Here is a 114,416-nt window from a genome sequence, read left to right on the forward strand (position 1 = left end):
CAAGCCGATCACAAGCTACGACCAATGGTTGGACGACCGCCTTTCATTTGGGACAGACCTAAGTTGGCTGGCAACGCACGCCATTGATACGGCAGCTCGGTTCTGCCTGCTTCTGGGTGCCGAGATGGAGCGCCTCATACCGGAATCATCTTCCAGAAGTCGGCCGCCACGAGAAGTCGGGTTTGAATGCGCACGCAAGGGCCCGGAGGCTTTGACCAAAACTTTCGATGATTTGGCAAGCAGCGTTAAAGGATCGCAATATAGCCCACAGAGGGCGTTTGGTCGACTGTACGTATGGTTGACATGGGACATGGCGAACGATCCGCGATGCGATCCTTATCGCGACCTCATGCGCGAGGTCATCTTCAATAATTGGGCCATTCCGGCTGGTGAGCCTATTTTGGGAAAGAGTCTCACCACGCCGCGGCTTTACTCTGTGTTGACTGCAGCGAAAGAAATTGGAAAGTCCACACACTTTACCCGACGGTTTTTGGAGCAAAAAGGGGTTATCGATCCCGTGGATGATCGTACCGACGCCGGCCTGACATTTGACGCCACGTCTGCAAATCCAATCCTCGCGCAAGCCAAACGCTTGGTCGTTGCGAAGGAAATGAGAAAACGACTTGGGGTATCACCCCATCAGTTCGAGACCTTTATACGTCAGAAAATCCTTAGCCCGGTTCTTCCTCAATCGGTCGCAAACCTGCAATGGGACACCGCCGATGCTGATGCTCTACTTGAAGAACTTGCCAAGCATGCCGTCACCGTGGATGCCGATGACACGGACTGGCTGCCTCTGGGTCTTGCTGCTGGGCGCGCACGCGTTGATGTCAAAGACGCCATTGACGCGGCGCGGCGCGGTCTGGTCCAGGTTGGACGACAACCGGGCCTGATCGGATACGCTTCAGTCTATGTGCGACAAAGCCAGATCGAGAAGTTGCGCGCAAAGGGCCCTAAACATATAACCCTTAGTGCATTTGCACGAGACGTAGGATTGCATCAGAGTGGCGAAATGACCGATCTTTTTAATGCCGGTCACGTAACTGCGACCGAGCTATTCAATCCTGAGACACGCCGAAAGGGCTTATACGTGACAGATGCCGATATCGCGGCATTCCACGCAAAGTTCACAACTCTCAAATTGTTATCGATGCGCGAGAAGACAGATGGCCGGGCGCTTGCACCGAGGCTTCGGGATGCAGGTATTTCCCGCTTCGCGCCAGAAGGCCAAGATTTCGGACCCGTCTACCTTTTGGATGATGTCCTAGGAGCCTTATGGTAGATGGAACTATCGTGAAATCGCCTATGAAACGCCCTGCAATAGCTAATTTACGGAACCCGCGGAAACAAACCTACTGCCCAAGAAGGCGATCCAATTCCTCTTCGAACCTGGTCGCAGCCAACTCCTGATCGGTGAAGGTTTCCCTCGGAGTTTCTGCTGCGCCGCTATCACTAAGGTCTCTCAGTTTAAGCTCGAGAAACGGCTCGCTTTCAACGGTCTCTTGGATCCACGCAAAACCAAGATTCCGCCTGTCAGATGTTTTGTAGGAGAGGTAGACATCGACGTGCCTGGTTCCGTTTATCATGAAACCACCGGTCTTTACTCCCTGTCCGACTTGGTTTCCGGAGAGATCGAAGCGATCGGAAACCCGGTTGAATACAGACTGCAGATATTCCCGGCCTAGCGAAGCCTTGGGGCCGCCGAGACGAGTCGCCAATGCAGGTGACACCACCCTCAGGCGTTGCATGAGGGCTTCTGTCAGTTCTTCCTTGCGGATGTCGTCGAGATCCGGATGGCGCTGGATATTCTCGTGCAGATTGCGAAGGGACTTCGCGTCCTCACTTGCGGCGATGCGCTGTATGGCCATGGCGACCTGCCTGTTCAGGGCCTCTGCCGATGTATTCTTGTTGTCGGCCATCGCGGTATTCCTTTCGAGGCTGCCCGGCAGACTAGAGCACAGCGATGCCAGACTTGAAAACAGGATCTGCCCGTGTGCGTCGCAGCGTGGGGGGACGTTACGATCTTGTCACTATCGATGGAGTACCGCCCTGACTTACCAGGCAGTGCCCACCGCATCGATCGGCCCTGAGCTGCCGTTCATCCATCCTTGGCCATGCTGCGGTGCGGTTCGTGATACCGGACATTCGCTGCAGTACTACAATCTCGACGTCAGAGAATTTCTAGACTTCGGAACGTTCCTGTCGTTGGATTGAAAGAAGGGCCGCTATGAGCCCGCCATAATCTCGATCTCTCGACGAAGGATGAAGCTAGTGAATTCAAGAAGGTTCTTTGAATTACCAAAGGGTGCCGGTACCAAACAGCCTTCGACACCACTTGGATCGAGTTGAGGGAAACAATTGCCCAGCATCGGTTGAGATGCTCGGACGTGACCCGTATGTAAAAAATTCGAGCGATTAGAGTAGTAATCTTGTTTAAATATTTTAGCGATGTGCGCTCCGAGGTGCTTATCGGCTACTTCCGAAACACGTTGAGAAATACTAAAAATTGGTTGGCTGCAAGTTTCGCATGTTTCCTTTTCCGCGCGCGAAAGGCTTATGGCTTCAATCGCAGAAACAAATAATGTCCCTACGATATCATTGTTCGTCGCGCCCTGTTTCGACAGACGAAGCCCGCCATGAAATAGGCGCGCCGCCTTAATCGATTGCTCGTCTTCAATTTTGTCGGCAACCAATCGATCACAGTATTCAACCTGACTACGGGCTAAGCGCAGCTGCCCACCTTCAATGCTGAAGTCGTCTAACCAGTCTTCCTCGATCAAGTATGCGTTGACGACGTCGAGATCGCGCTTATCCGTAGCGGGCACATTTTCAGTCGTGGTAAACAAGGCATTCGTCATAAACGCGAAAGCATCTAGTAGCTGGTCGAGACGGGCGACGAACTCTTGGTTGCGGTCGGCCTTGTCAAACCCTACTACATTGATGGAAATTTCCATTCGACTATTATTGATTGGAAGGCACTCCCAATATTGACCGCGGTATGGTGCCAGCGGCACGTCAGTCGACGTTGCCACGCAAACTGCAAGCTTGCGTCGAACAGGGTTTTTCACGAGCTTTAGAGCTTCATCGACGGAGTCCTGTAAGCTATTAGCAAGCTCAATTGGGGGAGACACTTTGCAATCGTCAATCTCAAAACAGATGTTACGGATAACCCCGCGCGTCTCATACTCGATCGACACCCCGATTTGCCCTGACCTCGTGGTCCCGAGTGACATCCAACCAAAAGATATCCGTTTGTCTTCGCCTGTCCGACGAGGCGTATATAGCCAACCCAACTGATCATATCGGGAGCGAAGAACAGCCCATAGAGCTCGAAGAAAGAGATTGGAATCCTTCGTTGAGCTAAGCGATAGATCTCCAACCCTCACGACGTCTTTAGATTTATTCGTTTGGTTATTTGCCATGCTTATGTCCCAAGTTGGTGTTGGTTGCTTCGGTAGAGTTGAGGGTAGTACGCTCGATCGGTAAGAAAGAAACTCCTTACAGAAGTGATTCTCCCTCTATGGTTGAGTTTGCGCCCCTCCACCCGTCAAGGTTGTTCAGATTTCAATTTCGTATACAAATTGGCGCGATCCAAGTTATTGTTTCTCCCAAATTGTAAGTGACTAATTCTAATGTATTTCTTTACGTGCGGCGCTCCGAAGATGGTAAGGTCAAAAAACGTAGTCACATAAAAGTGCGTTTTTTGTGTTATATTTTGAACAAATTCTTGACTAAATTAAGGAAGAGCTGGCATTTAAAGTGCATGAACAAGCGGCTTCCTGCTTGATACTCTGAATATTTGAGGGAAATTCATGAATAAGTTTATTTTGGCCACAGCGTTTGCGATAGCTGGTGGCGCAGCATCTGCTGCGACGATATCCGCAAACTTTGATTTGAGAGCTGGTGGAAATTCCACCAATCAAGGCTCGCTGGATTACTCAGTAGGCGACGTCAGCCTATCGGTAACTGGCATCGTTTGCGATGATGGTAGCGGCCCTAACGCGTCGAATTGCCGTAGCGGTATGATCGATCGAAGCAGTGTTTCTGGCATTTACTTCAATCAGCCGAATGATAGTGACCACGAAGTTGATGGACAATACTCGAATGAGTTTCTGAAGCTATCGTTTTCCCCTGACGTTACGCTCGATAGAGTAAAGTTTAGCTATTGGGATTCCAATGATGAAGCCAGGCTATACACGCTCAACGGATCGATTTGGAATGACGAAGGCGCTATTGTCACCGGATCGAGCCATTATTACGAATATGATTTCGTTGGAACGTACACGGGTTCAATGTTCTTGCTCGGTGCCGTCGGAGAAAACGACGAGTGGAAGCTTAAGGGAGTGACAGTTGACTATACAACACCAGTACCACTTCCTGCTGCCGCTTGGTTGTTGATTGCCAGTATCGGCGGATTGGCGGCGGCGGGTCGTGGCAAGAAGAAATCCGCTTAATCGCTTGAATTCCACACTTCATAAATGCGAACGGCGACCCGCGGGCTCGCCGTTCCTTTCATTTCTGAAATCGCAACGACTACGTGTTGAAGACATGGGTCACGACACCTATTCACCTTGCGTAGCCCTGATTGCTTTCAGGTTAGAAGTTCTTTGTTCTCCCCTAGAAAGTATGCCGATCTGGTCCGCTGCCCGCGTGTAGTGCGCAATTTCGGACAGGCTGGCGTGACCTGTCCAGGCGCCGATTTGGTGTGTTGTGGCGCCGCTTTCGGCCAAGGCTGCGGCTCGAGCTGCGCGAAGCCCATGTGCTGTGCAATGTGCCGGTAAGCCTGCCTCGCTGGAGATGCGGCTCATCCATTGCGACAGGCCTTTGACGCTGCGCGGCTTGCCGGTGCGTGTCACGATCCACTGGATGCGATCAGTCGGCAGGCACGCCAAGAAGTGCTTGTGATCCTGCGACAGTCCGCGGCACCAAGTTTGCCCTGCTTCCAACGGGAATCTTAGGTCAGGTGGCGAACACTAGCAGCCTTAGCTCCGCCGCCAAGCCGTCACTTCAAGGTATACCCTGCGGTGACGTCACCTAAACACCTGATTCAGCGTAACATCTGGGTTGACAACGACTATTTGTGACACCGTAGCCTTGGGTATAAACCCTGAGGTGACACATGACAAAAATCGGCTATGCAAGGGTCAGCACTACCGACCAAGACCTTGAAGTCCAGCTCGCCAAGCTCAAGGCGCAGGGCTGTGAAATCATCCGGTCTGAAAAGGTATCCGGTGCCAGCCGGGACGGGCGCCGAGAGCTCAAAACAGTCATCGACTTCCTTCGCCCTGGAGATGAGTTGATGGTTGCCCGCCTTGATCGATTGGGCCGCGACACGCGCGATGTGCTAAACATCATTCACGACTGCGAACAAAAAGGGGCCTTTGTAACAGTGCTCGACCCCTACGTGTCGACACAGGGCGATATGGGGCACCTTGTCATCACCGTGCTGGGCATGGTTGCCCAAATGGAACGCCGGTTTATTAAGGATCGCCAGCGCGACGGTATAGAGCGGGCGAAGACAAATGGCATCTATAAGGGGGGTAAGCGGCGGATCGATAGGGAAGGTGTGTTGGCCCTGAAGCACGGAGGCATGACGCCCACCCAGATTGCGGCAGAGGTGGGTTGCTCGCGGATGCAGGTCTACCGGATACTTAATCATCAATGAGGAATGCACAGATACCTGCCGTTTGCTGCGCAGGTTGGCGAGTCTCGTTGCTTTCAAACGAGGGCTCGCCGCGATCTGTACCTGCCATTCTCGACCTCAGAAATTGCATACTGCATAGTCCAAGCTGCTGTAGGGTTACCGGTGCTCCCGGCCCATTGCCGACCTCCGCCGGAGCTATCCGTCGCTGCGGTGCGGCCCGTCATTCCTGACTTTCGCTGCGTGTGCAAAATTGAGGCGGCGGCGAACTGGTAGTCTGCCGGACTTAGCTGCTCCCCAGCGCGTCGAACCGAGTGTCAGCTTTGCCGTTCGCGCGAGTTGCACATCAACTCTGGTTCCCTCTCTCGCTCTCAAACCGTTCTCGCCACTCTTGGCTCAATGCATCGGCAAGCTTTGCTGTTGGCGTTTCGACAGCTTGGGCTTTGGTTGGATCAAGGCCCATCTCAGAAAGCACCTGCGCCAAGACCCGTTTAGGATCTTTTGATAGAGCGTTATAATTGATGCGCATGGGCTCTATCGCTTCCTGTTCGAACCACCGCTCCCAAGCTTCATCCAGTACTGCAAGTGAGGCCATGTGGTGCCTGATGGCGATGGCGTCGTATCGCGCTTCCTGTGGAGGAGCGAGGCGTTCCAGCTCTGTGCCATCCGCGTTGCGATGCCAGAGGCCCGTCTGTTCCGCACGCACACGCGAGATTGCCTGGTCCAACCGGTCGGGGCGTGAAAGATGGACGTAAAGAGTTGTGCCAAATGCTTTCTCAATTCTTTCCACGTCACTCATGCTGGCTGGAAAGAGCAGTCTTAGCTGCTGCATGAAGTGGTCGAAGCTACCACGCTGCATTCGTAATCCGAAAATATCTGTGCCGCCTTTGCCCCGCGCCACGGCGCACTTGAAAACAGTGCGAATGCATTCTTCTCTCGATGCGTAATCCGCCTGCTTCAGTCCGTAGTCATCCAGCCAATCGTCGAGCGATGACGAATGAAAGTGCGAATCCGGGTTTCCCGCACGGCTTGTCGCGGCAAGCAAACCGCACAGCAACGTGCTTCCGCTGCGTGGGGCGGTGCAGATCATGTAAGATCGAAAGGGTTTACTTGTCATGACGCGATCGCTCGTACAGTTTTGCCGCTTCATAGCAGCCTTTCAAGAGCGGCGCAGCATCGGTCACTCTGGGCTCGAACTGGACCTTCGCCGCACCGAGCACTTACATCAGGAAAGCGGACAAAGCACCATTTCGCTGCGGCTGCGCCGAGGTCTGCTTTCGAGAAACCGAGTCGGTCAGGAACGGTCGTTTCTGTCGATTACAAAAACGATTTAGTTCTGCCCGCTGATCCAACCCAGCGAGACGGGATGCACATCCCGCGGCAGCGGATATTGGCGAGAGCCGCCTCCCGGAAATGCTGAAGTAAAGTAGGGCTATTCCAAACCCAAGTCACTCAAACACTCGGCTTCTCATTCGTCTTGCGGCAATCGACAGATTCAGGCCGCAGCCTCGTAGCTCGCAAAGACCTCGGTGCTGCCGTCGCGGTGGATCAGGAACACGTCGTAGGCCTCGCGGCTCTCCTCCGGCCCCATGCCGGGCGAACCGTAGGGCATGCCGGGCACTGCCAGGCCCACTGCATCGGGGCGCTCTGACAAGAGCCTGCGGATATCGGCAGGCGGGACGTGACCCTCGATGAAGTAGCCATCGATCTCGCCGGTGTGGCAGGAGATCATGTCCTGTGGGATGCCATTGTCGAGCTTGTGGCGCATCAGAAGCGTGCCGAAACTCATCTCGGTAGTCACCGCGAAGCCCTCGGCTTGCAGAATGCGCACCCAGGCCTCACAGCAGCCGCAGTTCGGGTCCTTCAGGACGTGGATCGCTGGCGCGGTCTGGGCGAGGCTCAGCTGCGGTGCGAGGACGACAAGGCTCGCGGCGCCGGAGAGCAGGCTACGTCGGGTGAGTTTTGGCATGGGGTATCCTTCAATCAGCGTTGTTCGTGTCGTCATCCGGCAACGTTTAGGGCCCAGCCGATCACCAGGACCTGTGGCACTGTCAGGAGCGGCAGGAGAAGTGCCGCCTTCAGTCGCCCCGTGACCTCGCGCAACACGAGAATTTCGGTGTAGTCGGTGGCCGCCCCCGCCATCAGGAAGGTGAAGGCGTTGCCGGGTGCCGCGGCGCGGGTCATCAGGTCGGCCGCTATCGGAACCGAGCCTTCCGAGCAGACCTCGATGATCGTGGCCGCGACGAGCGTGATGAAGAGGCCGAGCAGCGTGGCGCCGAACCAGGTTTCGAATATCTCCGTCGGCACCGTCGCCTGGATCAGAGCGGCGAGCACCACCCCGAAGAACAGCCAGCGCAGGACCATGCGGCTTGCCGGAAAGGCACGCTTTGCAATGTCCTTCGCGAAGGCGGCGTCGAAGCGCGTGGAGCGCAGTCCGGCCTTCGCCTCGCGCCACACGTGGAAGTCGGCGGGCAGGTTCACGCGGTTGGCGTTCGGCTTGACGCGGCCCGCGCGCTCCAGCGCCTCGACGACGAGGCCGGTGAGGAGCGCGATGATGAGGGAGGCCACGAGGAACACCGCCATCCACTCCCAGCCCATCAGCACACCAATGATGATCGTCAGCGACAGCGAGTTCCACGGGCTTGCGATCAGGAAAGCGAAGACCTGGCCAAGGCTCGCGCCGCGCTCGTAGAGCTTGGCTCCCACCATCAGGACGCCATGGTTGCAAAGATCGAGCAGCACGCCTGCCAGCACTGCGCGCACGAGACTCTTCGCCCCCTGGTCGCGGCCGATGATCCCGATCACGAACTCGCGCGGCACGCGGTCGATGAGGCCCACCGCCACCATGCCGACGAGGATGCCCCACCACATCAGGTTCATCATCTCCTGCACACCGTGCGTGAAGACACCCAGCCCGAGAGGCGCGTCGTGGGGCAGGAAGAAGGCCGCGATGTAAGCGACCCCGATCACCGCGCCGGAGCCCCAGAGAAGCCAGTCCACACGCCGCCATCGCGGTGCATCCGCACCCGCCGTCGGACCGCAGCAAGAGGCAACTGCAGTCTCTTCGCTTCCGCCGCAACACGACGCCGCCTTTGCGGAGGCAAGCCGCGGCGGCGGATCGCCCGGCAGGACGAAACCGCCGGTATCGCAGGTCGAGGCCGCGGCCCGGGCTTTTGCCGTCTGGCTGATGTCGTTCATGTCGCCTTCTCCGTCATCTGATCGGAAGATAGGACCTCCAGCAGCTATAGGTTCAAGAGGATTCCGGAGAATATCTGCACGAGATCGCTCAGCCCGTTCCCGATACCGCTTCTGATGGGCTCCGCGCCAGTGCGCGGCGGATCTTCGGGAGCGCGAACTCGCGGGGCTCGTGGTAGTCGATGATGCTGACCAGCGCGCCCGCCGCGTCGAAGAGGAACACGCCTGAGGTGTGATTCATCGTGTAGTCGCCGCCTTCGAGGGGCGCTTTCTCGTAGCGCACCCGGAACCCTTCCGCCGCGCGCGCAATCTCGGCCGGGCTGCCGGTCCAGCCGCGGATCTGCGGATGGAAGTAGCCGACATACTCGGCCATCGCCTCGACGGTATCCCTTTCCGGATCGACAGTGATCAGCACGACGTCGAGGGTATCGGCCTCCGTGCCGAGACCGTCGAGCCAGTGCGAAATGTCGGCGAGCGTGGTCGGGCAGACCTGCGGGCACCAAGTGAAGCCGAAGAAGACGAGAGAGGCGCGTCCGATCAGCGTCTGCGGCCCGACTGGCTGCCTCTCGTGGTCGGTCATGGCGAAGTCCATGGCGGTCAGAGGCAAGGGGCGCCCGTTGGATACATCCGGCGCGTCAGGGCCGTCGACCTGCCACCAGCCTGCGAAGAGCGTGGCCACGCCCGCGCCGAGGCCAAGCGCGCCGTATTGCAGGAGCGCGCGCCGCCGCATCAGTCGGAGGGCCCCCGCGCCGCAATGCCGAGGATCGGCACCTCGATCGTTGCCTCCGTCCCGTCGGCAAAGATCACCGATAGGGCATAGCTCTCGCCCTCGACCATCGGGTGCTGAAGGTCCATGAGCATGACGTGAAGGCCGCCGGGCTCGAGCGCGACGGCTTCGCCCGCTGCGATCTTCACCTCCTCCATGTGCGACATGCGCGTGACGCCCTGCGCATCGGTCGTGGAAGCATGGATCATCGGCATCATCGCGAGGTTGGTGCGCAGGCCGGTCACCACGGCTGGCTCGGCCCCGGTGTTTTGCAGCGTCATGTAGGCCACGCCGGGCCGGCTCGTCCCGATCGAGGCGCGCGACCAGGCGTCCTCGATGACGACATCCTCCCCGCCGGCGAGGACGGGGGGCGCTGTAGTCAGAAGGGCGAGGGCAAAGGCCGCAATGCCAAATAATCTCATGTTCGGTCTCCAAACTCTGATCTGCATCCCGTCACGACCCCGCACGGCGGACTTCCTCCGCGACGAGCGCGCGGAGTTCGACCTCGCCGAAGGGGTCGAGCGGACGTTCGTTTACAAAAAATGTGGGGGTTTGGCGGACCCCGACCGCCTCCACGTCGGCCCGGTCCTGATTCAGGACCGCGACGACATCGGGCGCACGGATCTGCGCCTCTGCCGCCGCAACGTCGAGCCCTGCCTCACCTGCGATCCGGATGATCAGGTCAGGCCGCATCCCGCCATGGGACGCCCAGCGAGGCTGCTCGCGCATCAGTGCGTCCATCACCGGTTCGAAGACGCCCTGCATCCGGGCAGATTCAAGAACGCGGATCGCGACTTCGGACACTTCGCCGTGGAACGGTGTGTAGCGCACCACGACCCGCACAGCATCGCCATGTTCGGCCATAATGTCCTTCACGATGGGATGAAAGGCGCGGCAGGCCTCGCAGGCCGGGTCGAAGAACTCGACGATGGTAACGGGGGCATTCTCAGGCCCCAGAACAGGAGACCATGGCCGCACCAGTGCTTCGGCCACCTCTGGCGGCACGGTTGCGATCTGGGTGTTCGGGCGCGAGACGAACCACGCAGCACCCGCAAACAGGGCCAGCGCGAGCGCAAAAATGGGCAGGATGAGCGGTCTGTGGGTCATGCGGGGGCACCCTTTCGCGAGAGGGCGCAGAGCGCCGCGATGGCAAGAAATGACAGAAGGGCCAATGCCGGGATCGGCACGCCGAGGAGAAGCTGGTTGAAGTCGGTGCAGGAAGGGCCGCTGGCCGCACAGGGTTGGATGCGCTCGGGGATCAGGCCGATATAAAGTGCGAGGTGCCAGAGGGCGATCGCTGCGCCGGCCAGTGCGAGGACAGCGCCATAACGACCCACAGCCAGATCGCGCCACCAGAGCCCGAGCCCGAGCCCGAGAAGGATGGCGAGTGGGAACATGAAGGCACGCTGGAACCAGCAGAGCGAACAGGGTGTCTGTCCCAGCACCTCGCCGATGAACAGCACCGAAAGCGAGGCCACGAGGGCCACCAGCCACGCCGAGAACAGCGCCTTCTCGCCGCGCAGGCTATCCATGCGCGTCGATCCGCGCGCGGAGGTCCGCGGTGATCTCCGGGGCGGGCGTGCCGTAGCCGTAGAGCCGCACGAAGCCGCCATCGGGATCGAACAGGAACACTTGGCTTGTATGCCCGATCGTGTAGCCGTCGGGCGCAGTTTCCTCTGGGACGCGCTCGTAGAAGATCTTGAAGGACGCGGCGGCCGCCTCGATCTGCTCTGGCGTGCCGACGAGGCCCAGGATCGACGGATGGAACTGCGGTACGTATTCGGCCAGTTGGTCCGGCCGGTCGCGTTCGCTGTCTACCGAGATAAAGAGCGGCTGCACCGCATCCGCCTGGGGGCCGAGGTCGTCCATGACCTGCGCGATCTCCCCCAGTGTGGTCGGACAGATATCGGGACAGTTCGTGAAGCCGAAGAATACCAGGCTCCACTTGCCCCGGAAATCCTCGGCGGTTCGAACGACGCCGTCATGGTCCGTCAACTCGAACGCCGCCGACACCGAGGACGCGGTGTCTGTCGCCACTTCGGGCGCGCGCGATCCGTAGACAGCCAGTCCCCCCGCGGCGATCACGGCGACGGCGACCGCCGCCCACAATACTTTCTGAAGTCTCGTCATCCGCCCGGAATGCCTCGCGATTCTGCTGTTTGGTCGCTGCTTACAAGCTACAGTGGGTAGAGGTTCAAGCTATTTTTGAACCGAGCAGCCGTCCTGACGCCTTCGTGAAGCCCTTGTCTGCCACAGCGATGAAACCTACAATCTTGGTAGCAATTAGGAGGCATCCCATGCACGCCATCGGCACGCTCGCCAAGCGCACCGGCACGAAGGTGCAGACCATCCGTTACTATGAGCAGATCGGACTCTTGCCCGAGCCGGGACGGACAGAGGGAGGACAGCGCCGTTATGACGACGACGATCTTGACCGTCTCGCCTTCATCCGGCACGCGCGTCAGCTCGGTTTTACTCTGGAAGCGATCCGCGAACTGCTCGACCTGTCAGACAACCCAGGCTGGTCCTGCGCGGACGTGGACGTCATCGCGCACCGTCAGCTCAAGGAAGTCGAGGCACGGCTTGCCCGGCTGGAGGCGCTGCGCAAGGAACTAAAGCGCATGCTTCGGGAATGCAGCCGCGACACCGTCTCCGATTGTCGCGTTCTCGAAGTCCTGCGCGATCATTCCGCCTGCCTCGCCGACCACGGGACAGGCGTCTGACGTGCCGACTGCCTTAATCTACCCGCTGGCTGCCCTGGCCGAGATCGCCGGATGTTTCGCCATCTGGGCCTGGTGGCGCGGCGGCGCGTCCGCGCTTTGGCTTCCGCCGGGCGTGGCGAGCCTCGTGCTTTTCGGTTGGCTCCTCGCGCAGGTCGAGGCGGGCTTCGCCGGGCGTGCCTTCGCGGCCTATGGCGGGGTCTACATCGCGGCCTCACTGCTCTGGATGTGGGCCGCCGAGGGACAAAGGCCAGATGGGTGGGACGTGGCCGGGGCGGTTCTCTGCGTGATCGGTGCTGCCCTCATCCTCGCAGCGCCACGGGCCGCGTGAAAAGAGCTTGAAGCTACAGTCGCTGTAGCAATTACACTGATCATGACTCGATTCGAAGGAGCCAATCATGATCGAAGGAACTGCCCTGCTTGACGCCACCCCACTTCTCGACTTTCGCGCCGATGGCATCGTGCGCCTGATTGAGAACCGGGGCTGGCTCCGGCTGTCCAAGCATGACCAAATCGGTGCCGCCTACGACTTCGTCAGGGACGAAATACTCTTCGGCTACAACCGCGCTGACGACATCCCGGCGTCCAGGGTGCTCGCGGACGGCTACGGTCAGTGCAATACGAAGGGGACGCTCCTTATGGCGCTGCTGCGCGCGCTCGGCGTGCCGTGCCGGCTCCACGGATTCACCATCTACAAGGCGCTCCAGCGCGGCGTGGTCCCTGAAGCCGTCTATCCAATCGCACCGCCAGAAATCCTGCACTCCTGGGTCGAGGTCTGGAACGGTGGGCGGTGGGTCGAGCTCGAAGGGTTCATCCTCGACAGGGTTTTTCTCGGCTCCCTTCAACAGACCTTCGCCGACACGGAAAGCCTCTGCGGATACGGCGCCGGAACCGACTGTCTCAGCGCACCGCCGGTCGAATGGACCGGAGGAAACACCTACATCCAGAAGACCGGCATCGCGCGCAATTTAGGAACATACGATACGCCGGACCGGTTCTACGGGGAGCATGGCCAGCAACTCGGCCCGCTCCGCGACCTGGTCTATCGCGGAATCGTCCGACACTGGATGAATGCGCGGGTGCGGTCCATCCGCTCAGGCCGGGTTCCGCGCATCCCCGGCCTCAAACGGCGTGAGCCTCTCAGGAAGGAGGTCGCAAATGCCGCATGACAGCGGACATGCGCATATAGACCCGAAATCCGGAGACAGGCGGGTCTCGATCGCGATCTGGGCGAACGCCCTCCTGACCGTCGCGCAGATCGTGGGCGGGATCGTCTCGGGCAGCCTCGCGCTGATCGCGGATGCGCTACACAACTTCTCGGACATGGCGTCGCTGGTGATCGCCTTCGCGGCCCGCAAGATCGCGCGGCGACCGGCGGATGAGCGCATGACTTTCGGCTACGGCCGGGTCGAAATCGTGGCCGCTCTCATCAACTACACGACGCTGATCCTGATCGGTTTCTACCTCATCTACGAGGGTGGCATGCGGATGATCGATCCGCCCGAGGTCGCGGGCTGGACAGTGGTGATCCTGGGCGGCGTGGCGCTTGTCGTGGACACGCTGACGGCGCTTCTGACCTATTCGATGCAGAGAGACAGCGTGAACATCCGCGCGCTTTTCCTGCATAACCTGTCGGACGCGCTCGCCTCGGTTGCGGTGATCGTCGGCGGGACTCTGATTATTATCTACGACATGCGATGGGTCGATCCAGCGATCACCATCGGCATCGCGCTTTACATCCTCTATCTCGCCTTTACCGAGATCGGCGGTCCGATCCGGACGCTGATGCTTGGCAGCCCGCCGGATATCGACAGCAACGCCGTCATCCAGACGATGCGCGACGTGGAGGGCGTGGCCGACGTCCACCACGTCCATCTGTGGCAGATGCAGGAGCACGAAGCCGCACTCGACTGCCATGTCGTGCTGACCGACAGCGGCTGGGACGGGATCGAGGGCATCAAGACCGCGATCAAAGCCCGGCTGACGGAGCAATTCGGCATCGGCCATTCAAGCCTGGAGTTCGAGCACGAGGATCGCGCGCACCAGGATGCCGATCTCTACGGCCACGGCAAATCCGACAAGTCGTAGTCGAACCTTTAATGTGTCGAGTGCGTTATAGCCCCATCATGGTGGGAAAAATGCAGGATGACCGGGAAACCAACCTAAAGCGAGGAGTTCGCGTCGAGATCGCGAGCTTTGTCTACAACCTGATCGAGGTTGTCGTTTCCGTAACCGCGGGACTATTGACCGGAAGCGCGGCACTTGTGAGTTGGGGTCTCGACAGCACGGTCGAGGCCACGTCTGCGGCGACACTGATCTGGCGCCTGAAGGGGGAGAAGGACGGGGCAGACAAGCGCACGGTCCTACATCGCAAGAAGGTCGCGCTCTATGTGGTCGCCTGTGCTTTCTGGATCGTCGTCGCGGCGATCCTTTACGAGGCGGTGTCCGCTTTCATCTCGCAGGAGGCGCCTGGTTTCAATTGGTGGGGGATTGCGATCCTGTTTGTCTCTTTGGTGGTCAATCCGCTGCTTGCCTGGGGCAAATATCGCTACGGCAAGCGGCTCGATTCACCCGCCCTGAAATACGATGCCAAGGATACCCTGATCTGCGAATACCAGACTGTCGTGGTATTGGCAGGGATCGGTCTGACGCAATGGATGGGCTGGTGGTGGGCCGATCCGGTCGCGGCGCTTCTGATCGTGCCCTACGTTGCGTGGGAGGCGTTCGAGGCCACCAAGGATGCGCGGTCAGTCGAGCCGGGTGAGGCCGAAACTACTGACGACACTTGACGTTGCGCATGATGAACCGCTCCAGTTCCTGAACGCTGCTTTTTTTGCGAGCGGTGTTCTGGCTGCCGCTGCCCGGTCATGCAGAGCGTCCTTCTGAAGGAAGTGGACGAAATTTTCGACGTGGTCGCAAAGATCGTTGAGGAGTGTGACAATTTTTGCGGGGCGTAAGCGAGCGTTGTTGTCATCAGGGGCACGCTCACTGGAATCATTGGAAAACATTGTGCCACAGACACTTGGCAAAACTGCTTTTGATCTGAACCGTTTTCGACAGCATCTTAGGGACCGGACATTCGCGCAATGTGCAGCATTAGGTAAAATGGGCTCAAAGCCGACCTCGGAGGCAGCGCAGAATTTTATGATATGTTGCAGTGTCAACGTCGGGTTGTCGTTGTGGGAGGGCGTGGCGGATCGGAGGATCAGTCATGGAAACATTAAACTTACCGGTCATTCGCGCGCTTCGCCCCGCTTGGAACAAGGGCCGCATCGTGGGACAGAAGCGACCGCTCAAGCCAAAACATGTCTGGGCGATCAGGGTTCGGCTTGAGCTGGCGGAAAACCATCGAGATCTGGCCCTCTTCAACCTGGCCATCGACAGCAAGTTGCGCGGTTGCGATCTGGTCAGGATGAAGGTCATCGATATCATGGCGTCCGGCCAAATCAAGGAACGGGCGTCGGTCCTGCAAAGCAAGACGCAGAAACCTGTCCGCTTCGAAATGTCGGAAGGCACGCGGGCGTCGCTCGACAAATAGATGCAGGATCCTCTCATGCTCGGGTCCGAATACCTCTGGCCTGGCCGTTTTCACGAAAGACTGCACATCTCGACCCGCCAATATGCGCGGATTGTCCGGGAGTGGGTGACGTCGATTGGCCTTGAAGCGAGCGCTTACGGCACCCACTCGATGCGTCGGACCAAGGTGACACAGATTTACAAGAAGACAGGCAACCTGCGCGCGGTCCAGCTCTTGTTGGGTCACACCAAGATGGATAGCACGGTCAGATACCTCGGTGTCGAACTTGAGGATGCTCTTGCGATCGCGGAGGCCATTGAAATCTAAAGACTTGGGCCGTCTTCACGGACGGCCCATACCTGCCATTGGCTTCATGGTTGATCGCTGCGGTACAGCATCACGAGACCGTCCGTTCGTGGTCGGGTGACCGTGCCTGTTGGGCCAGTTATGCCGGAATTCTTCCTGATTGTTCTGGTACCCACAGTAGACGTCGTATGGCTACGCACGCGTTTTCCGAGCCAGGTGTCACGCCTCGACTTCGCTTGGCCCGCTCTGGGATCGGTGCTCCACCTCGTTCTGTTGCTGGCCGTGGTTGGACCCAATGGTGCGACGATCATCGGCTATGGCTGTTATGCAATCGTGATTGCACTGGCGGCACTGACGCTGAATCTGATCGGCTATGCGGTTGGCATGACAGCCAAGATCTTTACCAAAGGACCAGACAACTTGGAATTCCATCCGAACTTTTTAGAGAACTGATGCATTCATTGCTTTCTGGACCTTCTTGTTGATGAGGAGCAGTGTCCGAGAAGCTGCAACCATGACTGATTCTCAAGTGTCGACTGTGTCTGCAATAGAAATCCCAAGCGCTCCCAAAGGTCTCTCCCGTTGAACTTCGTCGTGTTCACGAACGGTATCCTTCTACTTGGGATGAGCGCCTTGATGGGTCTTCTGGGACTTGTCTTTTTTGATACTCGTGTGGTGTTCTTGGAGTCTGCATTGCTTGTGGGTACGGTTGGGCTTCTAATTTCCACAGCCGTGTCGCATCGGCTGTCAGGTGTCGGAAGGCTCCACACATTTCTCCTGACGGCAAGCATATGGATTACCGGCGCCCTGGCAGGCGCGCTGCCGCTTTGGGTTTGGCAGTTGACGCCAACTGACGCTTTTTTCGAAGCGATGTCGGGGATTACGACCACCGGGTCGACAGTCATGGTCGGCCTCGACACGACAGCACCCGCCATTCTCCTTTGGCGGGCAATCCTTCAATGGCTGGGAGGTGTAGGTTTCATCGTCACCGGGATCGCTTTCCTGCCCATCCTGCGCGTAGGTGGCATGCAACTTTTTCGAACCGAAAGTTCTGAGCGGGGAGAAAAGGAAATGGTGAGCGCTGCGCGTTTCGCAGCCGCGACCGTGTGGATTTACCTGAGCCTTACAGCTCTTTGCATCTTTGCCTATGTAGTCGGGGGGATGACAGGCTTTGAGGCCATTGTTCATGCCCTTACGACGGTCTCGACGGGTGGTTATTCTACATCCGACGCCTCGTTCGGCCACTTCGAAAGCAACTTCCTGCAATGGTCCGGAACGGTGTTTATGATAGCGGGCGCGTTGCCCTTTGCTTGGTATATTAAAGTGCTTAATCGGCGCGATGTCCGCAGTGAGCAGGTCCAGAGTATTCTCATCTTCCTCGCGGGAACGATTTGCATTCTGACTTTGTGGCGAGTCCTAACTGCGCATACGCCGATCTTCGAGACACTGACGCTCGTTGCCTTCAACGTGGTCTCGGTGGTCACGACAACGGGCTACGCCACGACTGACTACACGACTTGGGGTCCGTTTGCCGTGACCGCGTTTTTTGCACTCACGGCGGTTGGTGGATGCACAGGCTCGACTGCTGGCGGTGCCAAGATGATGCGCTGGATCATCGCAATACGGATGATCCAAGTTCGGAAAAGAATTGTCCGTTCTCCCTCGGCCGTCGTCTTTGCCCGCTATGAAGGCAGGCCGGTCGCCCCAGACGTTGTCAACGGCGTGGCAACTTTTTTTGTCTTCTATGCTGCTACGGTTGTTGTTCTGGCCGTCGGGCTCAGTCTTTACAATCTGGACTTTGAAACGGCGGTTAGCGGCGCACTGACCGCCGTCGCCAACGTAGGGCCTGGCGTTGGAGGGACCATTGGACCAGCCGGTAACTTTACGACACTACCGGACGGAGCGAAGCTGCTTTTGTGCTTCGGCATGTATGTTGGCCGACTGGAGATGTTGACCGTCTATATCCTTCTAACCACAACTTTTTGGCGGGAGATGGCGTGAGTGGAAGCTCATGTACCCGTCAGCCAAGATACCCTCTCTTGGTGGGAAATTTGATCTCAGCTCTTTACCCCCATTGGCGTGTAAATCTTTCCGCTATAAAAATGTTCAAACTTTCCACCAAGAGGGGTGACAGGCGATCCATCAGCAAGTGTATAATCTCTTGAGGAACTTTGACACCGACTGCCAGGCGACCTGATTTCCCACTCGAAGACAGTTGCTGTGTCACCGGTGTCATCCTGGCAAGGCACCTCATTTACTTTTGAGCGCATCAGCGCTTGACCCCTCTTCATTCAGGCTCGTCCAGAGCTTTGCTACTTATAACTTTGCGCAGTGGCCGTAAAGGACGTGGGACCGCCCATGAGCGCGTTTCGAGCAGAGCAACGCGCGTTTTTGACGCTGCATGAATGTCGGCTGCTAGCTTCGCTTCATGTCTGGCTCGCACTTGCGGCGAAAGTCCGGTACCCGCCCTTGTGTCGGGCAGTCGCCCACGCAGCTATCAACTTCGACCTGATTGGTCCATGTCGGGCCAGAGACAGTCTCCCGATTTGTCTCAGGCGCGGCGGAACCTTCTTCTTGATCTTTGCCAAAGTCGCCTCCGGTATGTTTGGTTGCTTACCGGTAAGCAACCAAACATACCGGAGGCATACTTTTTGCTTTCTCATTACTCTCGCCCAGGTGTTGTAAAGTCGACCCAAAGCGCTCTGACCGCAGGGCTCTTGATATCTTTCGCAGTACTTAATGCGGGCCATGGAGCGTCACGCGGGAGCGCACGCCGCCATGAACACCAAAGCGCACTTTGTTCTCAGCTGGCATCATTGCAACACGTGCCTCTGCGCCAGCAATTCCACCCAGTCTAACATTCGGCTGACCGTCCGCAAGCTAGGGGTGCGACCGGCAGCAGAGCGGGACAAAACCGGCATTCGCAGTGAGCAAATGAACATCGGCGTTCGACGGGCCTTTGGATACATAGGTTTCAATTGCTATCTGGATCTTGGCGCAGCGCACGGGCAAGGCGGCGAATACGAATGGCGCGGTTGAGTTCGCCACCGAAGATTAGGACCAGAGCGGCCAAGTACAGAAAGTAAAGCGCCGCCACGATTCCCGCGAGCCCGCCGTAGTAGGTCGCATACGTGGCAAAATTGGCGAGGTAGAACGAGAATGCCGCCGTCAGAGATGTCCACGTCGCAACCGTTAATAGTACCCCGGGGTATATCGACGAGAAGCGTGTGCGCCGGGCGGGAAGAAAGACATGCGCCAGAAAAAGCGAAAGAGCCAAAATGATCGCGGCGGCCGGATAGCGCACGAGGCCTATGGTCACCGAGGCCGGATCGAAGCCGGGAAAAAGTATGTGCAGCCAAGACCCTGCACGGGGTGCCAGAACGACAAGATATCCAACCAGCACAAGCACGAGGCTGCCGATAACGACCATCAGGATCATCACCGGATAGAGGACGTACCATGAACGGGTCTCGCGCACCCCGTAGGCCCGATTGAGACCGACGCGTACTCCGTCCACGCCGCCCAGTGCGAACCAGATCGTCAGCAGGATACCGGTGGACAGCACGCCACCGCGCTGAACCGTCATCACCTGCCGCACCTCCGACACGATGGGTTCGATAAGCGTTGCCGGAACGATGGCGATCAGGAACGAGACGAGATCGTCAGCCATGCTCTGGCTACCGACGAAGGCAGTCATCGAAGAGGTGAAGATGAGAAAGGGAAAGACCGCGAGAATGACGCGGAACGCGACGTTGCCCGCCAATCCGAAAGCGTCGTCGCTCCACAGGCGCAACGCGGCCTCGCGCGTGACACCCCACGCGCCGCGCCAGCCGTTTCCGCGCAGCAGCCACTCGGGATTGTCGGTGACTATTCCATGGGTGATGACGGCATCGCGCCCCGCTTCGGTTAGCTGACGTTTTTCCATGCGGCGTCTCGCTTCGTTATGGGGTATCTATAAGGCGGCGCGATTGAAAACAGTACTACGTGATCTCATCAGCCACACTGCTGGCGCGAACTTCAGCTCCGGCTCGTTCAAAGGAAGAATGGGCTCACAGCGGCCTTGCGGCGGCGCCGCACGAGATCTTGGCCGTGTAGGCCCTTGCGTGGTCAACCGGATGGCTGGTGCCAGCCCTTTGCGGACGGCTTTGTTTCGGTTCGCCTCCGGTGGTGCGAATGTACAAGCAAGATCAAATTCGGCCTCGCATCCTCCCCTTCACCCCCAAATCAAAGAACGGCCCGCGCAATGCGGATCAACTGCAAGGTCTCGAATGCGCTGTCCTCCAGCGTTACCAACTCGCCGTTTACCACGGCATAGTTGTATCCCGGCTCAAGCTCCGGCAACCTGTAGGTCTGGCGCAATTCGCTCTGCGTCAGCGCCGCTGTCGGGGCGACACGCAGTCCCGCAGGCAGGTTTCCAACCCGCGCCAGATCATTGATCTGCAAAAGCGACGTATAGTCCTGGTCGTTCAGCAAGACCGGCTGGCCGTCGATCAAGGCATACCGACTGCCCGATGGCGCAGGCTGCAGCCCATAGAGCGCTGCTATCTGGTCCGAGCTCAGCAGCAGACTGTTGTCGTCAAGGGCCACGTTCCCGTCCAGATACTGGTCGCGCTGTTCAAGATACAGAGCTTCGAGCCGGTCGTCGTCGTAGGCGACCCATTGCTCGTAGGTCACACCTCTCTTGGCAAGTCCGGGGGGAACACAGGGTGGGTCCTTCTTCGCCAGGCCCGGAGGGCAGTTGCGATATGTCAGCAGTTGTGCGTCCGGCACGTGCGCAAAACTGACCTGCGATCCCAAAAGCACAAGAGGCAAGGCGCTCAACAGCACGCGCATGTCGCGACCGTCGGGCGCGCGCAACTGAAGGATCTCGTTCGAAATCCGCACCCGATCCACGTTCGACCACCTGGCCTGCTTCGGTCGATTGACGTCGACCTTGGTCTGCTTGTTGTCTGACTTGTGGGCTTTCTGGCCGTTGTTGTCCTGACCGACCTTTTCGGGTTTGCCCTTGCCCGCCTTCTGCGGCTTGTTCTTGTTGACCTGTTTCTGACCCTTGTCCTTGTCATTCTTGATCTGAACGATTTGCGCGCCCTCGAAGGCCTGCACGCTCATACCAGAAAGTGCAGAAGCCGGAACCGAAACGCTTGCCGAAAAAACAGGGTTGGTCGCGCAGGCAAGGATGGTTGCAACCGCAATTTGGGTGTATTTCATTATTTGACCTTCATATTAGTGTGACGGATCAGGCGGCTTGAGACGATCTTCAAATCGCAGGCATGTCATCCTGAACACCGCCGATGTCCCGCAACCCTTCTCAACGCGCGGCTGCCGAAAATGGTTCCGCTCCCTCCCCTCAGACCTCGGAACTTGTTGGAACCAAACTTACCTGAATTTCGGCTTCCACATGGCTAAAAGTTAAATTTTTTCACGCCCAGCGAACGTCTGGGATCCGCCGTTGGTGTCAATCAACACTAACGGTCCAGACCTGCCGTTCGCTTCATTGCCGAGCGATGTAGTGCAGTTTCACGAGACCGGCCATTCGCAAGAAAATCGAGGACGGCTGATGGCCCGGGAACATACAGGATAGCTGCCGTTCGCCGAACATGGCACGAATGGCAGCGTCCGATGTCAGCTGGCGTCTTTGAACCCGACGTATTCGCCGCGCACCTGAACCGTTACCGTGACGTCCGAGTTGTCGCGGTTGCGCCAGAACCAGCCGTGCTCACCGTCGAAAGCGGCGATGATCTCGCCTTCGTCGCCGGTGGAACCACGGCCCTTCTCATAAGTCACCGACTGACCACCACCGTGGCCATGCAGGTCGAAGTTTACCCGGCCACCTTCCACCGTCATGACATATTCAGCGCTTTGGCCCTCTTCCATGACCAGCTTCCATTCGGCACTGTCACCGGGTGCCAGAGTGAAGGTGGTTTTCCCGCCAGACTTCGGCCTCCTGGGCGTGTGCCGCGCCGACGAAAAGCCCGAAGATGTCGTTCATCAGGCTCGACTGCTCCTCGGCTTCAAGCTCCATCAGCCTGTCGGCCTCGGCCTCCTCCGCCAGTTGGGTCTTGATCTCCCCCATCTCGCTCAGCCCGAGAACGCCGCCGATCCCTGTCGGGTCGATGTTGTATTCGGCGGGAAGTACGACGGTCACAAGGATCGCGCCCGCGCTGGCCGCTGCAATGGCAGTGGAGCGGATAAGCTGCGCAGAACTTGGCAGCTCATCGAGGCTTGGTTTTTTCGCGTTGAACATTTGGATCTCCTATTTCTCAGGTGGCCACGAAATAGCCGGTGATTTGCAGGCCCATGAGGATGAATCCCATGGACATCATGATGACGTTGGCGGTGTAGGCTTGGGCAAAGAAGTTCGGTGATCTCCGCCAGAAGCCCATGACGATGAGGATCACAGCCAGCGCCATCAACTGACCCAGCTCGACGCCGACGTTGAACGCCAGCAGATTGGCCAAAAGCCCTTCCGAGGCGATATCGTAGTCAAGGATCTTGGTGGCGAGGCCGGTGCCGTGAAAGAAGCCGAAGATCAGCGTCGCGGCCTTGGTATTCGGTTGAACCCCGAACCAGCGCTGGTAGGCCCCCAGATTGTCGAGCGCCTTGTAGACGACCGAGAGGCCGATGATCGCGTCGATGATATAGGCGTTGATGCCCCAGCCGAACCAGACGCCGAGCAGCATCGTGGTCGAATGCCCAAGGGCGAAGAGGCTGACATAGATCGCAACGTCCTTCATCCGGTAGAGGAAGAAGACGACGCCGAGCAGGAACAGGATGTGATCGTATCCCGTCACCATGTGTTTGGCCCCGAGATACATGAAGGGAACGATGTTGACGCCCCAGATTTCCTGGATGTAGCCCGCATCGCCTTCGGTGACGTTGTGGGCAAACACGTGGCCCGCGCTCAGAACGAGCGCCAACAGCGTGATGAAGGACAGGATCGCGATCCGGCGCATGCCGGGATCGGTCCAGCCACGATGGACTGTGTTCATGGTCTGAACTCCGCAGATTATGTGGGATGATCGAAGGGAACGCGCCGATGGCGCGCGATCGATCAGACGCGCGGAGGTCGTTCGATCTGATAGATCCGCAATATGTTCGACGTGGCCGCGCTCAACCGCCATGCAGCCCTGTAGATTTCCATCGCGTGTGGCACCAGATCACGGCCCGGCACGACCGCCTGACTGTGGTCGTGATCTATGCTGTCGTGGCTGTGTCCATGCGTGGCCCAGAGAATATCTTCCTCCAGACCGTGCGAATGGCCATGCTCTGCGATCATGTCGGCGTGCTCTTGCAGCACGTCGAGGATCGCGGGCGTATGCGAGGTTGAAGGCATCACAGACCAGACAACAACGGCCGCGCAGAGAAGCGTCGCGAAAGCGGCCTTTCCGAATGACCGTAAGATTGCCATCAGTTTCAACTGCCTGTCCGTCTTCCATGTTGTGCGTCGCGGCGCCATCTTGTCTAATCCCCCCGGGGGGGATAAGCCTTTCATATGACAAATCCCCATCTCCATGCAAGTCATCCCGCCCTTGTTGCCCGGCTGAAACGCGCTGACGGCCACCTGCGCGCCGTGATCGCGATGATCGAGGCAGGCAAGCCCTGCCTTGAGATCGCCCAGCAGATGCAGGCGGTCGAGAAAGCGGTTAGGAACGCCAAGCGGGCTCTGATCCACGACCATATGGACCATTGCCTGGACGTCGAAGGCTCTGAGATGGATCGTGCCGAGTTGCGGACGATTGCACGCTATCTCTGAGGCCCGCCATGCTCGATATCCTCTCCGACCGCATCTACCGCCATCTGTTTCTGGCGCAGGTTGTGGCACTTCTGGGAACCGGACTCGCGACGGTCGCGCTTGGTCTGCTTGCCTTCGACCTTGCGGGCGACGACGCGTCGCTGGTCCTCGGCACGGTCTTCACGATCAAGATGGTGGCCTATGTGGGCATTGCGCCCATTGCCGGGGCCTTCGCCGACCGGGTGCCGCGCCGCGCGTTTCTCGTCACGCTCGATCTGGTGCGCGCCGGTGTGGCGCTGGCGCTGCCGTTCGTCACCGAGGTCTGGCAGGTCTATGTGCTGATCTTCCTGCTGCAATCAGCCTCTGCCGCCTTCACGCCGACATTCCAGGCCACGGTCCCGGACGTGCTGCCCGACGAGGCGCGCTATACCCGCGCGCTGTCGTTGTCGCGGCTGGCCTACGATCTGGAAAACATCGCCAGCCCGACGCTTGCCGCACTTTTGTTGGCGGTGATGTCCTACAACGCGCTTTTCCTCGGAACGGTCGTTGGTTTTGTCGGCTCAGCCCTTCTGGTTGTTTCGGTGCTGCTGCCCAGCCCCAAGCCGTCCGAGCCGCGCGGCATTTATGATCGGACGACACGCGGCATCCGCATCTACCTTGCCACGCCCCGCCTGCGCGGGCTTCTGGCGCTGAACCTGGCGGCAGCGGCGGCCGGGGCGATGGTCCTGGTCAACACGGTCGTTGTGGTGCGCGGCACGCTTGGCCTGTCGGAAAGCGCGCTGGCCTGGACGATCTTCGCCTTTGGCGCGGGCTCCATGACGGCTGCGTTGGTTCTCCCACGCGTTCTGGACAGGCTTCCCGACCGGCCGGTGATGCTGGGCGGTGCCGCGCTGATGGTGCTCACTCTGTTCGGGCTGGCGTTGACGATCCTTGCAACTGGCCTGGGTTGGTCCATCCTTCTGGGGTCGTGGGTGCTGGTGGGGCTGGGGTATTCCGCTGTCCTTACCCCTTCCGGTCGTTTGCTGCGCCGGTCGGCCCATCCCACAGACCGCCCCGCGCTTTTCGCCGCGCAATTCGCGCTGTCGCATGCTTGCTGGCTGGTGACCTATCCGCTGTCGGGGTGGCTGCTGACAGCCTACGGCGTCGTTCCCGCGCTGATCAGCCTCGCACTGCTTGCAGCCTTCGGAGTGCTTGCCGCCCTGAAACTCTGGCCACCCGGTGATCCTGTAGAGCTTGAACATACACACGACAACCTGCCGCTCGACCACCCCCATCTGAAAGGGCATCGCAGGCACAGCCATGCGCTGGTCATCGATGAACGCCACCCTCGCTGGGCCGCGCATTTCTAAGCCGTATCCGAGCCCTGGCAATTAACGAGGACTGGGCGCAGGCGGTTCGCTCTCGCCGATGCGGACATTCGTGCTTCGAGCAGCATCAGTCATAGACGGCTCAAAGCGGACTTGCGGTACAGCAACGACCTCGACACCGGCTTCGCATGTAAGTGCAGCCCAAAAGGCCCACGAGAAAGTTACAAACCCTCCAGCGCTGGATGAATTGACACGGGGAAGGCTTCTGCCAATTGTACGCGATGGGTCGGAAAAACGTCATAGCTGAACGGATGAAGGCATTTGTTTGCCTGATATTCGTCGTCGCCTTGGGCCTGACCACGCCTTCCGCGTCCCATAGCCTTGCCGGGTTTCACAGCCCTGCACATGGCGTCGCGACTTCCAGCAACGCAGCCTCCCAGCATCAACATCTCGGTGACCATGCAAATCATCACGCTGGCGAAGATGACGTGTCAGTCGGTCAATGCTGCAGCGGTATTTGCGTCTCGCTCGCCCTGTGCGAGGTGGGTGTCTTCAGCGCGACCGCCTTTGCAGACCCTGCCTACGAAACATTGCAAAGCGCGCGCTACGCAATCGAGCCAAGGGCGTTTCTACGCCCGCCCAGACACCTGATCTGAACGCGCCCCCGGTGTGGGGTCCCCGCCTGCTCGTGCATTCGAGCGGGTCAAAACAGCTTTCAATCAGGCAGACCATCATGAAAATACACCTATTGGCGGGGGCTGTGGCCCTTGTCCTGGGCGCGTGTTCCAGCGCCCCCACTCCGTTGCCGGATGTCGCCGCACTTACCGCGCCGACCGACCGCAACATCATCTCGCCGGTGCGCCACACCGATCCTCTGGCAGGGTATACGCAGCGCGCACCCACTGGCCCGCGCGACTGGCGCGCTGTCAACCAAGAACAGTCGGAGGGCAATTGATGTACGCGGTCAAATTCCCCCTGCTCCTCGGGAGCACGCTTATCCTGGGCGCCTGCGCGACCGCGGTGCCCGACATCTACACCGGTGCAGACACAGGCTTTGCCGTCGTTGCCAGCCAAACCTCCACCGCCATCGGCAAACGCGCCATCTTTGCGCAAACCCAGGCCCAGAATTCCGCAGTGCAGGCCGAGGTCAAACAAATGGTCTATCGCAAGACCATCTCGGCCGAGACAGCCGTGCAGGTGGCTCTGTTGAACAATCGCGGCTTGCAGGCGTCCTATGCCAATGTCGGACTTTCGGCGGCTGAGGCCTGGCAACAGTCGATCCCAGAGAACCCGGTTGTCTCTCTGGGCATTCTGGGCATCGGCGCCGCCGAACTGGGGGCCTACCGCGCCATCGAGGGGATGATCGCGACCAATATCCTCGATGCCAAAACCCGCAAGCAACGTGTGGCGCTCGCCGATGTCAACTTTCGCGCCGCACAACTGGTGGCCGTCAACGACACGCTGACGCTGGCCAACCAGACGCGGCAGGCATGGATCGAAGCCGTGGCCGCATTCGAAGCCGTCAGCTTCCTGACCCGTGCCAGAGACACCTCTGACGCCGGATCGGAACTGGCGCAAAAGCTGGGAGAGACGGGTGCCCTGAACCGGGCGGGACAAGCGCGCGAACAGGCATTCAATGCAGAGCTTGCAGGCCAGGTGGCGCAGGCACGTTTGAGTGCTGCCCGTGCCAAAGAGCGGCTGACACGGTTGATGGGGCTATGGGGGACGGACGTGGATTACTTCGTGCCCGACGCGTTGCCGCCTCTTCCCCGCTCTGTGGGTCAGGTGGCGAACGTCGAAGGCAAGGCATTGCGCAACCGTCTCGATCTGCGGGTCGCCAAACTGGGGCTTGAAGCGCAAGCCGCAGCTTACGGCCTGACGGATCAAACCCGACTGGTCACCGATCTCGAGCTTATCGCTGGTTTCGAGACCGAGCGCGAAGCGGAGGGCAGTGACGTAGAGACCAGCACCACCCCGCAGCTTGAGCTTGAATTTGCCATACCGATCTATGACAGCGGCCAGGCGCGGATGCGCAAAGCCGAACTGGCCTATTTGCAGGCGGCGAACGTTCTGGCCGAGAAAGCCGTGAACGTCCGCTCGGAGGCGCGTGGCGCCGAGGTCGCCTATCACGCGTCCTACAAGATCGCGCGTCATTACCGCGACGTGCTGGTGCCGCTGCGCAAGACCGTCGAGGAGGAAGGCCTGCTGTCCTACAACGGCATGATCACCAGCACCTTCGAATTGCTGACCGATGCGCGCGAGAAATTGGGCGCTGAATTGCAGGCGGCCAATGCGAAACGCGATTTCTACGTGGCGCAGGCCGATCTGACGGCTGCGATCTATGGCGGTGGCGCAGGCAGCAGTGGCGGTGCCGCAGGCATTGCCACGCTGGCCGCCGGCGACGGAGCAGGACATTGAAAGGAAACAACATGATGAACAGACGTCAATTGATTGGCGCAGGTGCTGCCGGTGCTGCGGGCGCGGCGCTTGTCTCGTCGCAGGCCTGGGGCAAGACCAGCAACATGGGCCTGCCCGAAGCGGCCCAGATGGACAGCGCAGCCACTGCAATCACGCCGCGCCCTGCGTCGGGGCCGGATTACAATCCGGTTGTCACCCTGAACGGCTGGACGCTGCCGCACCGGATGAACAACGGAGTGAAGGAGTTTCACCTCATTGCCGAACCGGTGGAACGCGAACTGGCAGATGGCATGATCGCACATCTGTGGGGGTACAACGGACAGTCGACCGGCCCCACCATCGAAGCCGTCGAAGGCGACCGCGTGCGGATCTATGTCACCAACCGCCTGCCCGAACACACCACCGTTCACTGGCACGGGTTGATCCTGCCATCGGGCATGGACGGTGTCGGCGGTCTCAGCCATCCCGGCATTCCGCCGGGCAAGACCTTTGTCTACGAGTTCGATCTGATCAAATCCGGCACCTTCATGTACCACCCGCACGCGGATGAGATGGTTCAGATGGCGATGGGAATGATGGGCATGTTTGTCGTCCACCCCAAGGACCCCGCGTTCATGCCGGTGGATCGTGACTTTCTGATCATGCTCAACGCGTTCGACATCGATCCCGGCACCTATGTGCCGCGCATCATGACGATGACGGACTTCAACCTGTGGACATGGAACAGCCGCATCTTTCCCGACATCGACCCCTTGGTGGTCAACCAGGGCGACAAGGTGCGCGTTCGGGTCGGCAACCTGACCATGACGAACCACCCGATCCACATGCACGGCTATGACTTCAAGGTCACCTGTACCGACGGTGGTTGGGTTCCTCCATCGGCCCAGTGGCCGGAGGTCAGCATCGATATCCCCGTGGGTGCGATGCGCGCCTATGAATTTGTGGCAGACCACCTGGGCGACTGGGCAATCCACTGTCACAAATCCCACCACACGATGAATGCGATGGGGCATGATGTGCCGACATTCATCGGGGTCGACAAGACAGCGCTGACCCGCAAGATCCATAGCTTTCAGCCGGAATACATGCCCATGGGCACGGCCGGGATGGCGGATATGGGCGTGATGGAAATGCCGCTGCCAGACAACACCGTGCCGATGATGACCGGCTGGGGGCCGCACGGGCCCATTGAAATGGGCGGTATGTTCTCGGTCGTGAAGGTGCGCAAGGGCATCGATGCGGACGATTATTCCGACCCCGGCTGGTACGAAAACCCGCCCGGCGAACAAGCCTATGAATGGACCGGAGAGCTGCCGGAGTTCGCCAGCAACAACAGTCCGAAAACCCTGATCACCCCCAAACCGGCCTCGAAGAGCTGATTGCTCCTTGGGCTTTGACTTCAACGAACTTGAGGAAACACAGATGAAAAACCTTCTTTTGACAACAACCTTCGCCCTTGTCCTGGGTGCTCCTGCATTCTCGGCAGGCAACCACAGCGGTGGACATGACGAAAGCCACGCAGACGAGCACGCCGAAATGATGGTGGGCAGGCCCGGCGATGCTGCATCGGTCGACCGCAGCGTCGACGTGACCATGCGCGAAACCGACGACGGCGACATGGTATTCGAGCCCGCCACGCTCGAGATCGCCCAGGGCGAAACCATCCGCTTCAACGTCACCAACGCAGGCGCGCTCGAGCATGAGTTCGTTCTCGACACGATGGTTGGAAACGAGGCGCACAAGGAAATGATGGCCAGGATGGACATGGAACATGATGATCCGAATTCCATCCGTCTGGACGAAGGTACGTCAGGCGAGGTGATCTGGACCTTTTCCAACGCGGGCACGTTCGAGTTCGCCTGCCTGATCCCCGGCCACTACGAGGCTGGCATGCACGGTCCGATCACCGTCGCCGAAAACGTCACGCAGAACGATGCGGATTTCTCCACCGGCACGATCAAGAAGATCGACGCCAAGGCGGGAAAAGTGACCATCATCCACGGCCCTTTGCCAAAGCTGGACATGCCCGCGATGACAATGGTGTTCCGCGCCGATGAAGCGATGATCGCACAGATGTCCGAAGGTACGGACATCGAATTTGTGGCCGAACGCGTCAACGGAAAGCTGACCGTCACAGCCATCAAGTAAGCCAGCGTGGGGCGGTCCTGACCGACCGCTCCGCTTTGGCCCTATCGGTCAGGATGCCGCGCGTTGCGCACCCTTTGCGGATGCTCGCGCACGCGGCATAGACTCCCGGAAACTCGATGCGTTGCGATCAGGCGGCAGTGTACCGGTTGAACACTTCGGTCGTTCCGTCCTGCCGGATGAGGAATACCTCATAGGCTTCCCGTTCACTTTGCGGACCCATTCCGGGCGAGCCGTAGGGCATGCCGGGAACCGCCAGACCGACGGCGTCGGGGCGTTCGTCGAGAAGGCGGCGGATATCGGCGACCGGCACATGGCCTTCGATCATGTAGCCCTCGACACGGCCAGTATGACAGGAAAACATCTCCTGTGGGATGCCGTTATCCAGCTTGTAGCGCATCAGAAGCGTTCCAAGGCTGGGTTCGGTCGTGACGTCAAAGCCGTCTCTCTCGAGTATCTCGATCCAGGCCGAGCAGCAGCCGCAATTCGGGTCCTTCATCACGTGGACTTTCGGCCCGGCGCCTTGCGCCATAGTCATCAAGGGCGCTGCAGCCATCAGTGCAGCCCCGCCGACCAATATCGCGCGCCGCGAAAGAGCATCTTGCGTCATTTGCATTCCTTTCCAAGTCAGTCGTTTAACGGCCAGCTCGGTGGTCAACCCGCCGCAGACCAAGAGCGTTGGCGATTCTACGTACAGCCTAGCACTATTGTCCCGCCCCTGTGGATTGCGGCATAAACCCTCATGCCTGAGGGTCACGCCAACTGAAACCGGTGAAGCGTGGTTGCCCCATCTTCAAGCAAACGCTTCCCTGCGGCCCGCCGGGCTCACTGAACCTGAGAAATCGCCTGTTCACACGCTTCGGCGCAGCGACGACAGGACTCGGCGCAGATGCGGCAATGCTCGTGCATCTCTGCGTGTTGTTGGCAATCATCGGCGCAGCGCTGGCACGCTTCGGCACAGGCCCTTATGGTGGCAGCCAGCACCGCCTCGTTCGAGCCTGTCCGACGGGACGCCATGGCTCCGGCCGCGGCGCAGATGTCGGCGCAGTCCAGGTTCAGCCGAATGCACTGGCGCAAATCTGCAACCATGTCCTCGGCCAGGCAGGCATCCGCGCAGGATGTGCATGTCTGGGCGCAGTCATAGGCGTCTTCGATAAACTTCAACAGAGCGTCGGCGGTGCTTCCCTGAACGTCGGGATGCGCGCTGATCATTTCGCGAACTTGCATGGTGGTCTCCTCATCTTGGTTAATGATTAACCACCCTCCGGCAGACTTGTTCCGGCGGAGGATCGAGAAGAGCCGATCTTTTGGGCACCACGCTTACCGCAGGGTTCGGGCAGGACATCTTTGGAACTTACGCCGCCTTCACGACGAGGGCCCAAACAGTTTCAGGCGTGACGAGGGCCGCAAAGAAAAGGGATCGGCAAATTGCGTGTGGTTCCCAAGCATGTGTGCGCTTACGGTTTGCCCCCGGACCGGCCTTGCGGCAGAGTGAAACAGCGCCGGACTACCTGGTCGCCTGAATGTCGGCTGCTACCTCGGCGGCGTTTCTGGATCGCACACACAGCGAATGTCCGCAAACCGCCCTTCTGTGGAAAAACTAACGTTTGCGATCGCAGAAATGACTGTTCCAAATGCGGCGCGAGCGCCTTTCCTATCAAGCCTTTTTCGATTGCTGCGGTGCGGGAAGGATCTTCGCCAGTTTCCTGAGGCTCTGGGCTGTGGCGGCGAGGAGGAATTCGTCGTTCGCGCCGCATGGACCAAGTAGTCGGAGCCTCCCGAGGCCGAGGATGCCCTTGAGGTGCGCGAAGAGCATCTCGACCTTCTTCCTCAGCTTCATCGAGATGTCGTATTGGTGGGTCTTCGCAATGTCGCGGGCGACCTGGCGGGCATCTTCGTGTTCCTCGCGGGTGATGGATCGAAAGTCCATGTTTGGGCAGCAGCGCGGCTTCGAAGGGCAGGCTTGGCAGGTGAGCTTCAGGCCGCGGTATTTGGCGACGCCCTTGCCGGTCGGCCCCCGGTTCGGGTCAGAATAGTTCCGGCGGAACTGTTTCAGTTCATGGCCCTCGGGGCAGATGTATTGATCGTTCTCGGCGTCCCACTCGAAGTCGGCGCGGGTCCAGGTGCCGTCGCTGCGCCCGGACTTGTCGAAGACGGGAATATGCGGGGCGATCTTGCGGTCGACCAGCCAGCCCAGCATCGGCCCGGTGCTATAGGCGGTGTCCGCGATCAGGCGTTCAGGATGCAGATCGAACTTCTCCTTTACGCGCTTCAACATCGTCTTGATTGATCCGACCTCCGCCTGCCTGATCGACCGTGTCGCCTCGACATCGACGATGACACCGTGATCCGTGTCGATCAGGTAGGTGCCGGAATAGCTGAAGAATGCCGGCCCCTTGCGTGCTGCGGTCCACTGGCTGGCCGGGTCGGAATGCGAGGTGAACTTGGGCTGGACCTCGCTGGCGGCCCCGAAGGCCGCCTCGTCCAGCGTGTCGAGATACTCGCGCACGGCGCGAGGTGCATCAGCCGGATCGATCTGCGAAGCGTGCCATTCTTCCTTGGGCGTCGAGTTCTGCTTGTTGGCATCCGCTTCGATCAGACTGGCGACGACGGCCATGCGCTGGCCGCTCACGAGGCCCTCTTCGATGCAGCGCGCAACCGCTGTCTCAAACAGGTGGCGCAGCAGCTCGCTGTCGCGAAACCGGCCATGTCGGTTCTTGGAGAAGGTCGAGTGATCCGGGACTTTGTCGGAAAGGTCGAGCCGACAGAACCACCGATACGCCAGGTTCAAATGCACCTCATCGCAGAGCCGTCTCTCGGATCGGATGCCGAAGCAATAGCCGACCAGCAGCATCCGGATCAGCAATTCTGGATCGACAGAGGGACGGCCGGTGTGGCTGTAGAAATCTGCAAGATGGGCACGGATGCTGCTCAGGTCGACGAACCGGTCGATGGATCGAAGCAGGTGGTCTTGCGGGACATGATCCTCCAGCGAAAACTCGTAGAATAGTGCCGGTTGCGCTTCCTGCCGCGGTCCCATCATCGCCGATCCTCCCGCCCGATGTAGGAATTGAATCAGCAGTTCAGCCCCCGATCAAGCACGAGTTTTTCAACAAAATCCGCCGATTATGTTAGAAAAATCCGCCCTTGTGTCGGGCAGTCGCCCACGCAGCTATCAACCTCGACCTGATTGGTCCATGTCGGGCCAGAGACAGTCTCCCGATTTGCCTCAGGTGCGGCGGAACCTTCTTCTTGATCTATACCAAAGTCGCTTCCGGTATGTTTGGTTGCTTACCGGTAAGCAACCAAACATACCGGAGGCATACTTCTTGCTTTCTCATTGCTCTCGCCCAGGTGTTGTAAAGTCGACCCGGAGCGGTCTGATCGCGGGATCCTTGATATCTTTGGCAGCACTGAATGCGGGCCATGGAGCGTAAAGGGGGAGCACACCCCGCCATGAACACCATGGCGCACTTTGGTCTCAGCTGGCATCATTGCAACACGTGCCTCTGCGCCAGCAATTCCACCCGGTCTAACATTCGGCTGACCGTCCGCAAGCTAGGGGTGCGACCGGCAGCTGTCGCCCGCTGGACCGCGTCCGACGTCGCGTCGATGGCCACTCGCGGCAGGCCTCGTCTTTTCCCCTGCGCCTCGACAAACATCTGTAGCTGCGATCCTGTCAGATCCGGCAGATCGAGCACGATGCAGCGGCTGACCAGAGGCGCGGGTAACCCCCACCTGCTGTTGGCCGTCATCACCCAGTTCGCCCAGGACATGTCGACACGGATTTGATAGTAGGGACATTCCCAGGTTTCGGCTGTCATCCGCTCCAGAAGCGGTAGCACGGCATCGGTCAGAGTGTGACGGGATCCCTGAGTAGATTGGACATTCCCGGATTTCTCCACCTCGTCGATGATCACGATGGGTCCGGCATGCCGCTCGCGCAGGGCGGTCTGCATCAGCTTGCCGGGGGTCGCGCTGCCCCATCCGCGTTGCGCGCCGACCAGGGAGAAGGCCGCTGGCTCCCCCGTGGCATCGATGGACGTGGTGGGTACCTCAAGATGATGCGCGAGGCGGCGTGCCCAGAAGCTCTTGCCGATCCCGGGAGAGCCCACCAGCACAAGTGGATCGAAACGGAGGCCAGGCAGCCCTCTGCGTGCGGAAGCTCTCAGGCCATGCCAGACGACTTCCGTCGCCGGGGCCATCCATGGCATCTCTGCGTGAAGCGCTGCCGCGATTTCGTCCGCCTCGTGTTCGGTCACGATCCGGGCAACCGGCAGACCTCCACGCAACGGCGTCAGCAAGGCCGCGTCGCGCTCTGGCAGATGCTGGGTCCCGGTCGAGGCGTGCAGCCGCTCGAGATACCGCATCGCCCGCCGCCTGATCTTGGCCGTATCGGCGTCAGTGATCAGTTCATAAATGCTCTGTGCTTTCCCGTCGGCCATCCTGTGGGGTTCACGATGGTTCAGGTCGATGCGGATCTCACGCAGCTTCTGCGTGAGCCGTTCGGTCAGATCCGACAGGCGCTGAATTTTGTCGATGAACTTGATTTTGCTGAACGGGATCGTGGTTGTTACTCGGGTCATGTTGGAATCCTTTCAAGGCGCGGCGCGAAGGCCGCGGCGGCGCTCTCGGGCCAGTCAGGCCTGAAAGACGGGGGATGAAAGGTTCCGGAACCTTGGTGCCGCTCAGTGAAAGGAAATCGATCTACCTGTCAAATCGGTGCAAAAGAGGCCTTTGCAGGGGAAGTCTCTTACCCGCTGACACAAGGCTCAACAATCTGAAATTAATATATAAAATCTGATTCCTGTGGCATCATGGGCATCGTCTTGCGCAAGCTATTGCTTGCTTTTGCGCAGACATTGGCCCTCTTTGGCAGGATTTCAGGTGACGAATGGTGACCCCGGCAGGATTCGAACCTGCAACCTGCCCCTTAGGAGGGGGCTGCTCTATCCAGTTGAGCCACGAGGCCGCCACCCACCCCCTTATCCTCTCTGATTTGCTTTGTCATCAAACGACCGAGCAGCCTTGCACCTTTTGTGCAGGTGGGGCTTACTGATTTCAACAAGAATACAGGATGGCTTTTGTGACCGACCGCCCCCAGCGCCCCCTTACACTGCGTGACGTATCAGAAGCGTCGGGCGTTTCCGAAATGACCGTCAGCCGCGTGCTGCGCAATCGCGGCGACGTGTCGGATGCGACCCGCAAGAAAGTGCTCGAGGCGGCGGCGACGCTGGGCTACGTGCCCAACCAGATCGCGGGATCGCTGGCGTCGCAGCGGGTCAATCTGGTGGCGGTGATCATCCCCTCGCTGGGCAACATGGTGTTCCCCGAGGTGCTGACCGGCATCAACCAGATCCTCGATGAGACGCCCCTGCAGGCGGTTGTCGGCGTCACGGATTACCTGCCCGAAAAAGAGGAACGCGTGCTCTACGAGATGCTGTCGTGGCGTCCCTCCGGCGTGATCATCGCGGGGCTGGAACATACCGACGCCGCCCGCGCCATGCTGACCAATGCGGGCATTCCGGTGGTCGAGATCATGGACACCGACGGGCGCTGCGTGGATTCTATGGTGGGTATTTCGCACCGCCGTGCAGGGGCCGAAATGGCGCGTGCGATCCTGAAACAGGGCTATCAGCACATCGGGTTCATGGGCACCAAGATGCCTCTGGACCACCGCGCGCGCAAACGCTTCGAAGGCTTCACCGAACATCTGGCGAAGGCCGGCGTCGAGATCGAGGACCGCGAGTTCTATTCCGGCGGCTCGGCCCTGGCCAAAGGGCGCGAGATGACCAAGACGATGCTGGACCGCAGCCCTGATCTGGATTTCCTCTACTATTCCAACGACATGATCGGCGCAGGCGGGCTTCTCTACTTGCTGGATCAGGGCATCGACGTGCCCGGTCAGGTGGGTCTGGCGGGCTTCAACGGCGTCGAATTGCTGCAAGGCCTGCCTCGCCAACTGGCCACGATGGACGCCTGCCGTCTGGAGATCGGCCGCGCCGCCGCCGAGATCATCCGCGATCACGGGCAAGAGGGCGCATCGGTCGAGCCGCACAAGATCACGCTCACACCCAAGCTCAGCCTTGGCGATACGTTGCGCCGCCGTCGCGTGTGACGCGGCCCGTTCTGAACAACACCGCCGCGCGGCGGGTCTTTCTCGACCGCCACGCCCTGCACGAGACACCGCAGGGGCCAGCCCACGGCGACGCGCTGAAATCGCTGATCACCCGCCTGGGGTTCGTGCAACTCGACAGCATCAACACCGTCGCGCGCGCACACGATCTGATCCTGTTTTCCCGCCGCCCCCGCTACAGGCCGGGAGCGCTCGACCGGCTCTACATCCGCGACCGCGCCCTGTTCGAGCACTGGACCCATGACGCCGCCGTCATCCCGATGCAGTTCTACCCGCAATGGCACCTGCGCCGCACCCGCGACGCGGAGCGGCTGAAAAAAGCATGGAGCAAGGACCGCCGCGCAGGGTTCGAGGGCCAGTATCAATCAGTGCTGGACCACATCCGGAAGAACGGCCCATGCTCGTCCTCCGACGTGGGCACCGACGAGAAAAAGGGATCGGGCGGCTGGTGGGACTGGCATCCCTCGAAAACCGCGCTCGAATACCTCTGGCGGTCGGGCGCATTGGCCGTCACCGGGCGCAGCGGCTTTCAGAAACGCTATGACCTGACCGAACGGGTGATCGACGAGGCCCTTGCCGATCCTGCCCACGCACCCGACATCGAACAAACGATCGACTGGTGCTGCAATCAAGCGCTTGACCGCCTGGGATTTGCCTCCCACAGCGAGCTTGCCGCGTTCTGGGGCCACATCCGCCCCGCCGAGGCGCAGGCCTGGGTCAGACGCGCCCTCGCACAGGGCACCATCATCCCCGTCGACATCCAGAACGCCGATGGCAGCCTGCGCGGTGCCTACGTTCGCCCCGATCTGTCCGACGACCCGGCCATCAAAAGCCCGCCCAGCGCCCGCCTGCGCATCCTCAGCCCCTTCGATCCTGCCCTGCGCGACCGCAAACGGGCCGAGCAGCTGTTCGGCTTTCACTACCGCATCGAGGTTTTCGTGCCCGAAGCCAAACGCACCTATGGCTACTACGTCTTTCCAATCCTCCAAGGCGACCGGCTGGTCGGCCGGATCGACATGAAAGCCTTCCGCGGAGAAGACACGCTCAAGATCCGTGCGCTCTGGCCCGAACCCGGCACCCGCTGGGGCAAGGGCCGCAAAAAGGCGCTCGAAGCCGAACTCGCCCGCATCCTGCCGCTTGCCGGTGTCAGCCGGATCAACTTTGCCCCCGACTGGCTGCGCGACCCGGTATGATGCTTCATCTTGCTAAATAAACTCCGGGGGGCGGCCGCAGGTCGGGGGGCTGGCCCCCCTGCCCGATGTCAGCGATTGCACCCGCCCGAAGAAAAGGTAGTGTCCGGTCATGTCTAGCACTTATCCCACGATTCACACTGTCGGCCTTTCGGGCGTCCTGGTCACCTTTGCAGACGCCTTGGACGACACCGCCAACCGTGCAGCGCTGGCGTTCAGGGCCGCAGTCGACGCCGAAGGCTGGGACTGGGTCCACGAAAGCGCGACCTCGCTGATTTCCGCGTTTTTCCGCACCGATCTGGCCGAATACCCTGCCGACAGGATCACCGGGCAGTTGAACGATCTGCTGGCGACCCGCGACTGGTTTGCGGCACCGCTGCCCGAGGGGCGCAAGCTCTGGCACATTCCAGCGGTGTTCGGCGGTGATCTGGCCCCACAACTGGACGAGGCCGCCGAGGCCGCGGGCCTGTCGCCCCAGGATGCCATTGCCGAGTTGACCAGTACGCGCATGCGCGTCATCACCATCGGTTTTGCCCCCGGCCAGCCCTATCTGGGCACGCTGGGCGAACATTGGAACATCCCGCGTCTCGGTACGCTTAGCCCCAACATTCCGCGCGGCGCGCTTGTCGCCGCCGTGCGCCAGTTGTGTCTCTTTTCCAACAATACCCCCACCGGCTGGCGCCACGTCGGGCAGACCGCATTCCGCACCTTCCGGCCCACGTCCGACACGCCGTTCCCCCTGTCACCGGGAGACGAGCTGCTGTTTCACGCCACCACACCCGAGGATTACAAGACCATCGCCGCCAACAACAACGACGGCGCAGGCGGTGCCACATGGGAGGCGCTGTCATGACCAAGGCCGCGCTCAAGGTTCACCAGATCGGCCCCGCCGCCGCCTTTCAGGATCTGGGTCGTCCCGGCTATATCGCCTCGGGCCTGACCCGTGGCGGCGCGATCGACACGCTGGCCGTCCACGAGGGTGCGGCCCTGCTCAAGCAATCGCCCGACTGTGCGGTTTTGGAAATCGCAGGCGTCGGCGGCGTGTTCGAGGCGACCGCCCCCCTGCGCATCGCCCTGACTGGCGCTGATATGACCGCGAAAATTGACGACGCGCCCGCCGCGTGGAACGCCGCCCACCAGATGGAGGCCGGACAGCGGCTGACCATCGGTGCCGCGCGCTCGGGCAGTTACGCCTACCTGCACGTCGGCGGCGGATTTGACGCGCCGGTGCGCATGGGCGCGCGGGGCGGTCACATGTCCGCCGGTCTGGGCAAGCTGATCGCCAAGGGGGACACGCTGCCTCTGTTGCCCGACATAGGCACCCGCACCGGATATTTCCTGCCGCGCGATGCCCGCTTCGACGGCGGCACCGTGCGCATCGTGCCTTCTGTCCAGACCAACCGCTTCCCGCCAGAAGAGCGCGCCCGCTTCGAAGCCACAGCCTTCAAGCGCGACCCCCGCGCCAACCGCCAGGGCATCCGCATGGAGCATGAGGGCGAGGGCTTCGCCGCCGAAGGTATGCGCACCATCGTCTCCGAGGTCATCGTGCAGGGCGACATCCAAATTACCGGCGACGGAACGCCCTTTGTGCTGATGTGCGAAAGCCAGACCACCGGCGGCTATCCCCGGATCGGCACCGTCATCCCTGCCGACCTGCCCCGCATGGCGCAAACCCCTGCGGGCGGCAAGATCACGTTCCAGTTCATCACGCTGGACGAGGCGGTCGCAATTCAGCAAAAAGACGCCAAGACGCGCGCGGGCCTTGCCGCGCAAGCGCAACCGCTGGTGCGCGACATCCACGACATATCCGACCTGCTGTCCTATCAACTGGTCAGCGGTGCCATCTCGGCCCAGGCCGACCCGTTTGAATAAAGGAACATCGCCATGCAAGTGGATCTGAACGCCGATATGGGCGAAAGCTTTGGCCCTTGGAACATGGGCGACGACGCGAGCCTGCTGACCACCGTCACCTCTGCCAACATCGCTTGCGGGGCTCATGCGGGCGACCCCGACGTAATGGCCACGACTATGGGCATCGCGCTGCAAAACGGCGTCGGCATCGGATCGCACCCTGGTTTTCCCGACCTTCAGGGCTTTGGCCGCCGCCGCATCCACATGCCCACGGGATCGCTGCAAAACTCGATCCGCTGTCAGGTTGGCGCATCGCTGGGCATGGCCGCAGCCCTCGGGGCATCGGTGCGCCACGTCAAATTGCACGGTGCCTTGGGCAACATGACCTCGGAAGACGAGGACATGGCCCGCGCCTGCTACGAAGCGGCGTTGTCCGTCGATGAAAACCTTATCGTGATGGTGCTGGCCGCCACCGCACAGGAACGCGCCGCCCGCAGCCTGGGCTGCAAGTTCGCCTGCGAGATCTTCGCCGACCGCGCCTATAACGACGACGCGACGCTGGTCGACCGCTCGATGCCCGGTGCCGTGATCCACGACCCCAAGGTCGCAGGTCAGCGCATGGTCGACATGGTCAAGGCGCAGGCGATCATCACTGATTCAGGCAAGCATATCGAAACGCCCATCGACACGATCTGCTTGCACGGCGACACGCCCACAGCCGTACAGATCGCCGCCGAAGTGCGCGACGCTCTGGAAGCGGCGCAGATCACCGTAACCCAGTTTGCGGGCCGCACCGCCTAGCTTCACAAGACCGCTTGCAGGCCGCGACAGGCCGGTTAGGGTGCGGGCAATCCACTTGAAAAGGTTGCCCACATGCCCCTGACCCAGCCCACGTTCGCCCAGACCGACACCGCCACGCCGCTAACCATCGTCCCCGAGGATACTTGCGCCGACTGGCTGGCCTCGCTGGACGCGCCCGCGCAGAAATGGGCCGAGGCATCGGGTTTTGCAGGCAAGATCGGTCAGGCGCTTGTCGTTCCCGACATGGACGGCGGCGTGCAGATGGCCGCCGTCGGCTACGGCACCGAAGCCGACCGCAAGCGGGCTCGCTTTCACGTCGCGGCAGCGCTGCCCAGATTACCTGCAGGCATCTATGCGTTCCACAGCGACCTAGACGCCGAGACGCTGGAAACCGAAGCTTTGGGCTGGCTTCTGTCCTCCTACCGCTTCGACCGCTATGCCGAGCAGAGCCCATCACGTGTGCAACTGGTCGCGCCGGAAGGCATAGACGCCCCCCGCATCGAAATCATCGCAGCGGGCGAAGCCCTGACCCGCGATCTGATCAACACCCCCGCGTCCGACATGGGCCCGCCCGACCTGGAGGCTGCCGCGCGCGAACTCGCGGAAGAATTCAGCGCCAGCATCGACGTCACCACCGGCGACGATCTGCTGACCGTCAACTTTCCGATGATCCACGCGGTGGGCCGCGCCGCAGACCGCGCACCACGTCTGATCGACATGCGCTGGGGCGATGCGGGGCCAAAACTGACACTGGTCGGCAAGGGCGTGTGTTTCGACACCGGCGGGCTGAACCTCAAACCCGGCGCATCCATGGGCCTGATGAAGAAAGACATGGGCGGATCCGCCGCCGTTCTGGGTCTGGCCCGCATGATCATGGCGCTTGGCCTGCCGCTGCAGCTGCGCGTGCTGATCCCGGCGGTGGAAAACTCGGTCTCCTCCAACGCCTTCCGCCCGCAGGACATCCTGACCTCGCGCAAGGGTCTGACCGTCGAGATCAACAACACCGACGCCGAGGGGCGTCTGGTGCTGGCCGATGCGCTGGCACTCGCTGACGAGGACACGCCTGATCTGATCGTGTCGATGGCCACTCTCACCGGGGCTGCCCGCGTTGCCGTTGGCCCCGACCTTGCGCCTTATTACGTCGATGATCTGCAACTGGTCACGGCACTGGAGCAAGCTGCCGCATCTGTCGCCGACCCGGTCTGGCGGATGCCGTTCCACACACCTTACGAGCCGATGATCGAACCCGGCATCGCCGATCTGGACAACGCGCCCAAAGGCGGGTTCGCAGGGTCTATCACCGCCGCCCTGTTCCTGCGCCGCTTTGTCACCAAGACGCCACGCTACATGCATTTCGACATCTATGGCTGGCAACCCTCCGACGCCCCCGCCCGCCCCAAGGGCGGCGTGGGCCAAGGCACGCGCGCGCTGCTTGCGGCCCTGCCTACCGCGCTGAAACTATGACCGACCGGCGCACCACGCCCAACCCGGCCTGGGTGGACAGCTCTGCGCCCGCGCAGGTCGGCGTGACGCTGACCGATCTGCTGGACGCGCCGAACGGCACCCGCGACCGGCAACTGATCTACGGCGATCCGATCACGGTGCTGGGTGCGCGTGAGGGGCACAGCTATGTCCGCTCGGACAAGGATGGCTATATCGGTTTCGTTCCCACGTCAGCCCTGATCAACCCGACCCAGCCCACGCACCGCATTATCGCCCGCGCCAGTCACGCCTATGCGCAGGCCGACATGAAATCGCCCGACCGCCTCCCCCTCACCTTTGGCAGCCGTCTGACCGCCCTGTCGGAAACGCCCAGGTTCATCGAAACCGCAGCGGGCTTCGTCCCAAAGCAGCACATCGCCCCAGAAGATCAACACCATAATGACCCCGCCACCATCGCGGAAATCTTCCTCGGCACGCCCTACCTCTGGGGCGGCAATTCAGGCACCGGCATCGACTGCTCCGGCCTGATCCAGGCCGCCTGCCTTGCCTGCAACATCGCTTGCGATGGCGACAGCGACCAGCAGGCGCGCAACCTCGGCACCGCATTGCCCGACGACACGCCCCCCCGCCGCAACGATCTGTTGTTCTGGAAAGGCCATGTGGCGCTGGTCTACGACAGCGAAACGCTTATCCACGCCAACGCCCACCACATGGCGACCTCGTTCGAGCCCATAAGCAATGCCCTTAACAGAATAGCCCAATCAGATGGGTTGCTGACCGCCCACAGGCGTCTGTAACTTCATCTTGCCTGATAAACTCCGGGGGGCGGCCGCAGGCCGGGGGGCTGGCCCCCTTACCCGCTCACAATCTCAATCCACCGGGCGGATCAGCTTGCGCTCCAGCACCCGCAGCACAGCCTTCAGATCGCCGCCGCGCCGCAGGATCTGGCCATCCATCCCGATCACCGCATACATCCCCTGCTTGCCGCGCAGCTTGGGGCGCTTTTCGATCCGGTACATCGGATTTTCCGCCGTGCGTCGAAAGACCGAAAACACCGCCACCTCTCGCAGGCAGGATATGCCGTAATCGCGCCATTCGCCAGCGGCCACCATGCGGCCATAGAGCGACAGGATCAGTGCCAGTTCGGGACGTTGAAACGCCACTTGCGGGCTGGGCATTTCGCGCAGGTTGACGGGGGGTGGCGTGTGCAGTGTCATATGATGACAGTTGCGCCGAAACATGCGCAAATCAAGTCCCGTCGCGCAGCATCAGACTTGAAAGCGTTACAGTTTGCAGGCAACGTGCCCAAACTTGGAAACATGAGGTGATCCATGACCCCGCAAGATCGTGCCGAACACAGCGCCCGCGAGATGCTGCAGGGCGACACCGCCAGCCAGTCGCTGGGCATGACCATCACCCACATCGCACCGGGTCGCGCCACGCTGACCATGCCGGTTACCGACCTCATGCTGAACGGCCACGGCATCTGTCACGGCGGCTATATTTTCACTCTGGCCGACAGCGCCTTTGCCTTTGCGTGCAACACCTATAATCAGCGCACCGTGGCCCAGCAGAACCAGATCACGTATCTCGCCCCCGGACAGGCGGGCGACACGCTGAGCGCCACTGCGATCGAGGTTTCGCGCACGGGCCGGTCAGGCATCTACGACGTCAGCGTGACCGGCAGCGACGGCACGGAACTGGCGCTGTTTCGCGGCCTGTCGCGCACGATCAAAGGCCAGATTTTCCCTGAGGAGGAGGGCACCACATGAAAGACCTGACACCGGATCAAGCCAGCCTTGATCTGATCGAGATCGCCTCGCGCGATGAAATTTCGGCCTTGCAGGTGCAGCGGCTGAAATGGTCGCTGAACCACGCCTACAGCAACGTGCCGCACTACAAGCGCGCTTTCGATGCCGCGGGCGTGCATCCCGATGACCTGAAGTCCCTGTCAGACCTGTCAAAGTTTCCCTTCACCGTGAAGCAGGACCTGCGCGACAACTACCCCTTCGGCATGTTCGCCGTGCCGCGCGAACAGGTCTCGCGCATCCATGCCTCGTCGGGCACCACAGGCCAGCCCACCGTCGTCGGCTATACGCGCAACGATCTGGACGTCTGGGGCAGCGTCGTCGCCCGCAGCCTGCGCGCGTCCGGCCTGCGGCCCGGCGATCTGTTGCACAATGCCTATGGCTACGGGTTGTTCACCGGTGGCCTCGGCATCCACTTGGGTGCGGACAAGCTGGGCCTGTCCACCGTGCCGATTTCGGGCGGGATGACACCGCGCCAGGTGCGTCTGATCGAGGATTTCAAACCTGACGGCATCACCGTCACGCCCTCCTATGCCCTGTCGATCCTGGACGAATTCAACGCCCAGGGCCTGGATCCGCGCGACTGCTCGATGAAGGTCGGCATTTTCGGCGCCGAACCCTGGACCAATGCCATGCGCCGCGAGATCGAGGATGCGTTCGACATGCACGCTGTCGACATCTACGGGCTGTCCGAAATCATGGGCCCCGGCGTCGCCAACGAATGTGTCGAGACGAAAGACGGTCTGCACATCTGGGAGGATCACTTCTATCCCGAGGTCATCAACCCCGAGACGGGCGCGCTGGTGGCTGACGGCGAACAGGGCGAGCTGGTCTTTACCTCGCTGTCCAAAGAAGCATTCCCGATCATCCGTTACCGCACCCGCGACCTGACGCGGCTGCTGCCGGGCACAGCGCGCAGCATGCGGCGGATGGAAAAGATCACAGGGCGCTCCGACGACATGATCATCCTGCGCGGCGTCAACGTCTTTCCGACCCAGATCGAGGAATGTCTGATGGCCACCGACGGACTGGCCCCGCATTTCCAGATCGAACTGAGCAAGCCAGGCCGGATGGACCAGCTCTGCGTGCTTGCCGAAGCCGCGGACGCCTCCGTGCAAGGCGACACGCGCGATGCAGCGGCCAAGGCGCTGTCAGCCCGGATCAAGCAGGTCATCGGCATTTCGGTCAAGGTGCTGGTGTCCAACGTCGGCGGCGTCGCCCGGTCCGAGGGCAAGGCGGCGCGGATCATCGACAAACGCTGACCCTTGCGGTCGTCACTGCCGCGCCCCGGTCAATCGGGGCGTGGCGTTGCCACCCCATAGCGTGCCATGAACATCTCGACGGCGCCTTTCACGATCCGGTCGATCTCTGTCGGTGTCACCCGATCCATCACGCCAAAGATCAGTCGCGGCCACAGGTCCGCCTTGCACAGCTCCCCGAACTGGTCGGCGGCAAGCTGCATGTCGTCGATAATCAACTCGCCGCGCGCCTCCGCCCCTTCGAAATACTGGATCAACTCGGCCTTCATCACCATCGGACCCGAGGCATAGAACTGCCGCCCCAGATCGGGAAACCGCTCGCTTTCAGCCACGCAAATCCGGAACATCTGCAAGCCGAAGGTCGACGTCAGAAACCCCAGCAGATGCCGCGCCGCCTCTTCCAGCACCACGCGCGGGTGGCCGCAGCTGTTGATCATGTCCACCGCCGCATGCGACTGGCGGCGGCATTCACCGGCGGCAACTTCCATGAACAACAGCCGCTTGTCGGGGAAATAGCTGTAAAGCGTGGCCTTGGACACGCCCGCAACCTTGGCGATTTGATCAACGCTTGCCCCCTCGAATCCATCGACCAGAAACACTGATCGCGCGCCTTCAAGCACCTGATCGAATTTGCGGCCTTTGCGAATGGCAGGGCTTTGGTCGTTCATGCGAGTCTCCCGTTGGGGTAACGCAGATATAAACTGATTGGTTCAGTTCGCACAGTATATTCCCGCACCTTTGCGCTTGCGCTTGTGCATTCCCGGCAAGCACGTATATTAGAATCGTTCTAAACCATACGGCAGTGAGTCCCCCATGCGCTTCAACCTTGCCCGCAAACGGTTCCGCGACCTCGACGAACAGGAAATCCTGGCTCTGGCCATTTCGTCAGAGGAAGACGACGCGCAGATATATCGTGGCTATGCCGAAAGCCTGCGCGCCGATTTCCCAGCCAGCGCCGCCGTGTTCGACGGCATGGCCGCCGAGGAAGACACCCACCGCCAACGCCTGATCGACCTGCACCGCGCCCGCTTTGGTGCCGTCATCCCGCTGATCCGGCGCGAACATGTCTCGGGCTTCTATGCCCGGCGACCCGTCTGGCTGACGCGCAATCTGGGGCTCGACCCCATCCGCGCCGAAGCCGCCGCGATGGAGCGTGATGCCGAACGCTTCTACCTTGCCGCCGCCGCGCGAACGCAAGATGCCGACACGCGCAAACTGCTGGGCGATCTGGCTGCCGCCGAGGCGGGCCACCAGACCACTGCCGAAGACCTGCACGACCAGCACCTGACCGAAGGGGCTCGCAACACCGAAGAAGACGTCGAACGCCGCCAGTTCATCCTCACTTGGGTGCAGCCGGGTCTGGCCGGGCTGATGGACGGATCGGTCTCGACCCTCGCCCCGATCTTCGCCACCGCCTTTGCCACGCAGGACACTTGGACCACCTTTCTAGTCGGACTTGCCGCCTCGATCGGCGCAGGCATCTCCATGGGTTTCACCGAGGCCGCGTCCGATGACGGCGCGCTATCGGGGCGAGGCTCTCCCGTCAAACGTGGCGTGGCTTCGGGCGTCATGACAACGGTGGGCGGCTTGGGCCACGCGCTGCCCTATCTGATCACCGATTTCTGGACGGCAACCACCATCGCCATCATCGTTGTCTTCGTCGAACTTTGGGCGATTGCGTGGATTCAGAACAAATACATGGAAACACCCTTCTTTCGTGCTGCCCTTCAAGTGGTCTTCGGCGGCGCTCTGGTCCTCGCGGCAGGTGTTTTGATCGGCAGCGGATAGACAGGCCGCAAACCGCAGGCTATCCCTAAGGCCAATGTTGGCCATCTTCCTCAAGACGTTGCCGTTTTTCGCGCTGATCGGACTGGGATACTGGGCCGGGCGCGCGCGCTTTTTCACACAGGAAGCGACGGCCTACCTGACCAAATTCGTCTTCTACTTCGCCCTCTCGGCCATGCTCTTTCGCTTTTCCGCCAATCTTGGCCTCGCCGAAGTCTGGAACGGACGCCTGGTCGCCGCCTATCTCTGGGGCACATTGTTCGTCTACGGCATCGCCACCATTGTGGGCTATCTGCGCAGGCAAACCACCGAAGTCACCGCCATCGAGGCGCAATGCGCAGTGATCGGCAACACCGGCTTTCTGGGCGTGCCGATGCTGACCCTGCTGCTGGGCGAGGCCGCGATCGGGCCCGTGGTCTTGGCACTGGCGGTGGACCTTATCGTGTTTTCCTCGCTGATCGTGATCCTGATAACCGCCGCGCGCGAAGGCGAGATCAAGCTCGGCATCATCAAGGCAGTCGCCATCGGCCTGCTCAAGAACCCGATGATCGTGGCCATCACGCTGGGCTTCATCTGGTCCGCGCTGCGCATCCCGATCCCCGGCCCGTTCAATGAATTCCTGGGCATCCTGGGCGGCGCGGCTACCCCTTGCGCCCTCTTCGCCATCGGCGCGTCGCTGGCAAGCAAATCCGCTGAACGGCTGTCGGTCGCGGGATGGCTCAGCTTTTGCAAACTGGTGCTGCACCCGCTCTTCGTGGCCTTCGCCGCCCTGTTCCTGTTCTCGGTCGACACGTTCTCGGCCACCGTCATCATATCTGCCGCCGCCCTTCCCGTCGCGGGCAACATCTTCATGCTGGCCCAACACTACGGCGTCGCCCCCCAGCGTGTTTCGGCGGCGATCCTGGTCTCGACCGCCATCAGCATCGTCACCGTATCGTTAGTCATCGGCTGGCTGACCGCGGCTTAGGCTTCTTTTGGCCTTTAAATATCCCCGCCGGAGGCTCCCGTCCTTGCCGGGCGCGCCGTCACCCGATAGCCATGCGGCAACCGATGAAGGAGCACACTCATGCAAACCATTTCCGAAAATGCCTGCTTTGGCGGCACCCAAGGCGTCTATACCCACGCCTCCGACGCTTGCGCCTGCGACATGACCTTTGGCCTGTTCCTCCCGCTCGAGGCGCGCGACGGCCCGGTTCCGGTGCTGTGGTATCTGTCCGGCCTGACCTGCACCCACGAGAACGCGATGACCAAGGCGGGTGCCCAGACCTGGGCCGCCGAACATGGCATCGCGCTGGTCTTTCCCGACACCTCGCCGCGCGGCGACGATGTGGCCGACGACGATGCCTATGATCTGGGCAAGGGTGCAGGGTTCTACGTCGATGCGACCCAAGCGCCGTGGAAACCCCATTTCAACATGTGGTCCTATATCTCGGAAGAACTACCCGACCTGATACAGGAGCATTTTGCGGTGGACATGGACCGACAGGCGATCACCGGCCATTCGATGGGCGGTCACGGTGCGTTGACGCTGGCGATGAACCTGCCGGGGCGTTTCCGCTCGGTCTCGGCCTTCGCGCCGATCTGCAATCCGGCGGGCAGCGATTGGGGCCGCAAGCAACTTCAGGCCTATCTTGGCGACGATGAAACCACGTGGACCCGTCATGACGCCAGCCTGATGATGTCCCGACAGGGCTTCGACGGCCCGATGCTGATCGACACCGGCACCGACGACCAGTTCATCGACCTCCTGAAACCCGAAGCCTTGGCGGAAGCGGTTGCCAAACGTCGCCAGCAGGCCACCCTTCGCCTGCAACCGGGCTATGATCACAGCTACTTCTTCGTCTCGACCTTCATGGAGGATCACGTGGCCTTCCACGCCGACGCGCTTTACGCCGATTAAGGACACCCATGTCGCATTACGATCTTGTCATCATCGGGTCCGGCCCTGCGGGCCGGTCCGCCGCCATTCAGGCGGGCAAGCTGAAACGACGCGTGCTGGTCATCGACCGGGGCGACCGGCTGGGCGGGGTGTCGGTGCACACCGGCACAATCCCGTCCAAGACCCTGCGCGAAACCGTACTGAACCTCAGCGGCTGGCGCGAACGCAGCTTTTACGGGCGCTCGTACCGCGCCCGCCCGGACATCGGGGCCGAAGACCTGCGTGCACGGCTGCACATGACCCTCGATTACGAGGTGGACGTGCTGGAACACCAGTTCGCCCGCAACCACGTCGATACTCTGCACGGCGCGGCGCGGTTCGTCGATCCGCACACCGTCGAGGTCGACACCGAGGCGGGCAAGAAGACGAAGATCACCGCCGACAAGTTCCTGATCGCCACCGGCACGCGCACCTACCGGCCCGACAACGTGCCGTTCAACGGGCGCACCGTGGTGGACAGCGACAACTTTCTCGAGATGAAAGAGATCCCGCGCAGTCTGGTCGTGATTGGCGCGGGCGTGATCGGCGTGGAATATGCCACGATGTTCTCGGCCCTCGACGTGCGGGTGACGCTGATCGAGCCGCGCGAGACATTTCTCGATTTCATCGACACCGCGACAATTCAGGAATTCACCCATGAAATCCGCGAAAACGGCGTCGATCTGCGGCTGGGGTCCGCCGTGGACAAGATCGAAGATGCGGGCGCCCACATCGAAGTGAGCCTCGCCAACGGTCGGCACGTGCGCGGCGAGATGCTGCTCTTTGCCGCCGGTCGCATGGGTGCGACCGACCAGTTGAACACCAAGGCGGCAGGGCTCGAGACCGACCACCGCGGGCGCTTGTCGGTTCAGCGCAAGACCTATCAGACCAATGTGCCACATATTTACGCAGCCGGCGACGTGATCGGGCATCCTTCGCTCGCCTCTACCTCGCTGCAACAGGGGCGCGTTGCGGCCTGTCATGCGCTTGATACGCCGACGCTTGAGGAAAGCCCTTGGTTTCCCTATGGGATCTATTCGGTTCCTGAAATCAGTACCTGCGGCATGTCCGAGGAGGAGATGCAGGAGCGCGGCATCGCCTATGAGGTCGGGATTGCGCGCATGCGCGAGACATCGCGCGGGCACATCATGGGGCTGGAACACGGAATGCTGAAAATGCTGGTCAGCCTGAAAACCCGCCGGGTGCTGGGCGTCCAGATCGTGGGCGAAGGCGCGACCGAGCTGATCCACATTGCCCAGGCGGTGCTGAACCTGAAGGGCACGGTGGATTACTTCGTGCAGAACACCTTCAATTATCCAACTCTTGCAGAGGCTTACAAGATCGCGGGTCTTGACGCCTTCAACCGCATGCCGATCCCCGAACAATACAAGACCCCGCGCAAGGGCACCGAATGAGCCTCTATATTGACGCCGATGCCTGCCCGGTAAAAGCCGAGGCTGAACGGGTTGCCACGCGACACCGCCTGAAGATGTACGTGGTCTCGAACGGCGGCCTGCGCCCTTCGCAAAATCCGCTGGTCGAAACCGTCATCGTGCCCGAGGGACCGGACGTCGCCGACATGTGGATCGCCGATCGTGCAGGCCCCGGTGACGTGGTGGTGACAGGCGACATTCCCCTGGCTGCGAAATGCGTCGAAGCGGGCGCGCAAGTGCTGAAACATGACGGCGAACCGCTGACGCGGGCCAATATCGGCAACGTGCTGGCCACCCGCGACCTGATGACCGATCTGCGCAGCGCCGATCCCTTTCGTCAGGGTGGCGGCAAAGGCTTTACAAAGGCCGACCGCTCACGTTTTCTGGACGCATTGGAGCGGGCGATACGCGCCGCCGCAAAGACTTAAGGCGCCCCTGTCCCGCAACGGATACCGGCGCGGGAAAGGCGATAAATATGACCATCAAGGCCGTCGTGTTCGACATCGGCAACGTGTTGATCGAGTGGCAACCCGAACGTTTCTTCGACCGTGAAGTCGGCGGCCAGCGCCGTCACGAGATGTTCGCCAACGTGGACCTGCACGGCATGAACGACCGCGTCGACATGGGCGAGAATTTCACCGACGTCGTCATGGCCACCGCCGACGCCAACCCCGACTGGGCAATGGAAATCCGCATGTGGCACGACCGCTGGATCGACCTGGCGTCGCCCGCCATAGACCGCTCCGTGCGGCTGATGGCGGCGCTTCAGGCCAAGGGCGTTCCGGTGTTCTCGCTGACAAACTTCGGCATCCAGACCTACGACATAGCTGCCGAAAGATACCCGTTCCTGCGCGCGTTCGACCGCGATTTCATTTCCGGGCACATGGGCGTGATCAAGCCCGACGCGCAGATCTTCGAGATGCTGGAAGCGGCCACCGGCCTTGCGGGCGAAGAGCTGATCTTTACAGACGACCGCGCCGACAATATCGCCGCCGCTGCGGTGCGTGGCTGGCGCACGCACCAGTTCACAAACCCCGAAGGTTGGGCCGACCGGCTGGTTGCCGAGGGGTTGCTGACCGAGGAGGAATCGCAATGAGCCATATCCCCATCATCCCCTTCGCCGAAGGTGACGCGCTGCTCGACTGGATCGGCCTGACCGACGCATTGGCGGCGGGTCACGCCCTGCCCCGCGCCGAGATTGGCGATACCTTCCTCTACCGGAACCCCGACACGCTGCTGAACCGGTCTGCCTGGATCGACGGGCTGGGCATCGCGGTGAAATCGGCGACGATCTTCCCCGGAAATCCGGCCAAGAACCAGCCGATGGTGAACGGCGGCGTCACGCTCTATTCCGACACCGATGGCACGCTGGAGGCGATTGTCGATTTCCATCTGGTGACCAAGTGGAAGACCGCAGGCGACAGCCTGACCGCCGCGCGCAGACTGGCACGCCCCGACAGCAAGAACATCCTGATCGTCGGCGCAGGCACTGTGGGCCGCAACCTGCATGCCGCCTATTCTGCGGCGTTCCCCGACGCCCGCTTTACCGTCTGGAACCGCACGCGCGCCAATGCCGAAACGATGGCGCAGGAGATCGACGGACTGCAGGTCGCGGACGATCTGGAGGCTGCCGTGCGTGCCGCCGACATCGTCACCAGCGCCACCATGTCCACCGAACCGCTGATCCGCGGCGCTTGGCTGCAACCCGGCCAGCACATCGACCTGATCGGCGCGTACCGCCCCGACATGCGCGAAGTCGACGACGCGGCCTTGCAAAAATCGCGGATTTTCGTGGACAGTTTCGACACCACGGTCGGGCACATCGGCGAGATCAACATCCCGCTGGAAAGCGGCGCGATCACCCGTGACGATCTGCTGGCGGATTATTACGGAATGGACGCGCTGACCCGCACATCCGCCGACGAGATCACCCTGTTCAAGAACGGCGGCGGGGCGCATCTGGACCTGATGACCAGCCGCTATATCCTGGACCGCTGGACCGCCGCCAAATGACCTATGTGCTGCTGATCCTTCTGGCCGCGCTGATCGCCGCACCTGTGCTGGCCGAGCGTTTTCGCCCCCGGATGGGACCAAAGGCGCGGCAGAAAGCACCCGGCAATTTCGCCACATTGTCACGCGGCGTGGTGCATTACGACTGGCTGGGCCCGGTGCGCGGGCCAGTCTGCGTCTGTATCCACGGGCTGACCACGTCCTCCTATGTCTGGGGTGGGTTGGCGCGCGGGCTGGCAGCGATGGGCTTTCGCGTGCTGATCTTTGACCACTACGGGCGAGGCTATTCCGACCGGCCGAAGGGCGCCCATGACAATGCGTTTTACCTCAGCGAGGTCGAGGAACTGCTGGCCCACGAAGGTGTGGATCAGGACATCACCCTGATCGGCTATTCAATGGGCGGCGCGATTGCCACGCTCTATGCGGCGGCGCATCCCGACCAGATCCGCCAGCTGATCCTGCTGGCGCCTGCGGGGATGACGCAAGTGCGCACCCAGCTGGGCCAGTTCGTCAGGAAAACCCCGATATTGGGCGACTGGATGATGCTGGCCTTCTTTCCCTATCAGTTGCGCAAGGGGCTCAAGGCCGAAGAGGCGCTGCCAACCCAAGTCGAGAACATCGGCGACAAACAGCGGGCCGAACTGAAATGGCGCGGTTTTGTGCCTGCCGTCCTTGCCAGCCTGCGCGGCGTGCTCAGCCGCACACAAAAGACCGAGCACCAGATCATCCACCGCGAGGGCATCCCGGTCCTGGCGATCTGGGGGCGCGAGGACACGGTGATTTCGCTGTCCTCCGTCGGTGTGCTGGCCGAGTGGAGCCGCCACGCCCATCAAGAGGTGATCGACGGTGCGACCCACGCGCTGACCTATACACATGCCGATCAGGTGATAGAGATCATACGGGATAACCCGCCAAAGATTTAGGCCGCCAAAGACCTAGACCGCCGGTTTCGCCATCAGGACCGCGCCCAAGGGCCGTTCTCGGATCGGCAGATGCACGATGGCACTAAACGCTCCGACGCCCACGCCGATCCACCACACCATCGTGTAGTCCCCGGTGATGTCGTACATCCGCCCGCCCAGCCATACGCCGAAAAAACTGCCCAGTTGGTGGCTAAAGAACACGATGCCATAGAGCGTGCCCATGTACCGCAGCCCATAGATATGCGCGACCAGCCCCGAGGTCAGCGGCACAGTTGCCAGCCACAGCGCGCCCATTCCGACCGAAAACAAGATCACCGACGCAGGCGTGATCGGCAACATGATGAACAGCGCCGCGATCACCGTGCGACCCACGTAGATCCCTGCCAGCAGGTATTTCTTGGAATATCGCTTGCCTGCCCAACCGGCGGTCAGCGTGCCCGCGATATTGGCCAGCCCAATCAGCGAAATCGCCACCGCCCCCAGCGCCGAGGTGCTGGTGATCCCGATATTGTGCAGCACGCCTCCCGGCAGGATCGGGCCACACAGCTCTGTCACAAAGGCCGGAAAATGCGCGGTGATGAACCCCAGTTGATAGCCGCAACTGAAAAAACCAAGGAAGATCAGCGTATAAGACGGATCGCGAAAGGCCTTTACCAGGATCTGGCCCATGCTCTCTTCCAACTCGGCCTTGGACGCCGTGACCGGCGCGCGCATCAGCGGCAGCGACAGCAGCATCGCCAGGATGGTTGCGGCGAAGACCATGAACACCATCTGCCAGCTCATCATCGTCAGCAGCCATTCGGCCACCGGCGCGCCGAACACCTGCCCCGCGCTGCCCGCAGCGGTGGCGATGGCCAGTGACATCGACCGGTTGTCATCGCTTGCAGCACGCCCCACCACGGCCAGAATGACGCCAAAGCCTGTGCCCGCGATGCCGAAACCCACCAGCCACGCATAGGCCTGATGTTCGATCGGCGTGGTCGATCCCGCCGACAGCACCAGCCCCACGGCATAGATCACCGCACCCATCACGATGGCCTTTCGGTCACCGATCTTTTCAGCGATGGCCCCGAATATCGGCTGCCCGACGCCCCAGGCAAGGTTCTGGATCGCGATGGCCAGTGAAAATTCGGTGCGCAGCCAGCTGAATTCCTCGGCGATGGGGATCTGGAACACGCCGAACGACGCGCGGACCGCGAAGCTGACCATGATGATAAAGCAGCCGACCAGCAGGACGGGCGTGAACAGGGGGGTGCGGGGGGTCACTGTGATGCTCCGATTGCAGGGTCCGCAAACCTTAGGAAATTCTGGCGATCGGTCAAATCAGCAATTCCGGCAGCTACGTCACGAAATTTGATGAGACCCCGCGCCTCCCCGCGCTTTTCAACGCCGCGACGCTCGGCTAAGCCAAGGCATGACCAAATTCAGCACAGTTTACGCACAGTTGACCGCCGACGGGACCCTGCACTCCGATCCCGCCCAGGAGGCGGTGATGGGCGAGTTCGACCGCATCCAGCAAGCCCTGACCAAACCTGTCAAGACGGGATGGTTTCGCAAAGCGCCCGAGGCGCCCAAGGGGCTCTACCTGTGGGGCGGCGTCGGGCGAGGCAAGTCGATGCTGATGGATCTCTTTGTGCAGCACATCGGCGACGTGCCCGCGCGGCGGGTGCATTTCCACGCCTTCATGCAGGAAATCCACGCCGCACTGCACGAGGCCCACCAGAACGGTATCGAGGATGCGGTCGCACCCGTCGCGACCAAGGTCGCGGAAAGCGTGCGGCTTCTGGCCTTCGACGAGATGCAGATCACCGACATCACCGACGCGATGATCGTGGGGCGTCTGTTCCGCGCCCTGTTCGAGGCGGGCGTCTGCGTCATCACCACGTCAAACCGCCACCCCGACGAGCTTTATAAGAACGGGCTGAACCGGCAGCTGTTCCTGCCCTTCATCGCGCTGATCCAGGAAAAGATGGTGGTGCACGAAATGGTCAGCCCCCGCGATTACCGCCAGGATCGGCTGTCGGGCGAGGCGCGGTTCTTTACCCCCATATCCGCCGAGACACGCGCGACGATGGACGCGGTCTGGCGCGACCTGACGGGCGGCGAGGCCGAACCACTGGTGTTGCGGATCAAGGGGCGCGATGTGGAACTGCCCGCCTATCGAAATGGCATCGCGCGCGCGCCGTTCTATGAGCTGTGCGGCAAACCATTGGGACCGGGCGATTATCTGGTCATCGCCGACACCGTGCGCGTGCTGATGATCGACAACATCCCGCGTTTGTCGCGCAGCAACTTCAACGAAGCGAAACGCTTCGTCACGCTGATCGACGCGCTTTACGAGGCCAAGGTCAAGCTGATCGCCTCTGCCGCCGCCGTGCCCGAAATGCTCTACGTCGAGGGCGAAGGCACGTTCGAGTTCGAGCGCACCGCATCGCGGCTGCGCGAGATGATGGCCGACGATTGGGGTCAGCCCGAGGCGTAGCGCACCAGTGCTGCCAGCAATCCTTCGGTGTCCACGCGACCGTTCGCGCGGCGCAGATGCGGCGAGACTTCGAACGCGCCGCGCCGGGCCGCCACGTTCAACAGCGTGTCGATATAAACGTCTGACTGGCCCTTCGCCAGCGCGTTCAGCAGCAGGATTTGCAATGCTTTGCCCGACTGCGGCGTGTAGCCGTACCAGTCCAGCACCTGCGCGGTCAGCTGTTCCAGATCCAGAGGGTGCCCTTGGGGGTCGGTCATGCCCGCGAGTGTTTGCGCGGCAGAAAGCGGTTCCGCCTCTGGTGTCGTTGCATCGTGGCCGGGGCCGTGCACCCAGTCCTGTGCAGCAAGCGATGGGATGTCCGCCGCGTCATCGACGTTGCCCTGGGTTGCCAGCAGCAAGAGCAGCGCCGCCACCGTCAAAGCGCCACCCGCGCCAAACGCCAGAACTGTCAGGAAAGGTATCCGTTCATCACGAAGCAGCAGGTGCTGCGTATCCGTGGCGGACGCCCCGATTGCGCGGCGACCCATAGTGGCACTCTCAAAATCCGGCAGGTTGGGGCATTATGCCTTTTCGGCTGCTCGGCCACCAGATGTAGAGAAGCGCTGGCAATCGCGTCAATATGGGCCAAATCGAATGCGACCGCCCTGTGGCAAGGAAACAGCGGTTTCAGCCGTTTTCACGCAAGATATTCCCCGCCAGATAGAGCGAACCGCAGATCAGCACCCGCGCCTGTGGATCGACGGTCAGGATCGCATCCAACGCTTGGGCTACGCTCCCTGCCGTGTCGGCCTGCATGCCCGCCCGCTCCGCCGCCTCGGCCGTGGTCGCGGCAGGCAGGGTGTTCGTCTCGCCCGGTATCGACACGGCGGTCAGGCTGGCCGTATGCGCCGCCAAGGGGCGCAGATAGCCGTCGATATCCTTGGTGTTCAGCATTCCGCAGATCAGATGCGTGGGCCGCTTGGGCAGGTTGCCCAGCACCTCGGCCAGCGCCTCGCCCGCCGCAGGGTTGTGCCCGCCGTCCAGCCACAGCTCGGCGTCACCCGCACGCTCGGCCAGCGGCCCGCTGCGCAGCCGCTGCATCCGCGCCGGCCACTGCGCGCCGGTGACGGCAGCGGTGCACGCGGCCTCGTCCAGCCCAAGCGCGCGCAGAACCATCAGCGCCGCCCCCGCGTTCTGGACCTGATGCGCGCCGATCAGATTGGGCAGCGGCAGGTCGAGCAGTCCTGTTTCGTCCTGAAACGCCATGCGCCCGTGATCGGGGCCGATGTGCCAGTGCTGGCCGTAAACCATCAACGGCGCGCCCAGCCGCTGGGCCACGCCTTCGATTACCTCAAGTGCTGCGTCTTCCTGCGGTCCGACCACGCACGGCACGCCGCGCTTGATGATCCCGGCCTTTTCGCCCGCGATCAGGGCAAGCGTGTCGCCCAGGTACTGCTGGTGGTCGATGCTGACCGGGGTGATCACCGTCATCGCCGGTTTTTCGATCACGTTGGTGGCGTCCAGACGTCCGCCCAGCCCCACCTCAAGCAGCGTGTAATCCGCAGGGGTGCGCGCAAAGGCGAGGATCGCGGCGACGGTCGTAATCTCGAAATAGGTGATGGTTTCGCCGTTGTTGGCGGCATAACACTCGTCCAACACCGCCGTCAGCGCGTCCTCGGAAATCAGTTCTCCGGCAAGCCTTATCCGTTCGTGAAACCGCGCCAGATGCGGCGAAGTATAGGCGTGAACCCGTTTGCCCGCAGCCTCAAGCCCCGCGCGGATCATCGCCTGCGTCGATCCTTTGCCGTTGGTTCCGGCAATATGGATCACCGGCGGCAGATCGTGCTGCGGATTGCCCAAGGCGTCCAGCAGATGCCAGACGCGGTCGAGCGTCAGGTCAATGATCTTGGGATGCAGCGCCATCATCCGTTTCAGGATGACGTCCGAACCTTGCGCGATCATTTTTTGGGCTGTGCCGGTTTGGGCGCAGGTGCGGGTGCAGGGTCGCCCTGCGCGGCCTTGGGCACGTCGACGGGTTTGGGTGGTTCGATCACGGGATCGGGGGCGGGCAGATCGCCTTTGACGGCAGGCGGCAGGCCCAGCAACATGCGTGTGATGTTGATCAGTTCGTCGCGCATCTGCGTGCGCGGTGTGACGCGGTCCAGCATGCCGTGATCCAGCAGATATTCGGCGCGCTGGAACCCTTCGGGCAGCTTTTCACGGATGGTCTGTTCGATCACACGCGGCCCGGCAAAGCAGATCAGCGCGTTCGGTTCGGCAATATGAACATCGCCCAGCATCGCGTAGGACGCGGTGACGCCCCCCGTCGTCGGATGGGTCAGCACGACGATATAGGGCAGGTTCGCCTCTTTCAGCATCTGCACCGCGACCGTGGTGCGCGGCATCTGCATCAGCGACAGGATACCCTCCTGCATCCGCGCGCCACCGGCGGCCGAGAACAGGATCAGCGGACGCTTTAGCTTCACGGCCTCCTCGGCGGCGGCGATGATCGCGTTGCCGACGTACATACCCATGGAGCCTGCCATGAACGTGAAATCCTGCGCACAGGCGACGATGGGCGTGCGCCCGATCTCGCCGGTGGCGACCAGCATCGCCTCGGCCTCGCCCGTGGCTTTCTGCGCGGCCTTCATCCGGTCGGGATATTTCTTCTGGTCGCGGAAATGCAGCGGATCGGCGGTGGGCGTGGGCACGTTGACCTGCGAAAAGATACCGCCGTCGAACAGCGCCTTGAAGCGATCGCGCGGCGTGATGTTCATGTGATGGCCGCAGTTGGTGCAGACGTTCAGATTGTCGCTGACCTCGCGGTGGAACAGCATGGTGCCGCACTCATCGCATTTGGTCCACAGATTGTCCGGCGTCTCGCGGCGCGAAAAGATCGAGTTGATCCGGGGCCGGACGTAGTTGTTGATCCAGTTCATGAGTACACTTCCTGCTGGCCTGTTGGACCCTCAGATAATGCCCTGAGCCAGCAATTGCAATCAACGGCGCAAGGCCAGGCGCACGGCCAGCCAGCCGGTCAGCATGATCGCGAAATCAACGGGCAGCCAGCGCGCGATGGCAGCTTCGTCCGACAGCGCGAAGGGCATTATGTAGAGCGCAAGCCCCGACAGGTCGTCGGGCATGGCGGTAAACAGCATCGCGATGACGTTGTTGATGAAATGCACGGCGATGGCAGGCCCCAGCGTGCCGGTGCGCGCGGTCAGGTCCGCCATCAGCAGCCCGAAGATGCCCGCCCATGCGGCGATCCAGATCGCATTGCCGCCCGTCGTTTCGGGCGCATAATGGCCCAGTGCAAACAGTGCCGATGGCAGCACCATCCACACCAGCGGCGAGGTGAACCGCGCCGCCAGTTGCTGCTGGATATAGCCGCGAAAGAGCAGCTCTTCGGCGCTGACCTGCACCAAAACCGCCAGCAGCGACAGTGGCAGCAGCGCCGCCCAGACCCCAAACGGCAGTCCGGGCAGCATCGGCGGGTCCATCCCCCAGGGCGGCAACACCACCAGCGCCAGTGACAGTGCAACCATCGCCGCCGCCGCCACGCCGAACTGCAATGCAAAGGGGCGCCAAGGCCCAAGCAGCGTCAGGGCAGATCGGTTGTGCAGCACCGTCACCAGCAGCGCCAGCACCAGCGTCATCGCGCCAAAGCTGAACAGCAGCGCCAGCATATCGAAAGGGGTGGCACCCGTTGCCTCATTGCCGACTGCCGCACCCGCACGCGCAAAAGGCGCGAACAGCGCGAACAGCGCGAACAGCGTGGTGTAGAACACCTGCGCCAGCAGGATGTAGCCGCCTGCCCCAAGCACCAACCCTGCGACCAGCCGCCAAAGCTGCGCGTGGCTTCGGGCGGGTGCGACGAACGCCTGATGCGGCGCGTAGGCGGCGGGCGGCCGGATCATTCCTCATCCTCAAGCGATGGGGCCACGGGGCTGCGCACCTCGGTCAGGTCCAGTCGGGCGTCGCGCAGCAGGTCTGCGGCGCCGTTCAGATGCGTGCCGACGCTCTGCAGCAGTTGCAGCAGCACGCCGGTGTCGTTCTCGTAGACAGCGCGGAATTCCTCGGCCCCCAGCCGCAGGAACTTGCCGTCGGTCGTGGCGGTCAGATCCATCTGGCGCGGCTCGTTCAGGATGATCGACAGGTCGCCGATCACCCGCCCAGGATTGACGGTGGTCACGGGGTGGCTTTCGCCATCCGCATCGCGGTAACTCAGCAGCGCCTGCCCCGTGACGCACAGATATGCGGCGTCGGCAGGCTCGTCGGTCGAAAACACGCGCTGCCCTTCCACCACGGGATACCATTTCGCGGCAAAAGCCAGCAGGCGCTGGTTGCGCGCGTCAAGCTTGCCGAACAGCTCGGTGCGTCCGATCACCCGCAGCTTGCGGCGCAGATCGACCGCGCCAGAGCCGTTTTCGTCGTCGGCCTCCTGCGTCAGGATACCGTCGATGCGCCCATTGCGGATTTCGATGAACAGATCATAGGCGTCTGGGTTTTCGAACGATTCCTCCATGAAGATCAGCGTCGATTTCGGCAGCAGTTCCCGCAGACCCGTGCGCGCCGCGCTGCGCTGGATACTGTTGTGGCTGGCCAGCGCGCGGTCCAGAACCAGAATGTCGGGCCGCTTGATCGCCGCACGGCTGAAGGCGGCGCGTTCCTGAAAGATCGTCGGAATCTTGATGCCGCCAAGTCCGGTGGGGATGTCAAAGATCGTCTCGGCCACCAGCCCCTGCAAACCTTGCTCGACCAGCAGATCCGACACCAGATCCTCGACCTCTCTGGCACGCGCGCCCGCCATTGCGGAGACACGCCCATACAGCGCGTTTTCCAGAATGGTCAGCCGCGGCAGGTAGTTTTCCGGTGCGATCGGCACGAACATATCCGCCATCAACGCGCGCAGGCCAGGCCCGTGCTCGCGGCGGATCTTCAGGATCTCATCCTTGAAGCTTTCGGGGAAGGCCGCCCCGAACTGTTCCGCCGTCAGCGCAAAGGGCACCGTCAGCAGCAGAGCGAATTCGTCATCGTTCAAGGCCGCGTCCCCGTTGGCATGGCGACGCTCGGCAATGTCGACCAGTTGCTCGTACATCTCTTCTTCGATGCCCAGCGCAGTGAACAACGGGTGATTGGTGCCGTCCCGGCCAAAGGTCTGCAGCAGCGTCTCCATCAAGGTCTGCGAAATCGCGATGCCCTGTTCGGCCAGTCCCTGTTCGGTGATCAGCCGCAGAAAGTGCCCCTCGTCGGCCAATGCCTGCTGGCTGATGCTGAACCGGGGGGCTGCGAACAATAGGTTGCCGCCCAGCGGCACCGACGGGTTGAAACGGTCGGGAGAAAAGCGGTTCACCACCTCATCCAGTCCGGCGGCCTGCAAGCGTCTTTCAACCTCGGGGCGCAGATCGACAATGGCCTGCGCAAGTTTCGGATGCTGTTCGACGTTGATGATCGAGTTCATCATGCGGCGCACCATCTGATCCTGAACACCGACCGCATTGATCAGCCGGAACCACCACGCGCGGATGTCGCCCGCATCGTTCAGACCCGCCAGCCCCGGATCGACCCAATCGGCACGCAGGCTGTCGATGCTGTTGCCCGCGCGGCCCGCCTCGATGCCCATGCGGTCCTTCTTGCCGGGGTCCCACAGAACCGTGCGCGGACTGGTCATCAGCGGCATCAACAGGTTGCTGCCCAGCGTGCCGTCGAACAGATAGGGCCGCGAATGGGCATATCCGATGCGCGCGGCGATCACCGCCTGATGCAGGTCCGACAGATCGTGCCCGGACATGGTGACATGGCCCCGCGCAGGCATCACCTCGCGGGTCAGCAGGTCGGCAAGCGCCGTGCGCTCGGTCTGGCTGGCCACCTGAATGGCGACGCGCGCGCCTGCCGGTATCTTCAGGTCTATGTTCTCGAGGACCATGTTGCCATCGGCGTCGCGCACGGTGACGCCATCCAGCACGATTTCACCGTCCAGATGGGGCACAGACTTCGGCGCGCCCTCGAACTTCTCGGCGTCGATCATCCCCTTGGGATTGAACCGCTCGGTGACGATATCCCAGCGCACCGACATGTCCTGTACCTGGTTGTAATAGGTCAGCAGTTCCTTCCACGGGCTTGACAGGTCCTTGTAGGCCGCCAGCGCCGCGACCAGCGCGCCGACCGACACCTGCCCCTTGATCACCAGATAACCGCCCACCGAATAGAAAAAGAATGGCGTCAGCTGGGTGATGAAGTTGTTGATGAACTTCATGAAGAATTTTTTCTGGTAAATCCGATAGCGGATGTCGAAGAGCCGCCCAAGCCGGTCGGTGAATTGCGCCAGCCGGTAGCGCCAACCGCCATTGGTGCGCAGATCAGTGACCCCTGCAGCACTTTCCCCGATCTCGGACGACAGCGCACGCACCTCTACGATCCGCGCCTTGTTCAGCACGTTGATCTGGCGTTGCAGCATCGGGATCAGCCAGGCCTGCAACGGGATCAGCGCCACACCGGCCAGCCCGAACCAGACACTTTGCGCGAACAGGAACGCCACGATGATCAGCATCTGCCCCGCCTGAAACACCGGCTGCGCCAGCGCGTCGCCCATCAGCCCGCCCATCGGCTCGGCCTCGGAGGTGACCATGCTGACCAACTCGCCTTGCGACGTGGTGCGGAAATAGCTGCGCGGAAACCGCATCATCCGCGCGATCAGCGTATAGCGCAGGCGGCGCAGCAGCCTTTCCGACACCACGCCCTTCATCGTATTCAGGCGCATCTTCAGCAGTCCGTGCAGCAGCACCGCCAGCAGATAAAGACCGCAGAGTACCATCAGAAAGGTGATCTGGCCCAGCTCCGCGCCCCACAGGACAACCGTATCGGAAGCGGCACCGATGGCATCGTTGATGATCCGCTTGGGCAGTTCCAGCGTGGCGTAGAGAAACGGAAACGTCACCAGCGTGACCAGCAGCAACAGCACCTGATCGCGTTTGGAGTGTTTCCAGATAAAACCGAACAGCGATCGTTCCATTTGCCCGCCTGATATGTGCCGCGCGGGCATGAGGGTCGTCAGCCAGGGCAAAGTATGTCCCGCAATAGGTGAAATCAAGCAGCGCGCATGTGCGCCTGCGGCCCTGAACCTGTGCAATTGTGCATCGCCTGCGATCTAGGCGCGGGCAGCCTTGCGTCTTGTGCCTTAAACCGCTGCCCGTTATTGCAAGGGGAACTGATCACCGGGAGGCCAAAATGCTCAAGGGCAAATTCGACAAATCCAGATTGCCAAGCCGTCACGTGACCGAAGGGCCCGCCCGCGCGCCGCACCGGTCCTATTACTATGCGATGGGCATGACCGAAGAGGAAATTCACCAGCCCCTGGTCGGTGTCGCGACCTGCTGGAACGAGGCGGCGCCCTGCAACATCTCCCTGAACCGACAGGCCCAAGCGGTGAAGATGGGCGTCAAATCCGCCCATGGCACGCCGCGCGAATTCACCACCATCACCGTCACCGACGGCATCGCGATGGGCCACGAGGGCATGCGGTCCTCGCTGGCCTCGCGCGAGGCGATTGCCGACACCGTCGAGCTGACGATGCGTGGCCACTGCTACGACGCGCTTGTGGGTCTTGCGGGCTGCGACAAATCGCTGCCGGGGATGATGATGGCGATGATCCGTCTGAACGTGCCGTCAGTGTTCCTATACGGCGGGTCGATCCTGCCGGGTCGCGTGGCGGCTGGCGCACCGGTGCCTGCCGAATACCTTAACCGTGACCTGACAGTGCAGGACATGTTCGAAGCCGTCGGCCACCAGCAGAACGGCACCATGACCGAAGCCGAGCTTGAAATCCTCGAACGCGTCGCCTGCCCCTCTGCTGGTGCCTGCGGTGGCCAGTTCACCGCCAACACCATGGCTTGCGTGTCCGAGGCCATCGGCCTTGCCCTGCCCAATTCCTCCGGTGCCCCCGCCCCCTACGAGTCGCGCGACGAATACGCCAAGGCGTCGGGTGCGGCGGTGATGAACCTGATCGAAAAGAACATCCGCGCCCGCGACATCGTCACGCGCCAATCGCTGGAAAACGCCGCGCGCGTGGTCGCCTGCACGGGCGGGTCGACCAACGCGGGCCTGCACCTGCCCGCGATGGCCCACGAGGCCGGCATCGACTTTTTCCTCGATGACGTCTGCGAGATTTTCCGCGAGACCCCCTATTTCGTCGATCTGAAACCGGGTGGTCAGTATGTGGCCAAGGATCTCTACGAGGTCGGCGGCATCTATGTGGTAATGAAGGAACTGCGCAAGGCGGGCCTGATCCACGAGGATTGCATGACCGCCACCGGCTATTCCATCGGCGAGGAACTGGACAAGGTCGCGCTGGAAGCGGACGGCAAGGTGATCTATCCGATCGAGACTCCGCTGACCAAGACCGGCGGCGTCGTCGGCCTCAAGGGGAACGTCGCGCCCGAAGGCGCCATTGTGAAGGTTGCGGGCATGGAAGCCCAGCACCAGATCTTTACGGGACCAGCGCGCGTCTTCGAATGTGAACAAGATGCCTTCGAATCTGTACAACAACGCACCTACGAGGAAGGCGACGTGTTCGTCATCCGCAACGAGGGCCCCTCGGGCGGTCCGGGCATGCGCGAGATGCTGGCGACCACGGCGGCCCTGTCGGGTCAGGGCATGGGCAAGAAGGTGGCACTGATCACCGACGGCCGTTTTTCGGGCGCGACACGCGGCTTTTGCGTGGGCCACGTAGGGCCGGAAGCCGCACATGGCGGGCCGATTGCCTTCCTGCAAGACGGCGACGTGATCACCATCAACGCCATCGAGGGCACCATCAACGTGGCCCTGACAGACGACGAACTGGCCGAGCGCAAAGCCAACTGGAAAGGCCCGCGCGACACGATCTATGGCGCCGGTGCGCTGTGGAAATATGCGCAGCTGGTCGGCGCGACCTACAAGGGGGCGGTGACCCACCCCGGTGCCAAGCTTGAGCGGCATGAATACTGGGACCTGTAAAGGTGCCGTCCTTGCGGGGCTGATGGCCCTTGCGGGATGTGACACCGGCGGCGGCGCGACATCCGCGCCGCTGCGCGCAGCCTCGATGGCGAACGGGGAGATGATCCTCGTCGCGCCCGAAGGATTCTGCATCGACCGGCGCAGCCTCAAATCGTCGTTTGCACTTCTGGCGCGCTGCGACACGCTGGGTGACCCCGATGGTGCCTATGGCGCGCCGTTGGGCCTGATTACGGTCAGCCTGTCGACCATTCCGGCGAACGCTGCCCCGATCAGCGCCGCAGCACTGCAATCGGCGCTGTCGGACGGTTCGGTTCTGGACCGCATCGAGACCGCAGACGCCGTACTGCTGCGGGTGCAGGGCACGGCGCCCACGCGCGAGGGTCTGTCGGCAACCCATTGGCGCGGCACCGGGCAGGTCGGATCGCAGCGCGTCGGGCTGGCTATGTACGGCGCCGGCGACAGTGCCGCGACAGGCCGCGAGGGCGGGCGTGTTCTTGACCGGCTGATGCAGCGCACCCGCGCGCAGGCAGCGGCGACTGCCCAGGCTGCATCTGCCACGCCAGCGGCGACTGAATAATGGCCACAAGGGCCGAAAAACGCCCCGCCGCAGCGATTGCCGGTTTATTTGAATGAAAGCTTTTCGTTAGATACCGAAAAACAGAACCCGAGGCGAAACGGCCCGTGCCACAAAACAAGATCAGCTTTCTAGAACGTCTGTCGCACCGGCTTGCCATGCGGCGGTGGGCACGTGCCGCACGCAATGCAGGCACGGTCAACCTGCACACGCTGCGCCAGCTGCGCAACAGCGCACGGCTGATGCGGGCACATATCGACGGGCTGATCCACACCGCAGATGAACGTCTTGCTCTGCCGGTGATCGGGTCGACAAGCTTTGCCAAGCCGCACAATTCCGACTGGGCATGGCGGCCCGAGTTGTGGCGCGGCCCGCTGCACCAGCCCGGCATGTCTTCGGTTCAGACCAAGTCGATGCTGGGCGACGAAGTGACCCTGTTTCACGACTGCAAACTCAGCGAGCTGACCCTGCGCCAGTTGCGCAACACGCGCGAGGAAGACATCGCGCCCTACGGTCTGCGGATGGATGTCTTCAGCTTTGATGGATCGTTCCTGTCTTTGGTGATCGACCTGCCCGGCGCTGCGGCAACCGGGCTGCGCAAGACGCATCTGTTGCGGATGTCGTGCATCGTCGAGATGGAAAAGCCGCTGGAAATCTTCGCGCGGCTGAACATCAAACACGGCCCCAACACGGAACAGATCGTGCGTGAACTGCCCCTCCACCAAGAGGATGTGGTGGTCGAATTCGATCTTGCCTATTCCAACCTGAACGAAAAGCGGGTCGAAAAAATCTGGGTCGATCTGATCTTTGAAGGCCCCGAAATGAACCAGGTCGTCCTGCGCGACCTGACCTTTTCACGCCGCCCACGCGCCGCCCTTTAGCAAGTCCTGTAACGAAAGGCCGACTTCATGAGCATTCTGACCGTCACAGGCACCAAGATCATCAACGGAATCTGGCAGGGTATCGTCAGTTCCGAGAACACCGAGACGCCGGAGCTGGCGGTGCATCTTCTGGACAAGCCGGTGGCAAACGTGCAGCTGACCGAGGACCACGCCAAGGGACACTGGCTTTTGCAGGTTCCGATCCCCGTCGATGCCATCGCGGAAGGCATCCAGACCTTTGTGATCACCGACGCCGAGGACGGCACCCGGCTGGCGCATTTCCACCTGATGGCGGGCGAGGTGCTGGGCGACGACATCCGTGCCGAAGTGGACCTGTTGCGCGCCGAGCTGGACATGCTCAAGCGCGCGTTCCGGCGTCATTGTGTAGAAACCACCTGAAGCCGCTTAGTCCGGGCGCACCCGCGCCGCCGTGCCCTTCGCAAAAGCATCGAGCCTGTCGTGCGAGGCCTCTTGCGTGTTGACGATCCCCGCCACCACGCTTTCGGCATAGGCTGCATCCAGCGCCGACATGTTCTGCATGTGGCTGATCGCGGAACAGATTGCAAAGTTCGACAGCGGCGGGTTCTGCGCTGCGGTGCGGGCCAGTTCCAGCGCCTTGGTCTGGCTGTCCTGCACGCGGTACTGCGCAAGACCGACCTGCACGGCCTCGTCCTCCTTGTAGACGCGGCCCGTCAGCATCATGTCGATCATCCGCGCCTTGCCCACCAGATCGGCCACGCGGATCGTGGCACCGCCACCGGTGAACAGGCCGCGCTGGCCTTCGGGCAGGGCGAAATAGGTCGTGGGGTCCATCACGCGCACGTGGGCCGCCGATGCCAGTTCAAGGCCGCCGCCGACCACGGCCCCCTTCAGCGCCGCGATGATCGGGACACCGCCATATTCCATCTTGTTGAACGCCTCGTGCCAGCGCAGGCACAGGTGCATGAAATCTTCGGGGCGGCGTTTTTCGGTGTGGTGTTCGACCAGATCCAGACCGGCACAAAAATGATCACCCTGCGCATTCAGAACGACGGCGCGCGCGCCGAGGCGCGGCAGTTTCGAGAACACCTCGATCAGTTCTTCGATGGTTTCGGCATTCAGCGCGTTGCGCTTGGCGGGCCGTGACAGCGTGACTTCGACGACGCCGTCATCGTGCGGTGTGACGGTCAGATTCTCGACGGTGAAATCCATGTGTGCGCTCCTCCTGCGGTTTGCACCCCTGTGACCACTTTGCGGCCCCCCTGTCCACTGCGCCGTCGCGTCGAAAATTGTGCGACTGCCGCGCGTCGCACCCAGGATGCAAAAAGGGCGGCACCTTCGCGCCGCCCCTTGGTCTTTGTCACTCGATGTCTGGCGCCAGTGCCGACAACCCCTTGAGGATGTCGATGGCATAGGCTAGCTGGTAATCCTCTTCGCGCAGTTCAGCGGCCTGTTCGGCCTTGGCGCGGTCTTCCTCGATCTGGCGGATCTGATCTTCGGACAGGCTGTCGTTGCTGATCGCACCCCGCAGATCGGCCTCGGAGTTCAGAAGCGGCGGACCATCTTCCTCTTCTTCGGTCGCGGGCGTGCGGGGGGGCTGCTGCACGATGATGTCCGGGCTGACGCCCAGCGCCTGGATCGACCGACCCGACGGCGTGTAATAGCGTGCCGTGGTCAGGCGCATCGCACCGTCACCGCGCAGCGGCATGATGGTCTGGACCGACCCCTTGCCGAAGGATTTGGTGCCCACGACAATCGCGCGGCGGTGATCTTTCAGCGCGCCCGCGACGATCTCGGAGGCCGAGGCCGAGCCGCCGTTGATCAGCACGACGATCGGCTTGCCCTGTGCCAGATCACCCGGCGTGGCGTTGAACCGGTCGCCATCGGCAGGATCGCGGCCACGGGTCGAGACGATCTCGCCCTCTTCCAGGAACGCATCCGACACCTTGATCGCCTGCGTCAGCAGGCCACCGGGGTTGTTGCGCAGATCAAGAACGAAGCCGTTCACGTTTTCGATGCCACCCATGTTCTCGACTTCTTCCGCCAGCTTCTCTTCAAGATTGGGAAAGGTCTTGTCGTTGAACGTGGTGACCCGCAGCACGATGGTTTCGCCCTGTGCGCGCGTGCGCACGGCCTGCAATTCGATGGTGTCGCGGATGATCGAGACGTCGAAGGGCTCCTGTTCGCCCTCACGCACCACGGTGATGATGATTTCAGACCCGACCGGCCCGCGCATCTTTTCGACGGCGGCATCCAGCGTCAGACCCAGCACACTCTCACCATCGACGTGGGTGATGTAATCGCCCGCTTCGATGCCGGCTTCGGCGGCGGGAGTGCTGTCGATGGGCGAGACGACCTTGATAAAGCCCTCTTCCTGCGTGACCTCGATGCCCAGCCCGCCGAATTCGCCGCTGGTCTGAACCCGCATCGCGGCCGCATCGTCAGGCGACAGATAGGACGAATGCGGGTCAAGCGATGTCAGCATCCCGTCGATTGCAGCCTCGATAAGTTCGGATGCCTCGACTTCCTCGACATATTGCGAACGGATACGTTCGAAGATGTCGCCGAACAGATCAAGCTGCTCGTAGACACTGGCATTGCGGGTTTCTTCCTGGGCCAGAAGGGGCCCTGCGATCTGCGTCGTGGCGATCACACCTGCCAGCGTACCGCCAAGTGCGGCCATTACGAATTTTCTCATCAGACTTTATCCATCCTTACCTTGGCGGAACCACGATGCCGGGTCCTGCGGAACGTTGTCTTGTCTTACTTCTATATAGAGCGTTTCGGAACGGGCAGTGCCAGAGCCTTCACCTTCCTGTGACATTTCAGTTGCCGCAGCGGCGGTCGAAAGGCCACCCATCAGCCCGATTGGCGCATCCGTCGCGACCACTTCGCCGGTCTGCACGTAGACCGCGCCCAAACCTGCAAAAATAAACAGCGTATCGGGCTGCGGTTCGAGAATCACCACCTGCCCGAGATCCAGCAGAGGGCCCTGGTACCGCACGGTCGCCGCCGTTGGCGATGTGACCAATGCGCCTGGCAGCGTGCCGAGCAGGATACCGGGGCGCGCTATCCCCGCCGCGTCCGCCTCGTTCGCGCCACGCAGCACCAGCCCGCGCACCGGCAAGGGCAGATCGCCGATGCGTGCGGCCAGGTCGGGCAGGCTGACTGCCTGCTCGTCCTGCGCGATGTTCGAAATTTCTGCCGAGAACGCGCCCAGCGTTTCCGAGGATTCGATCAGGATCGCGGTGTTCACCGGATCTTCGGTAAAGCGGCGCGGCAGGTCGGTGCGTTCCGCCATCGCCTTGGACAGTTCCGTGCGGGCGGTCTGAACGCCGCTCAGACCCCTTTGCATCTGCGCGGCGGCTTCGGTCTGGATCGCGCGCAGGTTCTGCACGTCCTCCAGATCGCGGCGCAGCCCGGCGGCACGGGCGTTCAGCGCTGGCGTCAGTTCGGCCAGCAACATGCCCGCGCGCGCGGTGCCTGTCGGCCCGTCGGGGTGCAGGAACGATGTGGGTGACGGCGTGGCCCCAATGGTCTGAAGCGTGCCGAGAAAGCCCGCCACCTCGCCGTCGCGCGCCTCGAGCTGGCGGGTCAGTTGCGTTTCGCGCAGCGACGCACGGCGCAAACCGTCGCGCATCGCGGCCAGACCCGCCTCGTAGGCCTGGATCGTGGCGGTCAGCGCCTTGACCCGGTCGCGCGCACTATCAGCGGCATCCAGCTGCGCCGCCGCCTCTTGCAGTTGCGCCCCTGCGTCCTGCGCCAGCGTCGCGCCGTCCTGCGCGAGCAGAATTGCAGGCCAGAGGCCCACCAGAAGTACAAGCGCGCGGATCATGTCAGCAGATTGCTCCCGGTCATTTCGTCCGGCTGTTCCAGCCCCATCAGGTGCAGCAGCGTCGGTGCCAGATCGGCAAGCCTGCCGTCTTTCAACGTGCCTTGCGCCCCCACGACGGCCACTGGCACCAGATTGAGCGTGTGCGCCGTGTGCGGACCGCCGGTTTCCGGGTCAATCATCACCTCGCAATTGCCGTGGTCAGCCGTGACGATCATCGCACCGCCTGCGGCCTCAAGCGCGTCCATGACCTGCGCCAAGCCACAGTCCACCGCTTCGCAGGCGGCAATCGCGGCATCCAGATCGCCGGTGTGACCGACCATGTCGGGGTTGGCATAGTTCACCACGATCAGATCGTAGCCATCGCCGATGGCCTGCACCAGATGCGCGGTGACTTCCTCGGACGACATCTCGGGTTGCAGGTCATAGGTGGGCACATCAGGGCTTTTGGGCATATGGCGGTCTTCGCCATCGGCTGGCACCTCGACCCCGCCGTTCAGAAAGAACGTCACATGGGGGTATTTCTCGGTCTCCGCGATGCGGAACTGGCGCAGTCCGTGCTGTGCCACCCAGGCGCCCAGCGTGTTAATGATCGCAGGCTTGGGATAGGCCGTTTGCATGTAGGCGGCGTGCTGATCGGAGTATTCCGCCATGCCCAGCAGCGCCGACCAAGCGGGCCGTGTGCCCGTCTCGAATGCCTCGAACTCGGGCGCGCCGATGGCCGCCATGATCTCGCGGGCGCGGTCGGCGCGAAAGTTCAGGCAGAACACGCCGTCTCCGTCCTCTGCACCGGCATATTCTCCGATTACCGTGGCTGGTATGAATTCGTCTGTCTTGTCAGCGGCATAGGCTTGGGCCACAGCATCCTGCGCAGTCGGCGCGGTATCGCCCTTGGCCTGCACGACTGCCTGATATGCCTTTTGAACGCGGTCCCAGCGGTTGTCGCGGTCCATCGCGAAATAGCGGCCCGTGACGGTCGCGATGCTTGCGCCCTCGGGCAGTGCCGCGATCAAGGTGCGCAAATACCCCTCGGCTGATTTCGGGGCCACGTCGCGGCCGTCGGTCAGCGCGTGGACCTTCACCGCCAGACCGGCTTGCGTACAGGCCTTGGCCGCGGCGATCATGTGGTTGAGGTGTCCATGCACGCCGCCGTCGGACACGACGCCCATCAGATGCGCGGTGCCGCTTCCCGCCCTGACCGCGCGGATGAACCTCTGCAGCGCATCGTTCTCGAAGAACGAGCCGTCCTCTATGGCCAGGTCGATCTGGCCGAGGTCCATCGCCACCACGCGCCCCGCGCCGATATTGGTATGCCCCACTTCCGAATTGCCCATCTGCCCCGAAGGCAGACCCACATCGGGCCCGTGGGTGATCAGTGTCGCGTTCGGGCAGGTCGCCATGATGCGGTCGAAGGTCGGCGTATTCGCAAGCGCGGGCGCGTTTCCGGTAGTATCCTCGCGCAGACCCCAGCCATCAAGAATACACAGAACAACGGGTTTTGAGGGCATGATGCAGCGCGGCCTTTGTGACTATATCGTGGCGTTCTAACCCAGCGCAGCGGCGACGTGAACCGTTTTGAACGGAATTGGCGGAATTGGTTGCAGACCTTTGCCGACACTGTGGAGTATGCAGGGCTGGGCTGACCGTAACCCCCTTGCATGGGGGCAGCCTTCCGGCCCATAAAGGCAGCGCTATCCGACCGATGAGGACCCCATGACCCTGCAAGCCCCCGAGACCAAGATCGTCGATCAATACCGCGTGGCCTGTGACGGCTCCGAAGGGGCGCTGGGCCACCCGCGGGTCTGGCTGCAAATTCCGCAGGCGCAGGGCTGGATCGAATGCCCCTATTGCGATTGCAAATTCGTCCACGCAGACCACACGGCCGACAGCTGAAACGGCTTGCCGTTGCCCTGCTTGTCCTGCTTCTGAGCTATCCAGGTGCCGCGATCATCGGCGCATTGATCCCGTCGGGCGGCAGCGTTGACGCTGCAGCCCCCACACGGCAGGTGCTGCTGATCGCCGGACCGATCCATTATGATTTCATCCTGCCGCTGGACGCCGAAACCCACGCGGCATTTGCCGATCTGCCGGGGGCTGTCGATCTGATGGGCGTCGTCGGCGCGCAAAATCTGCTGGTCGGCTGGGGGGCGCGCGATTTCTATACCACGGTCGGCACCTATGGCGACGTGACCGCGCGGGCCACGTGGCGTGGCGCGATTGGCGACACGTCGGTCATGCGGCTGGACGTCGTGGGTGCGGTGCCCCCCTCGCTGGACCTGCGCAGCCTGCGCATGACCGAGGCCCAATACGCGCGCTTCCTGTCCGCGCTGCGCGCCAGCTTCGATGGCGCGGCCCCGCTGGAGAACCCCGGCTTTACCGCCACCGATCTGTTTTATCCTGCCGTCGGTCGTTTCAACCTGCTGACCACCTGCAACGTCTGGGTCGGCGGGATGATCCGCGCCGCAGGTCTGCGCTTTGGCAGCTGGACGCCACTGCCGCTGTCGGTCAGCCTGTCGCACTGGCTGTACCAGTCAGCGGATTGAGCCGCCCGCCGCCCGGTCGGGATTTGAGTTTATTTTGCAAGATGAAGCTGTGGACCGTGCGCGCGAACTAAATCCGCCTGAGCCCGGCGCACCGTCTGGAAGCTGTGGCGCGCCTGTGGCACAAGACTGCCAAAGCCAGCAGCGAGGGTGCGATGTCAGGAAAATTCGGAAAAGGGTGCCACCTGCACCTGATCGACGGCTCGGCGTTCATCTTTCGCGCCTACCATGCGCTGCCGCCGCTGACGCGCAAGTCCGACGGGCTGCCCATCGGGGCCGTGGCCGGGTTCTGCAACATGCTGCAACGCTATGTCGAGGGCAACGCGGGCGGCGACGTGACCCATGTCGCCGTGATCTTCGACAAGGGCAGTCACACCTTCCGCAACGACATGTACGACCAGTACAAGGCCAACCGCGATGCGATGCCCGAGGACCTGCGCCCGCAGATCCCGCTGACCCGCACCGCGACCCAGGCGTTCAATATCGCCTGCAAGGAGAAAGAAGGCTTCGAGGCTGACGACATCATCGCCACGCTGGCCGTACAGGCCCGCGCCGCAGGGGGCCGCTGCACCATCATCAGCAGCGACAAGGACCTGATGCAACTGGTCGGCGACGGCGTTGAAATGCTGGACGCGATGAAGAACAAGAGCATCGACCGCGACGGCGTGTTCGAGAAATTCGGCGTCTTTCCCGACCGCGTGGTCGATGTGCAGGCACTGGCGGGCGATAGCGTCGACAACGTGCCCGGCGCGCCCGGCATCGGGATCAAGACCGCCGCCTTGCTGATCAACGAATTCGGCGATCTGGACGCGCTGCTGGCCCGCGCCGACGAGATCAAGCAACCCAAGCGGCGTCAGACCCTGATCGACCATGCCGACCAGATCAGACTGAGCCGTGATCTGGTGCGGTTGGACGAGAACACCCCGCTCGACTTTACGCTGGACGATCTGGAAGTGCGCGAGCCCGATCCCGACCGGCTGCTTGAGTTTCTGGCAGAGATGGAGTTTCGCACCCTGTCCAAACGCATTGCCGAGGCGCTGCACGTCGAAGCACCGGTGATCGAGGACAAGGCCCCCGCACCCGCCGATATGCCCGAGATAGAGAGCGTACCGTTCAACGCGGATGCCTACGAACACGTCCGCGACGCCGCCGGTCTGCAGGTCTGGATCGACCGCATCCGCGAGCGTGGTTACGTGGCCGTGGACACCGAGACCACCGGTCTGGATGAGATGACTGCCGAACTGGTCGGTATCTCGCTGTGCATCGAAGCCGGGCAGGCCTGTTACATTCCGCTGATCCACAAGGACAGCGGCACCGATGATCTGTTCGGCTCGGACGCGCTGGCCGAGGGGCAGATGCCGCTGGAGCAATGTCTGCAGATGCTGACTCCGGTGCTGGAGGACCCGTCGGTCCTGAAGATCGGGCAGAACATGAAATACGACGCCAAGATCTTTGCGCAGCTTGGCATCACCGTGGCGCCGATAGACGACACCATGCTGCTGTCCTATGCGATGCACGCGGGCCTGCACAATCATGGCATGGACGCGCTGTCGGAGCGCTATCTGGGGCACACGCCGATCCCGATCAAACCGCTGCTGGGCACGGGCAAATCCGCGATCACCTTCGACCGGGTGCCGCTGGATAAGGCTGTGCCCTACGCGGCTGAGGATGCGGACATCACCCTGCGCTTGTGGCAGACCCTGAAACCGCAGTTGCACCGCGTCGGCGTGACCAAGGTCTACGAGACGCTGGAGCGTCCGCTGGTTCCGGTGCTGGCGGCAATGGAACGGTCCGGCATCAAGGTCGACCGCGATACGCTGTCGCGGATGTCCAATGCCTTTGCCCAGAAGATGGCGGGGCTGGAGGACGAAATCTACGAACTGGCGGGCCGCAAGTTCAACGTGGGCTCGCCCGCGCAGGTGGGCGAGGTCCTGTTCGAGGACATGGGCCTTGAGGGCAGCAAGAAAGGCACCAACGGCAAGTATTCCACCGGGGCCGACATCCTGGAAGACCTTGCCACCCTGCATGATTTCCCGCGCCGGATTCTGGACTGGCGGCAGCTGAGCAAGCTGAAATCCACCTATACGGATGCGCTTCAGGATCACATCAACCCGGAAACGGGGCGGGTTCACACCTGCTATTCCATCGCGGGCGCATCGACCGGGCGGCTGGCCTCGACCGATCCGAACCTGCAGAACATTCCGATCCGCAGCGAGGAAGGCCGCCGCATCCGCGAAGCCTTCGTCGCTGAGCAAGGCAAGACGCTGGTGGCGCTGGACTATTCGCAGATCGAGCTGCGTATACTGGCGCATATCGCCGACATCCCCGAGCTGAAACAGGCCTTTGCTGATGGCATCGACATTCACGCGCTGACAGCGTCCGAGATGTTCAATGTCTCGCTGAACGATATGACGCCCGAGATCCGCCGCCAGGCCAAGGCGATCAACTTTGGCGTGATCTACGGCATCTCGGGCTTTGGCCTGGCGCGCAACCTGCGCATTCCGCGGGCCGAGGCGCAGGGCTTCATCGACCGTTATTTTGAACGCTTCCCCGGCATCCGCACCTATATGGACGACACCAAGGCCTTCGCCAAAGAGCACGGGTTCGTCCAGACGCTGTTCGGCCGCAAGATCCACACGCCCGAGATCGCCAGCAAGGGCCCGCGCGCCGGTTTTGCCGCCCGCGCCGCGATCAACGCGCCGATCCAGGGCACTGCCGCCGACGTGATCCGCCGCGCGATGATCCGTATGCCTGCGGCGATTGCGGATATCCCGGCGACGATGCTGCTGCAGGTGCACGATGAATTGCTGTTCGAGGTCGAGGCCGGGTCAGAAGATGCGCTGATCGACGCCGCCCGCGATGTGATGGAAAACGCCGCCGATCCGGTGGTCAAGCTGGACGTGAAGCTGACGGTGGATGCGGGCAAGGGCGCGAACTGGGCCGAGGCGCACTGATGGCCTGACCCGGCGTCTCAGCCGGGGATCGTCATCCGGGCCACCAAGCGCCGCGCCAGCGGTGCGACAAACAGGACGACCGGAAAGGCGACCGCCCAACTGGTCAGCCATGCGCCCATCCAGATCGTCACGAAGCCCTCCCAGACCTCGGTGGCGCGCAGCATGCTGATGCCCGAGACGATCAGCGACATCATCCCGCTGAGGAAAAAGCCGAAGGCGATGGGGGCGTAGCGGGCGGGAATCACAGGCGGACCTCGTTGGCTGGGAGTGCTGCGAATTTCACACGACAGGCGGGCCAGGTCCATATGTCTTGGACCTTCAGGCCGACTTCATCCAGCCCAGCGTCTTGTCTGTCTGCGCACCCGGCGTGTATTCGGCAGACACCCAGCCATCATAGCCGCTGTTGTCAATCGCGCGGAACAGGGCCGGAAAATCGACGACACCCGAGCCAGGAGGCCCGCGACCCGGCGCGTCGCCGATCTGGATGTGGCGGATCAGCGGGCGCATCGCGGCAAAACACGCCAGCGCATCGCCGGTGATTTCCTGTGCATGGTAGCTGTCCCATTGCAGCGCCAGATTGTCGGCACCGACCTCTGCGATGATCCCGGCGGCAAGGTCGAAATCGTTCAGAAAATAGCCCGGCGCGGACGCGGGGCAGAGCGGTTCCAGCGTCAGGGTCAGACCGACAGGCGCAAGGCCGCAGGCAAGTTTGAGGTTTTCGACCATCGTCTTGCGCGCAGCGTCTCCCTCCGCCACGCCTGCCATCACGTGAATGAACGACACACCCAGCGCCTGCGCAAAGCGCGTGGCGCGGCGCATGTCGTGGGCAAACCGGTCCTCGCGCCCTGCCATCGCCGCGAACCCGCGGTCGCCGCCGGTGTAGTTCGGCGGCGGCGCGTTGATCAGGACCATCTCCAACCCGCAGCGTTGCAGGGCCTGCTGGATCTCGCCTGCAGGAAAGTCATAGGGAAACAGCACTTCGACAGCCGTGAACCCTGCCTGCGCCGCCGCGTCGAAACGGTCGAGGAAGGGCAGCTCGGGCCAAAGATGTGTAAGGTTTGCGGCAAATCTGGGCATGATCGCCAGCTTGGCCCACCCCGCAGGGCGCGCCAAGGTCTAATCGTATGGTTTCAGGGCAATTCGTCCGACGGGATGATGCCGAAGAACGCGCCGCGGGACCACACGCCGAACCAGCCGTCGTGATGCGTGCCGATGTCCACCAGCCGGTAGAAACTCTTGCGGTCGATCAGCGCCTCGAGGTTGCGGCGCACGATGATATAGGGCGACGGCTCGCCGGTTTCGGCGTCGCGGACCACGCGGATCGGCGTGTCGGGACCCGCCACCGTCACGTCGTCGGTCTTGGTCACGAATGTCAGTTCCTGCTCCGTACCTTCGCCCTCGACATCGAAATCCACCGCCAGAAACGGCGCGTCCTCGACGGTGATCCCGACCTTTTCGACCGGGGTGACGAGGAAATAATCGTCGCCTTCGCGCTTGAGAATCGATGCGAACATCTTGACCAGACCGGGCCGCCCGATCGGCGTGCCTTGGTAGAACCACGTGCCATCGCGTTTGATCTGCATGTCCAGATCGCCGCAAAAGGCGGGGTCCCACTTGTCCACCGGCGGCAGTCCGCGTGTTTTTGCTGCTTTTATCGACGCAACAAGGCTGTCAGCGTCGGGCGTCACGGTTTTTTGTCCGCTCATGACTGGATTTTACCCCTTCCGGCTTTTGCTATTTCGCGTTTGCACGATACGTTGTCTGCAACAGCAATATAACCTGCGAGAGTGAAAAGTCATGAGTGACGCCGAAAACATGGTGGCCGAGATCGAAGCACTGGGCGAGAAACTGGCCGAGGCCAAGGCGTCGATCACCCGCCGGTTCATCGGACAGCCGCGTGTCGTCGAGCTGACGTTGACGGCGCTTCTGTGCGGGGGTCACGGACTTCTGATCGGCCTGCCCGGCCTGGGCAAGACGCGGCTGGTCGAGACGCTCAGCACGGTGATGGGGCTGGACGGCAACCGCGTGCAGTTCACGCCCGACCTGATGCCTGCCGATATTCTGGGGTCAGAGGTGCTGGACACGGGCGCGGATGGCAGCCGGGTGTTCCGCTTTCTGCCCGGTCCGATCTTTTGCCAGTTGCTGATGGCCGACGAGATCAACCGCGCCTCGCCGCGCACGCAATCGGCGCTGTTGCAGGCGATGCAGGAGAAAACCGTGACCGTCGCAGGCGAAGACCGCCCGCTGGGCAACCCGTTTCACGTGCTGGCGACGCAAAACCCGATTGAGCAAGAGGGCACCTACCCCCTGCCCGAGGCGCAGCTTGACCGGTTTCTGGTGCAGATCGACGTCGCCTATCCCGACCGCGACACCGAACGCGATATCCTGATCGCCACCACGGGCGAGCTCGAGGACAGATCCGTCGCGGTGTTCTCGGATGGCGAACTGCTGGCGGCCCAACGTCTGCTGCGGCGGATGCCCGTGGGCGACAGCGTGGTCGAAATGATCCTCGATCTGGTGCGTGCCTTCCGCCCCGATGCGCCCGATGCCTCGCAGCAAGTGCGCGACAATGTGGCCTGGGGCCCTGGCCCGCGCGCCTCGCAGGCGCTGATGCTGGCAGTGCGCGCCAAGGCGTTGCTGGATGGCCGTCTGGCCCCCTCCGCCGAGGACGTCGTCGATATGGCACGGCCCGTTCTGAGCCACCGGATGGCGCTGAACTTCGCTGCGCGGGCACGGGGCGACAGCCTTGTTGACCTGATCGAAACCACCGCCGCGGGCCTGTCCCGCCGGGGTGAGGCCGCCGCGTGACGCCAGACCCGATCACCCTGCGCCAGTCTGCCGAAAATCAGGCCGCGCGCCTGCCCGCCCTGCTGGCCCGTGCCGAGCATCTGGCAGGTGCCGTCCTGCTGGGAGATCACGGTCGCAGACGTGCGGGCACCGGCGACGATTTCTGGCAATATCGCCCCGCACAGGTGGGCGACAGCCGCCGCATGATCGACCACCGCCGCAGTGCGATGGGCGACACCCAGTTCGTGCGCGAACGCGAATGGCAGATCGCGCAATCGGTAATGCTGTGGTGCGATCAGGGCGCCTCGATGCGGTTTAACAGCACCGACGCACTGCCGACCAAGGCCGAACGAGCGCGGGTTCTGACGTTGGCGCTGGCGATCCTGCTGGTGCGCGGCGGTGAACGCGTGGGCCTGACCGGCACCCGCCTGCCGCCAAGGCGCGGTCGGATGCAGGTGATGCGGCTGGCCCAGATGCTGTCGGAGGATTCAGACGATGATTACAGCCCACCCGAACACCGCGCGATGATCCCCCATGCGCAGGCCATGTTCGCGTCGGACTTCATGGGCGATATCGCGGATGTGCAACTGGCCCTGACCAAGGCCGCCGACCGCGGCGTGCGCGGGGTTCTGATGCACGTGCTGGACCCCTCGGAAGAGGCATTTCCCTTCCGGGGACGCACGATATTTGAAAGCGTCGGCGGCACCCTGCGCCACGAGACGCTGAAGGCGAATGACCTGCGCGACCGCTATCTGGAACGTCTGGCCGCCCGCAAGGCCGAGTTGCAGCGCCTCTGCGCGCTGACTGGCTGGCATTACGGCGTGCACCACACCGACAGCAGTGCGCAATCAGCCCTGTTGTGGTTGTACCGTGCGATGGACAGAACAGTGATGGCACGCGGATGACGGTTCTGGGCGGCATAGGGTTCACAGCACCGTGGTTGCTGGTGGCATTGGCGGCCTTGCCGATCCTCTGGCTGATCCTGCGCGCGGTTCCGCCCGCGCCGATCCGCCGCCGTTTTCCCGGCGTGGCGCTGCTGTTGGGGCTGAACGATGCCGACGCGGTGTCGGACCGCACGCCGTGGTGGCTGATGCTTCTGCGGATGCTGGCCGTGGCGCTGGTGATCCTGGGCCTTGCCGGTCCGGTGATGAACCCCGAAACCGAACGTGCCCGCATCAGTGGCCCCCTGCTGGTGGTGCTGGACGGCACATGGGCGGGGGCCGCGCATTGGCCGCAGATGATCGAAACGCTGCAGGGCGAGCTAGACCGCGCCGCCACCGACGACCGCGCGGTTGCCGTGCTGCAACTGACCCGCCCCGAGGCCCCTGTGTTTCAGGCCGCAAGCACTTGGCCCGCGCGCCTTGCCGGGTTCCAACCCGCGCCTTGGCAGCCGGGCGATGCCCAGATTGACAGTGCGGTCGCGCTGATCGCCGGGGCAGAGGCCACCAGCGCCATCTGGATCGGCGACGGGTTGGCCTATGACGGGCAAGACCGCGTGCTGAGCGCGCTGGAGACACTTGGGCCGCTTTCGGTGATCCAGTCGGGGCAAAACGTCCTTGGGATGACCCCCGCGACCTATGCCGACGGTGCCGTGCAACTGTCGGTGGCGCGTGCCGCCAGCGGACCTGCGCGCGCCGTGACGGTTCTGGCGCAGGGACGCGATCCTGCCGGCAATCCACGCGTTCTGGCCACCGCTCAGGCAGACTTTGCCGATGGCGCGACCGAGGCGCAGACCGAACTGGTTCTGCCCGCCGAGTTGCGCGCCCGTGTCACCCGTTTCGAAATACAAGGCGGGCGCAGCGCTGGTGCGATGACCCTGACCGACGACAGCCTGCGCCGCCGCGAAGTCGCGCTGATCGCGGGCCGCACCGACCGCGAAGGGCTGGAACTTTTGTCGCCGCTGCACTACCTGCAACAGGCGCTGGAACCCACCGCCGACCTGATCGACGGTGCGCTGGCCGACGTGCTGCCCGCCAATCCCGATGTGATCGTTCTGGCAGATGTGGCAGGCCTGACCGACAGCGAAAACGCGGACCTGTCCGCCTGGGTCGAAAACGGCGGGCTGCTGCTGCGCTTTGCCGGCCCGCGTGTTGCCGCGAGCGACGTCAGCCGCGATACCGTCGATCCGCTGATGCCCGTGCGCCTGCGCAGCGGTGGCCGCAGCGTCGGCGGCGCAATGAGCTGGGGCGAGCCGAAATCGCTCGCTCCCTTCCGCAACAGCTCGCCGTTCTTCGGCCTGAACATCCCTGAAGACGTGCGGGTCAGCGCGCAGGTGATGGCGCAGCCCGGTCCCGATCTGGCCGAAGCGGTGATCGCCGATCTGTCGGACGGCACGCCGCTGGTGACGCGCAAACGCATGGGTCAGGGGCAGGTGGTGCTGTTCCACGTGACCGCCAATGCCGAATGGTCCACCCTGCCGCTGTCCGGTCTCTTCGTCGAAATGCTGGAACGGCTGGCGGTTTCCTCCGCCGCCGCCACGCCCGAGGCCGCCGATCTGCAAGGCACAGTGTGGCAGCCCGAGCAGGTGATGGACGGCTACGGCGCGCTGCGCGACGCGGGCACATTGCCCGGCATCGACGGCCCCCGGCTGGTCGAGGCACCGCTTGGCCCCGACATGCTGCCCGGTATCTATGCCTCCGACGACCGCTATCTGGCCCGCAACGTGCTGAGCGCCGATGCGGTACTGACCCCCGCCACATGGCCCGCGCGCGTGCCCGTGACCGGATTTCGCGCCGCCCCGCCCGAGGCCTTGGGCGGTCTGCTGATGGCACTGGCGCTGTTGCTGCTGGCCGCCGACGTGGTGGCGTCACTGGCGCTGTCCGGTCGGCTGGGGCCGACACGTGGCGCTGTTGCGGCCCTCGCAATGATGCTGATGCTGCCGCAGGGCGCCGACGCGCAGGACACCGAGGTGCAAAGCGCAATCGAGGCCACATCCGAAGTCGTGCTGGCCCACGTCCTGACAGGCAACGCCGAGATCGACGAGATCGCCGAGGCAGGCCTGCGCGGGCTGTCCGACACGTTGTTCTTCCGCACATCGGTCGAACCCGCGCCGCCCATGGGCGTGAACCTGGAAACCGACGACCTGGCGTTCTTTCCCATCCTTTACTGGCCGATCACCCCCGACCAGCCGCGCCCCTCGTCCGAGGCCTACGCGCGGCTGAACGACTATATCCGGTCCGGCGGGTTGATCCTGTTCGACACGCGCGATGCCAATATCGCAGGTTTCGGCACCGCCAGCCCCAATGGCCGCAAGCTGCAGGACCTGGCCGCACCGCTGGATATCCCGGCGCTGGAACCCGTCCCCGGCGACCATGTGCTGACGCGTACATTCTATCTTTTGCAGGATTTTCCGGGCCGCCACATCAGCCGCGATGTCTGGGTCGAAGCAGCCCCGCCCGGTGCCGAACAGGTCGCGGGCATGCCGTTTCGCAATCTCAACGACGGGGTGACGCCGGTGGTGATCGGCGGCAATGACTGGGCCGGGGCTTGGGCGGTCGATACCTCGGGCAATCCGATGCTGCCCGTCGGCCGCGGCTTTGGCGGTGAACGTCAGCGCGAGCTGGCCTACCGCTTTGGCATCAATCTGGTGATGCACGTGCTGACCGGGAACTACAAAAGCGATCAGGTGCACGTGCCTGCGTTGCTGGACAGGCTGGGCCAATGACCGGAACCATCGTATTCGATCCGCTGCTGCCATGGCTCTGGCTGGCTGTGCTGGCCGCGATTGCCCTTGCGGGCGTGGCGCTGGCGGTGTTTCGCGGCCTGCGCGGCTGGGCCCTGCGCGCTGCTGCGGCGCTGGTCGTGCTGGCGGCATTGGCGCAACCGTCCTATCAGGTCGAAGACCGCGCCCCGCTGAGCGATATCGTCATTCTGGCCGAAGACACCAGCGCATCGCAGGGCCTGCCGGGCCGCAGCGAACAGACGACGCAGGCCGCCGACGCGCTTGAGGCGCAGTTGACCGCGCGGCCCAACACCGAAGTGCGCCGCATCACCGTGCCCGACGCCGAGGGCGATGGCGGCACCCTGCTGATGCGTGCCCTGTCGGATGCGCTGGCCGAAGAACCGCAGGCGCGGGTGGCGGGTATCATCGCGCTCAGCGACGGACAGGTGCACGACGCCGACATGGCGCTGGCCCTGCCCGCGCCGCTGCACCTGCTGCAATCGGGCTTTGCCGACGATTGGGACCGCCGCCTGACCGTAGTGGGTGCCCCCGCCTTCGCCATCATCGGCGAGCCTGTCACCCTGACCCTGCGGATCGAGGACATGGGTGCCGCCCCCGCAACAGAGCCCTTTGCCGAACTGGACATCTCCGTCGACGGCGAGGACGCGCAAACCTTCCGCGTGCCGGTGGGCCAGGACATCGACCTGCCCGTGACTTTGCCCCATGGCGGGCGCAACGTGATCCAGTTCACCACCCCGACGCAGGAAAACGAGCTGACCGCGCGCAACAACACCGCGTTGATCCAGATGAACGGCGTGCGCGACCGCCTTCGCGTTCTGCTGGTCTCGGGCGAGCCGCACGCAGGCGGGCGCACATGGCGCAACCTGTTGAAATCCGACAGTTCCGTCGATCTGGTCCACTTCACCATCCTGCGCCCACCAGACAAGCAGGACGGCGTGCCCGTGGGCGAGTTGAGCCTGATCGCCTTCCCCACGCGCGAGCTGTTTCTGGAAAAGATCGACGACTTCGACCTGATCATCTTCGACCGCTACAAGCGGCGCGGCATCCTGCCTGCGCTCTATCTGGAAAACGTCGCCAACTACGTGCGTCAGGGCGGCGCGGTCCTTATTGCCGCCGGACCCGACTTTGCCACTGCCGACAGCCTCTACCGTTCGCCCCTGGGCGCGGTCATCCCGGCGGTGCCGACGGCGCGCGTGCGGCAGGACGCCTATCTGCCCAAGGTCACCGATCTGGGCGAACGTCATCCCGTCACCACCAACCTGCCGTCGCGCGGCGATTGGGGCCGCTGGCTGCGCCAGATCGACGTCACGCCCAATTCCGGCGATGTGGTGATGTCTGGCCTCGACGACCGGCCGCTTCTGGTACTCGACCGCGTCGAGGAAGGACGCGTGGCATTGCTGGCCTCGGATCAGGCCTGGCTTTGGTCGCGCGGCTACGAAGGTGGCGGGCCGCAGCTGGAACTGCTGCGGCGACTGGCCCACTGGATGATGAAGGAACCCGAGCTTGAGGAAGAGGCGCTGACCGCGACCGCCACCGGACAGTCGATGCGCATCCTGCGCCGCACCTTGGACGAAAGTGTGCCGTCCGTCACGCTCACCGCACCCGATGGCACCACGACCGAACTGACCCTGCAAAACATCGCACCGGGCCAGTTCGTCGCCGACTACCAAGGCCCCGAGATCGGTCTCTACCGTCTGGAAAACGGCGATCAGACCGCCGTGATCGGCCTCGGCCCCGCCGCCCCGCGCGAGTTCATCAACACGGTCGGAACTCCTGAGTTGCTGCAACCCGCAGTCGACGCCACGCGCGGCGGTGCGCTCTTGCTCGAAGAGGGCCTGCCCGACATCCGCAACGTCCGCGAGGGCCGCCCCGCCGCAGGCCGCGGCTGGATCGGTCTGACGCCGCGCAACGCCTTCGAGACCCGCGACGTGCGCGCCTCGGCGCTGCTGCCCGGCTGGCTGGTCCTGATGCTCAGCGCATTCTTCATCATCGCCGCGTGGCTGCGCGAGGGGCGCAGACGGTAAAGCTCTTCATTTTGCCGGACAAACTCCGGGGTGAGGCCGCAAGGCCGAGGGGCAGAGCCCCTAATGTCCCACTTCGACCTCGACCGACGCCGATTGCCCCGATGCGTCGATCACCGAAATCCGGCTGAACCCCGCCCCATCCAGCGCCAGCGCCACCTCGCGCTGTCTCAGCCCCGACGCGACCGGCGCGCCGTTCAGCAACACGGTCAGCGGCAGTTGCCCGCCGCGCAGCTTCACCGTCAGCCCGCTCCCCCCCGCAAGCACCGCGCCGCTGGGGGGAAAGGCCACCGTCAGCGTGTCGCCAGAGCGCACCGCACCATAGCGCGCGTCGAAACGTTGCAACGGTTGCGGCAGGCGCGCCGTGGGCACGATCAGAGTCTCGGGCGGCGGTGGCGGCAGCGGATCGCGGGCAGACTTCAAACGGCCAAAGGCTTCGAACAGAACCGGCGCTGCCAGGTCACCGCCAAAGGCACCGGGCACCGGCGTGCCATCGGGCCGTCCCATCCAGACGCCGATCACATGCCGCCCGTCATAGCCCACGGCCCAGGCGTCGCGGTGCCCGTAGGACGTGCCGGTCTTGTACGCCAACCCCATCACACCCGCGCCTGCTGGCGGCGGACTATCCGACAGGATATCGCCCACCTGCCAAGCCGCCGCGCGCCCGACCAGCCGCGCAGGCGGCGCATCGGACGCCATGGTGTTCAGGTGCAGACGTGGCCCTGCACCGCCCTGGGCCAGAGCCGCGTAAAGCTGCACCAGATCGCTCAGCGTCAGCCCGACACCGCCCAGCGCCACCGCGAGGCCGGGTTGTCCCTGCACCACCGGTAACGCGCCGCTGCGGCGCAATGCGGCCATCAGGCGGGCAGGGCCAAGCGCCTCGGTCAGTGCGACCGGCGGAATGTTCAGCGACAGTTGCAAGGCCCGCCGCGCGGTGATGTCGCCGCGAAACATGCCGTCGAAGTTCTGCGGCGCATAGTGGCCAAAGGCCGTGGGGCGGTCGGGCATGATGGTTTCGGGATGCGCCAGCCCCCGGTCAAAAGCCAGCGCATAGATCAGCGGCTTCAGCGTCGATCCCGGCGAGCGCAGGGCGCGCGTCATATCGACGAACCCCTGCGTCCCGTCCCCATCCGTGTAATCGGCCGACCCGACCGAGGCGCGCACCTCGCCCGTGCGGTGGTCCGCCACCAGGATCGCGGTGGACACGCCGCGCGGCTGATCGTGCACCGCCCGTGTCGCCAGTGCCTCGAGTGCAGCTTGCAGGCGCGCGTCCAGGGTGGTGTCGTGGCGCGGGTTCAACGGATTGGTGGCGACCAGATGATCACCCACATGCGGCGCCAGTCGCGGCATCCGCGCCATGCGCAGGGGCAGGGCGGCGTGCGTCGCAGGCAGGCCCAACCGCGCCAGAACCCGATCGCGTGCCGCTTGGGCAGCCTGCGGGAAACGGTCCGGGCGGCGGCTTTCGGGCGACTGCGGCAAGGCGATCAGCAGCGCCGATTCCGCTGGTGTCAGCCGCCTCGGCGGCTTGGCAAACCACGCGCGGGTGCCCGACTGAATGCCCTCGACTGCGCCGCCGTAGGGCGCGTGTTGCAGATAGAGCGTCAGGATCGCGTCCTTGTCCAGCCTCCGTTCCAGCGCCCACGCGACACGCATCTGGCGCAGCTTGCCCGCCCAGCGTCCGGTGCCCGTATTTTCCAGCAAGCGCGCCACCTGCATCGTCAGCGTGGACCCGCCCGACACCACATCGCCATTCCACGCCGCCTGCCCCGCCGCGCGCAGCAGCGCCAGCAGATCGACGCCGTTGTGTTTGGTAAACCGTTTGTCCTCATAGGCAATCAGCATCCGCACGAACACCGGATCGACATCCGCCAGCGAAACCGCCAGCCGCTGACGCCCATCTTCAACCGGATAGGCGCGCAACAGCGTGCCGTCGCGCGCGCGCACTTCCACAGAGGTTTCCGCCAGCACTTGCGGCAGCACGGTTGCCGCAACCCAGTCGTCCCAGGCATCGCGCAGCCCCGCGATCAGGCCCAGAGCCAGCGCCAGCGCAATCAGGCTGCGCGCGCCTATCACGGCGTGACGGTCATGCGGCCCGTCGCCGTCACCGCGCGGTATTCGGGGCGGTACATATCCTGCACCAGCGCCGCCGGGTGGTGATAATCGCCCGGACTAATCGCCCGTACTACGTAGGCCAGTTGGAAAGGCTCATCCCCGCGATGATCCACCGCCGCCACGAAGCGTTCGGCGCGGAACTGTACGGTCTCGGTCTCGGGCACCTGCAACCATTCCAGTGCACCGATATCCCCTGCGCGCAGCAGGTTGGGGTTGTCGATCTCCAGCCCCGCAGGCAGTGCGTCGTCCACGATCAGCCGCGCGCCCACATCCTCGAAGGGTTGGATGGTCAACACGACCACACGCCGCTCGCCGGCGGCGAAGGGTCCATCGACGGCTTCACCCTTCATCGTGTAATATGCGCGCTCGATCGCATAGCCGTAACCGCCCGCATCCGACGCCACCACCGGTACGCCGTAGGTGGTCAGCGTCACGTCCGTGGGCACGCCCGACACATTGCGGATGCTGTGCGGTTCGCCGCCTGGCTCCATCGTCTCAATCACCGGGCCGCTGGCGGGCTGGTCATCCACGGTCAGACCGGGGTTGGCCGTATCGGCGCTCAGCGCCTGCGAGGCCATCAGCACCTGTGCGGCCTCTTGGGTGGACAGGCTGCGGCTGGTGTTGCCGATGCGTGTCGCCACGGCGCTGCGGTCAATCGCATTGCTGCCCGACAGCGCCGCAAGTTTCAGAACACCTGCCGCATCCCGCAGCGGCGTGCCGAAGTCCGCGCGGAACCGGGTCGGTTCTTCCGCATCATTTGCCATCTGCGCGCTGGCGGTAGCAAAGAGCCCGTCCGCCCGCAGTTGATCCCCGTACATCGCCAGTGCCGCGCCCAGCTGGGCGGTCGCCAGTGGTGTGCCGAAATCATCGCCCTTGGTGTCGGCATAATAGCGCAGATCGCCCATCGACGCGGACCCGTTGCGCGCCAGAACCAGCAGCGCATAGGCGATGTCTTCGCCGCCCTCGTCAAAGTCGGCGGCGTAGTTCACCCGGTTCTTGAGGTTGTCCATCGCCAGATCGTAAGCCAGGTCCGGCACCGCGAAGCCCTTGTCGCGCGCCTGTGTCAGGAAATCCGTGACGTAGACATCGAGCCAGAAGTCACCCGATTGCGCCCGCCACAGACCGAACGCGCCGTTGCTGGTCTGGCGCGCTAAGACGCGGCGAATTGCGCCATCTATACGCTCCGGCAGGTCGGTGATCCGGGCTGCGGGCGCGAAGTCGCTAAGGTACAGCAGCGGCAGCGCTGCGGACGTGACCTGCTCGGTGCAACCGTAAGGGTAGCGGTCGAGTTGCATCAGAAGTCCCGGCACATCGAACCGCGCCAACGGCCCCGCCGCCAACGTCGCCCGGGCCGCGCCCGGTTTCAGGCCCGCAAGCACGTTGTCGTCAAAGGTAAAGACCTCGCCTGCGCCGAGGCTGAACCGCCGTGTCGTCGCGACCTCGGGGTCGGTCACCCGCACGCCCAGCGCCAGTGTCTTTGCCAGTTCCTTGCCTGCGGGCGTCGTCAGCGTGACGGTGACAGTATAGTCGCCAGCGCGCGCGGCACTGAACGGAACGGTGATGCGCTGCGAGGCCCCCTCGGCCAGATCGAACGAGGCCGGGGCAGTGCCCAATTCCAGCCCATCCGAGGCCAGCGCCAGTTGCACGGTGCCGCCCGGTCCATCTGCATGGACCACGTCCAGCAGCAGGCGGCTGCTGTCGCCGGGGGCAAGGAACTTCGGCAGCGACGCAGTCACGACCACGGGATCGCGGGCCAGCACATCGGCCTGCGCCTGCCCGACAGAGGTTGGGGACCATGCCACGGCCATCAGGCGAATCGTGCCGTTGAAGGCAGGTCGCGGAATGCTGACGGTGGCGGTGCCATCCGCCCCCAAGGTAACCGGCCCGGTGAACCACGACATCAGCTCTTCGGTCGGCGGCGGCGATTGCAGCCCCTCCAAACCCGCGGCATCGCCGCCAGACCTGACCGTACCCAGAGCGCCGTTCATCCCGTCGATCAGACGGCCATAGACGTCGCGCATTTCAACGCCCAACCGGCGCTGGCCAAAGTAATGACCGGACGGATCGGGCGCCTGATAGCCGGTAAGGTTCAGAATGCCCACATCGACGGCGGCCAGCGTGACAAAGGCTGTTTCGCCTGCGGCGACACCTTCGACCCTGACCGTTGCGTCAAAGCTGCCCTTTTGCCCGTCCACCGCGTCGGGTGCGCTGACGCTGACGGCCAGTTGCCTGTCGCCGGGGGCCACGGCGGCATGCGCCACGCCCAGCGCGCGGGCCGGGTTTTGCCCCGCCTGCACATCCATCGGGCGGATGACCGAGGCTGTGACATAAGCCCCTGTGCCCCAATCTGCGCCGACTGTCAGCGGCACGATGTTTTCGCCTGCCGTCACCGCGACCACGCGGCGGTCGATCACACGGTTCGATGCCACGGTGATCAGCGCGGTGCCGTCATAGCCCGGCACCAGACGCAATTGCGCGGTATCGCCCACGGCGAAGCTGTCGGCGTTCAGCGACATCTCCAGACGGTCGGGCGCATCGCTGCCTTCACCGGCACCATACCAGCCTGAGTAGAAATTCGCGGACGACGCGATATAGGGCGCGCCCGAGGTTTCGACGACCAGTTCATATTCGCCCCATTCGGTCGCGGCCTCCACGGTGACAGGCACCTGCCCCAGCGTCGCGCTGCCCGAGGCGACGCGTATGCGGCGGGTCGTCGGCTCCCAATTCCAGTTGCCGTAAAGCTGATACCATTGATACTGCGTCTCGACGCGGTTCACGGTCCATTTCACCGGCAGTGTCCCTTCGGTCGCGATCAGGTCAAAGCGGGCGGTGGACATCTCGGGCAGCACATCATCAAACGCCGGGTTGATCCCGATCATTGCGCCTTGCGGTGCAATGGGTGCTGTGACCTCGCGTTCCACCGGGCGGCCCGATCCTTCGGACACGCGGACGGTCACGCGGGCTTCCAACAGTTGCCCTTCCGGGTCCACATCGGGCAGCACCAGCGGCAGGGTTAGGGTGCCGTCGGCACCGGTGCGCGCGGGGTCCAGATAGCGGGTGCGCGGCGAGAATTGCGTGTCATGGCGGCCAAAGCTGTAGCCGGGCCAGTCGTCCAGCCCGTCGCGGCGCAGCAGGCGCACTTCGCCCTCGACAGCCAGATTGGCACCCGCTGCGCCGAACAGATAGCGCGCGTCGATCTTCAGAGGCGGCGTGTCCGTCAGACGCAAAGGTGCATCGGGCAAAGACAGGTCAAAGTCGATGCGTTCGGGCAGGAAATCCTCGACCAGGACGGTTTGCGTCGCCAGCGGAGCGGCCTCGAGATCGGATTTCAGGTCCAGCCGCCACGCGCCGCGCGGCACGTCCATGCCCAGCGGCAGGTTGAACACGTGGCCGCCTGCCCGTGGATCGGTGGACAGCGTGCGGCTGTATTCCACACCATCGGGGCGCGTCAGGATCGCTGTCAGCGGCAGGCCCGCAATCGCCTCGGCCCTGCCGTCGCGGGTCAGGGCGGTCACGTTGATCACATCACCCACGCGGTAGGCACCCCGGTCGGTCGCCATGAAGGTGTCGATGGGCGGTGCGGGCGGGCGCCCCTCGACGCCGCGATCAGACAGGTCGAACGCGGGATCGGTCAATGGCAGGAACGCCATGTCTTCGGGATCATCCGCAGCGCCGATCTGCGCCACCAGCAGCGCAGGGGCGGAGCCGCCGGTGCCGCGCACCAGCCCCGCGTCGAAACTGGCAAAGCCGTCCGCGCCCGATGTCGCCTGCCCCAGAACCACGTTGGCGCGCGAGATCAGTGTGAGTGTGACACCCGGCTGCGCCTCGGCGGTGCCCAGCGACCGGGTGGAGACGGTCAACCCGTCGATGCCCTGCCAGGTGGACAGGCCCAGATCGGTCAGAACGAACCACTGGCTTGCCGTCGCCGCGTCGTATCCCTCGACGTCAGGCTGGCGCGCGGTCAGCACGTAGATGCCGGTGGGCTGCCCTGCCAGCGCGTCGCCCAGCGGCAGGCGGGTGGTCGTGTCCACGTTCAGATCGTTCTGCACCTCGGCGGTGCCGGTCCAGACCTCCTGCGCGATCTCGTCCGCGAACTGCCGGTCGGCGTAGTAGGACATCGGCGTGCCGAAATAGCTCTCCTGGATGGCGCGCAGCAGGTTGCGGTCAGAGACGCGGCGCAGGGCCAGATCGACCTGCGGCATGTTCACCGTCTCGATAGGCAGGGCGGCATCGGCGCTGCGCGGCAGCACGTAGGACCGGCCCGGAAAACGTACAAGAGGGGCCCGATCTCGTACGTAAATGTTTAGCGTGACATCGCGGGCCAGCGTCTCGCCGCTGGCGGCGGGCAGACCGCTGCGAAAGGTCACCTCGTAGCGTGCGCCGTGCTGGACGCCGTCGAGGCAAAGCTGACGGTCTTCGGCCTGCACCACCACACCGGCGGCGGCGGTGCGCGCGAAGGGTTCATAGTCGACCCCGGATGCGGCAAGGTCTTCGGAGAATTCGGCGCAGATGCGCGGGCTGGCGGCGTCGTTGTCAACCCGGTGATCGACCACGCGGAACCCGTATTTGCCGATGGCATCCTCGAGTGCTGCGTCGATGTCGTCGCGCGGCTGGATGTCATAGGCCAGCCGCAGCGCAGGGATCATGTCGCGGCCACGCTCCAGCGCTTCCAGTGCTTCGGCCATGCCTTGCAGGGCGGCGGCCCTGGCCCCGGCACCATCCGCGCGCAGGTAGGCGTTTATGGTTGCGGGCAGGGCTTCAAGACGCGACTGACGGCGGAAATCGGACGGGTCGGACGTGCCAAGACGCAAGGCATGATAGGCCCAGTTTTCCCACAGATCGCCCCGGTCGGTCAGCGCCAGCGCCGCGCCCAACCAGCGCATGCCGGTCACGCGGTTGTTCTGCGCAAAGGCCTCGGCCGAAGCGGTCAGCATCTGGTCCGCCGTGCGGCCATTGACGGCAAAGCGGATCGGGAACCCTTCGGCGAGGTCGCGCGCGGCCTCCAGATCGTTCTGTCCGAGGAACTTCAGGTCTTCGACACGCTGGGCCTGCTGCGCCAGCACGGCAGGATCTGTCGCGACCCGTTCGGCGGAAAACGCACCCGCATAGGGGGTGCGGTCGGTCACGGCGGATTTGGGGAAACAGGCGTTCGAGCGGCTGTTGTAGGTGAACGCGACGCAAGCGCCGTTCGCGTCGCAGGCATTGGTGCAGGCGGATTGGGTCGTGTCAAAAAGCGGCGTCAGGTCCGCGCCGTAAAAGTCCACATCGCGCGAATAGACATAGCGGTGATCGGGCACGATGTCCTGTGCAAGGGCCGCCGAAACCCAGGCCATCGTCGCCAACACCAGTGCCGAAAATATGCGCGTCATGATAAAATGCTCCATCCCAAACTTTGCAAACGGTGCCACGGCGTCGCCCCCCTTGGCAACGATTCATGCTGGCATTCGGGTCGTGTCGGGCTGTCGACGCAGACGCTCCTGCGGAACTTAAGACCACCTTTACCTTGATGCGCGAAACCTGTCGGGAAATGGCATTCTGACGGGGGCACCATGTCGCTGGCCAACAAACTGGCAGAGGAACGGCGGGGGCGGCTGGCCGCCGAGCGGATGCTTGAACTCAAGCAGTCCGAACTGGCTGCCGCGCGCCGCAAGCTGGACCGCCATGCCCAGACGCTGAGCGCCGAAATCAACGAAACGCGGGCCGAAGTGGCGACGGTACGCGACGAAAACCTGCGGGTGAAATCCGACCTCAGCGTCGCCCACCACAAGGTCGAGGTGGCCGAGCGGCGGCTGTGGCATTCCATCGAGACGGTGACCGACGGCTTTGCCTTTTTCGACGACACCAACCGGATGCTGGCCGCGAATCGTGCCTATCTGGTGATTTTCGACGGGATGGAGATGGTTCGTCCTGGCGTGAACTACATCACCATCCTGCAAATCCTGACCGACGAGGGGATCGTGAACACCGAAGGCGTGCCCCACGACGAATGGCGCATCATGATGGCTGACCGCTGGCTGGCCCCCTACCCCGAGCCCGTGACGATCCGGCTGTGGAATGACCAGTACATCAAGCTTATCGATCGTCGCGGCCCCGGTGGCGATATCGTGTCGCTGGGTCTGAACATCACCACCACCGTCGTCTACGAAGAGCGTCTGAAAGAGGCCCGCGCCGTGGCAGAATCAGCCAGCCGCGCCAAATCGGCATTTCTGGCGAACATGAGCCACGAAATCCGAACCCCGATGAACGGCGTCGTGGGCATGGCCGACCTGCTGACCGATACCGGGCTGAACGAGGAACAGCGTCTATATGTGGACACCATCCGCAACTCGGGCGAGGCGCTGCTGACCATCATCAACGACGTTCTGGATTATTCCAAGATCGAGGCGGAAAAGCTGGCGCTGCATCCCGAACCCTTCGACCTTGAGCGCTGCATTCACGAGGTGATCATGCTGCTGCAACACGCCGCGCGCGAAAAGGACGTAAAGCTGTTGCTGGACTACGACCTGTTCCTGCCCACACGGTTTGTCGGCGATCCCGGTCGGATCAGGCAGGTTCTGACCAACCTGATCGGCAACGCGGTAAAGTTCACGGCGGAAGGGCACGTGCTGGTGCGGGTGACCGGCGTGCCTGCGGATCAGGGGCGCGAGAGCCAGGTCAACATCGCCATCGAAGACACCGGCATCGGCATTCCGGCGGACAAGATCGACCACATCTTTGGCGAGTTCAACCAGGTCGAGAACGACCGCAACCGGCAATTCGACGGCACCGGCCTGGGTCTGGCGATTTCGCAACGGCTGGTGGGGCTGATGAAGGGCAAGATCTGGGTGACCAGCGAGGAAGGGGTTGGATCATGCTTTGGCTTTTCGCTGCATCTGGAAACCGCCGAACAGGAAGAACCACGCCATCCTGCCATCCCCAAGGGCATAGGCCGCGTGATGGTGGTGGACGATGTGGCCGCCGACCGACTGATCCTGGAACGCCAGATGGAGATGCTGGGCCTGAGCGTCATATCCTGCCCGGACGGCGCTGCGGCCCTGCAGCGGCTGGACGATACAGTCGATCTGGTGCTGACAGACCATAACATGCGCGATATGGACGGGCTGGAACTGGCACAGAAAATCCGCGGCGCAGGCCATCAGATGCCGGTGATCCTGCTGAGCACCAACCCCGGCCATGCCGACCGCGATCCCGACCGCAAATATCTGCATGCATTGATGCAGAAACCGGCGCCGCGCCGCGTGTTGTTCAGCATGCTGGAATCACTGGGGCCGATTGCGCGGCCCCCACCCGATGCGGTGGCCGTGCCGGACAGGCCGCCGCAGTTGCGCCTGATGCGCGTACTGGCCGCCGAGGACAACAAGACCAACCAGCTTGTGCTGCGCAAGATGCTGGCGCATCTGACCATCGACCTGCAATTTGCAAACAACGGCGAAGAGGCCGTCGCACTCTACCAGAGCTTTGTGCCCGATCTGATCTTTATGGACATCTCGATGCCCAAGATGGATGGCAAGGACGCCACCCGCGCCATTCGCGCGCTGGAAGCGGGCAGCGGTGTCGCGGTGCCGGTGGTTGCCCTGACCGCACATGCGATGGACGATGAAGAGGCGGCGATCATGGCGGCGGGCCTGAACCACTATCTGACCAAGCCCCTGCGCAAGGACGCGCTGGAACGACAGGTCATCGCGGCCTGTCCGCCCGGTGCGCAGCCGCCCCTTGCCGTGCAGGAGGCGGCGCTTCAGGCTTCGGGGTAGGGTCTTACGAACACCGGCGCATCAGGTTCTGACAATTCAGGCTGATAGGCATAGCCGCCGCTGTCAAAGTCGGTCAGTGCGGCAGGATCGGTCACCCGGTTCTGCACCACAAAGCGCGCCATCGCGCCGCGCGCCTTCTTGGCGAAGAAGCTGACGATCTTTGGCCCCTGCCCCTTGTCCTCCATGAACTTCGGGGTAATCACACGCAGTTTCAGTGACTTGAGCGCCACTGCACCGAAATATTCCTGGCTGGCGCAGTTGACCAGTACGTCGCTGCCCGTCGCTTTGGCCTGCGCATTCAGCGCCTTGGACAGTTCGTCGCCCCAGTAGTCATAAAGGTTCGCTCCGCGCCGCGTTTTCAGGCGGCTGCCCATTTCCAGGCGGTAGGGCTGGATCGCGTCGGCGGGCCGCAGCAGGCCGTAAAGCCCCGACAGAATGCGCAAATGGTCCTGCGCCCAGGCCATCTCGTCCGCATCCAGCGACGCCGCGTCGAGACCCTGATAGGTGTCGCCGGCGAAGGCCAGTGCGGCGGGGCGGACAGCCTCGGGTTCGGGTTGGGCCGCGAAGGTCTGGAAACGGTCGCGGTTCAGCCGCGCCAGATCGTCCGACAGGTGCATCAACGACTTCAGATCGCCCAGCGTCAGATTGCGCGCGGTCTTGGCCAGCCGCACCGCGTCGTCCTGCATTGCGGGCGCGGTCATCTCGAGGTCGCGCGCCTCCCAGTCCAGCCGCTTGGCGGGCGAAATCACTACCAGCATTCGTTTCTCCTTCGGGATTTGCACAAGAACTAGTGCGACGGGGCCGAAACGTCCAGAACGCGTTGAAGACAAAAGCTAGTGCCAAAATCTGTCGGCAGCATGGGCTATCCCGAGAGGCGTGAAGCCTTAGCGTAAGGTGTTGGGCCGCGTCGATATACGCAGTGTCGGTCATGACACGCCATTGATGGAACAGGCGGCCTAAGCCGCTGACAAGACCGCCAGAAACGCTGCGCCAAATCTTTCGGCGCGGCGTTCGCCCAGCAAACGCTCGAGCGCCCCTGCATCCGCTGAACGCATCTGTGCCACTTTCGCCAATTGCGAGGCCGAGCAACTGAGCGGTTTGTCGGTGCCACCCGCGCCGCGTGCCAGTTGTGCCTGCGCGTCCATCAACTGATCATAGACCGTACCCGCCGCGCGCCCTGCCAGCTTGCGGCGGGTCGGATGCACATCATTCACCGCACCGTTGATCACTTGCAGGAACGTTTCGCCATAGCGTTCCAGCTTTTTCGCGCCGACACCGCTGATCCCGGCCATCGCATCCAGATTGGTGGGGCGCTTTTCCGCCATTTCGATCAATGTGCGGTCGGTAAAGATGACGTAGGCCGGCACCCGCGCGGCCTCCGCCAGGGCGCGGCGCTGCGCCTTGAGCGCGCTGAGCAGCGGCGCGTCTTCTTCGGATACCATCTCCTTGACCGCCGGGCGGCGGTTGGTGCCGGCACTGCGGATGCTGTCGCGGCGCAGGCTGATCGTGGCCTCGTCACGCAGGATCGGCAGGGCGGCATCGGTCATGCGCAGGGCGCCGTGGCGGGCGGGATCGGGGCGGATCAGATCGTGGCCCATCATCTGACGGAACACCGCCTGCCATTCGCGTTTGTCGTATTCCTTGCCCACGCCATAGGTCGGCAGGCTGTCATGCCCGCGTTGCGCGATCTTGTCGGTGCGGTTGCCCAGCAGGATGTCGATCAGGTGCCCCGCGCCGAACCATTCTTCGGTGCGCAGCATTGCGGACAGCGCCTTGCGCACAGCCGTGGTGCCGTCGAAAACCTCGGCGGGCTTGTCGCACAGATCGCAGTTGCCGCAGGTCGTTTCCGTCTCTCCGAAATAGCCCAGCAGCGTGTTGCGGCGGCAATCCAGTGCCTCGGCCAGACCCAGAAGCGCGTTCAGCCGACCGTGATCGGCACTGCGGCGTTCGGGCGGGGCGAGGCCCTCGTCGATCTGCGAGCGGCGCAGCTTGATGTCGTCGGGGCCGAACAGCGTCAGGGTTTCAGCGGGGGCCCCGTCACGCCCGGCGCGGCCGATTTCCTGATAATAGGCCTCGATGCTCTTGGGCAGGTCAGCGTGGGCGACCCAGCGGATGTCGGGCTTGTCGATGCCCATGCCAAAGGCAACGGTCGCCACGACGATCAACCCGTCTTCCTGCTGAAAGCGACGCTCGGCGATGCGGCGGTCGTCGGCGTCCATGCCGCCGTGATAGTGGATCGCACCGTGGCCCCCCTCGCGCAGGGCCTGGGCCAGCGTTTCAGTCTTGGCGCGGGTGCCGCAATAGACGATGCCCGACTGCCCCTTGCGCGCGGCGGCAAAGTTCAGGATCTGGGCGCGCGGCCCGTCCTTGGCCGCAAAGGCCAGGTGGATGTTGGGCCGATCGAACCCGCGCAGAAATGCTGTGGGGGGTTCACCGTCGAACAGTTTCTGCACGATCTCGGCCTGAGTTTCGATGTCGGCGGTGGCGGTGAAGGCGGCCAGCGGCACGTTCAGCGTGCGGCGCAATTCGCCGATGCGCAGGTAATCGGGGCGGAAATCATGGCCCCACTGGCTGACGCAATGCGCCTCGTCCACCGCGATCATCGACACGCCGATACGGCGCAACATGCCCATGGCAGAGCCTGCGGCCAGACGTTCGGGTGCCATATAGAGCAGCTTCAGCTCGCCCCGCTCAAGCGCGTCCCAGACGGCGTCGGTTTCTTCGGGGGTGTTGCCGGAGGTCAGCGCGCCCGCAGAGACGCCCGCCTCTTGCAGAGCGCGCACCTGGTCGCGCATCAGGGCTATCAGCGGCGATATCACCACTGTCACGCCATCGCGCATCAGCGCAGGCAGTTGGAAACACAGGGATTTTCCACCGCCCGTGGGCATGATGGCCAGCACGTTTTCGCCCTGCGCCACGGCATGCACGATCTCTTCCTGCCCGGGGCGGAAGGCGTCAAAGCCGAAAACATCGGACAACAGCGTGGCAGCGCCTGTCATATGGAAACCTTGATGTGAATTGTCTGCTCTTTTGATGCAGAATCACACACTAAGATTCTGTGAACAAGGTCTGCTGGCCAACAGGGCCAAAAAAATGCTGCGGGCTATGGCCGCAGGCCCAGTAACAGGAGTAGCGATCAGTAGAACGCGGCGGCGTTGTTCATCAGGATGATGCGCAGAACGGCGACCGCGATCAAGACCACCAGCGGCGCCAGATCCAGCCCGCCCATCGGCGGCAGAACTTGACGGATACGGCTGTAAAGCGGCTCGAGCAGTCGGTTCAGCCCATCCCAGATCTGGGCTACGAGCGGCTGGCGCAGGTTGAGCACCTGGAAGTTGATCAGCCAGCTCATCACCACGTGGGCGATGATAAAAAACCAGACAATGTTCAGCAGCAGCATCAGGATTTGGAACAGCGATTGCATCAAACTCACCTCTTTGTTGCACTCCAACTAGTCGTGCCCTGACAAAAGGGCAAGCCTGCCGCGAGGTTGTTGGTTGACAGTTCGCCCCGCTGCCCGTGAACAGGGCGCAAAAGGAGCCTGCGCCATGTTCCCCTTCGTCCGCCTGTTCAAAGACATCCTGATCGCCCGCCGTCTGCCGCCTCTGGAAGGTTTCGGCGATATTCACACCAGTCGGCACATCTGCTGGCCTTGGGACATCGACATGTTTGGCGAGCTGAACAATGGCCGCACGCTGACGCTCTATGATCTGGGGCGTCTGGCGATGGCGCAGCGGGGCGGGCTGGTCTCGGTGCTGTTCAAGAACAAGTGGGCGCTGACGATGGCAGGGGCTTCGGTGCGTTACCGGCGCAGGATTACCATGTTCGAGCGGTTCACGATGCGGTCGCGTCTGGTGTGCTGGGATGACCGCTTCATGTACCTGGAACAGTCGATGTGGAAGAAAAACGGCGAATGCGCCAGCCACGTGCTTTATCGCTCGGCGCTGCTGGAGAATGGACGTGCCATCAACCCGGCACGGGCCGCCGAGGCGCTGGGTCAGAACCCGGTCAGCCCGCCTGTCCCCGACTGGATTGCCGCCTGGATCGAGGCCGAAGCCACGCGTCCGTGGCCACCGATGCAGGACAAGATCGCACCTGCGTCATAAACCTTCACTTGCCTATGATCGCGGCCCCGTGCTTCTAATCGCGCCAACAATATGGGGCGGGGACTGGCATGGCGGACGTATCACTGAGGAAACGCATCTGGGGCTGGTATTTCTTTGACTGGGCCAGCCAGCCGTACAACACGCTGATGCTGACGTTCATCTTCGGCCCCTATTTTGCCCAGACAGCCACCGCGCATCTGGTTGCGGACGGCATGGCCGAAGGTGCGGCCAGGGCGCAGGCGCAGGCGCTTTGGGGCTACGGGCTGACCGTGGCGGGCATATCCATCGCCATTCTGGCCCCGATCCTAGGCGGGATTGCCGACAGTTCGGGACGCCGGATGCCGTGGATATGGCTGTTTTCGGCCCTGTATTTCATCGGCTCCTATGCGCTGTGGTGGACAGCGCCGCAGGATTTTTCGGTGCTCTGGGCGCTGTTCTTCTTTGGCATCGGTCTGGTCGGGATGGAATTCGCCACGATCTTTACCAACAGCTACCTGCCATCGCTGGGCCCTCGAGACGAGTTGGGCAAGATTTCCGGGTCGGGCTGGGGCTTTGGCTATGCGGGCGGCGTGCTGGCGCTGCTGCTGATGCTGGCGCTGTTTCAGGCGGGCGACAGTGGGCGCACGATGGCGGGGCTGGAGCCGTTGTTCGGACTGGACCCTGCCACCAAGGCCGACACCCGCGTCGTCGGGCCGTTCACCGCGATCTGGTTCGCGGTCTTCATGATCCCGTTCTTTTTGTGGGTCAAAGAGACGCCCGCCGACGCGCCGCGCCTGAAGTATAAATTCGGCAACGGCATGCGCGAGTTAAAGCAGACGCTGATAAACCTGCCGGGCAATCCCAGCCTGTTGGCCTATCTGGGCTCGTCGATGTTCTACCGAGACGCGCTGAACGGGATGTATACGTTCGGCGGCATTTATGCGTTGGGCGTGCTGAACTGGAGCATCACCGAAGTGGGTATCTTCGGCATCATCGCAGCCGCCAGCGGGGCGCTGTTTTGCTGGCTGGGCGGATTTGCCGACCGGGCGCTGGGGCCAAAGCCGCTGATCATCATGTGTTGTCTGATCCTGATGGGCACCGCGATCCTGATAGTTTCCCTTTCGCCCACCTCGATCTTCGGGATCGCGCTGGCGGAGGGGTCAAGCCTGCCCGATATCATGTTCTATGTCGCGGGCATGCTGATCGGTGCGGCGGGCGGCGTTCTGCAAAGCGCCAGCCGCAACATGCTGACACGGCAGGGCAACACCGAGCGGATGACCGAAGCCTTCGGGCTTTATGCGCTGTCGGGCAAGGCGACGACGTTCCTGGCCCCGGCGCTGATCGCAATTGCCTCGCAAATCAGCGGAAGCCAGCGCGTCGGGGTGTCGCCGTTGATCGTGCTCTTTGCAATCGGTCTGATCATGCTAGTCTGGGTGAAACCCGATGGAGAGCCTGAGTAATGATTTTACGCCGTTTGTGTTTCGCCGCGTTGATGGTCGTGACCGCTGCCTGCAGTGGCCAGTCCGACACCAACATCGACGGCACGCCGTTGCCCGACATCGACCCCGCCACCCTGCAGGGGCTGGCCAAGGCCGCATTCGGGGCCGAGCGGGTTGGATCGCAACAGGCCCCTGCGCCCTTCGGCAGCTATTCCAAGGGCTGCGCCGCCGGAGCTGCGCAACTGGCTGAGACCGGACCCACATGGCAAGCGATGCGCCTGTCGCGCAACCGGAACTGGGGCCACCCCGAACTGGTCGATTTCATCGAAAAGCTCAGCCGACAGGCGGCCCGGCAACCGGGTTGGAACGGGCTTTATGTCGGTGACCTGAGCCAGCCGCGCGGCGGGCCGATGCTGACCGGGCATGCAAGCCACCAGATCGGGCTGGATGCCGACATCTGGATGCTGCCCGCGACCAACCTGAACCTGAGTGTGACCGAGCGCGAAAACATCTCGTCGATCTCGACCCGGCGCGCCAGCGGTGCGTTCACCAACGGATCGTGGACGCGCGCGCATCACGAGATCATCAAGGCCGCAGCACAAGACGACCGCACCGCGCGGATCTTTGTCTTTCCGGGGGCCAAGGTGCAGATGTGCAAGGATGAAAAAGGCGACCGCGCTTGGCTGCGAAAGGTGCGCCCATGGTACGGTCACCACTATCATTTCCACGTGCGGCTGGCCTGCCCCAAGGGTGCGCGCGGCTGTGTCGATCAAGCGGCCCCGCCCCCCGGCGATGGCTGTGACGACGCGCAGCAGTGGGTGAACAACATCCTGAACCCGCCAGCGCCGGACCCAAACGCACGCAAGACGACACCGAAACCCAAACGCGAACTGATTGTCGCCGATCTGCCTCAGCAATGTTCTGGCGTTCTGCGCTCGCAGTAGTTTGCACGGCAGCCTGCGTTCAGGCCGAACCGACACTGACATTGGATGGCGTGATCACGCTGCCGCGTCTGTCGGAAGGGTTTGGCGGGCTGTCTGCAATCGAAATGTCCGATGGCGGTGCCGAAGCTCTGGTGCTGTCGGACCGGGGTGGTCTGTATCATCTGACGTTGGACCGCTCGGGCGATGCGGTTCGGGTGATCAATGCGGTGCGCGACGACCGGGCCGTGCATCTGGGCGACACCGAAGGGTTGGCGCTGGATGCGGACGGCACCTTGTACGTGTCGATGGAGGGGCAGGCAGGCATCGCGGCAGAACAGCCCGATGGCAGGCTTGTCCGACAGCCGGGGCATCCCGATTTCAAGGATTTGGTCGAGAACCGGGCGCTTGAGGCCCTGGCCATCGCACCGGATGGAACGCTTGTCACTCTCCCGGAAATCTCTGCCAGAAACAGCGAACCCTTTCCCATCTATCAGCTGAAGGACGGGCGCTGGACCAAGGGGCCATTCCTGCCCCGAGACGGCATCTTTCTGGTCACGGGCGCCGATTTTGGCCCCGACGGGCTGTTCTATCTGCTTGAGCGCAGCCTGTCGTTGCGTGGGTTTGCCACCCGTATCCGCCGGTTCGATCTGTCCGCGCCCGATTTGGAGGAGACCACGCTTTTGGTCACCGAACCGGGCACTTACGGTAATCTGGAAGGGCTGAGCCTCTGGCAGGATGACCTGGGCATCACGCATCTGTCGCTGGTCGCCGACGACAACTTTTATACGTTCTTCAGCAACCAGATCGTCGAATTCACCCTGACGGAATAGCTTGCACGGCTGCGCGCTTGGGCCTATGGACCGCCCGTCCGTCATGATGGCGGACCAAGTCGCCGCACCCTTGTAAAAACGGAACACATCATGAAACGCGCGCATATCCCCGGCATCATCGCCATGGCCGCCATCGTCGTGGCCTCGAATATCCTTGTCCAATTCCTGTTCGGTCAATGGCTGACCTGGGGAGCATTCACCTATCCGCTGGCCTTTCTGGTCACCGACATCATGAACCGCGTCTATGGCGCACCCGCAGCCCGCAAGGTGGTGCTGGCCGGTTTTGCCGCAGGTGTCATTTGCAGCCTGATCGGCACGCAGATCATGGGCGAGTTCGGCCCGCTGGTCACTGTGCGCATCGCCGTGGCATCGGGCATCGCATTCCTGACAGCCCAGTTGCTTGACGTCGCGATATTCTCGGCACTGCGCAGTGGCGCGTGGTGGCGTGCGCCACTGGCGTCGACGCTGATTGGCAGCAGTGTTGACACGGTCCTGTTCTTCTCGATCGCCTTTGCCGGATCGCTGGCGTTCATCCATCCCGCCACGGATGTTGCCTGGGCGGCCGAAGCGCTGCCGTTGTTGGGCGTCGGGCCGGTTGTCCCGCTTTGGGTTTCACTGGCGGTCGCGGATTGGTCGGTGAAATTATTGCTTGCTTTGGCGGCACTTATCCCGTTTCGCGCCATTACCCGTCGCATTGCATGAAAAAAGTGTTTTGACATCTCGCGCTGGCATGCCAACTTTCAACTGTCTGAAACAATTGAAAGGAGGTGCTCTAGTGTCCAGAAAGGTATTGGAGAGAGGTGTCGGAACAGCTTGGAGGAACGCCCGGTAAGGCAGTCCTTGGCGATGTGATCCACCAAGTGGACCATACGGTCTAACCGACCCCGCCTCCTGAAACTTTCGAAGGGCCGCTGGCAAACGCCATGCGGCCCTTTTTCATGTTCGATTCAATTCAAAGTCTGTTCCCGTCAGACACAGGTTCGGCGCCTACGTACCGCCACGCGCTGGCTTCGTCGTCGAAGGTTTCGGCGTCCACGGGGATCACCTTGTCCATCGTCTCGATCATGCCGACGGCTTGTTTCGGTGCGCCCACCACGACGTATTTTCCCACGTTGGACAGTGATCGCACACGGGATTTCAGCGTTTCCCAGCCGAATGACGCGCCGGTTTCCGCGCCCTCGTATGGATCGAAGATCAGCATCATGTCGACCTTTCCCGGTCGGTCGAATGCATCGTTCATATAGGTGGCAAGTTCGGTCATATCCTCGGAACTCACCTCGGCGACGATGCGGAACACATATAGATCGTCGCGCGTGGTGGCGATCTGGATCACGGAGGGCAGTTTCAGCATATCGGTCTCCATCAGAGGGGGAATTGCTGACCAAACGCCCCTTCCCGCCGGATCGTTCCGATGCGATAGTACCGTCATGCTGCGTATCAACGACACCATTTCCATCGAAGTCTGGGAACTGACCGAGAATTTTGTGCGCTCGTCCGGACCCGGTGGGCAGAACGTGAACAAGGTGTCTTCGGCGGTCGAACTGCGGTTCGAGGCGTTGCGCAGCCCCAATTTGCCCGATCCGGTGAAGACCCGGCTCAAGCGGCTGGCGGGACGGCGCTGGACCAACGAGGGCGCGCTGATCATCCAGTGCGAAGAGACCCGCAGCCAGGCGCGCAACCGCGAGATCGCCCGCGACCGGCTGGTCGATCTGATCAAGGCAGCGCTGGTCAGACCCAAACGCCGCATCGCCACCCGCCCGACGCTTGGGTCGAAAAAACGGCGGCTGAAGGAAAAGAAGGTGCGCGGCGAGGTCAAGGCCCTGCGCGGGCGCGTCGATCCCGACTGACGCACCAGTTCACGCACCGGCGGGTGCGTGCTGGTCATTCGCGCGAAGGTAAGATTAGGTGATCCTGCGCCCCTGACAGGACCTTGCCCCTTGTGATCCGAGCCACCGACCGAACCGGCCTTGCCATCGTGCTGAGCCTGATTGCCCTGACCCTGTTCGATGGCATGGGGCTGATCATCAAGCTGTTGTCCGCAGATTATTCCGCCGCCGAACTGAGCGCGTGGCGCAATATCTTCGGCCTGATCCCGGCGGTGATTGCCTTGGGCACGTCGCGGGCATGGCGTGCAGGTGGGCGCAAGATCAAGATCCGCCAGTGGAAGCTGGGACTGGCACGGGGTGCCATCGTGACCCTGGCGCAGTTGTTCTTTTATCTGTCGCTGGGGCGGATGGAGTTTGCGACCGCATCGACCATCACCTATGCCAACGCGCTGTTCATAACCGCCCTTGCGGTGCCGCTGTTGGGCGAGGTCGTGGGCTGGGTCCGGTGGAGCGCCGTGATGATCGGCTTCGTCGGCGTCATCCTGGTGATGCAGCCGGGCAGCGATACATTCTCGACCGACGCGCTGTTCCCGCTGGGTGCAGCGTTCATGTACGCGCTGGTTGCCGTGACCGCGCGCATGTTCGACGAGGATGTGCCGAGCCCGCTTGTCAGCTTTTATTCCAATGTCGCGGCAGTGGTCGGGGCCACCCTGCTGGCGCTGGCCCTTGGCGGGTTCAGCCCGGTGGCGATGGCAGATATTCCGTGGCTGGTGGCCATGGGCGCGTTCGGCGGCACGGCGGTGCTGATACTGGTTGTCAGCCAGCGGATGACCGAGCAGTCGAACCTGGCCCCGTTTTCCTACTTCGGCATACCGCTGGCATTCCTGCTGGGCTGGGTGTTCTTCGGCGAAACGCCGTGGGACGCGCTGTTTCCCGGCGCGATATTGATCGCGGCAGGGGGTTTGCTGATCGTGTGGCGGGAGCGGCGGGAGATGGCTTAAACTTCCACCTCGAACTCCTCCTGCTCACCCACGCCAAACACCCGCTTGTAGCGGTCGATCTCGGATTGCGGGCCCATCGCCTTGTTGGGATTGTCCGACAGCTTGACCGTGGGGCGACCGTTGGCCGCGACCGCCTTGCACACCAGCGAGAACGGGGCCAGCGCATCGTTGGGGGTCAGGCCGCGGAAATCGTTGGTCAGCAGGGTGCCCCAGCCAAAGGAGCACTGCACCCGCCCGCGGAACTGCTGTTGCAGCGCGATGATCTTGTTCACGTCCAGCCCGTCCGAGAAGATCACCCGCTTTTGCCTGGGATCCTCGCCGCGGCTTTTCCACCAGTTGATGGCGGTTTCCGCCGCCGCTGCCGGATCGCCGCTGTCGATGCGGATGCCGGTCCAACCGGCCAGCCAGTCGGGGGCATTGTCCAGAAAACCCTTGGTGCCGTAGGTGTCGGGCAGGATGATCCGAAGGTTGCCTTCGTGCTCGTCGTGCCAGTCGGACAGCACGTCGTAGGGCGCGCGGAACAGTTCCGCGTCGCTGTCGGCGAGGGCCGCATAGACCATCGGCAGTTCATGGGCGTTGGTGCCGATCGCCTCCAGTTCGCGGTGCATCGCGATCTTGCAGTTCGAGGTGCCGATGAACTTGCTACCCATGCCCTCCTGCATGGCCTGAACGCACCAGTCCTGCCAGAGAAACGAATGGCGGCGGCGGGTGCCGAAATCGGCGATGCTGACGCCTTCGACCGTGCGCAGGGCTTCGATCTTTTCCCACAGGCGGGTCATGCCGCGCGCGTAGAGGATCTGCAGTTCGAAACGACCCATATCGTCCAGCACCGCGCGTCCGCGCAATTCCATAAGGATGGCAAGCGCGGGGATTTCCCAAAGCATGACCTCGTGCCATTTGCCTTCGAAGGTCAGCTCGTATTGGTCGCCCTTGCGCTCGAGCTGATAGGGCGGCAGGCGCAGACCCTCGAACCATTCCATGAAATCCGGGCGGAACATCTGGCGCTTGCCGTAGAAGGTGTTGCCACGCAGCCAGGTGCTTTCGCCGCGCGACAGTGACAGCGACCGCACGTGGTCGAGCTGTTCACGCAGTTCGCCCTCGTCGATCAGATCGGCCAGCGGCACCGATCTGGTGCGGTTGATCAGCGAAAAGGTGACCTGGGTGTCAGGCTTGTTGCGAAAGATGCTCTGGCACATCAGCAGCTTGTAAAAGTCCGTGTCGATCAGGGATCGCACGATCGGGTCGATCTTCCACTTGTGGTTCCAGACGCGGGTGGCGATGTCGACCATATTGGTTATTCCTCAGAGGCTTCGGCCCGTTTTGCCCGCTGTGCGTGTCCGAAGCAAGGGCGCGCCATAAGGCTTGCCAATATCAGAGGTTGCTGCGACCGTCGCGGCAGACATCAGACCGAGGTCCCTCACATGACCGAGATCACCAGCATAACCGAACTGCACGATGTGCTGCCAAAGATCGAAGCCCTGAAAACCGACAAAGCGGCGCGCGTGGCGGGCGCATTCGATCTCACAACGCCTGCGTGACCAGATCGCCGCGCCGTTTCAAAAGCTGGACCCGACCAGCGACGCTTACAAAGAGCGCATGATCGAGATGTTCGCGCAGCTGAGGCGGCAGGACTATTCGTTCGACGACGAGGGAAGGTCGGTCGGCAATGTCGAGACCTACCTGGCCAATCCGATCCCATTCCGGCTTGGCGATCCTGCGATGATCAGTGAATTTCTGGTGTCCTACGGGCATATCATGGAAGCGGAAGAGTTGAACATTCAGGGCATCCACCGCTGTGCGATCATGGTGGCGACGCGGGCATTGGCCGGATTTATTCCAGCGTGACCCCTGCCGCCTTCATGCCGTCCACCGCCGCAACCAGCGAGCCGTCCAGGTCAATAGCGCGGCACAGGTCCATCTTGACCGTCACGTCAAAGCCCAGCTTGGCCGCGTCCACCGCCGAGAAATTCACGCAGAAATCGGTGGCGAGACCGACCATTACCAGCTTTTGAATGCCGCGCGTGCGCAGGTAGCCCTCCAGCCCCGTCGGGGTCTGGTGGTCGTTCTCGAAGAAAGCGGAATAGCTGTCGATGGCAGAGTTGTAGCCCTTGCGGATCACCATGTCGGCGCGGTCGGTGTTCAGGTCCGCGTGGAACCCGCCTCCCTTGCTGCCCTGAATGCAGTGGTCGGGCCAGAGCACCTGCGGGCCATAAGGCATCTGGATCACGGCGTAGGGGTCGTGGTCCTTGTGGGCGGAGGCAAAGGACGAATGCCCCGCCGGGTGCCAATCCTGGGTCAACACGACGGCATCCGCCTGTTTCATTAGCGCGTTGATGCCCGGCACGATCTTGTCGCCCTCGGTCACCGCCAGCGCACCGCCGGGGCAAAAGTCATTCTGGACGTCGATCACGATCAGGGCCTGGGTCATGCGGTGCCTCCTGCTTCTCTTATGGCGTAGGCCGATGGCGGACGTTGGTCAACGCCCGCGTCATGGTCGGCCAGCCAGTCGGCGATACGTGGCCAAAGCCCGGTCGCCGCCGCGCGGGACCGGATCATCCGGGCGTGGTTGAAATTTTCGGAATAACCGGTGGCCGTGCCGCAGAGTTCCAGTTGGGCGCGCGGTCCGAACATCTGCGCAAAATCACGGCAGCCTTCGACGGGTGCGATCAGCCGGTCGCCGCCGCCCGCCAGCACCAGCGTCGGTAGGTGCAGCGCGGCCAGACGCGGTGCCAGCGGGCCGGTATCATCCGCGATCACGCGCACACGGTTCCAGCGCAGCCATTCGTCCATGATGCCCGAGGCCTCGTTGCAGGGGCCGATGTTGATCAGCCGCACCGGCCAATATCCGCGCCTGCGCCCGACAAGCGCCACCGCCAGCATGGTCATGCGAAACCGCCAGGGCGCGTCGTAAAACCGCGTGGCCTGAGCGCCCATCACGCAAAGACTGCGGACCTGCGCGCGCAGGTCGTGCCGCGCGAGCGCCAGTGCCATCGCGAGCCCACCGCCCGAGTGGGCCACGAGATGCACAGGGCCGTGCCGCTGCGACACATATGCGATTGCCTGTGCCATCTCGCCGTCACCAAGCGCCGTGTAGTCGAAGGCCTGCACCCGCCCAGGCCCGATGTCGCGGCCCCGCCATTCGATGATGTAGGTGGGTCGCCCCGCGCCGATCTGCTGGGCAAGCGGCAGGCACGTTTCGGCAGTGGAAAACGTCCCGTGAGAGATCAGGACCGGCGCGCCGCGCCCGCCGCTGACGCGCAGCAGCCGCCCCTTGCCGGTGTAATCGGTGACCTCTTCCATCCCGTCACGGTCAGGCGAACTGCGCGGGGCGTCAATATTGCCGTGGCGTCCGCCTCTGCGGCATCCGTGCCTCTTGTCTGGTCGCTGCGTCAGGCGTATCTGGCGAGGCATGTATATTATCGCTGCACTTTATCATTTCACCCGCTTCGCCGCGCCCGCCGCGATCAAGCCCGCGCTGCTGGACTTGTGCGTGGCCCAAGGGGTCAAGGGCACGCTCTTGCTGGCGGGCGAAGGGATCAACGGCACCATCGCGGGTTCCCGCGCGGGCATCGACGCGGTGCTGGCGCATATTCGCGCCCTGCCCGGTTGCGAGGGGCTGGAGTGGAAGGAGAGCGCATCCGCCACGCCGCCTTTCGGCAAGATGAAGGTGCGGCTGAAACGCGAGATCGTGACGATGGGCCAGCCGGACGTCGATCCCGCGGCGCGGACCGGGCACTATGTGGACCCCGCCGACTGGAATGCGCTGATCACGCGCGATGATGTGGCGGTGATCGACACGCGCAACGATTACGAAGTGGCCATCGGCACCTTTAAGGGGGCAGTCGATCCGCAGACCACCTGCTTTGGCGAGTTTCCCGCATGGTGGGAGGCAAACAAGGACCGTTTCCACAACAAGAAGATCGCGATGTTCTGCACCGGCGGCATCCGCTGCGAGAAATCGACAAACTTTCTGCTGGGTCAGGGAATTGAGGATGTGTTCCACCTCAAGGGTGGCATCCTGAAGTATCTGGAAGAGGTGCCCGAGCAGGACAGCACTTGGAACGGAAACTGCTTTGTCTTCGACGGACGGGTCAGCGTCGGACACGGGCTGCGCGTCGGGCCGCATATGCTGTGCCACGCCTGTCGCCGTCCGGTGCTGCCTGCCGATCAGGCGCGCCCGGAGTACGAGGCCGGAGTCAGCTGCCATCTGTGCATCGACGAGACATCAGATGCGGACAAGGCGCGGTTTCGGGAGCGTCAGCGCCAGATCGAACTGGCCCGCGCGCGCGGAGAAGACCACCTGTCGGCGCCGATGGTGTCGGGCAAATCCGAGCTTTAGGCCGCGACCAGTCCCGCCTTGCGCGGGCGTGAACGCGACAGCAGCCACAGCATGATGCCGACGTTCAGCATATTGAAGACGATGCCGTTCCAGAACGCCATCTGGTAGCTGCCGGTCACGTCGTAGATCCACCCCGACATCCAGCCGCCGATGGCCATGCCCGCAATCGTCGCCATCAGAACGAAGCCGACCCATGATCCGGCGGCGCGTGCAGGCATGTATTCCCGCACGATCAGCGCATAGCTGGGCACGATCCCGCCCTGCGACAGGCCGAATATCAACGACACCACATAAAGCGAGACCAGACCGTCGGACGGCAGGTAGAAGAACAGCGCCAGACATTGCAGCGCCGAACCGATCAGCAGGGTGCGCACGCCGCCCAACCGGTCGGCGATCAGCCCCGACACCAGGCGCGACGCGACCCCGCCGAGCAGCATCAGCGACAGCATTTCCGCCCCTGCGACGGGACCATAGCCCAGATCGACACAATAGCTGACGATATGCACTTGCGGCATCGACATCGCGATACAGCAGCCGATGCCCGCAAGGCCAAGCAGCAGTGCAAGCTTGCGCGGCGGCAGCCCGACCGATTTGGCATTGCTGTCCGATGCAGCCTGCGCGGCGTTTTGCGCCTCTTCCGGCAGACGGCGGCGCAGCAGCAGGGCCAGCGGGATTACCGTTGCCAGCGTGACCACGGCGAGAAAGGCATAGACGCTGCGCCAGCCGCTGTCGGCGAGCAGCCCCGCCAGAACCATCGGCCAGATCGCCCCGGACAGGTAGTTGCCGCTGGCGACAATCGCCACCGCGATGCCGCGGCGGCGCATGAACCAGTGCGAAATGTCCGCGATCAAGGGCCCAAAGCCCACCGCCGATGCCAGCCCAATCAACAGTTGCGCAAGGCTGAGCATGAAGATCGAAGTGGCATACATCGCAACGCCATAGCCCGCCGCGATGCCGACTGCCGCCGCGATCAGCGAACCCGTCACGCCGAACCGGTCCACCGCGCGGCCGATGACGAAATTGCCCAGCGCAAAGCCGACCATCGTCATCGTGTAGGGCATCGAGGCCTGGGCGCGCGTCAGGGCAAATTCGGTCTCGACCGCTGGCATGATCACGATCACCGCCCACATGCCGACGTTGGCCACCATCGCCACCCCCAGCGTGATCAAGAGCCGCGTCCAGGAATATTTGCTGTCCAGCACTGTAAGTTCAGCCATGCGCCGCGTCCCCTTTGTTATCGGCGCATCAGCGCAGATCGCGCGGCCCGGTGCAACTGCTGTCGGCGCTTAGGTATTATCGACAATTGCGATTGTTAAGTTACTGGAAAGACATCGCTGCTAGGTCTGATCTTGGGTGAACTAAATGGGTTGAGTGACATGGCTGCGCAAGGCAATGCGGCGCCAATCATCATCAAACGTAAAAAGGTTATCAGCGGCGGCGGGCACCATGGCGGTGCCTGGAAAGTTGCGTATGCGGACTTCGTGACCGCGATGATGGCCTTTTTCATGCTGATGTGGTTGTTGAACGCGACGACGGAAAAGCAACGCAAGGGGATCGCGGATTACTTCACGCCGACGATTGCGATCAACCGCACGTCGGGCGGCGGCAACGGATCGTTCAGCGGTGACAGCACCTTTTCCGAACAGGAGTTGCCGTTCAGCGGTGTGCGTCCGGTCGCAATTGCAACGAAGGCGACCGGGCATAAAGGGTCCGAGGAAGCCGACACGGAGGAGTTGAAGATGCTTCAATCCGAATTGCTGGGCTTTGGCGGTGAATCCTCGGTCATGGAAAACGAGCTTGAGCATGTGATTACCAAGCTGACCGACGAGGGGCTGGTGGTGGAGCTGTTCGCACTGGAAAACGCACCGCTTTTCGATCCGCAGACCGGTCAACCGACGCAATTGCTGCGCAGGTTGGCCGCGTTGCTGGTGCAGACCGGGCGGTCGGTCAAGAACGAGATGGCCGTAAGCGCACATGTGCCGTCACAGCCCATCGTGGCCGCCGATAACCAGGTCTGGGATCGCTCGACCCGGCAGGCGACGGTGATGCGCCAGTTGCTGCATGATGCCGGGCTGGCCGAAGGGCGTGTGCAACGGGTGACCGGCCACGCCGACCGCGACCCCGCAACGCTGGACCCGATGGACATACGCAACAATCGGATCAAGGTGATCTTTCTGCGGTGACCTCGTCGGGGAGCCTGGTCAAATAGGGTGGATTTTATCTGTTAGCGCGGTGTTAAGCACAGCGCGCCTATCTGTTGCAGCAACTTGGTTCTGATGCAGCAGAAAGGCGTATCCATGACAATTTCTTCATCGCTCAACGCAGGGATTTCGGGTTTGCAATCCAATGCGACGCGGCTTGGGTCGATTTCCGACAACATCGCAAACTCGAGCACCTTTGGATACAAGCGGGTGATCACCGATTTCAATTCGCTGGTCCTGGCGAATTCAGGCGCATCCTATACGGCGGGGGGCGTGCGGGCGTCGACCCAACGGCTGGTCGGGGAAAGCGGCTCTCTGGTCAACACGTCCAATGCCACCGATCTGGCCGTGACCGGGCGCGGCATGCTGCCCGTCACCTCGAAGGCAAGCGTGTTGGGCGACAACACCCCCGAGATGATGCTGGCAACCACGGGGTCGTTCCGCATCGACGAGGATGGCTATCTGGCCAATGAAACCGACCTTGTGCTGATGGGATGGCCTGCAAACAATGACGGCAGCATTCCCGCCTTTTCGCGCGATACAAGTGACGGCCTGGAGCCGATCCGATTTTCCCTGAACCTAAGCGGTGATCCGACCACGCAAATTTCCATGGGCCTGAACCTGCCCGCAACGTCGACCGTGGCCGGGTCCGCGGGCGAAACCCAGAATCTGTCGGTCGAATACTTCGACAATCTGGGCATCTCGCGCAGCATCGCGCTGGAATTCACACCCACCGTGCCCGCGACGGGCAGCTCGAACGAATGGACCGTCACATTGCGCGATTCGGCCCAGGCCAATGCGCTGATCGGAGAATACGTCGTCACCTTCAACGATACCCGCACCGGTGGCGGCACCATTGCATCGGTTACAACCGTCCTTGGCGGCGCACATGACCCAGTGACAGGCGAGGTGGTGGTCGACGTGGCCGGCGGGCCGATTTCGTTCAACATCGGCGCCTTGGGCGACAACGAGGGCCTGGTGCAACTGTCGGACACATTTGCTCCCATTGCAATCGACAAGGACGGAAGCCCGGTCGGCAACATGGTCTCGGTAGAGGTGGACGCCAACGGCTTTGTCAAAGCGATCTTCGACACGGGCGTGAACAGCGTTCTCTACCAGATTCCGCTGGTCGATATCCCGAACCCAGGCGGTTTGATCGCGCTGGATTCACAGACCTACAAACCTTCGAATGAAAGCGGCCCATATTTTCTGTGGGACGCAGGCCAAGGGCCGACCGGGGATCTGAAATCATTTGCCCGCGAAGAATCGACTGTCGATGTGGCCACCGAACTGACCGCGATGATCCGCACGCAGCGGGCCTATTCCTCCAACGCCAAGGTGATCCAGACGGTAGAGTTGTCCTTGGCCGTTGCAACCGATTTGCCAGTCGAAATCTCGCCTTGGGTCTTGGCAAGGTTGCTGTTGATGGATTTCAGAGTCTGCAGCGCAACCATTGCGCTGTTGTTTGTATTGATGCTCGACATGAACGTGTTCCTTATGTCGTGACGCTTTGCGTCAGGTTACGTCCCGCCCCCCGTTGGGACGGACAAAACAAGTCATTCTGACATCTGCAATTTCAGCTTGGCTGAGTTGCGCCACCCGTGTTTCGGATGCAGGTACAAGATCGCCGCCAACACCTAACGTAGTGCTAATTCAGGACACCCTCTTGCGCTGAATTTGAATCAAACACCTAAGCGCGCTTTTCAACCGACCGGGTTGGCGCCAAGGCGATGGCGTTTTTCTGTCCGTGCGAATCGTAGGTATCTAGTGAACTGCGTATCCGGCGCATGGTGGCCAGCCTGCGTGTCACGGCGCGCAGCCCGTCAAGCGCGGCAGTCAGCAGCGATTGATTGCGCGCGACCTTGGCCTGCAGCGCCTCAAGCGACGGACGGTCGGTCACGTCCTGCGCGTCCAACTGCGCGATCAGGCTCTGTTTCAGGTCCAACGTGCGCGCGATCCGGTCAAGGTTCCCCTCAAGCAACGCCTGGCGTTCCTGGTCCAGCAGATCATTCAGCGCGTTCAGCGCATCTTCTGTCGGCTCATCCTTCACGGGTGCGGCCTTTCAATGCGTTAAAAAGCGATTCGCTCAATCCGATTCCCCCTGCGGCAACCATTTTTTCCGCCTGTGCCTGTACCAGGAACGACGAAAACTGGTCCTCGCCCGCGCCGCCCCCAAAGCTGTCGCGTGACTTGCCCAACCCGGCGGATTTCAGCATTTCCGTCAGAAAACTCGCCTCAAGCTGGTCTGCGACGGCACGCAATTCGGTGTCGGCTTTCACCGCAGGGGCGCGCAATTTTGCACCGCCGATCATGTCTGGTGTCACTTGCACGAAGTGTTCCTTTCAAATGCATCCTATTTTTCCGACTATTGCCGATGACCAGTAAAGAAGCGGTAACCATCGACAGGCATAAGAGACGAACGCGGAAGAACTCCCGGAGGTATCGTGCAGTAGATCAGTCTCTGATAAGGCTGCGGCGCTGGTGTCTTCGGATTTCGAAACCTTTCTCAAGATGATGACCACTCAGGCCCGGTATCAGGACCCGCTGGAGCCGATGGACAGTTCGGATTACGCAGCCCAGCTGGCGCAATTCTCGATGGTCGAACAGCAGGTGCAGACCAACGATCTGTTACGGATGCTCAGTGCCGCACTTCAGACAGGGACGCCGACACAGGCCAGCGTGGCCACCCTGTCCGGCTGGATCGGGATGGAGGCGCTGTCTTATGCCCCTGCCCATTTTGACGGCACACCGGTCAGTGTCGCGCCAAGGCCTCTGACGGCCGCCGATACGGCATATCTTGTGGTTTACGACACCCAAGGCAACGAAGTGCAGCGTCAGGGTATCCCGGTCTCGAACGATTCGGTCGAGTGGCAAGGAGTAGCCGGGCTGAACGGGTCCACCTTTCCAACCGGCACCTACACATTTGAAATCGAAAGCTTCAAGGGAGACGAGTTGTTGTTGTCCGAACGCGCCCAGTCCTATGGACGCGTCACCGAAGCACGGATCGAGGAGGGCCAAACCATCCTGATCCTAAGGGGCGGATTGGCGGTTCTGACCGACGACGTGACCGGGCTGCGCGAAGCTGCCTAGCGATCCAACCCATAGTCCGTACGACCGATCGAGATATAGGCCTCGAACCCGGCGCGCTTCGCGTCTTTTTGCGAATAGACGTTCCGCAAATCCGCCATGACAGGGGTGGCCATACGCTTAGCAATCCGCTTGAGGTCCAGCGCGCGGAACTCGTTCCATTCGGTCAGGATCACTACGGCGTCGGCGTTCTGGGTTGCTTTGTAGACGTCCTCGAACCAGTTCACGCCGGGCAGCAATGCTTCGCCTTCGCGGCGGCCCTGAGGGTCGACCACGCGCACTCTGGCGCCGCCACCGACCAGTGCCGGCACGATGGTTAGGGACGGGCTGTCGCGCATGTCGTCGGTGTTCGGTTTGAAGGTCACGCCCAGAACGGTGATGATCTTGCCGTTGACCTTGCCGCCGCAGATATCGACGACCTTGTCGATCATCCGGCGCTTGATCTCGTCGTTGACCTTGATCACCGTCTCGGTCAGCTGCATCGGTATCGAATGGTCCTGACCCATCCGCGCCAGCGCCTGGGTATCCTTGGGAAAGCAGCTGCCGCCATATCCGGGGCCTGCGTGCAGGAACTTGTTACCGATGCGTCCGTCCAGCCCCATGCCCTGCGACACGATTTTCACGTCCGCGCCAGTGCGTTCGCAGAGCGCCGCAATCTCGTTGATAAAGGTGATCTTGGTCGCGAGAAACGCGTTGGCGGCATATTTTATCATCTCGGCGCTTTCCAGATCGGTCGTCATGATCGGGAAATCGCGCAGATAGAGCGGGCGGTAGATCTGGTTCATGACTTCGCCGGCCCGTTCATTCTGAACACCCACAACCACGCGGTCAGGTCGCATGAAGTCATCTATCGCCGCCCCTTCGCGCAGGAATTCAGGATTGCTGGCGACATCGAAATCAGCGTCAGGTTTGGCTCTTTGCACCACCTGTTTCACCTGCCGGTTGGTCCCGACAGGCACCGTGGATTTGGTCACGATCACCGCATAGCCGGTCAGCGCATCTGCGATTTCAGCAGCCGCCGCCATCACATAGGTCAGGTCGGCGTGACCGTCCCCGCGTCGTGTCGGTGTTCCGACAGCGATAAAGACCGCTTCGGCCCCGTCGACGGCGCTTTTGAGATCGCCGGTAAACGACAGACGCCCGGCGGCGACGTTCTTGGCCATCAGATCGTCAAGGCCAGGCTCGTAGATCGGCACTTCGCCGCGTTCCAGCATTTCGATTTTCTTCGGGTCCTTGTCGACGCAGACGACATCATGCCCGAAGTCCGAGAAACAAACCCCCGAAACCAGACCGACATATCCGGTTCCGATCATTGCGATTTTCATGCCAGCACCTTTGCGATTTTACTCGCCTTCGGGATGCGAGGTGCAGGGCAACCTGTCAACTCCGCGGTGCCACCGACCGCGCATTTGACGGCAATCGACGCAGTTGCGTCACAGATCGGCCAGCATGAAGCCTGCATAGGCGGCAGGCATGACGGCGCGGCGAAACTGGCCCAGCGGAAACTTTGACAGCGGCTGCGCCATCGCCACGGGCACATCGCCGTGACCGGCAATCAGCCCCGCAATCTGCTTGCCTGCGTAGGTTCCCATCGCGACGCCGTTACCGTGATAACACATGCTGACAAAGAGGCCCGTTTGATCCGGCACGGCCCCGACAAAGGGCACCATGTCGCGCGCGATGCAAACCATGCCCGACCAGCTGTGCGCCGTTTCAACGTGACGCCAGGCGGGAAACATGGTTTCGAAGTCCTGTCGGGCGCGCTGCCGGGCGCGGGCTTCGGCGCCGGGGTTGGAGGTCAGACCGCCGCGCATGC

105 protein-coding genes, 1 tRNA gene and 4 pseudogenes (2 of these 110 only partly in view) are annotated in these 114,416 nt (G+C 62.5%); 59 read left to right on the top strand and 51 right to left on the bottom strand.

All coding sequences use genetic code 11. The features are described from left to right. Positions 1-1,282: the 3' portion of a TniQ family protein gene (locus NTA49_RS01745; RefSeq protein ID WP_258293192.1), read on the top strand. 518 nt of this gene lie to the left of the window's left edge; the window shows 1,282 of its 1,800 coding nt (coding positions 519-1,800); its start codon lies beyond the left edge, outside the window; its stop codon occupies positions 1,280-1,282. A gap of 70 nt (positions 1,283-1,352) precedes the next feature. On the opposite strand, the gene NTA49_RS01750 is transcribed toward NTA49_RS01745, so the two are convergent. Continuing rightward, complete coding sequence (locus tag NTA49_RS01750) at positions 1,353-1,919, bottom strand: hypothetical protein (RefSeq protein ID WP_258292925.1); 567 nt, start codon at positions 1,917-1,919, stop codon at positions 1,353-1,355. A gap of 306 nt (positions 1,920-2,225) precedes the next feature. Further along, positions 2,226-3,197, bottom strand: a complete 972-nt coding sequence (locus NTA49_RS01755; RefSeq protein ID WP_258292926.1) for a hypothetical protein — start codon at positions 3,195-3,197, stop codon at positions 2,226-2,228. A 615-nt stretch (positions 3,198-3,812) separates the two neighbouring features. Here NTA49_RS01755 and NTA49_RS01760 point away from each other — a divergent pair. After that, positions 3,813-4,454 (top strand): VPLPA-CTERM sorting domain-containing protein, encoded by a 642-nt coding sequence (locus NTA49_RS01760; RefSeq protein ID WP_258292927.1) that lies wholly within the window; start codon positions 3,813-3,815, stop codon positions 4,452-4,454. Between the two features lie 108 nt (positions 4,455-4,562). Here NTA49_RS01760 and NTA49_RS17145 read toward each other — a convergent pair whose 3' ends face one another. After that, positions 4,563-4,856, bottom strand: coding sequence for a tyrosine-type recombinase/integrase (locus NTA49_RS17145; protein ID WP_332844272.1), 294 nt, complete (start codon positions 4,854-4,856; stop codon positions 4,563-4,565). Between the two features lie 263 nt (positions 4,857-5,119). Between NTA49_RS17145 and NTA49_RS01765 the strand changes: the two genes are divergently transcribed. Next, a complete protein-coding gene (locus NTA49_RS01765; protein WP_258292928.1) occupies positions 5,120-5,665 on the top strand; it encodes a recombinase family protein in 546 nt (181 codons plus the stop codon). Positions 5,666-5,987: 322 nt separating this feature from the next. On the opposite strand, the gene NTA49_RS01770 is transcribed toward NTA49_RS01765, so the two are convergent. From NTA49_RS01770 to NTA49_RS01805, 8 genes are all read right to left on the bottom strand, one after another. Beyond that, positions 5,988-6,731 (bottom strand): Stf0 sulfotransferase family protein, encoded by a 744-nt coding sequence (locus NTA49_RS01770; RefSeq protein ID WP_258292929.1) that lies wholly within the window; start codon positions 6,729-6,731, stop codon positions 5,988-5,990. Positions 6,732-7,136: 405 nt separating this feature from the next. After that, positions 7,137-7,610, bottom strand: coding sequence for a DUF411 domain-containing protein (locus NTA49_RS01775; RefSeq protein WP_258292930.1), 474 nt, complete (start codon positions 7,608-7,610; stop codon positions 7,137-7,139). A 32-nt stretch (positions 7,611-7,642) separates the two neighbouring features. Beyond that, positions 7,643-8,839, bottom strand: a complete 1,197-nt coding sequence (locus NTA49_RS01780) for a permease (RefSeq protein WP_258292931.1) — start codon at positions 8,837-8,839, stop codon at positions 7,643-7,645. Positions 8,840-8,927: 88 nt separating this feature from the next. Then, positions 8,928-9,566, bottom strand: coding sequence for an SCO family protein (locus tag NTA49_RS01785; RefSeq protein WP_258292932.1), 639 nt, complete (start codon positions 9,564-9,566; stop codon positions 8,928-8,930). Beyond that, on the bottom strand, positions 9,566-10,024 hold the full coding sequence (locus NTA49_RS01790) for a copper chaperone PCu(A)C (protein ID WP_258292933.1): 459 nt from the start codon (positions 10,022-10,024) through the stop codon (positions 9,566-9,568). Before NTA49_RS01790 ends, NTA49_RS01785 begins: the two co-directional genes overlap by 1 nt. A gap of 31 nt (positions 10,025-10,055) precedes the next feature. After that, positions 10,056-10,709 (bottom strand): DsbA family protein, encoded by a 654-nt coding sequence (locus tag NTA49_RS01795; protein WP_258292934.1) that lies wholly within the window; start codon positions 10,707-10,709, stop codon positions 10,056-10,058. Beyond that, positions 10,706-11,134, bottom strand: a complete 429-nt coding sequence (locus tag NTA49_RS01800) for a disulfide bond formation protein B (protein WP_258292935.1) — start codon at positions 11,132-11,134, stop codon at positions 10,706-10,708. Before NTA49_RS01800 ends, NTA49_RS01795 begins: the two co-directional genes overlap by 4 nt. Further along, a complete protein-coding gene (locus NTA49_RS01805; RefSeq protein ID WP_258292936.1) occupies positions 11,127-11,732 on the bottom strand; it encodes an SCO family protein in 606 nt (201 codons plus the stop codon). Before NTA49_RS01805 ends, NTA49_RS01800 begins: the two co-directional genes overlap by 8 nt. 167 nt (positions 11,733-11,899) lie before the next feature. Between NTA49_RS01805 and NTA49_RS01810 the strand changes: the two genes are divergently transcribed. The 8 genes and pseudogenes from NTA49_RS01810 (at position 11,900) to NTA49_RS01845 (ending at position 18,146) form a co-directional block, all read left to right on the top strand. Then, a complete protein-coding gene (locus NTA49_RS01810) occupies positions 11,900-12,325 on the top strand; it encodes a MerR family transcriptional regulator (RefSeq protein WP_258292937.1) in 426 nt (141 codons plus the stop codon). Position 12,326: 1 nt separating this feature from the next. Further along, a complete protein-coding gene (locus tag NTA49_RS01815; RefSeq protein WP_258292938.1) occupies positions 12,327-12,653 on the top strand; it encodes a YnfA family protein in 327 nt (108 codons plus the stop codon). Between the two features lie 67 nt (positions 12,654-12,720). Continuing rightward, on the top strand, positions 12,721-13,491 hold the full coding sequence (locus tag NTA49_RS01820; RefSeq protein ID WP_258292939.1) for a transglutaminase-like domain-containing protein: 771 nt from the start codon (positions 12,721-12,723) through the stop codon (positions 13,489-13,491). Then, positions 13,481-14,410, top strand: a complete 930-nt coding sequence (locus NTA49_RS01825) for a cation diffusion facilitator family transporter (RefSeq protein WP_258292940.1) — start codon at positions 13,481-13,483, stop codon at positions 14,408-14,410. Before NTA49_RS01820 ends, NTA49_RS01825 begins: the two co-directional genes overlap by 11 nt. 50 nt (positions 14,411-14,460) lie before the next feature. After that, on the top strand, positions 14,461-15,111 hold the full coding sequence (locus NTA49_RS01830) for a cation diffusion facilitator family transporter (RefSeq protein ID WP_258292941.1): 651 nt from the start codon (positions 14,461-14,463) through the stop codon (positions 15,109-15,111). Positions 15,112-15,533: 422 nt separating this feature from the next. After that, a pseudogene (locus NTA49_RS01835) lies at positions 15,534-16,166 on the top strand (tyrosine-type recombinase/integrase). Between the two features lie 120 nt (positions 16,167-16,286). After that, a complete protein-coding gene (locus NTA49_RS01840; protein WP_258292942.1) occupies positions 16,287-16,598 on the top strand; it encodes a hypothetical protein in 312 nt (103 codons plus the stop codon). A gap of 129 nt (positions 16,599-16,727) precedes the next feature. Then, positions 16,728-18,146 carry a TrkH family potassium uptake protein gene (locus NTA49_RS01845; RefSeq protein WP_258292943.1) on the top strand — a complete coding sequence of 473 codons (1,419 nt, stop codon included), beginning with the start codon at positions 16,728-16,730 and terminating at the stop codon, positions 18,144-18,146. A gap of 973 nt (positions 18,147-19,119) precedes the next feature. Here the strand turns inward: NTA49_RS01845 and NTA49_RS01850 are convergent. The 5 genes and pseudogenes from NTA49_RS01850 to NTA49_RS01875 all read right to left on the bottom strand — a co-directional run bounded on the left by NTA49_RS01850 (position 19,120) and on the right by NTA49_RS01875 (position 23,478). Continuing rightward, the gene (locus NTA49_RS01850) at positions 19,120-20,070 is read right to left on the bottom strand and encodes a YihY/virulence factor BrkB family protein (protein ID WP_258292944.1); all 951 of its coding nucleotides are present in this window, start codon (positions 20,068-20,070) and stop codon (positions 19,120-19,122) included. Positions 20,071-20,369: 299 nt separating this feature from the next. Beyond that, on the bottom strand, positions 20,370-21,254 hold the full coding sequence (locus NTA49_RS01855; protein WP_258292945.1) for a hypothetical protein: 885 nt from the start codon (positions 21,252-21,254) through the stop codon (positions 20,370-20,372). A gap of 513 nt (positions 21,255-21,767) precedes the next feature. Beyond that, positions 21,768-22,389: pseudogene (locus NTA49_RS17150) on the bottom strand (transmembrane anchor protein). Positions 22,390-22,405: 16 nt separating this feature from the next. Further along, positions 22,406-23,134: a HupE/UreJ family protein gene (locus NTA49_RS01870; protein WP_261368061.1), complete on the bottom strand. Its 729-nt coding sequence runs from the start codon at positions 23,132-23,134 to the stop codon at positions 22,406-22,408. A gap of 62 nt (positions 23,135-23,196) precedes the next feature. Beyond that, on the bottom strand, positions 23,197-23,478 hold the full coding sequence (locus NTA49_RS01875; protein WP_258292948.1) for a hypothetical protein: 282 nt from the start codon (positions 23,476-23,478) through the stop codon (positions 23,197-23,199). 159 nt (positions 23,479-23,637) lie between these two features. Here NTA49_RS01875 and NTA49_RS01880 point away from each other — a divergent pair, with 159 nt between their 5' ends. From NTA49_RS01880 to NTA49_RS01905, 6 genes are all read left to right on the top strand, one after another. After that, positions 23,638-23,898 carry a metal-sensing transcriptional repressor gene (locus NTA49_RS01880; RefSeq protein WP_258292949.1) on the top strand — a complete coding sequence of 87 codons (261 nt, stop codon included), beginning with the start codon at positions 23,638-23,640 and terminating at the stop codon, positions 23,896-23,898. An 8-nt stretch (positions 23,899-23,906) separates the two neighbouring features. Beyond that, positions 23,907-25,226, top strand: a complete 1,320-nt coding sequence (locus tag NTA49_RS01885) for an MFS transporter (protein ID WP_258292950.1) — start codon at positions 23,907-23,909, stop codon at positions 25,224-25,226. Positions 25,227-25,917: 691 nt separating this feature from the next. Continuing rightward, positions 25,918-26,139 (top strand): hypothetical protein, encoded by a 222-nt coding sequence (locus NTA49_RS01890; protein WP_258292951.1) that lies wholly within the window; start codon positions 25,918-25,920, stop codon positions 26,137-26,139. Then, entirely contained in the window at positions 26,139-27,602 is a 1,464-nt protein-coding gene (locus NTA49_RS01895) for a TolC family protein (RefSeq protein WP_258292952.1), read from the top strand. Before NTA49_RS01890 ends, NTA49_RS01895 begins: the two co-directional genes overlap by 1 nt. Before the next feature lie 11 nt (positions 27,603-27,613). Beyond that, complete coding sequence (locus NTA49_RS01900) at positions 27,614-28,981, top strand: multicopper oxidase family protein (RefSeq protein WP_258292953.1); 1,368 nt, start codon at positions 27,614-27,616, stop codon at positions 28,979-28,981. Positions 28,982-29,024: 43 nt separating this feature from the next. Continuing rightward, positions 29,025-29,750 carry a copper-binding protein gene (locus NTA49_RS01905; protein ID WP_258292954.1) on the top strand — a complete coding sequence of 242 codons (726 nt, stop codon included), beginning with the start codon at positions 29,025-29,027 and terminating at the stop codon, positions 29,748-29,750. Between the two features lie 127 nt (positions 29,751-29,877). Here the strand turns inward: NTA49_RS01905 and NTA49_RS01910 are convergent, their stop codons facing one another. From NTA49_RS01910 to NTA49_RS01930, 5 genes are all read right to left on the bottom strand, one after another. Beyond that, positions 29,878-30,357, bottom strand: a complete 480-nt coding sequence (locus NTA49_RS01910) for a DUF411 domain-containing protein (protein ID WP_258292955.1) — start codon at positions 30,355-30,357, stop codon at positions 29,878-29,880. A 215-nt stretch (positions 30,358-30,572) separates the two neighbouring features. Beyond that, positions 30,573-30,974 (bottom strand): four-helix bundle copper-binding protein, encoded by a 402-nt coding sequence (locus NTA49_RS01915; protein WP_258292956.1) that lies wholly within the window; start codon positions 30,972-30,974, stop codon positions 30,573-30,575. Positions 30,975-31,404: 430 nt separating this feature from the next. Continuing rightward, positions 31,405-32,790: an IS1182 family transposase gene (locus tag NTA49_RS01920; RefSeq protein WP_258292957.1), complete on the bottom strand. Its 1,386-nt coding sequence runs from the start codon at positions 32,788-32,790 to the stop codon at positions 31,405-31,407. Between the two features lie 448 nt (positions 32,791-33,238). Further along, positions 33,239-34,333 carry an ATP-binding protein gene (locus tag NTA49_RS01925; protein ID WP_258292958.1) on the bottom strand — a complete coding sequence of 365 codons (1,095 nt, stop codon included), beginning with the start codon at positions 34,331-34,333 and terminating at the stop codon, positions 33,239-33,241. A gap of 309 nt (positions 34,334-34,642) precedes the next feature. Continuing rightward, positions 34,643-34,719, bottom strand: a tRNA-Arg gene (locus NTA49_RS01930). A 114-nt stretch (positions 34,720-34,833) separates the two neighbouring features. Between NTA49_RS01930 and NTA49_RS01935 the strand changes: the two genes are divergently transcribed. The 7 genes from NTA49_RS01935 to NTA49_RS01965 all read left to right on the top strand — a co-directional run bounded on the left by NTA49_RS01935 (position 34,834) and on the right by NTA49_RS01965 (position 41,965). Continuing rightward, a complete protein-coding gene (locus NTA49_RS01935; protein WP_258292959.1) occupies positions 34,834-35,865 on the top strand; it encodes a LacI family DNA-binding transcriptional regulator in 1,032 nt (343 codons plus the stop codon). Beyond that, complete coding sequence (locus tag NTA49_RS01940; RefSeq protein ID WP_258292960.1) at positions 35,862-37,076, top strand: winged helix-turn-helix domain-containing protein; 1,215 nt, start codon at positions 35,862-35,864, stop codon at positions 37,074-37,076. The genes NTA49_RS01935 and NTA49_RS01940 overlap by 4 nt, the downstream gene beginning before the upstream one ends. Before the next feature lie 109 nt (positions 37,077-37,185). Further along, positions 37,186-37,926, top strand: coding sequence for a 5-oxoprolinase subunit B family protein (locus tag NTA49_RS01945; protein WP_258292961.1), 741 nt, complete (start codon positions 37,186-37,188; stop codon positions 37,924-37,926). Beyond that, positions 37,923-38,945: a 5-oxoprolinase subunit C family protein gene (locus tag NTA49_RS01950; RefSeq protein ID WP_258292962.1), complete on the top strand. Its 1,023-nt coding sequence runs from the start codon at positions 37,923-37,925 to the stop codon at positions 38,943-38,945. The genes NTA49_RS01945 and NTA49_RS01950 overlap by 4 nt, the downstream gene beginning before the upstream one ends. A gap of 12 nt (positions 38,946-38,957) precedes the next feature. After that, on the top strand, positions 38,958-39,725 hold the full coding sequence (locus NTA49_RS01955; RefSeq protein WP_258292963.1) for a LamB/YcsF family protein: 768 nt from the start codon (positions 38,958-38,960) through the stop codon (positions 39,723-39,725). Positions 39,726-39,797: 72 nt separating this feature from the next. After that, positions 39,798-41,189, top strand: a complete 1,392-nt coding sequence (locus NTA49_RS01960) for a leucyl aminopeptidase family protein (RefSeq protein ID WP_258292964.1) — start codon at positions 39,798-39,800, stop codon at positions 41,187-41,189. Next, positions 41,186-41,965 carry a C40 family peptidase gene (locus tag NTA49_RS01965; RefSeq protein ID WP_258292965.1) on the top strand — a complete coding sequence of 260 codons (780 nt, stop codon included), beginning with the start codon at positions 41,186-41,188 and terminating at the stop codon, positions 41,963-41,965. The genes NTA49_RS01960 and NTA49_RS01965 overlap by 4 nt, the downstream gene beginning before the upstream one ends. 72 nt (positions 41,966-42,037) lie before the next feature. Here the strand turns inward: NTA49_RS01965 and NTA49_RS01970 are convergent, their stop codons facing one another. Further along, entirely contained in the window at positions 42,038-42,385 is a 348-nt protein-coding gene (locus NTA49_RS01970; protein ID WP_258292966.1) for a DUF2794 domain-containing protein, read from the bottom strand. Between the two features lie 114 nt (positions 42,386-42,499). Between NTA49_RS01970 and paaI the strand changes: the two genes are divergently transcribed. Then, positions 42,500-42,940 (top strand): hydroxyphenylacetyl-CoA thioesterase PaaI, encoded by a 441-nt coding sequence (paaI, locus tag NTA49_RS01975; RefSeq protein ID WP_258292967.1) that lies wholly within the window; start codon positions 42,500-42,502, stop codon positions 42,938-42,940. After that, complete coding sequence (gene paaK / locus NTA49_RS01980) at positions 42,937-44,238, top strand: phenylacetate--CoA ligase PaaK (protein ID WP_258292968.1); 1,302 nt, start codon at positions 42,937-42,939, stop codon at positions 44,236-44,238. The genes paaI and paaK overlap by 4 nt, the downstream gene beginning before the upstream one ends. Before the next feature lie 29 nt (positions 44,239-44,267). Here paaK and NTA49_RS01985 read toward each other — a convergent pair whose 3' ends face one another. Continuing rightward, positions 44,268-44,903, bottom strand: a complete 636-nt coding sequence (locus tag NTA49_RS01985; RefSeq protein ID WP_258292969.1) for a TetR/AcrR family transcriptional regulator — start codon at positions 44,901-44,903, stop codon at positions 44,268-44,270. A 145-nt stretch (positions 44,904-45,048) separates the two neighbouring features. On the opposite strand from NTA49_RS01985, the gene mbfA reads away from it, so the two are divergent. The 8 genes from mbfA (at position 45,049) to NTA49_RS02025 (ending at position 52,304) form a co-directional block, all read left to right on the top strand. Then, positions 45,049-46,023: an iron exporter MbfA gene (gene mbfA / locus NTA49_RS01990; protein ID WP_258292970.1), complete on the top strand. Its 975-nt coding sequence runs from the start codon at positions 45,049-45,051 to the stop codon at positions 46,021-46,023. A 34-nt stretch (positions 46,024-46,057) separates the two neighbouring features. After that, positions 46,058-46,987 (top strand): AEC family transporter, encoded by a 930-nt coding sequence (locus NTA49_RS01995; protein WP_258292971.1) that lies wholly within the window; start codon positions 46,058-46,060, stop codon positions 46,985-46,987. A gap of 99 nt (positions 46,988-47,086) precedes the next feature. Then, a complete protein-coding gene (gene fghA, locus NTA49_RS02000) occupies positions 47,087-47,920 on the top strand; it encodes an S-formylglutathione hydrolase (RefSeq protein ID WP_258292972.1) in 834 nt (277 codons plus the stop codon). 8 nt (positions 47,921-47,928) lie between these two features. Further along, positions 47,929-49,353 carry a Si-specific NAD(P)(+) transhydrogenase gene (gene sthA / locus NTA49_RS02005; protein ID WP_258292973.1) on the top strand — a complete coding sequence of 475 codons (1,425 nt, stop codon included), beginning with the start codon at positions 47,929-47,931 and terminating at the stop codon, positions 49,351-49,353. Beyond that, entirely contained in the window at positions 49,350-49,799 is a 450-nt protein-coding gene (locus NTA49_RS02010) for a YaiI/YqxD family protein (RefSeq protein ID WP_258292974.1), read from the top strand. The genes sthA and NTA49_RS02010 overlap by 4 nt, the downstream gene beginning before the upstream one ends. Positions 49,800-49,846: 47 nt before the next feature. After that, complete coding sequence (locus NTA49_RS02015; protein WP_258292975.1) at positions 49,847-50,467, top strand: HAD family hydrolase; 621 nt, start codon at positions 49,847-49,849, stop codon at positions 50,465-50,467. Further along, positions 50,464-51,384, top strand: a complete 921-nt coding sequence (locus tag NTA49_RS02020; protein WP_258292976.1) for an ornithine cyclodeaminase family protein — start codon at positions 50,464-50,466, stop codon at positions 51,382-51,384. Before NTA49_RS02015 ends, NTA49_RS02020 begins: the two co-directional genes overlap by 4 nt. Further along, a complete protein-coding gene (locus NTA49_RS02025; protein ID WP_258292977.1) occupies positions 51,381-52,304 on the top strand; it encodes an alpha/beta fold hydrolase in 924 nt (307 codons plus the stop codon). The genes NTA49_RS02020 and NTA49_RS02025 overlap by 4 nt, the downstream gene beginning before the upstream one ends. A gap of 12 nt (positions 52,305-52,316) precedes the next feature. Here the strand turns inward: NTA49_RS02025 and NTA49_RS02030 are convergent, their stop codons facing one another. After that, a complete protein-coding gene (locus NTA49_RS02030; RefSeq protein WP_261368096.1) occupies positions 52,317-53,513 on the bottom strand; it encodes an MFS transporter in 1,197 nt (398 codons plus the stop codon). A 205-nt stretch (positions 53,514-53,718) separates the two neighbouring features. Here NTA49_RS02030 and zapE point away from each other — a divergent pair, with 205 nt between their 5' ends. Beyond that, the gene (zapE, locus tag NTA49_RS02035; protein ID WP_258292979.1) at positions 53,719-54,786 is read left to right on the top strand and encodes a cell division protein ZapE; all 1,068 of its coding nucleotides are present in this window, start codon (positions 53,719-53,721) and stop codon (positions 54,784-54,786) included. On the opposite strand, the gene NTA49_RS02040 is transcribed toward zapE, so the two are convergent. The 5 genes from NTA49_RS02040 to NTA49_RS02060 all read right to left on the bottom strand — a co-directional run bounded on the left by NTA49_RS02040 (position 54,771) and on the right by NTA49_RS02060 (position 61,777). After that, a complete protein-coding gene (locus tag NTA49_RS02040) occupies positions 54,771-55,313 on the bottom strand; it encodes a hypothetical protein (protein WP_258292980.1) in 543 nt (180 codons plus the stop codon). The genes zapE and NTA49_RS02040 overlap by 16 nt on opposite strands. Before the next feature lie 139 nt (positions 55,314-55,452). Next, on the bottom strand, positions 55,453-56,727 hold the full coding sequence (locus NTA49_RS02045; protein ID WP_258292981.1) for a bifunctional folylpolyglutamate synthase/dihydrofolate synthase: 1,275 nt from the start codon (positions 56,725-56,727) through the stop codon (positions 55,453-55,455). Next, positions 56,724-57,704, bottom strand: coding sequence for an acetyl-CoA carboxylase, carboxyltransferase subunit beta (gene accD, locus NTA49_RS02050; protein ID WP_258292982.1), 981 nt, complete (start codon positions 57,702-57,704; stop codon positions 56,724-56,726). Before accD ends, NTA49_RS02045 begins: the two co-directional genes overlap by 4 nt. 60 nt (positions 57,705-57,764) lie before the next feature. Further along, a complete protein-coding gene (locus tag NTA49_RS17155) occupies positions 57,765-58,682 on the bottom strand; it encodes a CPBP family intramembrane glutamic endopeptidase (RefSeq protein ID WP_261368063.1) in 918 nt (305 codons plus the stop codon). After that, positions 58,679-61,777, bottom strand: a complete 3,099-nt coding sequence (locus NTA49_RS02060) for an ABC transporter transmembrane domain-containing protein (protein ID WP_258292984.1) — start codon at positions 61,775-61,777, stop codon at positions 58,679-58,681. The genes NTA49_RS17155 and NTA49_RS02060 overlap by 4 nt, the downstream gene beginning before the upstream one ends. 215 nt (positions 61,778-61,992) lie before the next feature. Between NTA49_RS02060 and ilvD the strand changes: the two genes are divergently transcribed. From ilvD to NTA49_RS02080, 4 genes are all read left to right on the top strand, one after another. Beyond that, positions 61,993-63,756, top strand: a complete 1,764-nt coding sequence (gene ilvD, locus NTA49_RS02065) for a dihydroxy-acid dehydratase (protein ID WP_258292985.1) — start codon at positions 61,993-61,995, stop codon at positions 63,754-63,756. Further along, positions 63,737-64,333: a hypothetical protein gene (locus NTA49_RS02070; RefSeq protein WP_258292986.1), complete on the top strand. Its 597-nt coding sequence runs from the start codon at positions 63,737-63,739 to the stop codon at positions 64,331-64,333. The genes ilvD and NTA49_RS02070 overlap by 20 nt, the downstream gene beginning before the upstream one ends. A gap of 104 nt (positions 64,334-64,437) precedes the next feature. Continuing rightward, positions 64,438-65,211, top strand: coding sequence for a DUF6478 family protein (locus tag NTA49_RS02075; RefSeq protein ID WP_258292987.1), 774 nt, complete (start codon positions 64,438-64,440; stop codon positions 65,209-65,211). 27 nt (positions 65,212-65,238) lie between these two features. Further along, positions 65,239-65,610: a hypothetical protein gene (locus NTA49_RS02080; RefSeq protein WP_258292988.1), complete on the top strand. Its 372-nt coding sequence runs from the start codon at positions 65,239-65,241 to the stop codon at positions 65,608-65,610. 6 nt (positions 65,611-65,616) lie between these two features. Here the strand turns inward: NTA49_RS02080 and NTA49_RS02085 are convergent, their stop codons facing one another. The 4 genes from NTA49_RS02085 to gpmI all read right to left on the bottom strand — a co-directional run bounded on the left by NTA49_RS02085 (position 65,617) and on the right by gpmI (position 70,530). After that, positions 65,617-66,402 carry a crotonase/enoyl-CoA hydratase family protein gene (locus NTA49_RS02085; protein ID WP_258292989.1) on the bottom strand — a complete coding sequence of 262 codons (786 nt, stop codon included), beginning with the start codon at positions 66,400-66,402 and terminating at the stop codon, positions 65,617-65,619. Between the two features lie 148 nt (positions 66,403-66,550). Beyond that, positions 66,551-67,888, bottom strand: a complete 1,338-nt coding sequence (locus tag NTA49_RS02090; RefSeq protein ID WP_258292990.1) for a S41 family peptidase — start codon at positions 67,886-67,888, stop codon at positions 66,551-66,553. A 6-nt stretch (positions 67,889-67,894) separates the two neighbouring features. Next, positions 67,895-69,025: a murein hydrolase activator EnvC family protein gene (locus NTA49_RS02095; RefSeq protein WP_258292991.1), complete on the bottom strand. Its 1,131-nt coding sequence runs from the start codon at positions 69,023-69,025 to the stop codon at positions 67,895-67,897. After that, positions 69,022-70,530, bottom strand: coding sequence for a 2,3-bisphosphoglycerate-independent phosphoglycerate mutase (gpmI, locus tag NTA49_RS02100; protein WP_261368064.1), 1,509 nt, complete (start codon positions 70,528-70,530; stop codon positions 69,022-69,024). The genes NTA49_RS02095 and gpmI overlap by 4 nt, the downstream gene beginning before the upstream one ends. A 205-nt stretch (positions 70,531-70,735) precedes the next feature. Between gpmI and NTA49_RS02105 the strand changes: the two genes are divergently transcribed. The 3 genes from NTA49_RS02105 to polA all read left to right on the top strand — a co-directional run bounded on the left by NTA49_RS02105 (position 70,736) and on the right by polA (position 74,516). Further along, positions 70,736-70,915 carry a zinc-finger domain-containing protein gene (locus NTA49_RS02105; protein ID WP_258292992.1) on the top strand — a complete coding sequence of 60 codons (180 nt, stop codon included), beginning with the start codon at positions 70,736-70,738 and terminating at the stop codon, positions 70,913-70,915. Beyond that, complete coding sequence (locus NTA49_RS02110; protein WP_258292993.1) at positions 70,876-71,565, top strand: DUF2459 domain-containing protein; 690 nt, start codon at positions 70,876-70,878, stop codon at positions 71,563-71,565. Before NTA49_RS02105 ends, NTA49_RS02110 begins: the two co-directional genes overlap by 40 nt. Before the next feature lie 152 nt (positions 71,566-71,717). Then, positions 71,718-74,516 carry a DNA polymerase I gene (polA, locus tag NTA49_RS02115; RefSeq protein WP_258292994.1) on the top strand — a complete coding sequence of 933 codons (2,799 nt, stop codon included), beginning with the start codon at positions 71,718-71,720 and terminating at the stop codon, positions 74,514-74,516. A gap of 17 nt (positions 74,517-74,533) precedes the next feature. On the opposite strand, the gene NTA49_RS02120 is transcribed toward polA, so the two are convergent. The 3 genes from NTA49_RS02120 to NTA49_RS02130 form a co-directional block, all read right to left on the bottom strand. Further along, positions 74,534-74,761, bottom strand: a complete 228-nt coding sequence (locus NTA49_RS02120) for a DUF2798 domain-containing protein (protein WP_258292995.1) — start codon at positions 74,759-74,761, stop codon at positions 74,534-74,536. Positions 74,762-74,834: 73 nt separating this feature from the next. Continuing rightward, positions 74,835-75,593, bottom strand: coding sequence for a hydroxypyruvate isomerase family protein (locus tag NTA49_RS02125; protein ID WP_258292996.1), 759 nt, complete (start codon positions 75,591-75,593; stop codon positions 74,835-74,837). 53 nt (positions 75,594-75,646) lie between these two features. Further along, entirely contained in the window at positions 75,647-76,222 is a 576-nt protein-coding gene (locus NTA49_RS02130) for a DUF1285 domain-containing protein (protein WP_258292997.1), read from the bottom strand. Between the two features lie 91 nt (positions 76,223-76,313). Between NTA49_RS02130 and NTA49_RS02135 the strand changes: the two genes are divergently transcribed. The 4 genes from NTA49_RS02135 to NTA49_RS02150 are packed head-to-tail and all read left to right on the top strand — an operon-like array spanning position 76,314 to position 83,009. Next, positions 76,314-77,324, top strand: coding sequence for an AAA family ATPase (locus NTA49_RS02135; RefSeq protein WP_258292998.1), 1,011 nt, complete (start codon positions 76,314-76,316; stop codon positions 77,322-77,324). After that, on the top strand, positions 77,321-78,208 hold the full coding sequence (locus NTA49_RS02140; protein ID WP_258292999.1) for a DUF58 domain-containing protein: 888 nt from the start codon (positions 77,321-77,323) through the stop codon (positions 78,206-78,208). Before NTA49_RS02135 ends, NTA49_RS02140 begins: the two co-directional genes overlap by 4 nt. After that, a complete protein-coding gene (locus tag NTA49_RS02145) occupies positions 78,205-80,967 on the top strand; it encodes a DUF4159 domain-containing protein (protein WP_258293000.1) in 2,763 nt (920 codons plus the stop codon). Before NTA49_RS02140 ends, NTA49_RS02145 begins: the two co-directional genes overlap by 4 nt. Then, complete coding sequence (locus NTA49_RS02150; protein ID WP_258293001.1) at positions 80,964-83,009, top strand: hypothetical protein; 2,046 nt, start codon at positions 80,964-80,966, stop codon at positions 83,007-83,009. Before NTA49_RS02145 ends, NTA49_RS02150 begins: the two co-directional genes overlap by 4 nt. A 60-nt stretch (positions 83,010-83,069) precedes the next feature. On the opposite strand, the gene pbpC is transcribed toward NTA49_RS02150, so the two are convergent. Both pbpC and NTA49_RS02160 read right to left on the bottom strand, forming a co-directional pair. Next, a complete protein-coding gene (pbpC, locus tag NTA49_RS02155) occupies positions 83,070-85,079 on the bottom strand; it encodes a penicillin-binding protein 1C (protein ID WP_258293002.1) in 2,010 nt (669 codons plus the stop codon). After that, a complete protein-coding gene (locus NTA49_RS02160; RefSeq protein ID WP_258293003.1) occupies positions 85,076-90,487 on the bottom strand; it encodes an alpha-2-macroglobulin family protein in 5,412 nt (1,803 codons plus the stop codon). Before NTA49_RS02160 ends, pbpC begins: the two co-directional genes overlap by 4 nt. Positions 90,488-90,667: 180 nt before the next feature. Between NTA49_RS02160 and NTA49_RS02165 the strand changes: the two genes are divergently transcribed. Further along, positions 90,668-92,869: a response regulator gene (locus NTA49_RS02165; protein ID WP_258293004.1), complete on the top strand. Its 2,202-nt coding sequence runs from the start codon at positions 90,668-90,670 to the stop codon at positions 92,867-92,869. Here NTA49_RS02165 and yaaA read toward each other — a convergent pair. The 3 genes from yaaA to NTA49_RS02180 all read right to left on the bottom strand — a co-directional run bounded on the left by yaaA (position 92,854) and on the right by NTA49_RS02180 (position 96,293). After that, complete coding sequence (gene yaaA / locus NTA49_RS02170; RefSeq protein WP_258293005.1) at positions 92,854-93,627, bottom strand: peroxide stress protein YaaA; 774 nt, start codon at positions 93,625-93,627, stop codon at positions 92,854-92,856. The genes NTA49_RS02165 and yaaA overlap by 16 nt on opposite strands. Before the next feature lie 198 nt (positions 93,628-93,825). Next, complete coding sequence (gene recQ / locus NTA49_RS02175) at positions 93,826-95,868, bottom strand: DNA helicase RecQ (protein ID WP_258293006.1); 2,043 nt, start codon at positions 95,866-95,868, stop codon at positions 93,826-93,828. Between the two features lie 137 nt (positions 95,869-96,005). Then, positions 96,006-96,293 carry a YggT family protein gene (locus NTA49_RS02180; protein WP_258293007.1) on the bottom strand — a complete coding sequence of 96 codons (288 nt, stop codon included), beginning with the start codon at positions 96,291-96,293 and terminating at the stop codon, positions 96,006-96,008. A gap of 124 nt (positions 96,294-96,417) precedes the next feature. On the opposite strand from NTA49_RS02180, the gene NTA49_RS02185 reads away from it, so the two are divergent. The 5 genes from NTA49_RS02185 to NTA49_RS02205 all read left to right on the top strand — a co-directional run bounded on the left by NTA49_RS02185 (position 96,418) and on the right by NTA49_RS02205 (position 100,848). Beyond that, positions 96,418-96,975 (top strand): acyl-CoA thioesterase, encoded by a 558-nt coding sequence (locus NTA49_RS02185; RefSeq protein ID WP_258293008.1) that lies wholly within the window; start codon positions 96,418-96,420, stop codon positions 96,973-96,975. 68 nt (positions 96,976-97,043) lie between these two features. Next, complete coding sequence (locus NTA49_RS02190; RefSeq protein ID WP_258293009.1) at positions 97,044-98,414, top strand: MFS transporter; 1,371 nt, start codon at positions 97,044-97,046, stop codon at positions 98,412-98,414. Further along, positions 98,414-99,337 carry a penicillin-insensitive murein endopeptidase gene (mepA, locus tag NTA49_RS02195; protein WP_258293010.1) on the top strand — a complete coding sequence of 308 codons (924 nt, stop codon included), beginning with the start codon at positions 98,414-98,416 and terminating at the stop codon, positions 99,335-99,337. The genes NTA49_RS02190 and mepA overlap by 1 nt, the downstream gene beginning before the upstream one ends. After that, positions 99,310-100,146 carry an esterase-like activity of phytase family protein gene (locus NTA49_RS02200; protein WP_258293011.1) on the top strand — a complete coding sequence of 279 codons (837 nt, stop codon included), beginning with the start codon at positions 99,310-99,312 and terminating at the stop codon, positions 100,144-100,146. Before mepA ends, NTA49_RS02200 begins: the two co-directional genes overlap by 28 nt. A gap of 90 nt (positions 100,147-100,236) precedes the next feature. Then, positions 100,237-100,848 (top strand): queuosine precursor transporter, encoded by a 612-nt coding sequence (locus NTA49_RS02205; RefSeq protein WP_258293012.1) that lies wholly within the window; start codon positions 100,237-100,239, stop codon positions 100,846-100,848. Positions 100,849-101,098: 250 nt separating this feature from the next. On the opposite strand, the gene NTA49_RS02210 is transcribed toward NTA49_RS02205, so the two are convergent. Continuing rightward, complete coding sequence (locus NTA49_RS02210) at positions 101,099-101,497, bottom strand: SpoIIAA family protein (RefSeq protein WP_258293013.1); 399 nt, start codon at positions 101,495-101,497, stop codon at positions 101,099-101,101. 76 nt (positions 101,498-101,573) lie between these two features. On the opposite strand from NTA49_RS02210, the gene arfB reads away from it, so the two are divergent. Both arfB and NTA49_RS02220 read left to right on the top strand, forming a co-directional pair. After that, positions 101,574-101,993: an alternative ribosome rescue aminoacyl-tRNA hydrolase ArfB gene (gene arfB, locus NTA49_RS02215; RefSeq protein ID WP_258293014.1), complete on the top strand. Its 420-nt coding sequence runs from the start codon at positions 101,574-101,576 to the stop codon at positions 101,991-101,993. Positions 101,994-102,085: 92 nt separating this feature from the next. Beyond that, a complete protein-coding gene (locus NTA49_RS02220; protein ID WP_258293015.1) occupies positions 102,086-102,973 on the top strand; it encodes a DMT family transporter in 888 nt (295 codons plus the stop codon). On the opposite strand, the gene pncB is transcribed toward NTA49_RS02220, so the two are convergent. Further along, a complete protein-coding gene (pncB, locus tag NTA49_RS02225) occupies positions 102,970-104,262 on the bottom strand; it encodes a nicotinate phosphoribosyltransferase (RefSeq protein WP_258293016.1) in 1,293 nt (430 codons plus the stop codon). The two genes, NTA49_RS02220 and pncB, sit on opposite strands and share 4 nt — an antisense overlap. A 307-nt stretch (positions 104,263-104,569) precedes the next feature. On the opposite strand from pncB, the gene NTA49_RS02230 reads away from it, so the two are divergent. After that, positions 104,570-104,818, top strand: a complete 249-nt coding sequence (locus NTA49_RS02230; RefSeq protein ID WP_258293017.1) for a hypothetical protein — start codon at positions 104,570-104,572, stop codon at positions 104,816-104,818. Here NTA49_RS02230 and pncA read toward each other — a convergent pair. Then, positions 104,805-105,401, bottom strand: coding sequence for a bifunctional nicotinamidase/pyrazinamidase (gene pncA / locus NTA49_RS02235; RefSeq protein ID WP_258293018.1), 597 nt, complete (start codon positions 105,399-105,401; stop codon positions 104,805-104,807). The genes NTA49_RS02230 and pncA overlap by 14 nt on opposite strands. After that, positions 105,398-106,273 (bottom strand): alpha/beta hydrolase, encoded by an 876-nt coding sequence (locus tag NTA49_RS02240; RefSeq protein WP_258293019.1) that lies wholly within the window; start codon positions 106,271-106,273, stop codon positions 105,398-105,400. Before NTA49_RS02240 ends, pncA begins: the two co-directional genes overlap by 4 nt. Positions 106,274-106,382: 109 nt before the next feature. On the opposite strand from NTA49_RS02240, the gene trhO reads away from it, so the two are divergent. Then, entirely contained in the window at positions 106,383-107,312 is a 930-nt protein-coding gene (trhO, locus tag NTA49_RS02245) for an oxygen-dependent tRNA uridine(34) hydroxylase TrhO (RefSeq protein WP_258293020.1), read from the top strand. On the opposite strand, the gene NTA49_RS02250 is transcribed toward trhO, so the two are convergent. Further along, positions 107,309-108,529, bottom strand: a complete 1,221-nt coding sequence (locus NTA49_RS02250; protein WP_258293021.1) for an MFS transporter — start codon at positions 108,527-108,529, stop codon at positions 107,309-107,311. The genes trhO and NTA49_RS02250 overlap by 4 nt on opposite strands. Positions 108,530-108,688: 159 nt before the next feature. On the opposite strand from NTA49_RS02250, the gene NTA49_RS02255 reads away from it, so the two are divergent. Next, complete coding sequence (locus NTA49_RS02255; protein WP_258293022.1) at positions 108,689-109,495, top strand: flagellar motor protein MotB; 807 nt, start codon at positions 108,689-108,691, stop codon at positions 109,493-109,495. Between the two features lie 114 nt (positions 109,496-109,609). Further along, a pseudogene (locus NTA49_RS02260) lies at positions 109,610-110,896 on the top strand (flagellar hook protein FlgE); the annotation flags it as partial. On the opposite strand, the gene NTA49_RS17160 reads toward NTA49_RS02260, so the two are convergent. The 3 genes from NTA49_RS17160 to NTA49_RS02270 form a co-directional block, all read right to left on the bottom strand. Continuing rightward, entirely contained in the window at positions 110,833-110,997 is a 165-nt protein-coding gene (locus NTA49_RS17160) for a flagellin N-terminal helical domain-containing protein (RefSeq protein WP_332844276.1), read from the bottom strand. The pseudogene NTA49_RS02260 and the gene NTA49_RS17160 sit on opposite strands and share 64 nt — an antisense overlap. Before the next feature lie 206 nt (positions 110,998-111,203). Next, complete coding sequence (locus tag NTA49_RS02265; RefSeq protein WP_258293024.1) at positions 111,204-111,563, bottom strand: hypothetical protein; 360 nt, start codon at positions 111,561-111,563, stop codon at positions 111,204-111,206. Beyond that, the gene (locus NTA49_RS02270; protein ID WP_261368102.1) at positions 111,553-111,825 is read right to left on the bottom strand and encodes a rod-binding protein; all 273 of its coding nucleotides are present in this window, start codon (positions 111,823-111,825) and stop codon (positions 111,553-111,555) included. The genes NTA49_RS02265 and NTA49_RS02270 overlap by 11 nt, the downstream gene beginning before the upstream one ends. A gap of 148 nt (positions 111,826-111,973) precedes the next feature. Here NTA49_RS02270 and NTA49_RS02275 point away from each other — a divergent pair. Next, positions 111,974-112,603: pseudogene (locus NTA49_RS02275) on the top strand (flagellar hook capping FlgD N-terminal domain-containing protein); the annotation flags it as partial. On the opposite strand, the gene NTA49_RS02280 reads toward NTA49_RS02275, so the two are convergent. Together NTA49_RS02280 and NTA49_RS02285 are read right to left on the bottom strand one after the other, a co-directional pair. Next, positions 112,600-113,925, bottom strand: a complete 1,326-nt coding sequence (locus NTA49_RS02280) for a UDP-glucose dehydrogenase family protein (RefSeq protein WP_258293026.1) — start codon at positions 113,923-113,925, stop codon at positions 112,600-112,602. The pseudogene NTA49_RS02275 and the gene NTA49_RS02280 sit on opposite strands and share 4 nt — an antisense overlap. A 108-nt stretch (positions 113,926-114,033) precedes the next feature. Continuing rightward, positions 114,034-114,416 carry the 3' portion of an NAD(P)/FAD-dependent oxidoreductase gene (locus tag NTA49_RS02285; protein ID WP_258293027.1) on the bottom strand. 931 nt of this gene lie beyond the right edge of the window, so the window shows 383 of its 1,314 coding nt (coding positions 932-1,314); its start codon lies off the right edge, out of view; the stop codon is at positions 114,034-114,036.

It is taken from the genome of Pseudosulfitobacter koreensis (assembly GCF_024733015.1).
In the GTDB taxonomy this organism is placed as follows: domain Bacteria; phylum Pseudomonadota; class Alphaproteobacteria; order Rhodobacterales; family Rhodobacteraceae; genus Pseudosulfitobacter; species Pseudosulfitobacter koreensis.

Bases quoted from the DNA above. Each gene is read 5' to 3' on its own strand.
- NTA49_RS01750 (WP_258292925.1), bottom strand. From the start codon at position 1,919: ATGGCCGACAACAAGAATACATCGGCAGAGGCCCTGAACAGGCAGGTC.
- NTA49_RS01760 (WP_258292927.1), top strand. From the start codon at position 3,813: ATGAATAAGTTTATTTTGGCCACAGCGTTTGCGATAGCTGGTGGCGCA.
- NTA49_RS01765 (WP_258292928.1), top strand. From the start codon at position 5,120: ATGACAAAAATCGGCTATGCAAGGGTCAGCACTACCGACCAAGACCTT.
- NTA49_RS01770 (WP_258292929.1), bottom strand. From the start codon at position 6,731: ATGATCTGCACCGCCCCACGCAGCGGAAGCACGTTGCTGTGCGGTTTG.
- NTA49_RS01775 (WP_258292930.1), bottom strand. From the start codon at position 7,610: ATGCCAAAACTCACCCGACGTAGCCTGCTCTCCGGCGCCGCGAGCCTT.
- NTA49_RS01780 (WP_258292931.1), bottom strand. From the start codon at position 8,839: ATGAACGACATCAGCCAGACGGCAAAAGCCCGGGCCGCGGCCTCGACC.
- NTA49_RS01785 (WP_258292932.1), bottom strand. From the start codon at position 9,566: ATGCGGCGGCGCGCGCTCCTGCAATACGGCGCGCTTGGCCTCGGCGCG.
- NTA49_RS01790 (WP_258292933.1), bottom strand. From the start codon at position 10,024: ATGAGATTATTTGGCATTGCGGCCTTTGCCCTCGCCCTTCTGACTACA.
- NTA49_RS01795 (WP_258292934.1), bottom strand. From the start codon at position 10,709: ATGACCCACAGACCGCTCATCCTGCCCATTTTTGCGCTCGCGCTGGCC.
- NTA49_RS01800 (WP_258292935.1), bottom strand. From the start codon at position 11,134: ATGGATAGCCTGCGCGGCGAGAAGGCGCTGTTCTCGGCGTGGCTGGTG.
- NTA49_RS01805 (WP_258292936.1), bottom strand. From the start codon at position 11,732: ATGACGAGACTTCAGAAAGTATTGTGGGCGGCGGTCGCCGTCGCCGTG.
- NTA49_RS01810 (WP_258292937.1), top strand. From the start codon at position 11,900: ATGCACGCCATCGGCACGCTCGCCAAGCGCACCGGCACGAAGGTGCAG.
- NTA49_RS01820 (WP_258292939.1), top strand. From the start codon at position 12,721: ATGATCGAAGGAACTGCCCTGCTTGACGCCACCCCACTTCTCGACTTT.
- NTA49_RS01825 (WP_258292940.1), top strand. From the start codon at position 13,481: ATGCCGCATGACAGCGGACATGCGCATATAGACCCGAAATCCGGAGAC.
- NTA49_RS01830 (WP_258292941.1), top strand. From the start codon at position 14,461: ATGCAGGATGACCGGGAAACCAACCTAAAGCGAGGAGTTCGCGTCGAG.
- NTA49_RS01840 (WP_258292942.1), top strand. From the start codon at position 16,287: ATGCCGGAATTCTTCCTGATTGTTCTGGTACCCACAGTAGACGTCGTA.
- NTA49_RS01850 (WP_258292944.1), bottom strand. From the start codon at position 20,070: ATGGAAAAACGTCAGCTAACCGAAGCGGGGCGCGATGCCGTCATCACC.
- NTA49_RS01855 (WP_258292945.1), bottom strand. From the start codon at position 21,254: ATGAGCGTGCAGGCCTTCGAGGGCGCGCAAATCGTTCAGATCAAGAAT.
- NTA49_RS01870 (WP_261368061.1), bottom strand. From the start codon at position 23,134: ATGAACACAGTCCATCGTGGCTGGACCGATCCCGGCATGCGCCGGATC.
- NTA49_RS01875 (WP_258292948.1), bottom strand. From the start codon at position 23,478: ATGCCTTCAACCTCGCATACGCCCGCGATCCTCGACGTGCTGCAAGAG.
- NTA49_RS01880 (WP_258292949.1), top strand. From the start codon at position 23,638: ATGACAAATCCCCATCTCCATGCAAGTCATCCCGCCCTTGTTGCCCGG.
- NTA49_RS01885 (WP_258292950.1), top strand. From the start codon at position 23,907: ATGCTCGATATCCTCTCCGACCGCATCTACCGCCATCTGTTTCTGGCG.
- NTA49_RS01890 (WP_258292951.1), top strand. From the start codon at position 25,918: ATGAAAATACACCTATTGGCGGGGGCTGTGGCCCTTGTCCTGGGCGCG.
- NTA49_RS01895 (WP_258292952.1), top strand. From the start codon at position 26,139: ATGTACGCGGTCAAATTCCCCCTGCTCCTCGGGAGCACGCTTATCCTG.
- NTA49_RS01900 (WP_258292953.1), top strand. From the start codon at position 27,614: ATGATGAACAGACGTCAATTGATTGGCGCAGGTGCTGCCGGTGCTGCG.
- NTA49_RS01905 (WP_258292954.1), top strand. From the start codon at position 29,025: ATGAAAAACCTTCTTTTGACAACAACCTTCGCCCTTGTCCTGGGTGCT.
- NTA49_RS01910 (WP_258292955.1), bottom strand. From the start codon at position 30,357: ATGACGCAAGATGCTCTTTCGCGGCGCGCGATATTGGTCGGCGGGGCT.
- NTA49_RS01915 (WP_258292956.1), bottom strand. From the start codon at position 30,974: ATGCAAGTTCGCGAAATGATCAGCGCGCATCCCGACGTTCAGGGAAGC.
- NTA49_RS01920 (WP_258292957.1), bottom strand. From the start codon at position 32,790: ATGATGGGACCGCGGCAGGAAGCGCAACCGGCACTATTCTACGAGTTT.
- NTA49_RS01925 (WP_258292958.1), bottom strand. From the start codon at position 34,333: ATGACCCGAGTAACAACCACGATCCCGTTCAGCAAAATCAAGTTCATC.
- NTA49_RS01945 (WP_258292961.1), top strand. From the start codon at position 37,186: ATGTCTAGCACTTATCCCACGATTCACACTGTCGGCCTTTCGGGCGTC.
- NTA49_RS01950 (WP_258292962.1), top strand. From the start codon at position 37,923: ATGACCAAGGCCGCGCTCAAGGTTCACCAGATCGGCCCCGCCGCCGCC.
- NTA49_RS01955 (WP_258292963.1), top strand. From the start codon at position 38,958: ATGCAAGTGGATCTGAACGCCGATATGGGCGAAAGCTTTGGCCCTTGG.
- NTA49_RS01960 (WP_258292964.1), top strand. From the start codon at position 39,798: ATGCCCCTGACCCAGCCCACGTTCGCCCAGACCGACACCGCCACGCCG.
- NTA49_RS01965 (WP_258292965.1), top strand. From the start codon at position 41,186: ATGACCGACCGGCGCACCACGCCCAACCCGGCCTGGGTGGACAGCTCT.
- NTA49_RS01970 (WP_258292966.1), bottom strand. From the start codon at position 42,385: ATGACACTGCACACGCCACCCCCCGTCAACCTGCGCGAAATGCCCAGC.
- paaI (WP_258292967.1), top strand. From the start codon at position 42,500: ATGACCCCGCAAGATCGTGCCGAACACAGCGCCCGCGAGATGCTGCAG.
- paaK (WP_258292968.1), top strand. From the start codon at position 42,937: ATGAAAGACCTGACACCGGATCAAGCCAGCCTTGATCTGATCGAGATC.
- NTA49_RS01985 (WP_258292969.1), bottom strand. From the start codon at position 44,903: ATGAACGACCAAAGCCCTGCCATTCGCAAAGGCCGCAAATTCGATCAG.
- mbfA (WP_258292970.1), top strand. From the start codon at position 45,049: ATGCGCTTCAACCTTGCCCGCAAACGGTTCCGCGACCTCGACGAACAG.
- NTA49_RS01995 (WP_258292971.1), top strand. From the start codon at position 46,058: ATGTTGGCCATCTTCCTCAAGACGTTGCCGTTTTTCGCGCTGATCGGA.
- fghA (WP_258292972.1), top strand. From the start codon at position 47,087: ATGCAAACCATTTCCGAAAATGCCTGCTTTGGCGGCACCCAAGGCGTC.
- sthA (WP_258292973.1), top strand. From the start codon at position 47,929: ATGTCGCATTACGATCTTGTCATCATCGGGTCCGGCCCTGCGGGCCGG.
- NTA49_RS02010 (WP_258292974.1), top strand. From the start codon at position 49,350: ATGAGCCTCTATATTGACGCCGATGCCTGCCCGGTAAAAGCCGAGGCT.
- NTA49_RS02015 (WP_258292975.1), top strand. From the start codon at position 49,847: ATGACCATCAAGGCCGTCGTGTTCGACATCGGCAACGTGTTGATCGAG.
- NTA49_RS02020 (WP_258292976.1), top strand. From the start codon at position 50,464: ATGAGCCATATCCCCATCATCCCCTTCGCCGAAGGTGACGCGCTGCTC.
- NTA49_RS02025 (WP_258292977.1), top strand. From the start codon at position 51,381: ATGACCTATGTGCTGCTGATCCTTCTGGCCGCGCTGATCGCCGCACCT.
- NTA49_RS02030 (WP_261368096.1), bottom strand. From the start codon at position 53,513: ATGGTCAGCTTCGCGGTCCGCGCGTCGTTCGGCGTGTTCCAGATCCCC.
- zapE (WP_258292979.1), top strand. From the start codon at position 53,719: ATGACCAAATTCAGCACAGTTTACGCACAGTTGACCGCCGACGGGACC.
- NTA49_RS02040 (WP_258292980.1), bottom strand. From the start codon at position 55,313: ATGGGTCGCCGCGCAATCGGGGCGTCCGCCACGGATACGCAGCACCTG.
- NTA49_RS02045 (WP_258292981.1), bottom strand. From the start codon at position 56,727: ATGATCGCGCAAGGTTCGGACGTCATCCTGAAACGGATGATGGCGCTG.
- accD (WP_258292982.1), bottom strand. From the start codon at position 57,704: ATGAACTGGATCAACAACTACGTCCGGCCCCGGATCAACTCGATCTTT.
- NTA49_RS17155 (WP_261368063.1), bottom strand. From the start codon at position 58,682: ATGATCCGGCCGCCCGCCGCCTACGCGCCGCATCAGGCGTTCGTCGCA.
- NTA49_RS02060 (WP_258292984.1), bottom strand. From the start codon at position 61,777: ATGGAACGATCGCTGTTCGGTTTTATCTGGAAACACTCCAAACGCGAT.
- ilvD (WP_258292985.1), top strand. From the start codon at position 61,993: ATGCTCAAGGGCAAATTCGACAAATCCAGATTGCCAAGCCGTCACGTG.
- NTA49_RS02070 (WP_258292986.1), top strand. From the start codon at position 63,737: ATGAATACTGGGACCTGTAAAGGTGCCGTCCTTGCGGGGCTGATGGCC.
- NTA49_RS02080 (WP_258292988.1), top strand. From the start codon at position 65,239: ATGAGCATTCTGACCGTCACAGGCACCAAGATCATCAACGGAATCTGG.
- NTA49_RS02085 (WP_258292989.1), bottom strand. From the start codon at position 66,402: ATGGATTTCACCGTCGAGAATCTGACCGTCACACCGCACGATGACGGC.
- NTA49_RS02090 (WP_258292990.1), bottom strand. From the start codon at position 67,888: ATGAGAAAATTCGTAATGGCCGCACTTGGCGGTACGCTGGCAGGTGTG.
- NTA49_RS02095 (WP_258292991.1), bottom strand. From the start codon at position 69,025: ATGATCCGCGCGCTTGTACTTCTGGTGGGCCTCTGGCCTGCAATTCTG.
- gpmI (WP_261368064.1), bottom strand. From the start codon at position 70,530: ATGCCCTCAAAACCCGTTGTTCTGTGTATTCTTGATGGCTGGGGTCTG.
- NTA49_RS02105 (WP_258292992.1), top strand. From the start codon at position 70,736: ATGACCCTGCAAGCCCCCGAGACCAAGATCGTCGATCAATACCGCGTG.
- polA (WP_258292994.1), top strand. From the start codon at position 71,718: ATGTCAGGAAAATTCGGAAAAGGGTGCCACCTGCACCTGATCGACGGC.
- NTA49_RS02125 (WP_258292996.1), bottom strand. From the start codon at position 75,593: ATGCCCAGATTTGCCGCAAACCTTACACATCTTTGGCCCGAGCTGCCC.
- NTA49_RS02130 (WP_258292997.1), bottom strand. From the start codon at position 76,222: ATGAGCGGACAAAAAACCGTGACGCCCGACGCTGACAGCCTTGTTGCG.
- NTA49_RS02135 (WP_258292998.1), top strand. From the start codon at position 76,314: ATGAGTGACGCCGAAAACATGGTGGCCGAGATCGAAGCACTGGGCGAG.
- NTA49_RS02145 (WP_258293000.1), top strand. From the start codon at position 78,205: ATGACGGTTCTGGGCGGCATAGGGTTCACAGCACCGTGGTTGCTGGTG.
- NTA49_RS02150 (WP_258293001.1), top strand. From the start codon at position 80,964: ATGACCGGAACCATCGTATTCGATCCGCTGCTGCCATGGCTCTGGCTG.
- NTA49_RS02160 (WP_258293003.1), bottom strand. From the start codon at position 90,487: ATGACGCGCATATTTTCGGCACTGGTGTTGGCGACGATGGCCTGGGTT.
- NTA49_RS02165 (WP_258293004.1), top strand. From the start codon at position 90,668: ATGTCGCTGGCCAACAAACTGGCAGAGGAACGGCGGGGGCGGCTGGCC.
- yaaA (WP_258293005.1), bottom strand. From the start codon at position 93,627: ATGCTGGTAGTGATTTCGCCCGCCAAGCGGCTGGACTGGGAGGCGCGC.
- recQ (WP_258293006.1), bottom strand. From the start codon at position 95,868: ATGACAGGCGCTGCCACGCTGTTGTCCGATGTTTTCGGCTTTGACGCC.
- NTA49_RS02180 (WP_258293007.1), bottom strand. From the start codon at position 96,293: ATGCAATCGCTGTTCCAAATCCTGATGCTGCTGCTGAACATTGTCTGG.
- NTA49_RS02185 (WP_258293008.1), top strand. From the start codon at position 96,418: ATGTTCCCCTTCGTCCGCCTGTTCAAAGACATCCTGATCGCCCGCCGT.
- NTA49_RS02190 (WP_258293009.1), top strand. From the start codon at position 97,044: ATGGCGGACGTATCACTGAGGAAACGCATCTGGGGCTGGTATTTCTTT.
- mepA (WP_258293010.1), top strand. From the start codon at position 98,414: ATGATTTTACGCCGTTTGTGTTTCGCCGCGTTGATGGTCGTGACCGCT.
- NTA49_RS02200 (WP_258293011.1), top strand. From the start codon at position 99,310: ATGTTCTGGCGTTCTGCGCTCGCAGTAGTTTGCACGGCAGCCTGCGTT.
- NTA49_RS02205 (WP_258293012.1), top strand. From the start codon at position 100,237: ATGAAACGCGCGCATATCCCCGGCATCATCGCCATGGCCGCCATCGTC.
- NTA49_RS02210 (WP_258293013.1), bottom strand. From the start codon at position 101,497: ATGCTGAAACTGCCCTCCGTGATCCAGATCGCCACCACGCGCGACGAT.
- arfB (WP_258293014.1), top strand. From the start codon at position 101,574: ATGCTGCGTATCAACGACACCATTTCCATCGAAGTCTGGGAACTGACC.
- pncB (WP_258293016.1), bottom strand. From the start codon at position 104,262: ATGGTCGACATCGCCACCCGCGTCTGGAACCACAAGTGGAAGATCGAC.
- NTA49_RS02230 (WP_258293017.1), top strand. From the start codon at position 104,570: ATGATCGAGATGTTCGCGCAGCTGAGGCGGCAGGACTATTCGTTCGAC.
- pncA (WP_258293018.1), bottom strand. From the start codon at position 105,401: ATGACCCAGGCCCTGATCGTGATCGACGTCCAGAATGACTTTTGCCCC.
- NTA49_RS02240 (WP_258293019.1), bottom strand. From the start codon at position 106,273: ATGGAAGAGGTCACCGATTACACCGGCAAGGGGCGGCTGCTGCGCGTC.
- trhO (WP_258293020.1), top strand. From the start codon at position 106,383: ATGTATATTATCGCTGCACTTTATCATTTCACCCGCTTCGCCGCGCCC.
- NTA49_RS02250 (WP_258293021.1), bottom strand. From the start codon at position 108,529: ATGGCTGAACTTACAGTGCTGGACAGCAAATATTCCTGGACGCGGCTC.
- NTA49_RS02255 (WP_258293022.1), top strand. From the start codon at position 108,689: ATGGCTGCGCAAGGCAATGCGGCGCCAATCATCATCAAACGTAAAAAG.
- NTA49_RS17160 (WP_332844276.1), bottom strand. From the start codon at position 110,997: ATGTCGAGCATCAATACAAACAACAGCGCAATGGTTGCGCTGCAGACT.
- NTA49_RS02270 (WP_261368102.1), bottom strand. From the start codon at position 111,825: ATGATCGGCGGTGCAAAATTGCGCGCCCCTGCGGTGAAAGCCGACACC.
- NTA49_RS02280 (WP_258293026.1), bottom strand. From the start codon at position 113,925: ATGAAAATCGCAATGATCGGAACCGGATATGTCGGTCTGGTTTCGGGG.